General features: G+C 67.3%; 100 protein-coding genes and 2 pseudogenes (2 of these 102 cut by a window edge). 43 read left to right on the top strand and 59 right to left on the bottom strand.

The window, feature by feature from the left end:
* The 4 genes in view from nagA to ACGHX3_RS01220 are tightly spaced (at most 11 nt apart) and all read right to left on the bottom strand, a layout consistent with a single transcriptional unit that may run on beyond the window.
* Nucleotides 1–276, bottom strand: partial view of an N-acetylglucosamine-6-phosphate deacetylase gene (gene nagA / locus ACGHX3_RS01235; RefSeq protein ID WP_394696109.1) — the 5' portion only. The gene continues 870 nt to the left of window position 1, outside the view; only the first 276 of its 1146 coding nucleotides appear in the window; the start codon lies at nucleotides 274–276; its stop codon lies beyond the left edge, outside the window.
* Complete coding sequence (locus ACGHX3_RS01230; protein ID WP_394696108.1) at nucleotides 273–1307, bottom strand: SIS domain-containing protein; 1035 nt, start codon at nucleotides 1305–1307, stop codon at nucleotides 273–275. The genes nagA and ACGHX3_RS01230 overlap by 4 nt, the downstream gene beginning before the upstream one ends.
* Nucleotides 1304–2371, bottom strand: a complete 1068-nt coding sequence (locus tag ACGHX3_RS01225; protein ID WP_162335950.1) for a LacI family DNA-binding transcriptional regulator — start codon at nucleotides 2369–2371, stop codon at nucleotides 1304–1306. The genes ACGHX3_RS01230 and ACGHX3_RS01225 overlap by 4 nt, the downstream gene beginning before the upstream one ends.
* 11 nt (nucleotides 2372–2382) lie before the next feature.
* The gene (locus tag ACGHX3_RS01220) at nucleotides 2383–3702 is read right to left on the bottom strand and encodes a sugar MFS transporter (RefSeq protein WP_394696107.1); all 1320 of its coding nucleotides are present in this window, start codon (nucleotides 3700–3702) and stop codon (nucleotides 2383–2385) included.
* 376 nt (nucleotides 3703–4078) lie between these two features.
* On the opposite strand from ACGHX3_RS01220, the gene ACGHX3_RS01215 reads away from it, so the two are divergent.
* The 4 genes from ACGHX3_RS01215 (at nucleotide 4079) to ACGHX3_RS01200 (ending at nucleotide 13421) form a co-directional block, all read left to right on the top strand.
* Nucleotides 4079–5113: a glucokinase family protein gene (locus ACGHX3_RS01215; RefSeq protein ID WP_394696106.1), complete on the top strand. Its 1035-nt coding sequence runs from the start codon at nucleotides 4079–4081 to the stop codon at nucleotides 5111–5113.
* Nucleotides 5114–5252: 139 nt separating this feature from the next.
* Nucleotides 5253–7979, top strand: coding sequence for a TonB-dependent receptor (locus ACGHX3_RS01210; protein WP_394696105.1), 2727 nt, complete (start codon nucleotides 5253–5255; stop codon nucleotides 7977–7979).
* A 227-nt stretch (nucleotides 7980–8206) separates the two neighbouring features.
* Entirely contained in the window at nucleotides 8207–10987 is a 2781-nt protein-coding gene (locus tag ACGHX3_RS01205) for a TonB-dependent receptor (RefSeq protein ID WP_394696104.1), read from the top strand.
* A gap of 100 nt (nucleotides 10988–11087) precedes the next feature.
* A complete protein-coding gene (locus ACGHX3_RS01200) occupies nucleotides 11088–13421 on the top strand; it encodes a family 20 glycosylhydrolase (protein WP_394696103.1) in 2334 nt (777 codons plus the stop codon).
* 52 nt (nucleotides 13422–13473) lie between these two features.
* Here the strand turns inward: ACGHX3_RS01200 and ACGHX3_RS01195 are convergent, their stop codons facing one another.
* Together ACGHX3_RS01195 and ACGHX3_RS01190 are read right to left on the bottom strand one after the other, a co-directional pair.
* Nucleotides 13474–13893 (bottom strand): VanZ family protein, encoded by a 420-nt coding sequence (locus ACGHX3_RS01195; protein WP_394697212.1) that lies wholly within the window; start codon nucleotides 13891–13893, stop codon nucleotides 13474–13476.
* Nucleotides 13881–15065 (bottom strand): class I SAM-dependent methyltransferase, encoded by a 1185-nt coding sequence (locus ACGHX3_RS01190; protein ID WP_394696102.1) that lies wholly within the window; start codon nucleotides 15063–15065, stop codon nucleotides 13881–13883. The genes ACGHX3_RS01195 and ACGHX3_RS01190 overlap by 13 nt, the downstream gene beginning before the upstream one ends.
* Nucleotides 15066–15184: 119 nt before the next feature.
* On the opposite strand from ACGHX3_RS01190, the gene ACGHX3_RS01185 reads away from it, so the two are divergent.
* Nucleotides 15185–16015 (top strand): 20S proteasome subunit A/B, encoded by an 831-nt coding sequence (locus tag ACGHX3_RS01185; protein WP_162335958.1) that lies wholly within the window; start codon nucleotides 15185–15187, stop codon nucleotides 16013–16015.
* A 117-nt stretch (nucleotides 16016–16132) separates the two neighbouring features.
* Here ACGHX3_RS01185 and ACGHX3_RS01180 read toward each other — a convergent pair whose 3' ends face one another.
* Together ACGHX3_RS01180 and ACGHX3_RS01175 are read right to left on the bottom strand one after the other, a co-directional pair.
* Nucleotides 16133–17074, bottom strand: a complete 942-nt coding sequence (locus tag ACGHX3_RS01180) for an alpha-E domain-containing protein (protein WP_394696101.1) — start codon at nucleotides 17072–17074, stop codon at nucleotides 16133–16135.
* A complete protein-coding gene (locus tag ACGHX3_RS01175) occupies nucleotides 17074–18528 on the bottom strand; it encodes a circularly permuted type 2 ATP-grasp protein (RefSeq protein WP_394696100.1) in 1455 nt (484 codons plus the stop codon). Before ACGHX3_RS01175 ends, ACGHX3_RS01180 begins: the two co-directional genes overlap by 1 nt.
* A 183-nt stretch (nucleotides 18529–18711) precedes the next feature.
* On the opposite strand from ACGHX3_RS01175, the gene ACGHX3_RS01170 reads away from it, so the two are divergent.
* On the top strand, nucleotides 18712–19452 hold the full coding sequence (locus ACGHX3_RS01170; protein ID WP_394696099.1) for a pteridine reductase: 741 nt from the start codon (nucleotides 18712–18714) through the stop codon (nucleotides 19450–19452).
* A gap of 190 nt (nucleotides 19453–19642) precedes the next feature.
* On the opposite strand, the gene folK is transcribed toward ACGHX3_RS01170, so the two are convergent.
* The 4 genes from folK to tsaD form a co-directional block, all read right to left on the bottom strand.
* Complete coding sequence (gene folK, locus ACGHX3_RS01165; protein WP_394696098.1) at nucleotides 19643–20128, bottom strand: 2-amino-4-hydroxy-6-hydroxymethyldihydropteridine diphosphokinase; 486 nt, start codon at nucleotides 20126–20128, stop codon at nucleotides 19643–19645.
* Between the two features lie 2 nt (nucleotides 20129–20130).
* A complete protein-coding gene (gene folB, locus ACGHX3_RS01160; protein ID WP_394696097.1) occupies nucleotides 20131–20490 on the bottom strand; it encodes a dihydroneopterin aldolase in 360 nt (119 codons plus the stop codon).
* A gap of 52 nt (nucleotides 20491–20542) precedes the next feature.
* Nucleotides 20543–21808, bottom strand: a complete 1266-nt coding sequence (locus tag ACGHX3_RS01155; protein WP_394696096.1) for a mechanosensitive ion channel family protein — start codon at nucleotides 21806–21808, stop codon at nucleotides 20543–20545.
* Nucleotides 21809–21932: 124 nt separating this feature from the next.
* Entirely contained in the window at nucleotides 21933–22976 is a 1044-nt protein-coding gene (gene tsaD, locus ACGHX3_RS01150; RefSeq protein ID WP_394696095.1) for a tRNA (adenosine(37)-N6)-threonylcarbamoyltransferase complex transferase subunit TsaD, read from the bottom strand.
* Between the two features lie 134 nt (nucleotides 22977–23110).
* Here tsaD and rpsU point away from each other — a divergent pair, with 134 nt between their 5' ends.
* The 4 genes from rpsU to ACGHX3_RS01130 all read left to right on the top strand — a co-directional run bounded on the left by rpsU (nucleotide 23111) and on the right by ACGHX3_RS01130 (nucleotide 25590).
* Nucleotides 23111–23326 (top strand): 30S ribosomal protein S21, encoded by a 216-nt coding sequence (rpsU, locus tag ACGHX3_RS01145; RefSeq protein ID WP_002808376.1) that lies wholly within the window; start codon nucleotides 23111–23113, stop codon nucleotides 23324–23326.
* Nucleotides 23327–23434: 108 nt separating this feature from the next.
* Entirely contained in the window at nucleotides 23435–23881 is a 447-nt protein-coding gene (locus ACGHX3_RS01140) for a GatB/YqeY domain-containing protein (RefSeq protein WP_162335966.1), read from the top strand.
* Nucleotides 23882–24083: 202 nt separating this feature from the next.
* The gene (locus ACGHX3_RS01135; protein WP_394696094.1) at nucleotides 24084–24578 is read left to right on the top strand and encodes a GNAT family N-acetyltransferase; all 495 of its coding nucleotides are present in this window, start codon (nucleotides 24084–24086) and stop codon (nucleotides 24576–24578) included.
* A 58-nt stretch (nucleotides 24579–24636) separates the two neighbouring features.
* The gene (locus tag ACGHX3_RS01130) at nucleotides 24637–25590 is read left to right on the top strand and encodes a YihY/virulence factor BrkB family protein (RefSeq protein WP_394696093.1); all 954 of its coding nucleotides are present in this window, start codon (nucleotides 24637–24639) and stop codon (nucleotides 25588–25590) included.
* Here ACGHX3_RS01130 and dld read toward each other — a convergent pair.
* A pseudogene (dld, locus tag ACGHX3_RS01125) lies at nucleotides 25538–27241 on the bottom strand (D-lactate dehydrogenase); the annotation flags it as partial. The gene ACGHX3_RS01130 and the pseudogene dld overlap by 53 nt on opposite strands.
* 54 nt (nucleotides 27242–27295) lie before the next feature.
* On the opposite strand from dld, the gene dnaG reads away from it, so the two are divergent.
* Nucleotides 27296–29035, top strand: a complete 1740-nt coding sequence (gene dnaG / locus ACGHX3_RS01120) for a DNA primase (RefSeq protein ID WP_394696092.1) — start codon at nucleotides 27296–27298, stop codon at nucleotides 29033–29035.
* Nucleotides 29036–29045: 10 nt separating this feature from the next.
* Entirely contained in the window at nucleotides 29046–29528 is a 483-nt protein-coding gene (locus ACGHX3_RS01115; RefSeq protein WP_394696091.1) for a beta-lactamase hydrolase domain-containing protein, read from the top strand.
* A 102-nt stretch (nucleotides 29529–29630) separates the two neighbouring features.
* Here the strand turns inward: ACGHX3_RS01115 and cyoE are convergent, their stop codons facing one another.
* The 4 genes from cyoE to ACGHX3_RS01095 form a co-directional block, all read right to left on the bottom strand.
* Nucleotides 29631–30569, bottom strand: coding sequence for a heme o synthase (cyoE, locus tag ACGHX3_RS01110; protein WP_162335971.1), 939 nt, complete (start codon nucleotides 30567–30569; stop codon nucleotides 29631–29633).
* Nucleotides 30569–31714 (bottom strand): heme A synthase, encoded by a 1146-nt coding sequence (locus ACGHX3_RS01105; protein ID WP_394696090.1) that lies wholly within the window; start codon nucleotides 31712–31714, stop codon nucleotides 30569–30571. The genes cyoE and ACGHX3_RS01105 overlap by 1 nt, the downstream gene beginning before the upstream one ends.
* Nucleotides 31715–31736: 22 nt before the next feature.
* Complete coding sequence (locus ACGHX3_RS01100; RefSeq protein ID WP_313929429.1) at nucleotides 31737–32309, bottom strand: hypothetical protein; 573 nt, start codon at nucleotides 32307–32309, stop codon at nucleotides 31737–31739.
* 227 nt (nucleotides 32310–32536) lie between these two features.
* Nucleotides 32537–33268, bottom strand: coding sequence for an SURF1 family protein (locus ACGHX3_RS01095; RefSeq protein WP_394696089.1), 732 nt, complete (start codon nucleotides 33266–33268; stop codon nucleotides 32537–32539).
* Nucleotides 33269–33357: 89 nt separating this feature from the next.
* On the opposite strand from ACGHX3_RS01095, the gene ACGHX3_RS01090 reads away from it, so the two are divergent.
* On the top strand, nucleotides 33358–33579 hold the full coding sequence (locus ACGHX3_RS01090) for a twin transmembrane helix small protein (RefSeq protein WP_162335975.1): 222 nt from the start codon (nucleotides 33358–33360) through the stop codon (nucleotides 33577–33579).
* Nucleotides 33580–33706: 127 nt separating this feature from the next.
* On the opposite strand, the gene ACGHX3_RS01085 is transcribed toward ACGHX3_RS01090, so the two are convergent.
* Genes ACGHX3_RS01085 through ACGHX3_RS01060 form a run of 6 tightly spaced genes read right to left on the bottom strand, consistent with a single transcriptional unit; the run spans nucleotide 33707 to nucleotide 38433 of the window.
* Complete coding sequence (locus tag ACGHX3_RS01085) at nucleotides 33707–34585, bottom strand: cytochrome c oxidase subunit 3 (protein WP_162335976.1); 879 nt, start codon at nucleotides 34583–34585, stop codon at nucleotides 33707–33709.
* A gap of 28 nt (nucleotides 34586–34613) precedes the next feature.
* Nucleotides 34614–35192, bottom strand: coding sequence for a cytochrome c oxidase assembly protein (locus tag ACGHX3_RS01080; protein ID WP_394696088.1), 579 nt, complete (start codon nucleotides 35190–35192; stop codon nucleotides 34614–34616).
* Nucleotides 35189–35323 carry a hypothetical protein gene (locus tag ACGHX3_RS01075; protein ID WP_255430509.1) on the bottom strand — a complete coding sequence of 45 codons (135 nt, stop codon included), beginning with the start codon at nucleotides 35321–35323 and terminating at the stop codon, nucleotides 35189–35191. Before ACGHX3_RS01075 ends, ACGHX3_RS01080 begins: the two co-directional genes overlap by 4 nt.
* Before the next feature lie 19 nt (nucleotides 35324–35342).
* Entirely contained in the window at nucleotides 35343–36974 is a 1632-nt protein-coding gene (gene ctaD, locus ACGHX3_RS01070; RefSeq protein WP_162335978.1) for a cytochrome c oxidase subunit I, read from the bottom strand.
* Between the two features lie 31 nt (nucleotides 36975–37005).
* Nucleotides 37006–37902, bottom strand: a complete 897-nt coding sequence (coxB, locus tag ACGHX3_RS01065) for a cytochrome c oxidase subunit II (protein ID WP_394697211.1) — start codon at nucleotides 37900–37902, stop codon at nucleotides 37006–37008.
* A 54-nt stretch (nucleotides 37903–37956) separates the two neighbouring features.
* Nucleotides 37957–38433, bottom strand: a complete 477-nt coding sequence (locus tag ACGHX3_RS01060; RefSeq protein WP_162335980.1) for a DUF2244 domain-containing protein — start codon at nucleotides 38431–38433, stop codon at nucleotides 37957–37959.
* Nucleotides 38434–38696: 263 nt separating this feature from the next.
* Between ACGHX3_RS01060 and putA the strand changes: the two genes are divergently transcribed.
* From putA to ACGHX3_RS01040, 4 genes are read left to right on the top strand one after another with little or no spacing between them, the layout of a single operon-like run.
* Complete coding sequence (putA, locus tag ACGHX3_RS01055; protein WP_394696087.1) at nucleotides 38697–41912, top strand: bifunctional proline dehydrogenase/L-glutamate gamma-semialdehyde dehydrogenase PutA; 3216 nt, start codon at nucleotides 38697–38699, stop codon at nucleotides 41910–41912.
* A gap of 34 nt (nucleotides 41913–41946) precedes the next feature.
* Nucleotides 41947–42165, top strand: coding sequence for a hypothetical protein (locus ACGHX3_RS01050; RefSeq protein ID WP_394696086.1), 219 nt, complete (start codon nucleotides 41947–41949; stop codon nucleotides 42163–42165).
* Entirely contained in the window at nucleotides 42162–43322 is a 1161-nt protein-coding gene (locus tag ACGHX3_RS01045; RefSeq protein WP_162335983.1) for a GGDEF domain-containing protein, read from the top strand. The genes ACGHX3_RS01050 and ACGHX3_RS01045 overlap by 4 nt, the downstream gene beginning before the upstream one ends.
* 13 nt (nucleotides 43323–43335) lie before the next feature.
* Nucleotides 43336–44289, top strand: a complete 954-nt coding sequence (locus ACGHX3_RS01040; protein WP_313929424.1) for an SMP-30/gluconolactonase/LRE family protein — start codon at nucleotides 43336–43338, stop codon at nucleotides 44287–44289.
* Nucleotides 44290–44622: 333 nt separating this feature from the next.
* Here the strand turns inward: ACGHX3_RS01040 and ACGHX3_RS01035 are convergent, their stop codons facing one another.
* Nucleotides 44623–46002, bottom strand: a complete 1380-nt coding sequence (locus tag ACGHX3_RS01035) for an OmpP1/FadL family transporter (protein WP_162335985.1) — start codon at nucleotides 46000–46002, stop codon at nucleotides 44623–44625.
* Between the two features lie 224 nt (nucleotides 46003–46226).
* Between ACGHX3_RS01035 and ACGHX3_RS01030 the strand changes: the two genes are divergently transcribed.
* From ACGHX3_RS01030 to ACGHX3_RS01020, 3 genes are all read left to right on the top strand, one after another.
* Complete coding sequence (locus ACGHX3_RS01030) at nucleotides 46227–46919, top strand: rhomboid family intramembrane serine protease (protein WP_162335986.1); 693 nt, start codon at nucleotides 46227–46229, stop codon at nucleotides 46917–46919.
* 87 nt (nucleotides 46920–47006) lie between these two features.
* Entirely contained in the window at nucleotides 47007–47327 is a 321-nt protein-coding gene (locus ACGHX3_RS01025) for a DUF1820 family protein (protein ID WP_162335987.1), read from the top strand.
* 5 nt (nucleotides 47328–47332) lie between these two features.
* Entirely contained in the window at nucleotides 47333–47593 is a 261-nt protein-coding gene (locus tag ACGHX3_RS01020) for a hypothetical protein (protein ID WP_394696085.1), read from the top strand.
* On the opposite strand, the gene ACGHX3_RS01015 is transcribed toward ACGHX3_RS01020, so the two are convergent.
* The 3 genes from ACGHX3_RS01015 to gpmI all read right to left on the bottom strand — a co-directional run bounded on the left by ACGHX3_RS01015 (nucleotide 47594) and on the right by gpmI (nucleotide 51875).
* Complete coding sequence (locus ACGHX3_RS01015) at nucleotides 47594–48943, bottom strand: S41 family peptidase (RefSeq protein WP_394696084.1); 1350 nt, start codon at nucleotides 48941–48943, stop codon at nucleotides 47594–47596.
* Between the two features lie 119 nt (nucleotides 48944–49062).
* The gene (locus ACGHX3_RS01010; RefSeq protein ID WP_394696083.1) at nucleotides 49063–50319 is read right to left on the bottom strand and encodes a murein hydrolase activator EnvC family protein; all 1257 of its coding nucleotides are present in this window, start codon (nucleotides 50317–50319) and stop codon (nucleotides 49063–49065) included.
* Nucleotides 50319–51875 (bottom strand): 2,3-bisphosphoglycerate-independent phosphoglycerate mutase, encoded by a 1557-nt coding sequence (gpmI, locus tag ACGHX3_RS01005; RefSeq protein ID WP_394696082.1) that lies wholly within the window; start codon nucleotides 51873–51875, stop codon nucleotides 50319–50321. The genes ACGHX3_RS01010 and gpmI overlap by 1 nt, the downstream gene beginning before the upstream one ends.
* A 138-nt stretch (nucleotides 51876–52013) precedes the next feature.
* On the opposite strand from gpmI, the gene ACGHX3_RS01000 reads away from it, so the two are divergent.
* The 3 genes from ACGHX3_RS01000 (at nucleotide 52014) to ACGHX3_RS00990 (ending at nucleotide 55028) form a co-directional block, all read left to right on the top strand.
* A complete protein-coding gene (locus ACGHX3_RS01000) occupies nucleotides 52014–52676 on the top strand; it encodes a hypothetical protein (protein WP_394697210.1) in 663 nt (220 codons plus the stop codon).
* Between the two features lie 117 nt (nucleotides 52677–52793).
* Nucleotides 52794–54491 (top strand): M28 family metallopeptidase, encoded by a 1698-nt coding sequence (locus ACGHX3_RS00995; protein ID WP_394696081.1) that lies wholly within the window; start codon nucleotides 52794–52796, stop codon nucleotides 54489–54491.
* A 144-nt stretch (nucleotides 54492–54635) separates the two neighbouring features.
* Nucleotides 54636–55028: an MAPEG family protein gene (locus ACGHX3_RS00990; protein ID WP_394696080.1), complete on the top strand. Its 393-nt coding sequence runs from the start codon at nucleotides 54636–54638 to the stop codon at nucleotides 55026–55028.
* Here ACGHX3_RS00990 and ACGHX3_RS00985 read toward each other — a convergent pair.
* From ACGHX3_RS00985 to ACGHX3_RS00975, 3 genes are all read right to left on the bottom strand, one after another.
* Nucleotides 54997–55578 (bottom strand): helix-turn-helix transcriptional regulator, encoded by a 582-nt coding sequence (locus tag ACGHX3_RS00985; protein ID WP_394696079.1) that lies wholly within the window; start codon nucleotides 55576–55578, stop codon nucleotides 54997–54999. The two genes, ACGHX3_RS00990 and ACGHX3_RS00985, sit on opposite strands and share 32 nt — an antisense overlap.
* A complete protein-coding gene (locus tag ACGHX3_RS00980) occupies nucleotides 55562–56341 on the bottom strand; it encodes a cytochrome b/b6 domain-containing protein (protein ID WP_394696078.1) in 780 nt (259 codons plus the stop codon). The genes ACGHX3_RS00985 and ACGHX3_RS00980 overlap by 17 nt, the downstream gene beginning before the upstream one ends.
* Nucleotides 56342–56440: 99 nt before the next feature.
* A complete protein-coding gene (locus tag ACGHX3_RS00975) occupies nucleotides 56441–57169 on the bottom strand; it encodes a pseudouridine synthase (RefSeq protein ID WP_394696077.1) in 729 nt (242 codons plus the stop codon).
* A gap of 82 nt (nucleotides 57170–57251) precedes the next feature.
* Here ACGHX3_RS00975 and ACGHX3_RS00970 point away from each other — a divergent pair, with 82 nt between their 5' ends.
* Nucleotides 57252–60044, top strand: coding sequence for a M16 family metallopeptidase (locus ACGHX3_RS00970; protein ID WP_394696076.1), 2793 nt, complete (start codon nucleotides 57252–57254; stop codon nucleotides 60042–60044).
* Nucleotides 60041–60307, top strand: a complete 267-nt coding sequence (locus ACGHX3_RS00965; RefSeq protein WP_394696075.1) for a hypothetical protein — start codon at nucleotides 60041–60043, stop codon at nucleotides 60305–60307. Before ACGHX3_RS00970 ends, ACGHX3_RS00965 begins: the two co-directional genes overlap by 4 nt.
* Nucleotides 60308–60634: 327 nt before the next feature.
* On the opposite strand, the gene ACGHX3_RS00960 is transcribed toward ACGHX3_RS00965, so the two are convergent.
* Nucleotides 60635–61474, bottom strand: a complete 840-nt coding sequence (locus tag ACGHX3_RS00960) for an endonuclease/exonuclease/phosphatase family protein (protein ID WP_394696074.1) — start codon at nucleotides 61472–61474, stop codon at nucleotides 60635–60637.
* 80 nt (nucleotides 61475–61554) lie between these two features.
* Here ACGHX3_RS00960 and ACGHX3_RS00955 point away from each other — a divergent pair, with 80 nt between their 5' ends.
* Nucleotides 61555–62385 (top strand): hypothetical protein, encoded by an 831-nt coding sequence (locus ACGHX3_RS00955; RefSeq protein WP_394696073.1) that lies wholly within the window; start codon nucleotides 61555–61557, stop codon nucleotides 62383–62385.
* A complete protein-coding gene (locus ACGHX3_RS00950) occupies nucleotides 62382–62804 on the top strand; it encodes a hypothetical protein (RefSeq protein WP_394696072.1) in 423 nt (140 codons plus the stop codon). Before ACGHX3_RS00955 ends, ACGHX3_RS00950 begins: the two co-directional genes overlap by 4 nt.
* Nucleotides 62805–62808: 4 nt before the next feature.
* On the opposite strand, the gene ACGHX3_RS00945 is transcribed toward ACGHX3_RS00950, so the two are convergent.
* The 7 genes from ACGHX3_RS00945 to oleC form a co-directional block, all read right to left on the bottom strand.
* Entirely contained in the window at nucleotides 62809–63375 is a 567-nt protein-coding gene (locus tag ACGHX3_RS00945) for a type 1 glutamine amidotransferase domain-containing protein (RefSeq protein ID WP_394696071.1), read from the bottom strand.
* A 107-nt stretch (nucleotides 63376–63482) separates the two neighbouring features.
* Complete coding sequence (gene ubiB / locus ACGHX3_RS00940; RefSeq protein WP_394696070.1) at nucleotides 63483–65135, bottom strand: ubiquinone biosynthesis regulatory protein kinase UbiB; 1653 nt, start codon at nucleotides 65133–65135, stop codon at nucleotides 63483–63485.
* Nucleotides 65132–65773, bottom strand: coding sequence for an SCP2 domain-containing protein (locus ACGHX3_RS00935; RefSeq protein ID WP_394696069.1), 642 nt, complete (start codon nucleotides 65771–65773; stop codon nucleotides 65132–65134). Before ACGHX3_RS00935 ends, ubiB begins: the two co-directional genes overlap by 4 nt.
* A gap of 114 nt (nucleotides 65774–65887) precedes the next feature.
* A complete protein-coding gene (locus tag ACGHX3_RS00930; protein ID WP_146388387.1) occupies nucleotides 65888–66046 on the bottom strand; it encodes a DUF1328 domain-containing protein in 159 nt (52 codons plus the stop codon).
* Nucleotides 66047–66332: 286 nt separating this feature from the next.
* Nucleotides 66333–67334, bottom strand: coding sequence for a 2-alkyl-3-oxoalkanoate reductase (oleD, locus tag ACGHX3_RS00925; protein WP_394696068.1), 1002 nt, complete (start codon nucleotides 67332–67334; stop codon nucleotides 66333–66335).
* 12 nt (nucleotides 67335–67346) lie between these two features.
* Nucleotides 67347–68783: a hypothetical protein gene (locus ACGHX3_RS00920; protein WP_394696067.1), complete on the bottom strand. Its 1437-nt coding sequence runs from the start codon at nucleotides 68781–68783 to the stop codon at nucleotides 67347–67349.
* The gene (gene oleC, locus ACGHX3_RS00915; RefSeq protein WP_394696066.1) at nucleotides 68780–70429 is read right to left on the bottom strand and encodes an olefin beta-lactone synthetase; all 1650 of its coding nucleotides are present in this window, start codon (nucleotides 70427–70429) and stop codon (nucleotides 68780–68782) included. The genes ACGHX3_RS00920 and oleC overlap by 4 nt, the downstream gene beginning before the upstream one ends.
* Before the next feature lie 92 nt (nucleotides 70430–70521).
* Here oleC and ACGHX3_RS00910 point away from each other — a divergent pair, with 92 nt between their 5' ends.
* Nucleotides 70522–70902 (top strand): YkgJ family cysteine cluster protein, encoded by a 381-nt coding sequence (locus ACGHX3_RS00910; protein WP_394697209.1) that lies wholly within the window; start codon nucleotides 70522–70524, stop codon nucleotides 70900–70902.
* A 526-nt stretch (nucleotides 70903–71428) separates the two neighbouring features.
* Nucleotides 71429–71830: pseudogene (locus tag ACGHX3_RS00905) on the top strand (transposase); the annotation flags it as partial.
* Nucleotides 71831–71871: 41 nt separating this feature from the next.
* On the opposite strand, the gene ACGHX3_RS00900 reads toward ACGHX3_RS00905, so the two are convergent.
* The 5 genes from ACGHX3_RS00900 to ACGHX3_RS00880 all read right to left on the bottom strand — a co-directional run bounded on the left by ACGHX3_RS00900 (nucleotide 71872) and on the right by ACGHX3_RS00880 (nucleotide 78430).
* Nucleotides 71872–72777, bottom strand: coding sequence for an alpha/beta fold hydrolase (locus tag ACGHX3_RS00900; RefSeq protein WP_394696065.1), 906 nt, complete (start codon nucleotides 72775–72777; stop codon nucleotides 71872–71874).
* Nucleotides 72774–73829, bottom strand: coding sequence for an STAS-like domain-containing protein (locus ACGHX3_RS00895; RefSeq protein WP_394696064.1), 1056 nt, complete (start codon nucleotides 73827–73829; stop codon nucleotides 72774–72776). Before ACGHX3_RS00895 ends, ACGHX3_RS00900 begins: the two co-directional genes overlap by 4 nt.
* Before the next feature lie 175 nt (nucleotides 73830–74004).
* Nucleotides 74005–75021, bottom strand: coding sequence for a 3-oxoacyl-ACP synthase III (locus ACGHX3_RS00890; RefSeq protein WP_162336007.1), 1017 nt, complete (start codon nucleotides 75019–75021; stop codon nucleotides 74005–74007).
* A gap of 123 nt (nucleotides 75022–75144) precedes the next feature.
* Nucleotides 75145–75462 carry a DUF4156 domain-containing protein gene (locus ACGHX3_RS00885; RefSeq protein ID WP_394696063.1) on the bottom strand — a complete coding sequence of 106 codons (318 nt, stop codon included), beginning with the start codon at nucleotides 75460–75462 and terminating at the stop codon, nucleotides 75145–75147.
* Nucleotides 75463–75565: 103 nt separating this feature from the next.
* A complete protein-coding gene (locus ACGHX3_RS00880) occupies nucleotides 75566–78430 on the bottom strand; it encodes a M16 family metallopeptidase (RefSeq protein WP_394696062.1) in 2865 nt (954 codons plus the stop codon).
* A gap of 141 nt (nucleotides 78431–78571) precedes the next feature.
* Between ACGHX3_RS00880 and ACGHX3_RS00875 the strand changes: the two genes are divergently transcribed.
* From ACGHX3_RS00875 to trmL, 3 genes are all read left to right on the top strand, one after another.
* Nucleotides 78572–79276 (top strand): SDR family oxidoreductase, encoded by a 705-nt coding sequence (locus tag ACGHX3_RS00875; protein WP_394696061.1) that lies wholly within the window; start codon nucleotides 78572–78574, stop codon nucleotides 79274–79276.
* Nucleotides 79277–79674: 398 nt separating this feature from the next.
* Nucleotides 79675–80058, top strand: coding sequence for a hypothetical protein (locus ACGHX3_RS00870; protein ID WP_394696060.1), 384 nt, complete (start codon nucleotides 79675–79677; stop codon nucleotides 80056–80058).
* 110 nt (nucleotides 80059–80168) lie between these two features.
* Nucleotides 80169–80648 (top strand): tRNA (uridine(34)/cytosine(34)/5-carboxymethylaminomethyluridine(34)-2'-O)-methyltransferase TrmL, encoded by a 480-nt coding sequence (gene trmL, locus ACGHX3_RS00865; RefSeq protein WP_394696059.1) that lies wholly within the window; start codon nucleotides 80169–80171, stop codon nucleotides 80646–80648.
* Between the two features lie 191 nt (nucleotides 80649–80839).
* Here the strand turns inward: trmL and ACGHX3_RS00860 are convergent, their stop codons facing one another.
* From ACGHX3_RS00860 to ACGHX3_RS00830, 7 genes are all read right to left on the bottom strand, one after another.
* A complete protein-coding gene (locus ACGHX3_RS00860; protein ID WP_394696058.1) occupies nucleotides 80840–82105 on the bottom strand; it encodes an NAD(P)/FAD-dependent oxidoreductase in 1266 nt (421 codons plus the stop codon).
* Nucleotides 82102–82809, bottom strand: a complete 708-nt coding sequence (locus tag ACGHX3_RS00855; protein ID WP_394696057.1) for a M15 family metallopeptidase — start codon at nucleotides 82807–82809, stop codon at nucleotides 82102–82104. The genes ACGHX3_RS00860 and ACGHX3_RS00855 overlap by 4 nt, the downstream gene beginning before the upstream one ends.
* 1 nt (nucleotide 82810) lies before the next feature.
* Nucleotides 82811–84355 (bottom strand): serine hydrolase, encoded by a 1545-nt coding sequence (locus tag ACGHX3_RS00850; protein ID WP_394696056.1) that lies wholly within the window; start codon nucleotides 84353–84355, stop codon nucleotides 82811–82813.
* A gap of 102 nt (nucleotides 84356–84457) precedes the next feature.
* Nucleotides 84458–87397, bottom strand: coding sequence for a TonB-dependent receptor domain-containing protein (locus tag ACGHX3_RS00845; protein WP_394696055.1), 2940 nt, complete (start codon nucleotides 87395–87397; stop codon nucleotides 84458–84460).
* Nucleotides 87398–87722: 325 nt separating this feature from the next.
* Nucleotides 87723–88481, bottom strand: coding sequence for an N-acetylmuramoyl-L-alanine amidase (locus ACGHX3_RS00840; RefSeq protein ID WP_394696054.1), 759 nt, complete (start codon nucleotides 88479–88481; stop codon nucleotides 87723–87725).
* A gap of 139 nt (nucleotides 88482–88620) precedes the next feature.
* Nucleotides 88621–91608 carry a TonB-dependent receptor domain-containing protein gene (locus tag ACGHX3_RS00835; RefSeq protein WP_394696053.1) on the bottom strand — a complete coding sequence of 996 codons (2988 nt, stop codon included), beginning with the start codon at nucleotides 91606–91608 and terminating at the stop codon, nucleotides 88621–88623.
* Nucleotides 91609–91663: 55 nt separating this feature from the next.
* Complete coding sequence (locus ACGHX3_RS00830) at nucleotides 91664–93154, bottom strand: transglutaminase-like domain-containing protein (protein WP_394696052.1); 1491 nt, start codon at nucleotides 93152–93154, stop codon at nucleotides 91664–91666.
* Between the two features lie 187 nt (nucleotides 93155–93341).
* On the opposite strand from ACGHX3_RS00830, the gene ACGHX3_RS00825 reads away from it, so the two are divergent.
* From ACGHX3_RS00825 to ACGHX3_RS00805, 5 genes are read left to right on the top strand one after another with little or no spacing between them, the layout of a single operon-like run.
* The gene (locus ACGHX3_RS00825) at nucleotides 93342–94808 is read left to right on the top strand and encodes an SH3 domain-containing protein (RefSeq protein WP_394696051.1); all 1467 of its coding nucleotides are present in this window, start codon (nucleotides 93342–93344) and stop codon (nucleotides 94806–94808) included.
* The gene (locus tag ACGHX3_RS00820) at nucleotides 94805–95902 is read left to right on the top strand and encodes a dipeptide epimerase (RefSeq protein ID WP_394696050.1); all 1098 of its coding nucleotides are present in this window, start codon (nucleotides 94805–94807) and stop codon (nucleotides 95900–95902) included. The genes ACGHX3_RS00825 and ACGHX3_RS00820 overlap by 4 nt, the downstream gene beginning before the upstream one ends.
* A gap of 54 nt (nucleotides 95903–95956) precedes the next feature.
* Complete coding sequence (locus ACGHX3_RS00815) at nucleotides 95957–96814, top strand: MurR/RpiR family transcriptional regulator (RefSeq protein WP_213601927.1); 858 nt, start codon at nucleotides 95957–95959, stop codon at nucleotides 96812–96814.
* Nucleotides 96814–97605, top strand: coding sequence for a L,D-transpeptidase (locus tag ACGHX3_RS00810; RefSeq protein WP_394696049.1), 792 nt, complete (start codon nucleotides 96814–96816; stop codon nucleotides 97603–97605). Before ACGHX3_RS00815 ends, ACGHX3_RS00810 begins: the two co-directional genes overlap by 1 nt.
* A complete protein-coding gene (locus tag ACGHX3_RS00805; RefSeq protein WP_394696048.1) occupies nucleotides 97602–98858 on the top strand; it encodes a dicarboxylate/amino acid:cation symporter in 1257 nt (418 codons plus the stop codon). The genes ACGHX3_RS00810 and ACGHX3_RS00805 overlap by 4 nt, the downstream gene beginning before the upstream one ends.
* A gap of 169 nt (nucleotides 98859–99027) precedes the next feature.
* Here the strand turns inward: ACGHX3_RS00805 and ACGHX3_RS00800 are convergent, their stop codons facing one another.
* The gene (locus ACGHX3_RS00800) at nucleotides 99028–99399 is read right to left on the bottom strand and encodes a transposase (protein WP_213601932.1); all 372 of its coding nucleotides are present in this window, start codon (nucleotides 99397–99399) and stop codon (nucleotides 99028–99030) included.
* 332 nt (nucleotides 99400–99731) lie between these two features.
* Between ACGHX3_RS00800 and ACGHX3_RS00795 the strand changes: the two genes are divergently transcribed.
* On the top strand, nucleotides 99732–100316 hold the full coding sequence (locus ACGHX3_RS00795) for an Ax21 family protein (RefSeq protein WP_394696047.1): 585 nt from the start codon (nucleotides 99732–99734) through the stop codon (nucleotides 100314–100316).
* 151 nt (nucleotides 100317–100467) lie between these two features.
* Here the strand turns inward: ACGHX3_RS00795 and ACGHX3_RS00790 are convergent, their stop codons facing one another.
* The 5 genes from ACGHX3_RS00790 to ACGHX3_RS00770 all read right to left on the bottom strand — a co-directional run bounded on the left by ACGHX3_RS00790 (nucleotide 100468) and on the right by ACGHX3_RS00770 (nucleotide 103591).
* Nucleotides 100468–101505: an NAD(P)H-dependent glycerol-3-phosphate dehydrogenase gene (locus tag ACGHX3_RS00790; protein ID WP_394696046.1), complete on the bottom strand. Its 1038-nt coding sequence runs from the start codon at nucleotides 101503–101505 to the stop codon at nucleotides 100468–100470.
* Nucleotides 101506–101557: 52 nt separating this feature from the next.
* A complete protein-coding gene (gene secB / locus ACGHX3_RS00785; RefSeq protein WP_213601938.1) occupies nucleotides 101558–102076 on the bottom strand; it encodes a protein-export chaperone SecB in 519 nt (172 codons plus the stop codon).
* Between the two features lie 99 nt (nucleotides 102077–102175).
* Nucleotides 102176–102619 carry a rhodanese-like domain-containing protein gene (locus tag ACGHX3_RS00780; protein WP_162336028.1) on the bottom strand — a complete coding sequence of 148 codons (444 nt, stop codon included), beginning with the start codon at nucleotides 102617–102619 and terminating at the stop codon, nucleotides 102176–102178.
* A gap of 63 nt (nucleotides 102620–102682) precedes the next feature.
* Nucleotides 102683–103105: a hypothetical protein gene (locus ACGHX3_RS00775; protein WP_162336029.1), complete on the bottom strand. Its 423-nt coding sequence runs from the start codon at nucleotides 103103–103105 to the stop codon at nucleotides 102683–102685.
* 27 nt (nucleotides 103106–103132) lie between these two features.
* Nucleotides 103133–103591, bottom strand: a complete 459-nt coding sequence (locus tag ACGHX3_RS00770) for a YiiD C-terminal domain-containing protein (RefSeq protein ID WP_394696045.1) — start codon at nucleotides 103589–103591, stop codon at nucleotides 103133–103135.
* A gap of 16 nt (nucleotides 103592–103607) precedes the next feature.
* Here ACGHX3_RS00770 and ACGHX3_RS00765 point away from each other — a divergent pair, with 16 nt between their 5' ends.
* Genes ACGHX3_RS00765 through ACGHX3_RS00755 form a run of 3 tightly spaced genes read left to right on the top strand, consistent with a single transcriptional unit; the run spans nucleotide 103608 to nucleotide 106707 of the window.
* A complete protein-coding gene (locus ACGHX3_RS00765) occupies nucleotides 103608–104378 on the top strand; it encodes a uroporphyrinogen-III synthase (RefSeq protein WP_394696044.1) in 771 nt (256 codons plus the stop codon).
* A gap of 47 nt (nucleotides 104379–104425) precedes the next feature.
* Nucleotides 104426–105451 (top strand): uroporphyrinogen-III C-methyltransferase, encoded by a 1026-nt coding sequence (locus ACGHX3_RS00760; RefSeq protein ID WP_394697208.1) that lies wholly within the window; start codon nucleotides 104426–104428, stop codon nucleotides 105449–105451.
* On the top strand, nucleotides 105448–106707 hold the full coding sequence (locus ACGHX3_RS00755; RefSeq protein ID WP_394696043.1) for a heme biosynthesis HemY N-terminal domain-containing protein: 1260 nt from the start codon (nucleotides 105448–105450) through the stop codon (nucleotides 106705–106707). Before ACGHX3_RS00760 ends, ACGHX3_RS00755 begins: the two co-directional genes overlap by 4 nt.
* A gap of 2 nt (nucleotides 106708–106709) precedes the next feature.
* Here the strand turns inward: ACGHX3_RS00755 and ACGHX3_RS00750 are convergent, their stop codons facing one another.
* Nucleotides 106710–107705, bottom strand: coding sequence for a DUF4349 domain-containing protein (locus ACGHX3_RS00750; RefSeq protein WP_394696042.1), 996 nt, complete (start codon nucleotides 107703–107705; stop codon nucleotides 106710–106712).
* 170 nt (nucleotides 107706–107875) lie between these two features.
* Between ACGHX3_RS00750 and ggt the strand changes: the two genes are divergently transcribed.
* Entirely contained in the window at nucleotides 107876–109624 is a 1749-nt protein-coding gene (ggt, locus tag ACGHX3_RS00745; protein WP_394696041.1) for a gamma-glutamyltransferase, read from the top strand.
* Nucleotides 109625–109940: 316 nt separating this feature from the next.
* Here ggt and ACGHX3_RS00740 read toward each other — a convergent pair whose 3' ends face one another.
* Entirely contained in the window at nucleotides 109941–111221 is a 1281-nt protein-coding gene (locus ACGHX3_RS00740) for an acetyl-CoA C-acetyltransferase (RefSeq protein WP_394696040.1), read from the bottom strand.
* A 108-nt stretch (nucleotides 111222–111329) separates the two neighbouring features.
* Between ACGHX3_RS00740 and ACGHX3_RS00735 the strand changes: the two genes are divergently transcribed.
* Complete coding sequence (locus tag ACGHX3_RS00735) at nucleotides 111330–112214, top strand: hypothetical protein (RefSeq protein ID WP_394696039.1); 885 nt, start codon at nucleotides 111330–111332, stop codon at nucleotides 112212–112214.
* Nucleotides 112215–112278: 64 nt separating this feature from the next.
* Here ACGHX3_RS00735 and ACGHX3_RS00730 read toward each other — a convergent pair whose 3' ends face one another.
* On the bottom strand, nucleotides 112279–113772 hold the 3' end of the coding sequence (locus ACGHX3_RS00730; protein WP_394696038.1) for a hypothetical protein. It continues 1905 nt past the right edge of the window; the window shows 1494 of its 3399 coding nt (coding positions 1906–3399); the start codon falls outside the window, past its right edge; the stop codon is at nucleotides 112279–112281.

Raw genomic sequence — 113772 nt, 5'->3', positions numbered from 1 at the left:
GCGGCGATGCGCTTCGGCGATGGTGCGGATCGCGTCGACCGTGGTGGCGTTGTTGAACAGCACGCCACCGCCGCCGTTGACCTGCGCGTCGATGAAGCCGGGCACGAGCGCTGCGCCATGCAGGTCGCGGCGAATGGCATCGGCAGGCAACGCTTCGACAGCGACCAGGTCGACGATCAGCCCGTCCTGCATCAGCACGGCAAGCCCTTCGACGAACCCGTCGGGCGTCAGCACGCGGGCATTGCAGAGCGCGGTGGCGGGACGCAGTGCGTTCATACCGTTTCGGTGACCTTGTTGAGGTGCGGCGGCACGTCTGGATTGTGGCCGCGGCGCAGCGCCAGCGCATTGATCGCGCGGTAGAAACTCTGGATGGTCAGCAACGGAGCGCACGCGGGATGCGGTGCAGCGACCAGCGGCAGATCGCCCTGCCGCGAGGCCACCCACACCTGCGCACCGCGACCGCGGAACTCCTGTGCCAGCGCCAGCGTGCCGGCCTCGGTCTCGTCCGGCTGCGCGAAGCACAGCACCGGGAAGCCGGGGCCGACCAGCGCCATCGGCCCGTGCTTCACTTCGGCGGAACTGTAGGCCTCGGCATGCAGGCCGCAGGTTTCCTTGAACTTCAGCGCCGCTTCCTGCGCGGCGGCCAGGCCCAGGCCGCGGCCGAGCACGAACAGGTTGTGCGCACCGACCAGTCCTTCCGTGAGCGGCGACCAGTCGGCCTGCCAGGCACGCTGAAGCGCGTCGGGCAGGGCGAGCGTGGCGTCGTGCAGCGGGGCCTCGTCCTTCCAGTACGCCGCCAGTTGCAGGATCGCGGCCAGCGAACCGAGATAGCTCTTGGTCGCGGCCACGCTGCGCTCCGGTCCGGCATGCATCGGCAGCACGGTGTCGGCCAGCTGCGCGAGCGGCGAATCGGCCACGTTGACGATGGCGACGACGCGCGCACCGGCCTCCTTCGCCGCCGTCGCGTTGCGCAGCAGGTCGGGACTCTTGCCCGACTGCGAGATCACCACATAGAGCGCGCCATCCAGCCGCTGCCTGGCCTCGTAGACCGAACCGACCGACGGCGAGGCGGATGCCGTCACCACGCCCAACTGCGTCTCGAACAGGTACTTCGCATACGTGGCGGCATGGTCGGAACTGCCGCGCGCACACGTGACCACGAAGGGCGGCGGATTGCGGCGGAGATCGGCGGCCAGCGCCTTCACCGTGTCGGCGTTGCGTGCGTACTGGTCGGCGATGATGGCCGAGGCCTGCGCGGCCTCCTGGTGCATCAGCGTGTCGGCGGGAGCGGGAAGCGAGGTCGTCATGTCGAAGGCGGTTCAGGTCGTTCCGCGCGTGGGCGGACCGGAGCGGTGGAACCGCGCACGACCAGTTGCGGCACGAAGCCCTGGTTGTGCACGGGCGTGGGGTTGTCGTCGTAGGCGTCGGTGCGCAGCCCGGCGATCAGCAGGCGCGCGGCCTGCTTGGCGATGTCCTGCGTCGCCTGCTTGGCGGTGGTGAGCGGCGGCCACGACTGCTTGGAGAACGGGCTGTCCTCGAAGCCGGCGATGGACAGGTCGTAGGGCACGTTCATGCCGGCCGACTTGGCGGCGGCCAGCACGCCGGCGGCGATTTCATCGTTCGACCCGAAGATCGCCGTCGGCGGCTCGCGCAACGCCAGCAGGCGGCGCGCACCGCGGAAGCCGTCGTCGAAGGTGTAGTCGCCGGGCACCACGAGGTGCTTGTCGAGCGTGATGCCGTAGTCCTTCAGCGCCTTCTCGTAGCCGGCATAGCGTTCGGTGCTCGACCGGTGCGCCAGGCCGCCCCACAGGAAGCCGATGCGCTGGTGGCCGAGCTGGATCAGGTGCTCGGTGATCTCGTAGGCGGCGTCGCGGTCGTCGACGTAGACGCAGGGCAGGCCATCGGCGGGATCTTCAGTGGCCGCGATGATGCGCACCAGCTTCACGCCGCGTGCGGCGAGCGCGGTGACGAGGTCGGCGCGCTCGGACATCGGCGCGGTCAGCACGAGCCCCGCCAGGCGCGAACGCTGCACGAACTCGACCAGTTCCTCCGCCAGCAAAGGTGAGGTGGAATCGACCGGATGGATCTGCAGGCCGAAGCCGGTTTCCTTGCACGCCGCCAGCACGCCGTTCTGCACGCCGATGATGTGGTACGGATTGGGGTTGTCGTACACCAGCCCGATCACGAACGGCGTGCCGCTGCGCAGGTTGCGCGCGGACTGGTCCGGTTCGTAGTCCAGTTCGGCGATGGCGTGCAGCACGCGCGTGCGGGTGCCCTGCAGCACCGACGGCTCGTTGTTGATGACCCGGGACACGGTCTTCAGCGAGACCTTCGCGCGTTCGGCGACGTCCTTGATGGTGGGTCGGCGCATGGGCGTTTCCGTCATGGAGGCGAGTCCGCCATGATGCCGCGTTCCGGCACGGCCGTCGCCGCCCGACGCGCGATCCCCACCCGGTACCCTGCCAGGGCGTAGTACAGGATGTACAGGTAGGCCGGGATGGCCAGTGCGGCGAACACCGCCTGGAAGTCGTAGTGCTGCTTCAGCACCGCGAACGCCTGCGGCAGGATGGCGCCACCGGCGATGCCCATGATCAGCAGGGCCGAACCGGTTTCGGTGTGGCGCCCGAGCCCCTTGATCGCCAGCGGAAAGATCGCCGGCCACATCATCGCGTTGGCGAAGCCGAGCGCGGCGACGAAGCCGACCGACACGTAGCCATGGGTCAGCAGTGCGCCCAGTGCGAACAGCACGCCCAGCGTCGCGGAGATGGCGAGATAGCGCTCCTGCGAGACGAAGCGCGGGATCGCCACCAGGCCTGCCAGATAGCCCAGCAGCATCGCCGTCAGCGTGAACGAGGTGAAGAACTTGGTCTGATCCAGCGACAGGCCGAAACCCTTGCCGTAGGCGCCGATGGCGTCGCCCGCCAGCACTTCCACGCCGACGTACAGGAACAGGCACAGCACGCCCAGCCACAGGTGCGGGAAGCGCGACAGGCCGCGTTCGCCTTCGGCCGCATCGGCTACCGGCGCTGCGTTCGCCTCCGATGGCTTCACGTCCGGCAGCGGCGAGAACAGGATGCCGGTCGCGACCACCACCAGGATCCCCGCCATCACCAGGTAGGGCAGGTGGATCTTCGCCGCGAACGCATCCAGCAACACCGCCTTGCCGGCCGCATCCGCAGCCTCGACCTGCGCGGCCAGGTCGCCCACGCCGTGCAGCACCAGCGTGCCGAGCACGAGCGGTGCGAGGATGCCGGCGACCTTGTTGCAGATCCCCATCAGCGCGATGCGCTGCGCGGCGCTCTCGATGGGGCCGAGGATGCTGACGTAGGGGTTCACCGCGGTCTGCAGCAGCGCCAGGCCGCCGCCGATGACGAACAGGCCGGACAGCGCGCCCGGGTACCAGCGCTGCGTCGAGAACTCGCCGAACATCGCCGCACCCACCGCCATGACGAACAGGCTGGCCGCCAGGCCCTTCTTCATGCCCGTGCGCTTGAGCAGCGCCGCCGCCGGCAGCGCCAGGAAGAAGTACGACAGGTAGAACACCATCAGCACGAGGAAGGCGTTCACCTCGTCCAGATCGAAGGCGAGCTGCACGAACGTGATCAGCGGCCCGTTGATCCAGGTGAAGAAGCCGATGATGAAGAACAGCACGCCGACGATGGCGAGCGAGCGGAACGGGCTGGAGCCGGTGACGGTGGTCATGAGATCCCCTTGGACTGGCGATGCCTGGCGCCAAAGCGTCGGGCATCGGGAACAACGTTGTCAAAGCCAATCGGTGAAACCGGGTATTGCCGCCGCCATCGCCACGCTGGAACCACCCCATCGATGGCAACAGCCTCGTGCATTGCAGCATCAAGTCTCGCAGGACTTGCCCCGATTCCCCCTTCCAATTCAATAATTAACGCTATATGTGAGTGCAATGGCTCGCTGAATACGGAGATTGTTTCCGTTTCACGACGCCCACATGCCGGCGGAACGCCTATTTCATGACAGAGCCTTGACAACGTTGTCAAACACTTTCCACACTCCGGCCATATCGGGATGCCTGCGTCCCGGCCGCGAACATGTGGGGAGACGTGTGGTCGCCATAGCCAATCCAATGCCGACGGATGCCATCAGCGGGGCGCACGACGCCTTCATCGCGGCGGATGTCGGCGGCACCCACGTCCGGATCGGCCTGGTCCGCGGCAGCCGCGATCCGGGCGAACCGGTCAGCGTGCTGGAGTACCGCAAGTACGCCTGCGCCGACCACGCCGGCCTGGGCGACATCGTCGCCGACTTCCTTGCCTCCCTGGGCACGGCCCGGATGGCGCGCGCGGTGATCGCCAGCGCCGGTTATGCGCTGGAAGACGGCACCGTCATCACCAACAACCTGCCCTGGCGGCTGTCGCCGGCCGAACTGCGCACGCAGCTGGGGTTCGACGACGTCCGCCTGGTCAACGATTTCGAAGCCGTGGCGCACGCCGCCGCGCAGATGGATGCCAGCGAGGTACTGCAGCTGACCGGACCGGCCATCGCGCCGAAGCACGGTCCCACGCTGATCCTCGGCCCAGGCACCGGTCTCGGCGCCGCCGTCTGGATCCCCACCGGCAAGCGCGCCGTCGTACTGGCCACCGAAGCCGGCCAGGCCGCACTCACCGCCGGCAACGCGCTGGAAATGGCGCTGCTCGCCGAGATGCTGAAGACGCGCACGCACGTGCCGGTCGAACAGGCGCTGTCCGGCCCCGGCCTGATGAACCTCTACACCGCGCTGTGCGCTGTGCGCGGCGTGGCGCCGTCGCCCTACACCCACCCGGGCCAGATCACCGCCGCCGCGCAGTCGGGCGACGACGCGCTGGCGCGCGAAAGCCTCGATGTGTTCTGCGGCCTGCTGGGCAGCGTGGTCGGCGACATGGCGCTGCTGTACGGCGTGCAGGGCGGCGTGTACCTCGCCGGCGGCATCCTGCCGAAGATCCGCGATGTCCTGATCGGCAGCAGCTTCGTGCCGCGCTTCCTCAACAAGGGATCGATGCGCGAAGCGCTGGAGCGCATTCCCGTGAAGCTGGTGGAGCACGGGCAACTGGGGGTGATCGGCGCGGCACGGTGGTACCTGGAACACCAGCAGGGCGAGTGACAACACGCGCCGATACAGGCGCATGCGGTAGCGGCGACGTCAGGGCTGGCGCGCCGACGATGGAACAACGCGACACCAGGCACGGCGGAACAGCGCGAGCGATGGCTGCCGACACTCAAGCAGATCGGAGAGAGACACCATGAAGTACCGCAGATCCATCCTTTCGGCCACCATCGTCACGTGCCTCGGCATGGCCGTGCACGCGCAGGCACAGGAAGCCGCGACGGCCCCCGACGCGACCGACCTCGATACCGTGGTCGTCACCGGTATCCGCGGCAGTATCGAGAAGGCGCTCGACGCCAAGCGCGACGCCGCCACCCACGTCGAAGTCGTCACCGCCGAAGACGTCGGCAAGCTGCCGGCCAAGAACGTGGCCGACACACTGCGCCAGTTGCCGGGCGTCAACATCGCCTCCTCCAGCGCCAGCGAAGGCGGCTTCGACGAAGCCGATCGCGTCAGTCTGCGCGGCACCAATCCCAGCCTCACCCAGACGCTGGTCAACGGCCACACCATCGGCACCGGCGACTGGTTCGTGCTCAGCCAGGTAGGCAACGTCGGCCGCAGCGTGAGCTACTCGCTGTATCCGTCCGAGATCGTGGACCGCGTGGTGGTCCACAAGACGTCCGAGGCGAAGCTGGTCGAGGGTGGCACTGCCGGTTCGGTCAACATCATCACCCGGCGTCCGTTGCAGTTCGCCGAACCGCTCACGATCCAGGGTTCGATCGGCGCCGTGCACTCCGACCTGCCGGGCGACACCAAGCCGCAGCTCGATGCGTTGCTCAACTGGCGCAACGAAGAACGTACCGCGGGTTTCATGGTGCAGGTGTTCAACGAAGAGCGCAGCCTGCGCCGCGATGGCCAGGAGGTGGTGGGTGGCTACGGCGCGATCCCCAGGTTCGAGGCGGACGGGGTCACCCCGACGCCTGTGTCCATAAGCAACCCCGAACTGGTGGGCGCCCTGTATCCCAACCTGATCGGTGCCGCCTTCTTCGAACAGGTGCGCAAGCGCAAGGGCGGCGTGGCCAATATCGAGGCCAAGGTCACCGACAACCTGACCCTGAACGTCAACGCGTTCTACTCGAAGCTGGAGGCCGACAACTACAACCGCAACTACATGATGTGGGCCAGCCAGTTCGTCAGGCTGGCACCCAGCAGCTACACGCTCCGGAACGGTGTAGTGACCAATGCGGTCTACGCTCCCGAGACCGGCGGCAGCAACGTCACTCCCTACGGCGTGTACGACATGATCTCCCGCCCGGGCGCGGAGTCGACGTCGAAGTACATCGCACTCGATGCGGAGTGGAACGCCAGCGACGCGCTGAAGTTCGTCTTCCAGCTCGGCTCCACCAAGGGCAACGGCAGCAGTCCTACCCAGGACGTGCTGGAAACCGGCATCGCCGGCAATGCCGGCGCGAGCTGGAGCATGAACGGCGTCAGCAATCCCATCGACTGGTCGCTGGGCGGCACCAATACCGCGGCGAACCACCTGCCGCAGAGCGGCTGGATCTTCGGCGCCCAGGGCATCGACGTGCTGGACAAGGAAGACTGGGCCTCGGCCGACGGCCAGTTCTTCTTCGACGGCGACACGCTGTCGTCGCTGGATTTCGGCTACCGCTACGCCACGCACGAGCGCAGCAACGACTTCTCGCTCGCCCAGGGCCCGAACTGGGCAAGCAACTGGCAGGACATCACCGCCTATCCGGGTGCGGGTGGTGCGTATCCGGGTGACTTCGGCGTGGGCGGCAACGTGCCGTCAGGCATCTGGTACTACACGCCCGGCCAACTGGCAGAGATCAATGCCCGCTTCGCCAACCGCAACAACCCGGAGCGCTTCTATTTCTCCGACGTGTACGGCGTGAACGAGGACATCAATGCCGTCTATGCCCAGCTGAACTTCCGTGGTGACCGCTGGAGCGGCAACGCCGGCCTGCGCTACGTGCGTACGCAGACGGACGTGCACTACAACCAGGGACTTCTGCCCAACTCCGGCATTCCCGGCGCAGTTGTGGGCTCGGCCTTCGGCGACTACCTGCCGGTCGTGGTCAACAACGACTACAACGAGCTGCTGCCCAGCGTGAACTTCAAGTTCGAACTGACCGACAATCTGGTGGCGCGCGTGTCGGGCAGCAAGACCATGACCCGTCCGGACTTCTCGGCGCTGGCTGGCTCGCTGACGCTGAACGACCTGACACACGAAGGCAGCGGCGGCAACCCGAACCTCGACCCGCTGGTCTCCACCAACTTCGATGCCTCGCTGGAGTGGTACTTCGCTCCTCGCGCCCTGCTGTCCGCCAGCGTGTTCTCGATGGACATGGATGGCTATGTCGACTTCGACAACGTCGTCGTCCAGTACAAGGACCAGCAGGCCAGCCAGGCCGCGGGCACCGACGTGTACAGCGACTACCTGGTGTCGATCCCGGTCAACTCGAACGGCAAGGCCCGTGGTCTGGAGCTGACCTACGAGCAGCCGATCGGCGAGAATTTCGGCATCAACGCCAACTACACCTACGTGGATGGCGAGGCGGACGGCGGCAAGCCGCTCAACGGCACCTCCGAGAACACCTACAACTTCTCCGCGTGGTACGAGAACGCGCGCTTCAATGCCCGCGTCAATTACAGCTATCGCAGTTCGTTCTATGCCGGCGTCAGCCGTACCGACAACTTCTACCAGGACGACTTCGCGACGGTCTCCGCCTCGCTGGGCTTCAAGGCGACCGACTGGCTGACGATCAGCCTGGACGGCCTGAACCTCAACGATCCGAAACTGAAGTACTACACCGAGAACGATGCGGTTCCCGGTTACCTGCCGCACGCCTTCTATACCAATGGCCGTCAGTACTACCTGAACTTCCGCTTCAAGTTCTGATCCACGCACCACCACCACCGGCAGGCGCAGGCCTGCCGGTGGCGTTGCAACGCGACACGCACGGCGCACCGCCGTGATACCGGCGCCCCCGCGCCGGCATGGGAGAAAGACCAGGGGAGCGCCGGGACAGGCGCATCACGGGCAGGGCGTGGGGACGCCACCCGGTACATCGCAGGCGGCCGCAGGACCGGGCCGCATATTCTTCGAGCAATGATGGGAGAGACATCATGAAGCATCGCAAGACCGTTCTATCCGCGGCCATCGTCACGTGTCTGGGCTTTGCCGTTCACGCGCAGGCGCAGGAAGCGGCCGCACCTGCTGCACCGAGCACCTCGGACGCATCCGAACTCGACCGCGTGGTCGTCGTGGGTATCCGCGGAAGCCTCAAGCAGGCGATCGACACCAAGCGCGATGCCGACTCCATCATCGACGTGGTCACCGCCGAGGACGTGGGCAAGTTCCCGGCCACGAACGTCGCGGAAGCCATCACCATCATTCCCGGCGTGACCATCGACAAGGCCTTCGGCCAGGGCGAGAAGGTCAGCATCCTGGGTACCGATCCCGCCCTGAACCGCACGCTGCTCAACGGGCAGACGATGGCGTCGGCGGACTGGTTCATCAGCGACCAGCCGGGCCGCACCTTCAACTACTCGCTGCTCGCGCCGCAGCTCGTCAACAAGGTGGAAGTCTACAAATCGCCGGAAGCGCACATCGACGAAGGCTCCATCGGCGGCACCGTCATCATCAGCACGCGCAAGCCGCTCGACCTCGAGAAGACCACGATCTCCGGCCAGATCGGCTATCTGTACAACGACCGCATCGAGGACGGCGACCCGCAGGCATCCGTGCTGTTCGGATGGAAGAACCAGGCCGATACCTTCGGTCTGATCCTGACCGCGCAGTCCTCCGAAGAGGGCATCCGTCGCGACGGCATCGAGTCCTATGGCACCGTGCGCGGCATCGATTACCGCGATGGCCAGGGCGGCGGTGGTTCGGTGAACAATCGCCCGATGGACTGGTCGGTGGGCGCGCCCAAGCCGCAGATCTGCGTCGGCGCCTGCGAAACCACCCTGCAGAACAACCTGACGGCCGTGGGTCCCAACTCGCTCAGCGCGCACTACTTCGAGCAGACCCGCAAGCGCGATACGGTCTCTCTGGCATTGCAGTTCAAGCCGACCGACAAGCTGGATATCGAGTTCAACGCGCTTGACGTGTCCGCCGACTACGACAACATGAGCCACTCCATGTTCGCCTTCATGGGCAACGCGTGGAACGGCCTGATGAACCTCACCGACGTGACGGTGGATGGCGGCGTCATCACCCGCGGCACGTTCGACAACGCGCTGGTGGTCTACGACCTGATCAACCGCCAGGCGACGGTCGACACCGACTCTTACGACCTCAAGGCGACGTGGAACGACGAACGCTGGTGGGCCTCGGCGCACGTGGGCCGCTCGAAGGCCACCGGCGGCACCGGGCGGCAGGTCTACGGCGAGTTCCTCAACTGGTCCGACTACACCTACGACATCAGCGGCGATCCGACCCTGACGTTCAGCGGCGCCAACCCGTTCACCGATCCCTCCGCGTTCCAGATGGATGGTGGCTGGGGTGCGGACCCCAACCTGCCGACATGGAACCCGGGCTGGGGCGGCAACATCGTGTTCAAGCCGACCTGGGACGAAGAGAAGTACGCGCAGGCCGACTTCGGCATCCGCTTGGACTCGCCGGTTTACCAGATCCGTTTCGGCGTCAAGCGCCGCGAGCACGAGACCGGCCAGCGCATGGGCGGCGTGTCGCTGGCCACCGTGGCCGGTTATGGCAACGCGCTGGCCTCGCAGTTCGATCCGCGCCCCCTGCCGAGCAACTACCTGAGCGGCTTCCACAACACCGGCGACCTCGCCAACCGCTTCACCATCGATGGCTGGGCCTTGGCGGACTACATCCTCAGCGGCGACTGGCTGGCTCCGTGGCAGACCATGCCGGAGCCGGGCACGTTCAACGACCCTTCGTTCGTCTCCAACACCTGGACAGTGACCGAAGACGTCAACGCGGCCTATGCGCAGGCGGACTACAGCTGGAATGGCCTGCGCGGCAACGTCGGCGTCCGCTTCGTCCAGACCGAATCCAACAGCCAGGGCTGGCAGTGCACCACCGGCACGGTCTGCGCGGCGAACGGCTACGAGCAGGTCAACGTGCGCAAGAAGTACAACAACGTCCTGCCCAACCTCAATGTCGCCTACGACCTCTCGGACGACGTGGTGCTGCGCGCATCGGCAGCCAAGGTCATCTCGCGCCCGAACTACGGCGACATGTCCAACTACCTGTGGCTGGGCCCGCAGACGCTCACCGGCGGCGGCGGCAACCCGGACCTGGATCCGTACGAGTCGAACAACTACGACTTCTCGGCCGAGTGGTACTTCAACGAAAACTCGATCCTGGCCGGTACGGTGTTCTACAAGGATGTGTCCAACTACATCCTGTCCACGACCAGCCCGGAAGTGCATTTCAACCAGTCGACGAACACGGACACCACGTTCATCATCTCGCGTCCGCGCAACGCCGGCAGCGCCCGTGTGCAGGGCTTCTCGGCGGCGTTCCAGCAGAGCTTCGAGAACGGGTTCGGCCTGCTGGCGAACTACACCTACGCCGATGCGGAAGCCGACAACGGCGACCAGCTGCCGTTCAACTCAGAGAGCCAGGTCAACCTCAGCCCGTTCTTCGAAGGCGAACGCTTCAGTGCGCGCGTCACCTACTCCTGGCGTTCGAAGTACTACACGCAGGTCGACCGCGGCAACTACCTGGTCACCGACGACTACGACTCGCTGGACGCGAGCCTGTCGTTCAAGATCAACGACCGCCTGAGCCTGGGCATCGATGGCATGAACCTGCTCGACACCGAGTACTACACCTACGCGGAAGTGCCGGGCATCGCCAACACCGAGAAGCTGGTGCGTGGCAGCTACCGCACCGGCCGCCGCTACATGGCCTCGCTGCGCTTCCAGTTCTGATCTCTCCACCGATGTAGTTTTTTGCTTCCCTCACGGGCCTGGACTTGTCCGGGCCCGCTTTTTTTTGGGCATGCTGTGCCCATCGCTACCGAGGACACCGATGAAACGACCCATCGCCCATCGCGCCCTGGCCGGACTGGCCTTCGCCCTGCTCGCCCTGGCCGGCTGCAAGGACAGGAGCGGTGAGGCCGCCGCCGCGGCCTCCACGCCCATCACGCCGTCGTTGATTCCGGCGCCCGTCGACCTGCAGACGTCCGCGGGCACCTTCGCCATCGATGGCGACACGCGCCTGTTCGCCGAGGGCGACGCCGCGACGCGCGTTGCGCAACAGTTTTCCGCCTACCTGCAGTCGGCGGGCGCACCTGCGCTGAAGACGACTCGGGAAGACGGCAAGGGCCTGATCCGCTTCGTGCTTGAAGCGGCGGGCGCGGAAGGAACCAGTCCCGAGGCGTACACGCTGGACGTCACACCGGACGGCGTCACCGTGAAGGCGCACGACGAACGCGGCCTGTTCTACGGTGCGGTGACGCTGTGGCAACTGGTCACACAAGGCAACAAGGGCCGCGTGACGCTGCCCGCGCTGCATATCGAGGACGCCCCACGTTTCACGTGGCGCGGCTTCATGCTGGACCCGGCGCGCCATTTCCAGCAGGTCGAGGACGTCAAGAAGATCATCGATGCGATGGCGTTGCACAAGCTCAACACGCTGCACTGGCACCTCACCGACGACCAGGGCTGGCGCATCGAGATCAAGCAGTATCCGAAGCTCACCGGCATCGGCGGCTGCCGCATTCCCGCGGGCGACGGCGGCAAGGATCCCAAGACCGGCGAGCCGCACCCGTACTGCGGTTTCTATACGCAGGACCAGATCCGCGACGTGGTGAAGTACGCCGCCGAACGCCACATCACCGTGGTGCCCGAGATCAACGTGCCGGGCCACGCGACGGCAGCGATCTCCGCCTATCCCGAGCTCGGCTCGATCGACACACCGCTGGTGCCGTCGAACGAATGGGGTGTGTTCCCCAACCTGGTCAACGTCGAAGAGCCGACGATCACCTTCCTCGAGAACGTGCTGGGCGAAGTGGTGCAGCTTTTCCCCGGCACCTACGTGCACATCGGCGGCGACGAAGCGGTCAAGGACCAGTGGGAAGCCTCCGCGCGCGAGCAGGCGCGCATGCGCCAGGTCGGCGCGAAGACCGAGATGGACCTGCAGGGGTATCTGGTCGAACGGCTGGAGAAGTACCTGTCCACCCATGGCAAGCGTCTGATCGGCTGGGACGAGATCCTGGAAGCCAAGCTGCCGCCGGAAGCCACGGTGATGTCGTGGCGCGGCATCGAGGGCGGCCTGCAGGCCGCGCGCCAGGGCCATGACGTGGTGATGTCGCCCTCCAACAAGACCTACCTGGACTACCTGCAGACCGCCTCGCCGAACGAGCCGCCGGGCCGCCCTGCACTGATCACGCTGCAGGATGTGTACGGCTTCGAACCGGTACCGGAGGAACTGGAAGAAAGCCAGCGCCACCACATCCTCGGCATCCAGGCCAACCTGTGGACCGAGCACACCCGCACGTTCGCCCGCCTGCAGCACAACGCATTCCCGCGCCTGGCGGCGGTGGCGGAAACCGGCTGGACACCGGCCGCGAAGAAGGATCTCGCTAGTTTCATCGCCCGCTTGCCCACGCAACTGAAGCGCTACGACGCCATCGGCCTGGGCTATGCGAAGACGCCCTTCGAACCGCTGATCGCCACCGAGGACGACCGCAAGGCCGGCACCGCCAAGGTCACGCTGTCCAATCCGCTCGACTATCCGGTCCACTACACCACCGACGGCAGCGAGCCGACGCAGGCCTCGCCGACGTTCGCCACGCCGCTCGACGTGAAGCTGCCGGTCACCGTGCGTGCCGCCGCGTTCGCCGACGGTCGTGCGCTGGCACCGGCGTCGACGTTCGAACTGACGCCTGCCGCGATGCTGACGCGCACCGACGAGGCGATGGGCGTGTGCCCGGATGCCGGCCGCCTGTTGCTGCGCCTGGAAGACGATGGCCCGCTGGAAGGCGAGCGCGCGATCTTCAACGCGACGATCTTCTATCCGTGCTGGCAGTGGAACCAGGCCGACCTGGAGGGGATCGCGTCGATCAAGGTCCGTGCGGGCCGCATCCCGTACTACTTCCAGCTGGCCCACGACGAACCGGCCCGCACCTTCGAGGCGGCGAAATCCCCGCTGGGCGAACTGGAAATCCTGGGCGGCGGTTGCAAGGGCCACACGCTGGCGACCGTGCCGTTGCCGGCCGCGCCGAACGCCGATGGCTTCCTCGAACTGGACGCCCCGCTGCCGGCCGGCACCACCGGCAAGCAGGACCTGTGCGTGCGCTTCACCGGCGACACGCGTCCGCAGATGTGGGTGCTGGACCGCATCACGCTGCAACCGCGCTGACGCGACCGCGATACCGGGGAAAGAGCCGGGCATGTCCCGGCTTTTCTTTTTCTCAGGCCCGTGCGGGCAAGCGGGCGTCGATCGCCAGCAGCAGGCGGCTGAAGGGCGTCAGGCGCGTGGCGAATCCGGCCAGCACACCCAGCGCATTGGCCAGCGCATCCTGCGCATCGGCCATGCGCGTGGCGGTCAGCGATCCCTGCGCGAATTCCACCACGATGCCCAATGCGACCAGCATCAGCGCGGCAACGACGCAGCCTCGGCGGGTGGCGAACAGTTGCATCGCGGAGGTCGACAGCAAGGCGTAGGCGATGAAGTGCTCTACCTTGTCGCCGCCTTCCGGGACGGGAGGCAGGCCGCTCAGGTTGACCAGCGACAGCACGATCACCGCCATGATCGCCACGCACCACAGGCCCACCCACAGGCGCGGCCGACGGAACGGCTTCAACGCGAGCACGCCGCTCACAGGCGCCAGCTCAGGTCGTTGAACAGGAAGGCGGTGCCGAACTCGACATCGCTGGAGAATCCCATCACCTGGAAGCGCTCGCCCATCTCGCTGGGCAGGGTCAGCCGCTTGGCTTCGTTGCGCAGGCGCAGCAGCGTGGTCTCGTCCGCGCGCGCCTCGGCTTCGTTCAACCGTTCCTGCAGTCCGTTGCCGAGCAGGAAGTTCGCCTGCGTGGTGTAGCCGGCCAGATCGAAGCCGGCCTGCGTACCGGCTTCGGCCAGTGCGGTGAAGTCGACGGAGGCCGTGATGTCCTGCAATCCCGGCCACAGGTAGGGATCGTTGTGCACGCGGTGGCGGTAGTACGCGCGCAGCGTGCCGTCGTCGCGGTCGGGCTGGTAGTACTCGCGCCGGGTGTAGCCGTAGTCGGCGAACAGCATCGCACCGCGATCCAGTCCGCCCATCACCGCCTGGATCCAGTAGGGCAGCTGCGGCAGCAGTTCGGAGCGGTAGCCATCGGGGAACGGCTGTTCCAGATAGCGTTCGACGTGGCGCACCGCTGCGGCCAGCAACGCATCGGCGGGGCGATCGGCGCGCACGAAACGGCCATCGGCACTGACCGCCACCCCCTCCTCGAACACCTCGCCATCGCGCAGCGTGAAGCGCGGCGTCGGCAGGGCATCGATCACCTCGTTGGCGAACAGCACGCCATTCCACGCCTCGGACGGCGGACCATCCAGCCATTCCACCAGATCGAACACCGGCGGGATCAGACGTTGTCCCAGCCGCTCGCGCTGCCGTTCGCGCAGGTCGGCGCTGGGCTCGAGGATGGCATAGCGCGCGGGCAGCGCATCGAGTTCGAGCAGTCGCTTCAGCATGATCTCGGCGAACGCACCGCTGCCGCCGCCGATCTCGACGAACTCCGCCTCCGGACCGATCTGCTGCAATACCGGCGCGATCGCCTGCGCCACGCAACTGGCGAACAGCGGCCCCAGTTCCGGCGCGGTGGTGAAGTCGCCGGCTTCGCCGAACTTGGTGCTGCCCGCGCTGTAGTACCCCATCCCCGGCGCATACAGGCTGCGCTCCATGAAGCGCGAGAACGGCAGGCTGCCGCCTTCGGCCACGATCTCCGCGCGGATCAGGGCGGCGAGGTGCGCGCTGTGCGCCTGCGCGGCGTCATCGGGAAGGGGGAGGTCGGCCTGCATGTCGCACCAGAAGCGGGAAACCCCGCCATTGTACGGGCCGTTTCACACTGGCGTGCCGGCCCTAGCCAACCCCGGAGGGCACGCATAGAATCGTGATGCACAGCAGCAACGGACACGCCATGACCTATTGCGTCGGCATCGAAGTCAACGAAGGCCTGGTCTTCGCCGCGGATACCCGCACCAGCGCCTCCTTCGACGACGTGCGCGTCTACCGCAAGATGCACGTGTTCGAATGGCCGGGCGACCGCGTGTTCGTCATCATGTCCGCGGGCAACCTGGCCACCACGCAGCTGACCATCTCGCGACTGCAGCGCGATGCCGACGATCCCAACGCGGCACGGAGCCTGCGCACGTTCTCGCACCTGTACGAAGTGGCGGAGTACGTCGGCGACACGCTCGTCGCCAGCCAGGTGAAGATGAACGACGAGGCGCAGCAGAGTGGCGTCAATGTCCAGTCCACGCTGATCCTCGGCGGCCAGATCGCCGGCGAACGCCCCGGGTTGTACATGGTCTATCCGCTCGGCAACTGCATCGCCACCTCACCGGAAACGCCGTACCTGCAGATCGGCGAATCCAAGTACGGCAAGCCGATCCTCGACCGCATCATCCGGCCGGAGACGTCGCTGGAAGACGCGGCACGCTGCGCGCTGGTGTCGCTGGATTCCACCATCCGCTCCAACCTGTCGGTGGGCATGCCGGTGGACATGGCGCTGCTGCGCAACGGCGACCTGAAGATCAGCCAGAAGATGCGACTGGAAGCGGACACGCCCCTGTATTCGGAAATCCACGACACCTGGTCGCGCAAGCTGGAAGCCGCCGTGCACAGCCTGCCGAGGTTCCCGTGGGAACCTCAGCGCGAGACCGAACCGTCGTCCGGCCCGCTGCCGGTGATGCCGCCGCGTCGCGCGCCGTCGCGGCAGGATCCCGGCGACGCGCAAGGGCAGCAGTAAGCGCGGCTTTCTGTAGGAGCGACGTCAGTCGCGACGGCCGCGATCGTCCTCGACCCTGAAAGATCCGCGTCGCGTCATCGCGACTGACGTCGCTCCCACGAGGGCAAACACGCCACCTCAACCGTGGAAGTAGGCTTCCGCGATCGCGTCGTGCAGCGCACCCAGGTGCACCTGGATCTGGTCCATGAACTGCGCGGGATTGCGTGTCGCCAGCACGGCGGGATCGGCATTGCGGGTCAGGCCGATCACGCGGTTGAGGTGGCGATCCACACCGGGGCGTGGCGGCATGGTCGGCAGCACGCTCTGCATGCGCGACAGGCAGAAGTGCACGCTGCGCGGGAACTCGTTGTTCTGCAGCAGGAAGCGCAGCGCCAGTTCGGCGGTGACGCGCTGGCGCACGTGGCGGCGGAACATCTGGTACCCGGCCAGCGAGCGCAGCACGCTCATCCACTGCATGTTCTGGAACGCCTCGCGGTCGTCCTCGTTGCGTGGCCTCACCAGCCCCGACGCACCCGCGTCCATGATGCGCGTGGTCATGTCGGCCTGTTCCAGCGCCGTCCCCAGGCGCAGGAACTGGTAGCCGATGTCGCGGCTGACGTTGGCGCTCAGCAGGCCCGACACCTTCAGGCAGCCATCGACGATGCGTTGCAGGAACTCGAGCCGGTAACGCCGGCTGAGGCTGCGCTCCCCCTGCGCATCGATGTAGAGGTGCAGGTCGTTGATCGCTTCCCACACGTCCTGCGGCAGCGTGTCGCGGATGCTGCGCAGGATCTCGCGTGCCGAATCGACCGAGGTGCGCAGCGACGACGGATTGCGTTCGTCCAGCAACAGGAAGCGGATCACGTCCGCATCGCCCGCTGCTTCCGCCGTTTCCGGATGGCACTGCTCGAAGCACTCGCCGGCGCCTACGGTATCGATCATCGGACGCCACGCGAACCGCACCGAGCGCGGCATGTCGAGTTGCAGCTGGCTGCCCACGCCGACCAGGCGCGCGGTGTTCTCCGCGCGCCGCACGTAGCGGCTGAACCAGTAGAGGTTGTCGGCGACGCGCGACAGCATCAGGCAGCCTCCTCGTCGTCGGACAGGTCGACCACCCACGTGTCCTTGGCGCCGCCACCCTGCGACGAATTGACGACCAGCGAGCCCTTCACCATCGCCACGCGTGTCAGCCCGCCGGTGGTGACGTAGGTGTCCTGCCGCGACAGCACGAACGGGCGCAGGTCGATGTGGCGCGGCGACGGCCCCTGCTTGGTGACGATGGGCGCGGTTGACAGCGCCAGCGTCGGCTGCGCCATGTAGTTGCGCGGATTCGCCTCGATCAGCGCCTTGAACTTCTCGCGCTGCCGCTTCGTCGAGCGCGGACCGATCAGCATGCCGTAGCCGCCGGACTCGTTGGCCGGCTTCACCACCAGCTTCTCGATGTTCTCCAGCACGTACCTGCGCTCCTTCGCGTTGTGGCAGAGGTAGCTGGGCACGTTGGGCAGGATCGGATCCTCGTCGAGGTAGTACTTGATCATCTTCGGCACGTACGCGAACACGACCTTGTCGTCGGCGACGCCCGCGCCCGGCGCATTCGCCAGCGCCACCTTGCCGGCGCGCCAGCTGCGGATCAGGCCGGGCACGCCGAGCACGGACTCCGGATGGAACACCTCCGGGTCGATGAACAGGTCGTCGACGCGGCGGTAGACCACATCGACGCGCTTGGGGCCATAGACCGTGCGCATGTAGGTGCAGTCGTCGTCGGCGACGAACAGGTCGCTGCCTTCCACGAGTTCGATACCCATCGCCTGCGCCAGGTAGGCGTGCTCGAAGTAGGCGCTGTTGAACACGCCCGGCGTCAGCAGCGCGATCACCGGCGAGTCGCCGGGACGCGGCGACAGCGCGGCGAGGGTGTCGTAGAGCTGGCTGGGGTACTCGTCGACCGGCAGGATGGAACTGGTCTCGAACAGCTCCGGGAACACGCGCTTGGCCACCATGCGGTTTTCCAGCATGTAGCTGACGCCGCTGGGAATGCGCAGGTTGTCTTCCAGCGCGTACAGCGTGCCGTCGCCATCGCGCACCAGGTCGGAGCCGCAGATGTGCGCCCATACGTCCAGCGGCGGCGTGATGCCGACGCACTGCTCGCGGAAGTTCACCGAGTCCTTCAGCAGCATCGCCGGGAACACCTTGTCCTTGACGATCTGCTGCTTGCCGTAGATGTCGCCGATGAACAGGTTCAGCGCGCGCATGCGCTGCTTCAGGCCGGCTTCGGTGCGCTGCCATTCGCTGAGCGGGATGATGCGCGGGATCAGGTCGAACGGGAGCGTGCGGTCGACGTTGCGACCGTCGGAGTACACGGTGAAGGTGATGCCCTGCACGCGCGCCACCACGTCGGCGGCCAGCTGGCGTTCGGCGAGTTCGCGGCCCGACAGGCCGGCGAGGTACTCGACCAGGCGTCGCGCGGCCGGTCGCGGCCGTCCATCGGCCTGGATCAGTTCGTCAAAGGTCGTGGTGCGGTATTTCGCCCAGTCCATTCGCCCTTTCCGCTGTCCCTCGCCGGCACATCCGACGAAGGGTGATGCGTCGCAACATGCACGGTCGGCGTGCGCGCCGTCAAGCCTCCGTGCGCCGCGCGCATCGACTCACCTTTTTGACGTCGGCATGCGCCATTCCGGTGCAAAGCGGGGACAATGCCGGCTCCCGTCCCGGAGCCCGCCATGTCCACGCCGCGTCGTGTCGTCCTGATCACCGGCGCCGCCCGCCGCATCGGCGCGGCGATCGCGCGCCGGCTACATGCCGAGGGTTACGACGTGGCGCTGCACTACCGCGGTTCGGCCGGCGACATGCAGTCGCTCGTGGCCGGACTGGAAGCGGCGCGCGCAGGCAGCACGCTGATGCTGCAGGCCGACCTGGCGGTCTTCGACCGGCTGCCGGAACTGGTCGCGAAGACCGTCGGCCACTACGGTCGCCTGGATGCGCTGGTCAACAACGCATCGGCGTTCTATCCCACGCCCGCCGGCAGCGCTACGCCGGCGCAGTGGGAGGAGCTGTTCGGCGTCAACGCACGTGCCCCGTTCTTCCTCGCGCAGGCGGCAGCACCGCATCTGCGTGCCGTGCGTGGCGCCATCGTCAACATCGCCGACATCTACGCCGACAAGCCGCGCGCGGACCTGGCCTTGTACGCGGCATCGAAGGCGGCCTTGCTGGCGGTCTCGCGCGGACTGGCGGTCTCGCTGGCGCCGGCGGTACGGGTGAACGCGGTGTCGCCCGGCGCCATCCTGTGGCCGGACGGCGGCATCGATACGGACATGCAGGCGAATCTGCTGGCGCAGACCCCGCTGGGGCGCGTCGGCGATCCGTCCGACATCGCCGGTACCGTGGCCTGGCTGCTGGGCGATGCGGCGGCCTATGTCACCGGCCAGGTGATCCACGTGGATGGTGGCCGGGCGATCGCCTGAGATCGAGCGTGCTGCGCACGTAAAGCACCGTCATCCCGGCGCAGGCCGGGATGACGGGTTATGGATATCCATGGATCAGCTGTTGTGCTGGTTGTGCTGGTTGTGCTGGTTGTGCTGGTTGTGCTGGTTGTGCTGGTTGTGCTGGTTGTGCTGGTTGTGCTGGTTGTGCTGGTTGCGCAGCGTGCCGCACCTACTCGAAAGACACCGGCCGCGGCGGCGTGTCGTGGTCGGGATGTTCGCGCCACAGCGCGGCCAGCGTGCGACCACTACGTGGGTCGACCATGTCGGGAGCGATCTCGGCCAGCGGCAACAGCACGAAGGCATGCTTCAGCTCGTCGCGCGGCAGGCGCAGGTTGCCGGGGCCCTGCATCACCCGGTCGTCGTACAGCACGATGTCGATGTCCAGCGTCCGGTCGGAGAAGCGCGGGCCGCTGCGGTCGCGGCCATGCGCGTCCTCCAGCGCATGCAGCCAGGCGTTCAGCGCGAGCGGATCCAGGTCGCTGTCGATCACCGCGGCGGAATTCAGGAAGTCGGTGCCGTCGAAACCGACCGAGCGCGTGCGATAGACCGGCGACAGCAGCACGTCGCCGAAGCGCTCGCGCAACGCCGCGACGGCGGCGCGCAGGTGCCGCTCGGGCTCCACGTTGCTGCCCAGGCTGAGATAGGCCTTTCCCATGGTCAGGCCGGGCGTACGCCGCGTTCGATCAGCACGCCGACGTTGCGCGCACCGGTGACCGCGCCGGGCTTGCTCAGCTTCAGCCGCACCCACGCGACACCGAAGTCCTCGCGGATGATCTCCGCGCAGCGTTCGGCCAGCGTCTCGACCAGCCCGAAGTTCGCCTCCTCGACGAAGGAAATCAGCCGCTTCGATACCGCCTTGTAGTCCAGCGTGTGCGCGATGTCGTCGCTCGCCGCCGGCACGCGGTTGTCGAAGCCCATTTCCACGTCCAGCGCCACGGTCTGGCGGATCCCGCGCTCCCAGTCGTAGATGCCGATGACGGTCTCGATGCGCAGGTCTTCGATGAAAACGATGTCCATGGATAGCTCGGGATGCGGGAGCGGGAATGGTACGCGCAATCGATGTCCGCGCTCAGCCCGCAGCCGCCATGCCGGCCGTCGCCGAGACGCCCTGCAACCCGCGCACGTCGGCACCTCCCGGCTGCTGGAACACCTGCAGCCCGAACTCCGGCAGGATCGCCAGCAGGTGGTCGAAGATGTCCGACTGGATGCCTTCGTACGGACCCCACGCTACCGTGCGCGTGAAGCAGTAGATCTCCAGCGGCAGACCGGTCGGGCCCGGCGGCAGCTGGCGCACCAGCAGCGTCATGCCGTCGTGGATGTCGCCGTGCGCGCGCAGGTAGGCCTCCACGTAGGCACGGAACGTGCCGAGGTTGGTGATGCGGCGCTGGTTGACCGGCTCGCGGCCCTGTTCGGCCAGGCGCGCATTCCATGCGTCCAGTTCGCCGTCCTTGCGTTGCAGGTAATCGCCCAGCAGCCGGAACCGGCGCAGTCGCGCCTGCTCCTCCTCGCCCAGGAAACTCACGCTGTTCTGGTCCAGGTGCAGCGCGCGCTTGATACGGCGCCCGCCGGACTCGCTCATGCCGCGCCAGTTCTTGAACGAGTCGCTGATCAGCTTCTTGGTGGGAATGGTGGTGATGGTCTTGTCCCAGTTCTGCACCTTCACCGTGTGCAGGGCGATGTCGATGACGTCGCCGTCGGCGTTCTGGCTGGGCATCTCGATCCAGTCGCCCACGCGCACCATGTCGTTGGAACTGATGGTCACGCTGGCCACCAGCGACAGCAGGGTGTCCTGGAACACCAGGATCAGCACCGCCATCATCGCGCCCAGGCCCGACAGCAGGATCACCGGCGAGCGGTCGATCAGGGCGGCGACCATCAGCACCGCGGCGATGACGAACACGATGATCTTCAGCAGCTGCAGGTAGCCCTTGATCGGCTTGTCGGCCGCGTCGGGCCGCCGCTGGTAGACCTCGTTGGCCAGGTCGAGCGCGGCGGCGATGGCCAGTGCCACCGTCAGGATGATGAAGGCGAAGCAGACGTTGCGGACCATCGCCACCAGCATCGCCGGCAGGTCGGGGACCAGGGCGACGCCGGCGGCGAGCACCACGGCAGGGACCACGTTGGCCAGCCGCGGGATCACCCGCAACCGTACCTGGTGGTCGCCCTGGCCCAGCGGAAGCGTGGTCAACAGGCGGCGCAGGCCACGCAGCAACACGCGCTTGGTGATCCAGTTGGCCAGCCAGGCCACCAGCACGAGCGCACTGGCGACAACGAGGGTGTAGGCCCAGGGATAGGGCGCAAGGAAGGCGCGCAGGGCCTCCAGCTGTTCGGTCATTCCGTTACCCCTTGAGGTGGTTCTTGCGCGCCCTGCAGCCTGCATTGCGCAGGAGGACGCGCCGGTTGGCGGAGCGGACACCCTACCCGCACCGCCTTGAACCTGAACGGAACTCGCCGGTTTGTTACGGTGAACCGACCACGGCGACCTGCGGCAGCGTGGCCATGTCCCAGCGCGGCGTGACCTTCACTTCCGCGGTCTCATGTTGCCCCGCTTCCAGCCGCAACGCGCCGGCGAAGGCGATCATCGCGCCGTTGTCGGTGCACAGCGACGGCCGCGGAAAGCAGGCACGGCCACCGCGCTTCGCCGCCATTTCCTGCAGCTTCGCGCGCAGGCGCTTGTTGGCGCCCACGCCGCCGGCGATGACGATGACGTCGCTGCCGGCTTCGTCCAGCGCGCGTTCGCACTTGATCGCCAGCGTATCGACCACGGCATCCTCGAAGCCACGCGCGATGTCGGCGCGGGTCTGCTCCGACTGGTCGCTGTCGCGCCAGGCCAGCAGCACCTGGGTCTTCAGGCCACTGAAACTGAAATCCAGGCCAGACCGGTCAGTCATGGGCCGGGCGAACCTGAAGCGGCCGGGGGTGCCCTTTTCCGCCAGGGCCGCCAGCTGCGGGCCACCGGGGTACGGCAGGCCCATCATCTTGGCGGTCTTGTCGAAGGCCTCGCCGGCGGCATCGTCCAGCGTCTCGCCGAGCAGGCGGTAACGGCCGATGGCGTCCACGGCCACCAGCTGGGTGTGTCCGCCGGAGACCAGCAGGGCCACGAAGGGCGCGTCCGGCGGGTCGTCTTCCATCAGCGGCGCCAGCAGGTGGCCCTCCATGTGATGGACGGCCACCGCGGGGACGTCCAGCGCCCAGGCCAGCGACCGGGCTACCCCGGCGCCCACCAGCAGCGCCCCGACCAGGCCAGGGCCGGCGGTGTAGGCCACGCCCTCCAGGTCCGCGGTGGTCAGGCCGGACTCGACCAGGGTCTGGCGGATCAGCGGCAGCAGCTTGCGGACGTGATCGCGGCTGGCCAGTTCCGGCACCACCCCGCCGTATTCGGCATGCAGGGCGATCTGGCTGTAGACCGCGTGGGCGCGCAGGCCGGCGGCACCGGCCAGGGCGGTGTCGTAGACGGCCACACCGGTTTCGTCGCAGCTGGTTTCGATACCGAGAACTTTCATGGGGGGATCTGGTGGCTCGGAAAGGGGAGGGCAAGCCGGCTGGACGCCCGGGGTGGGTTGCAGCGACGGCTTTGGTCGCTATAATACGCGGCTCACCGGGCGTGCCCGGACCGTTTACACCACCGAGATTACGTATGCCCAGCGTCAAAGTCCGCGAAAACGAGCCGTTTGAGTTTGCGCTGCGTCGCTTCAAGCGCACCTGCGAAAAGGCCGGCGTCCTGGCCGAAACCCGCAAGCGCGAGTTCTACGAGAAGCCGACCCAGGAGCGCAAGCGCAAGGCCGCTGCTGCGGTGAAGCGTCAGCTGCGTCGCAGCTCGCGCGACGTCACCAAGCGCCAGCGCCTGTACTGAGCCGCGTCGCTTCGCACGAAGCCGGCACGCGCGAGCGTCGCCGGCTTTTTGTGTTTTTGGCGTCCCGCGCCCGCGGGCCGTCTCTTCCCTGTTCCCCCGGAGCACACCATGTCCCTGAAACAGCAGCTCACCGATGACATGAAGGCCGCCATGAAGGCCGGCGAGAAGGACCGCCTGGCGGTCATCCGCCTGATCAACGCCGCCATCAAGCAGCGCGAAGTCGATGAGCGCATCGAGCTGGACGACGCCGCGGTGCTGGCCGTGCTGGAGAAGATGGTCAAGCAGCGCAAGGACTCGGTGAGCCAGTTCGAAGCCGCCAACCGCGAGGACCTGGCCGCCATCGAGCGCGCCGAACTGGCGGTGATCGACACCTACCTGCCGGCCAAGCTCGGCGAAGCCGAGATCCTGGCCGCCATCGAGGCCGCCATCGCCGAGACCGGTGCCACCGGCCCCGCCGACATGGGCAAGCTGATGGGCGTGCTGAAGCCGCGCCTCGCCGGCCAGGCCGACATGGGCCAGGTCTCCGCGCTGATCAAGAAGAAGCTCGCGGGCTGAATGGCGCTGGTGTGCGGAGCGCACGCTACGCAGCAGATCGCGGCGTCCTCGTAGAGCCGAGCTTGCTCGGCTCCCCCCGCCACGCACGGCCGGGAGCAGCGGAGCAAGCTCCGCTCTACTGATCAAGAAGAAGCTCGCAGGCTGAGCCTGTCGCGGGCGCCGGACCTTCGGCGCCGCGCCCCGTCCGTGGCATCCTCGCGCCATGGACACCCCCGCCATCACCCTGCGCCCGGCCACCCGCGCCTACATCCCGCAGATCCTCGATTTCATCCGCGGCCTGGCCGAGTACGAAAAGCTCGCCCACGAGGCCGTCGCCACGCCAGCCCTGCTCGAGACGCACCTGTTCGGTGAGCGTCCCGCCGCCGAAGTCGTCATCGCCGAAGCCGATGGCGTACCCGCCGGCTTCGCGCTGTTCTTCCATTCCTTCTCGACCTTCCTCGGCCAGCCGGGGCTGTACCTCGAAGACCTGTTCGTGCTGCCGGGCCATCGCGGGCTCGGCATCGGCAGGCGGCTGATGGTGCATCTGGCGCAGCTGGCCGTGGCGCGCGGCTGCGGCCGCTTCGAGTGGTCGGTGCTGGACTGGAACGAACCCGCCATCCGTCTCTACCGCAGCCTCGGCGCCGTGGGCCTGGACGAATGGACCGTGCAACGCGTCACCGGCGATGCGCTGCAGGCGCTCGCGCGCAGCGATGCGTGAAGCGCACGACCACGTCGCCATAACGAACTGCTGACGTCGCCCTTGGCACGCTCGACGCATGGAACGTCGAGCCTCCTTCCGCACCCTGCGCGCACGGGCACGCGATGCCGGCGAGCGCGCCAGCCGCAGCCTGCCGGCGGCGCTGATACGGCGCTTCGTCGAAACCGACCTGATGACGCAGGCGGCGTCGCTGTCCTTCTATGCGCTGCTGTCGCTGGCGCCGCTGCTGATCCTGTTGCTGTGGCTGACGGCATCGCTGTATCCGCCCGCGCAACAATCGCTGCTCGACCAGATCCAGCAGCTCGCCGGGCCCAGCGCCGGCACGGTGGCGGAGACGGTGATCCGCAACGCCAGCGACCGACCGGATGTCGGCTCCCTGGCCGGATGGTGGAGCACCGCCCTGCTCTTCGTCGGCGCCACCATCGTCTTTGCCCAGCTGCAGGGTGCGCTCAACCTGATCTTCCGCACCGATGCGCAACGGCTCAGCGGCGTGATGGCCTGGCTGAAGAAGCGCGTGTTCTCGCTCGGCGTGGTGCTGGCCATCGGCTTCCTGCTGGTCGTCTCGATGGTCGCCACCACCGCGCTGCAGGTGGTGTTCGCGCGACTGCCGTCGCTGCTGCCCGCGCTCGGCTACATCACCACGCTGCTGCTCTACGCGCTGGCATTCGCCTTCTTCTACCACTACCTGCCCGACCGGCGCGTGGCGTGGAAGCAGGCCTTCCTGGGCGGCGCCATCACCGCGTTGCTGTTCGCCGCCGGCCGTTACCTGATCGGCCTGTATCTGGCGGAAGCCGCGCCCGGCAGTGCTTACGGTTCGATGGGCGCACTGGTGCTGTTGCTGGTGTGGATCTACTACGCCAGCGTGGTGTTCTTCGTCGGCGCGCTGATCACCGCGGTGATCGATGAGCGTTTGCACGTTCGGCGGCAGCTGTCGCCTGCGCAGGATGCTCCGGCTGCCGGTCCGCTTCCGCCCAGTGACGGCATTTCGACGTCTGCCCGATCCCCGGATTGAAGGTGTTGGTGGGATCGAGCGCGCGATAGAACGCGGCCAGCGCCGGCTTGGCGCGATAGAGATGGCCGACGTTGTGCTCGGCGGGATATTCGGCACCGCGGGCGTCGAGCAGGTCCCACAGGCGATGCTCCACCGCCAGCGGATCGACACCCTTTTTCACGATGTAATCCTGGTGGAACACGTGGCAGAAGAAGTGCCCGTAGTAGAGCCGCGCCACCATCGTCGCGGCGACGTTCTCCGGCAATGCCTCCACCCAGTCGCGATCATCGCGGCGCAGGGCGACGTCCAGCGCGACGATGTCCTGCACCTGCGCCGCATGCACGGCGCGGTAACGCACGGCCGCGCCGGCCACGGCGAAACGCAGCAGGAAGGCCTTGCGACCTTCGTCCGCATTGCAGGCGAAAAAATCACCCTCGCGCTCACCGAAGAAGCGCTGCAGGAACGCGCGCGTCGCCTCCGCATCGCGCGTCGACACCTTCAGCAGCAGATGATGCTCGTAACGGTCGCGGTAGGCGCGCAGCCGGGGCGGCAGATGATCCGGCAGCATCGCCGTCAGCGACTGCAGCACGCGGTCCGCCAGCCCCGGCATGCCGAACCGTTCGCACCAGCCGTCCACGCGGCTCTTCAGTGCGAACGCCGCCGGCACCTTGTCGGTGCCAAAGCGGTCGATCAGCAGGAAGGTGTCCTTGCCGTAGCGGTCGCCGATGTCGAACGCGTCGCGATGCAGGTACTCGCCCGCGATCGGCAGCCGCTCGAAGGCGGTCAGCAGATGCCGGCGCACCTCGGTGAGATCGTCCGGATCGTTGCTGCCGAGGTAGAAGACCGACGCCGCATCCTGTTCGAACGTATCCAGCCGCACGGCGAACACCGCCAGCCGCCCACCACAGCCCGAGGCCTCGTGCAGGCGCGAGGGATCGGCGTTGTAGCGCGCGGGCGTAGGTGCGTCGACCTGGCGTACGTGCTCTGCGTAGTACGGATCCGACGCCGCCTGCGCCGGATCGTGGACGACCGCATCCGCGCCGTAATCGCCGGCCTGCAACCGCGACAGGATCTCGTCCGGCGTGTCGCCCAGCGCGATGCCGAGATGGTTGACCAGCCGCAGCACGCCGTCGGCGCCCAGCTGCGCGTACAGCGCCAGCTCGGTGTAGGCCGGCCCGCGACGCACCAGCGCGCCGCCGGAGTTGTTGCAGACGCCGCCCAGCACGGACGCGCCGATGCACGAGGAGCCGATGACCGAATGCGGCTCGCGGCCCAGCGGCGCGAGCTGCTTCTCCAGCACATCCAGCGTCGCGCCCGGCAGGCAGACGACCTGGCGCCCGCCGTCCAGCAGCTGCACGCCGGTGAGGCGCCGCGTGCTGACCAGCACGATGCCACGGTCGTAGCCGTCGCCATCCGGGGTGGAACCGCCGGTCAGCCCGGTATTCGCCGCCTGCATCAGCACGATCCGACCCGCGGCCACCGTGGCCTGCAGCACCCGCCACAGTTCCAGCAGCGTGCCGGGACACGCCACCGCCAGCACCGGGCCGTCGCCGAACCGGTAGCCCTTGCGGTAGCGCCGTGTCGCGCGCTCGCCCGTCAGTACGTGCGCGCGGCCCACGGCCTCGCGCAGCTGCGCCAGCAGGACGTCGTCGGAAGGGACATGAACGGACATGGCCGCATGGTAGCGCGGCGGCTCCGCGGCCCGGCATGGCATCCTATGCGCCCCATGGCCCGCATCCCCGACGCCTTCATCGACGAACTGCTCGCCCGGACGGATATCGTCGAGGTGGTGGGCGGGCGCGTGCCGCTGAAGCGGCAGGGCAAGGAATACTCGGCCTGCTGTCCGTTCCACGACGAACGCTCGCCGTCGTTCACGGTGTCGCCGACCAAGCAGTTCTACCACTGCTTCGGCTGCGGCGCGCACGGCACGGCGCTGTCGTTCCTGATGAACTACGACCGCCTCGAGTTCCTTGATGCGGTGGAGGAACTGGCGCGCCGCACCGGCATGGAAGTGCCGCGCGAGACGCAGCAGCGCAACGAAAACAACGACACGAAAGACCTGTTCAATGCCCTGGAAGCCGCGGCGCGTTTCTTCCAGCGCAACCTGGACGGCAGCGACAAGGCCAAGGTCTACCTGGATGGCCGCGGCGTGGATGCGGCGATCCGCACGCAGTTCATGATCGGCTATGCGCCCGACGGCTATTCGGCGCTGAAGGATGCGCTGGGCACGGACGAGCGGCGGATGAAGTTGCTGGACCGCGCCGGCCTGTTCTCGAAGAACGACCGTGGCCATGTCTACGACAAGTTCCGCGACCGGGTGATGTTTCCGATCCACGACCGGCGTGGACGCGTGATCGCGTTCGGCGGCCGCGTGCTGCAGAAGGACGACGGCCCGAAGTACCTCAATTCGCCCGAGACCGCGCTGTTCCACAAGGGTCGCGAGCTGTACGGCCTGTGGCAGGTGAAGCAGGCCAATCAGAAGATCGCGCGACTGGTCGTCGTCGAGGGCTACATGGACGTGGTCTCGCTGTTCCAGTTCGGCGTGAAGGAAGCGGTCGCCACGCTGGGCACGGCGACCACGCCGGAACACGCCGAGCTGCTGTTCCGCAATGCGCCGGATGTGTACTTCTGCTTCGACGGCGATGCCGCCGGCCAGCGCGCCGCCTGGCGCGCGCTGGAATCGGTACTGCCACGCATGAAGGACGGGCGGCAGGCGTTCTTCCTGTTCCTGCCCGACGGCGAGGATCCCGACACCATCGTGCGTCAGGAAGGCGCAGCCGGGTTCGACGCGCGCCTGCAGCAGGCGATGCCGCTGTCCCAGTTCTTCTTCGACGAACTGGCGAAGGACATCAAGCTGTCCACGCTCGACGGCAAGGCGCGCCTGGCCGAGCGCGCGCGCCCGCTGCTCGCGCAGATTCCCGACGGCGCATTCGGCGACCTGATGCGCCAGCGCCTGACCGAGATCACCGGCGTCGGTGCCGGCAACACGAACACGACGTCCGCCACGCCACCGGTATCTGCACGACGCGCGGCGCCCTCGCAGTCGGGCCACAACAAACCGAGCCTGGTCCGCAGCATCATCGTGCGTCTGCTGCACAAGCCGTCGCTGGCGCTGGCGATCGAGTCGACGCACGGCTTCTCCGCGCTGCGGCTGGCCGGCATGGAACTGCTGCTGGAACTGATCGACCTGGTGCATGCGCGGCCCGACATCACCACCGGCGTGCTGCTGGAACACTTCGCCGAGCGCGACGAGGCCGCGGCGCTGCAGAAGCTGGCGATGCAGGACCTGCCCGGCGACGAGGACAGCTGGCGCCAGGAAATGCTCGACGCCGCCGTGCAGTTGGAAAAGCAGATGCTGCAGCAGCGGCTGGACGAACTGCAGGCCAAGCAGCGCAGCATGGGCCTGGACGAAACCGACAAGTACGAACTGCGCACCCTGCTGCAGGCCCGCATCGGCCGCCACTGAGGAGTCCGTGATGACCCGTTTCGCCTTTCTGCTATCGACCTTGCTGGTGGGCTGCGCATCGTTCGCTGCGCATGCCACCGACTTCGCCCAACCCCAGCCCGGCCTGCACACCGGTGGCCAGCCGTCGCAGGACGATCTTGCGCGCCTGAAGTCCGAAGGCGTGCGCACCGTGATCGACCTGCGCGGGCCGCAGGAAGACCGCGGCTATGACGAGGCCGCCGAAGCGCAGCGCCTGGGCCTGCACTACATCGCCCTGCCGATCACCGGCAAGGACGACGTCACCCCGGCGAATGCGAAGGCACTGGGCGATCTTCTGAGAGCGCAGGACGGCGACGTGCTGCTGCATTGCGCCTCCGGCAACCGCGTTGGCGCGCTGCTGGCGATGGACGCGGCGGCGCGGGGCGTCCCGCGTGAGGAAGCGCTGGAGCTGGGCCGCAAAGCGGGCTTGAAATCGCTGGAACCGGTGGTAGCGGAGCAGTTGGGCAAGCCCTGACGTGTCACCGCCACGATGCCGGTTGTGGGAGCGACGTCAGTCGCGATAACGCATTCATGGGGCTCATTTCGCGACTGACGTCGCTCCCACGACCAGCAATCACTAACCCGCCGGCACGAACTCGATGCCGGCCGACGCCGCCGCGGGCCGCAGCAGCGGCATCACCCAGTGATCGACCAGCAGGAAGGCGAACAGCGCCATCAGGTAGACGATCGAGTAGTTGAATACGCGCATCGGGAAAAACTCGTCCGGCGGATCCAGCAGCCGCCACGCGTACCAGAGGAACACCGCGCCGAGCACCAGCGCTCCCCCCAGGTAGAAGAAGCCGCTCATGCCGAACACGACCGGCAGCACCGTCACTTCGACCAGCAGCACCGTGTAGAACAGGATCTGCCAGCGCGTGTAGGTCACCCCGTGCGTCACCGGCAGCATCGGCACCAGCGCGCGTGCGTAGTCCTCGCGACGGAAGATCGCCAGCGCCCAGAAATGCGGCGGCGTCCACACGAAGATGATGAGCACCAGCAGCAACGCATGCGGCCAGTCCCACTCGCCCTGCATGCCGGTCATCGTGGCCCAGCCCAGCAGCGGCGGCGCCGCGCCGGCGATGCCGCCGATGACGATGTTCTGCGGCGTGGCGCGCTTCAGGAACACGGTGTAGATCACCGCGTAGCCGATCAGCGAGGCGAAGGTCAGGATCGCGGTGATCGTGTTGACCCAGACCACCAGCACCGTCATCGACAGCGCCGCCAGCACCAGCGCGAACGCCAGCGCCTGCCAGGGCTTCACCTGCCCCTGCACCAGCGGACGCCACGAGGTACGCGCCATCTTGGCGTCGATGCGCGCATCGAGCAGCTGGTTGATCGCGGCGGCGCTGGACGCCGCCAGCCAGATGCCGAGGAAGCCGAGCGCACCACGCAGCAGCTCGGCGCCGTCCGGCAGGCCGTCGATGGCGAGGAACATGCCGACGATCGCGGTGAACACGATCAACGCCACCACGCGCGGCTTGGTCAGGTCCCAGTACTGTCGGAACGTCGACGCCATCAGTCGGGCCTGCGCAGGCGCGCGGTGAGCGAGACCATCGTGAACAGCAGCAGCACCGCGCCGGCGTTATGCGCGACGGCGACCGGCAGCGGCAGGTTGAGCTTCACGTTGAGGATGCCCAGCGTGACCTGCGCAGCGATCAGCACGACCAGCGTCAGCGACCAGCTGCGCATGCCGGGCGTGCGGAACAGGCGCAGCGCCAGCGCCAGCACATACAGCGCGACGATCACCGCCATGATGCGATGGCTCAGCTGGATCGCGATGCGCGCGGCACCGTCGAGCACGCCGCCTTCGTAGTCCACGCCGATGCCACGCCACAGCACGAACGCCTCGCTGAAATCCGCCGGCGGCGCCCACTGGCCCACGCACTTCGGGAAATCCATGCCGCAGGCCAGCGCCGCGTAGTTCGCACTGACCCAGCCGCCCAGCGCGATCTGGATGCCGAGCAGCATCAGCCCGCCGATCAGCCAGCGCCGCAGCACGGTCGCATCGGCCAGCGTGATCGGCCGGTCGGTGGCGCGCCACGCCATCCACACCAGCAGCGAGAACGTGGTCAGGCCGCCCAGCAGATGGCCCATCACCACGATCGGCTTCAGCAGCCAGGTCACCGTCCACATGCCGAGCAGGGCCTGGAAGATGATCACCGCCAGCGTCAGCGCGCCCGCGCGCGCCAGGTCGATGTTCGACCAGCGCAACGCGGCGAACAGCAGGACCGCTTCGCCCAGGATCGCGAGCACGGACGCCTGCACGTGCTCGCCGTGCATGTACAGCGGAATCGCCGCGCCAACGAGACCTGCGGCGACCAGGATCTGCGCGACGCCCCAGCGGCGGCGGCGCGCAGCGAGCAAGGCCAGCACCAGCACCAGCACGCCCAGCGAGGCGGCGAGGTGGCGGTGCACCTGCTCGCGCCAGGCCTTGTGGGTTTCGAACGGACGGATCTCGCTGGCGACGTGCGAGGCCGCTTCATCGACCGCCTTCGGCCATGCGGCGCGGCCGTAGCAGGTCGGCCAGTCGGGGCAGCTGAGGCCGGCATCGGACAGGCGCACGAAGGCGCCGAACACGACGACGCACAGCGTCAGCGCGACCGCCAGCCAGGCGATGCGATGGAAATGACGGTAGATAACGGGACGTGCGACGGCATTCATCATCGGTGATTCTGGCGGTGGCTCAGATGAGCTTGATGAGCTTGGCAACATCGGTGCGCAGGTGGCCCGGATCGAAGCCCGGGGCATAGCGCAGGATGATGAAGCCGTGGGGATCGATCACGTAGACCGGCGTACCGGCCGCGTCGTCCACCTGCGGCAGGCGCGTGCGCAGCGGATCGTCGGCGCGCACCTGGCGCAGCGCGGAGTGGCGTGGCGCATCCGCGGGATAGTCGCCGAGCCACAGGATGTCGACCTCGTCGGCGTTGTGGCCGAACAGCTGCCACACGGTATCCAGGTCGGTCGCCAGCTTCGTGCACGCCTGCGTGCAGCCCGGTGCCGGTGCGGCGACGATGCGCCAGCGACGCTCCGCCGGTTTCCAGTCGTAGGTGTCGCCATCGGACAGCGACAGCGTCAGGTCGCGCGCGTCCGCCGGGGGCTGCAGCATCTGGCCGTGGTTCTTGTGGGCCGCCGGCTGCCAGCCGGAGAAGCGCAGCAGGCCGGCGCCGAACACGGTGCCGAAGAACAGGGCGAACAGGCCGACGAGCATCCACCGCCCGCGACGCCGCTGCGCGGGATCGAATGGTTTTGGGTCCATGGGCGCATTTTCTCACGCCCGGGCGATCATTGCCCCTGTCCGAGAACCGGATGCCGCGGACGAACGGCCACCGCGCCTCCATTCCGTTCGTGGTGAGCTTGTCGAACCACGCGCTTTGCGCTGGATCGACATGTCACGATCACCTTGCCCTGCCCTCGAAAAGCGTGGTTCGACAAGCTCACCACGAATGGGGTTACGGGGATTCAGCGCGCCTGTCCCGTGCTCGCTCAGCGACCCTGTCGCGCCCCCCTCCGGCTGCGCCAGGTCAGCACCAGCGCGGTAACGAACACCGCGCCCGCCAGCCCGAACCACTGCACGGCATAGCCGATGTGCCGCTCCGGCGGCAGCGTGTTGGGCAGGATGTCGAGGTCGCGGGCGTAGCCCAACGGCAGGTCGGGATCCAGCTTCAGCACGCGCGGTGCCAATGAGGACAGGCCCAGCGCCTGGGCGATCTCCTGCCGCTGCAGCGCGATCACCAGCAGGCTGCCATCCGCCTGCGGGCTGGGCGGCGCCTGGGCGATGCCCTCCGAGGGCGGCGGTACCAGCAGGCCCGCCACGCGATGCTGCCCCGCCAGCGGCGCCACGGCCGGCATTGTGCGATCGCCCGGCACCGGCAGCCAGCCCAGCTCCACGAGCAGCGGTGCTCCCGCAGTGGGCTGGAAGACACGATAGGCGCGTACGCCAGGCTGGCGATCACGCGTCTGGTTGTCGAGCAGGATCGCCGGCGCAGGCAGGAACTCGCCCTCGCCCGCTACCCAGTCGTACGCCTGCGATCGCGCCCTGTCCGCGGCCAGCCCCAGGGGCTGCACCTGGCGCTCGGTCAGCACGCGCGTGGTTTCCGACAGCATCGCCTCTTTCTGTTCGGCCCGGCCCCACTGCCAGGCGCCAAGGCTGCCGAACAGCGACATGGCCAGCACGGCCAGGGTCCATCCCATCGGCAGCGGCATGCGCCGGCTCATCGGCTGCGTCCGAATGTCGCACCCACCATCGGCTCACGCCGATGGCGCGATAATGCGCGCCTCACTGCCGAGGTCCCGACGAGGACGCCATGAACGATTCGCTGAAAACCCTGCTGATCATCGCCTTCCTCATCCTCATCGTCTGGAACCTGGGCGCGGGCCTGTACTACATGCTGGTGGACAAGGGCGAGAGCAAGCGCACGGTGAACGCACTGACCCGACGCATCGCGCTGTCCGTCGGCCTGATCCTGCTGGTCGTGCTGGCCATCAAGATGGGCTGGATCCAGCCGCACGGCATCAATCCCGGCTGAGAGCCGTGATTCGTAACTGGTGATGCGTGATTCGTAAAAGCAAAGAGCGACGGGATCTCCGTCGCTCTCGCTATGTGTGGTGCTTTCGCTGTCAGCGAATCACCCATCACCAATCACGAATCACGAATCACAACACGTAGACGAACAGGAACAGGCCCAGCCACACCACGTCGACGAAGTGCCAGTACCAGGCGACGGCTTCGAAACCGAAGTGGTCGTCCTTGGTGAAGTGACCCTTGGCGCAGCGGAACCAGATGATCGCCAGCATGATCGTGCCCAGCGTCACGTGCAGGCCGTGGAAGCCGGTCAGCATGAAGAACGTGGAACCGTAGATGCCCGAGCCCAGCGTCAGGTTCAGCTCCTTGTAGGCGTGGATGTATTCCTCGGCCTGGAAGAACAGGAACACGCAGCCCAGCAGCACCGTGGCGCCCAGCCAGATCAGCAGCTGGCTGCGGTGACCGGCCTTCAGCGCGTGGTGCGCGATGGTGATGGTGACGCCGGAGGTCAGCAGGATCAGTGTGTTGAGCAGCGGCAGGCCCCACGCCGGGATGGTCTGGAAGTGGCCACCGACCTGGCCCGGACCGGCGCTCGGCCATGCGGCCGAGAACCCTTCCCACAGCAGGCTGTTGGTCATCACGCCGTCGCCTTCACCGCCCAGCCACGGCAGCGACAGCGTGCGCGCATAGAACAGCGCACCGAAGAACGCGGCGAAGAACATCACTTCCGAGAAGATGAACCACACCATGCCCATGCGGAACGACACGTCCACCTGGCGGTTGTAGCTGCCGCTCACCGACTCGCGGATCACGTCGCCGAACCACATGAACAGCGTGGCGCACAGGCCCACGACGCCGGCATAGAACGTCCACATGCCCCACGACAGGTCGTTGAGCCAGCTGGCCACGCCGAACATCGTGATGAACATGGCGATGGAGCCCACGAACGGCCACTTGGAGCTATGCGGCACGAAGTAGATGTTGGCGTCTGGCGATGAGGCGTTTGCCATGGCGATGCTTCCGGTTGCTAAGGCGAAGTCAGGGTGCCGCGAGCGGCTTGGGCGACGCCGTGCCCGTGCCGATCTGCGCGGTCAGGGCGTCGTTCTTGAAGAAGGTATACGACAGGGTGATGGTCTTCACTTCCGCCGGCAGGTCCTGGTCCACGATGAAGCGGACCGGCATGTCGCGGCTTTCGCCGGGCTGCAGGGTCTGGGCGGTGAAGCAGAAGCACTCGGTCTTGGTGAAATAGCCGGACGCGCGCGCCGGCGCGACCGACGGCACCGCGCTGCCCACCACGGCCTTGTCGCTGTCGTTGCGCGCGAAATACTTGGCTTCGTACAGCTCGCCGGGCACGACCTGCATGGTCAGCTGCTCCGGGTTGAACGCCCACGGCAGCTTGGAGTTCACGCCACCGTCGAACTGCACGGTGACGGTGCGTTTGGCCTTGGCCGCCACTGCCGCCGCGACCTGTCCCGGACCCTGCTCCAGGCGGATGCCGAACACCTTCTCGCAGGCGATGCGGTACAGCGGCACCAGCGAGAACGTCAGCACGAACACCGCCATCGCCACGCCGACCAGCTTGAACAGGCCCGCCGAGTTGGACTTGCCGGCCGTCATGCGCTCAACACCGCGCGACCGATGAAGGCCGCGAAGATCGCGAAGGCGATGCCGCCGATCACCCACGCGGTCCGCAGCACCGCCTTGCGGCGGCGCGCGAGCTCTTCGGGAGTGAAGGCGGGGACGTTCATGCGGCCGGGCTCAGGCGTGTCAGTGCGTCACGTCGCCGTGCGCCAGGTCGCCGTCCTTGATGACCGGCGGCGTGGTGAAGGTGTGGTGCGGCGCCGGCGACGGCACGGTCCACTCCAGGCCCTTGGCGTTTTCCCAGGCGCGGGCTTCGGCCTTGGCGCCATTGCGCAGCGAGGCCCACAGGATCGCGGCCATCATGAACGGCGTGACGAACATGCCGAACGCGCCGATCGAGCTGATGAGGTTCCAGTCCGCGAACACCGGGTTGTAGTCCGGGATGCGGCGCGGCATGCCGGCCAGGCCCAGGAAGTGCTGCGGGAAGAACAGCAGGTTGACGAAGACGATCGTCCACCAGAAATGGAACTTGCCCCAGAACTCGTTGTACATGCGGCCGGTCCACTTCGGCCACCAGTAGTAGGTCGCCGCGATGATGGAGAACAGCGCGCCGGTCACCAGCACGTAGTGGAAGTGCGCCACCACGAAGTAGGTGTCGTGGTACTGGAAGTCCGCCGGCACGATGGCCAGCATCAGGCCGGAGAAACCGCCGATGGTGAACAGGATGACGAAGCCCACGGCCCACAGCATCGGCGTCTCGAAGGACAGCGAGCCGCGCCACATCGTGCTGACCCAGTTGAACACCTTCACGCCGGTCGGGATCGCGATCAGCATGGTGGCGAACATGAAGTAGATTTCGCCGCCCAGCGGCATGCCCACCGTGAACATGTGGTGCGCCCACACGATGAACGACAGGAACGCGATCGAGGCGGTCGCGTACACCATGGCCTGGTAGCCGAACAGCGGCTTGCGGCTGAAGGTCGGGATGATTTCCGACACCACGCCGAACGCCGGCAGGATCATGATGTAGACCTCGGGGTGACCGAAGAACCAGAAGATGTGCTGGTACATCACCGGGTCGCCGCCGCCGGCCGCATTGAAGAAGCTGGTGCCGAAGAACTTGTCGGTCAGCAGCATGGTCACCGCGCCCGCCAGCACCGGCATGACCGCGATCAGCAGGAACGCGGTGATCAGCCAGGTCCAGCAGAAGATCGGCATCTTCAGCAGGTCGATGCCCGGCGCGCGCATGTTCAGCACGGTCGCGATGATGTTGATGGCGCCCATGATCGAGCTGACGCCCATCATGTGGATCGCGAAGATGGTGAACGCGACGTTGTAGCCGCCCTGCAGCGACAGCGGCGGGTACAGCGTCCAGCCGCCGGCAGGCGCGCCGCCCGGCAGGAACAGCGACATCAGCAGCAGGGTGAAGGCGAACGGCATGATCCAGAAGGACCAGTTGTTCATGCGCGGCAGCGCCATGTCCGGCGCGCCGACCTGCAGCGGGATCATCCAGTTGGCCAGGCCGACGAAGGCCGGCATCACGCCGCCGAAGATCATGACCAGCGCGTGCACGGTGGTCATCTGGTTGAAGAATTCGGGGCTGACGAACTGCAGGCCCGGCACCATCAGTTCGGCACGGATGATCACCGACATGCCCGCGCCGATGATGAACATGATGAAGCTGAAGATCAGGTAGAGGGTACCGATGTCCTTGTGGTTCGTGGAGAAGAACCACCGGTCGATGAAGCCCTGCTGGTGACCGTGATGATCGTCGTGCCCGTCGTGATGGGAATCGTGGGCGACGTTGGAGTTGGCCATGTGCTTACTCTCTTGCAGCTAAATCGGACGATCAGCCCTGCGCCGACGGCGCGGGGGTCTCGGCAGCGGAGGCGGCGGCGTTGGCCGGGGCGGCTTCCGCAGGCGCGGTCTCCGGAGACGGTGCGGCCGGCGCCGGTTCGGCGGCCGGGGCAGGCTTCTTCGAGGCCAGCCACTGCTCGAACTCGGCCTTCGGCACCGCCTTCACGACGATCGGCATGAAACCGTGGTCCTTGCCGCACAGTTCGGCGCATTGGCCGCGGTAGACGCCCGGTTCCTTGATGTCGGTCCAGGCCTCGTTGACGATGCCCGGGATGGCGTCCTGCTTCCAGCCCAGCGCCGGCACCCACCATGCGTGGATGACGTCGTCGGCGGTGATCACGAAGCGGATCTTGGTATCGGTCGGCAGCACCAGCTGGTTGTCGACGTCCAGCAGGTAGTGCGGGTTCTTCACCAGGTCGGGCTTCTCGCCGCTCTGGCGGATGCGGTCGGACTCGCGGTCCAGACGGCTGGTGAAGGACACGTCCTCACCCAGGTACTCGTACTTCCACATCCACTGGTAGCCGGTGACCTTGACCGTCATCTCGGCGTCGCGGGTGTCGTACATGGCGATCAGCTTGGCGGTCGCCGGCCAGGCCATGACCACCAGGATCAGCACCGGGATGACGGTCCAGATGATCTCGGCGGTGGTGTTGTGGCTGAACTGCGCGGCCACCGCACCCTTGGACTTGCGGAACTTGAACATCGCGTAGCCCATCGCGCCGAACACGATGATGCCGATCACGATGCACACGATCAGCGCGATCATGTGCGCGTCGTAGGCATGCTGCGAGGACGCGGTGACGCCCTTGCCCATGTTCAGCTGCCACCGGTGCGGGTCAGCCGACTGCGCCCAGGCCAGCGCCGGCATCGCCAGCAGCGTGCACGCCATCGCCAACCGCTTCCACACTCCATTCACTTGCGTCATTGCCTAGACCCCAATGCGTCATCGGTTGCGGCCGCTCGCGGCCGCCAGTAGATCCTGCAAGGTCTCCGCCAGCTGCCGCCGCTCGGCCGGTCCCAGGAAGTCGCCCACCTGCACCTGCCTGCCACTGGAAGCCAGCGAAATCCTTTCGCCTCCCCGCGCGATGCCCAGGCGTACCCAGTACGGGTGCGCACGGAACACCAACCCTCCGCCGGAGGTGGTCACCTCCACCGCGTCGGGCCCGATGCGGATCTCCTCGCCCCGGTCGCCATGGCGCCACGACGCATGCAACGCCGTGGCCACGATGGCCGAATGGAGCAACGCAAAGGCCGGCGCGAAGGCATTGCCTCCCCACCAGCCCAGCACGGCGACGACCCACATCGCACCCGACAATGCCGCGAACAACATCACGAACTGGCGGCGCGTCAGCGCCCGCGGCGGCCGCAGGCGGACCTGCGCGCCGTGTCCGTCCCACGATGACGGCACCACTTCGATCATGTCGCCCGCCACACGATCCGGGCTGCGGAAAACCGCTGAATGGTAGCTCCCGAGCACAGGGGGCGGCAAGGTGCATTGATCGAGGACAAGGCGCCGTGGCCCGCGTTCGAGGGTGCGGCGCGCGCCAACGGCGGCGTTCCGCGACGTGCGTCACCGCCTCGCCCAGCGACACGCCCGAGGCCCGCAAACCCCGCACGACAGGCATATCCGGGCTGCCCGCGCGGCCCTAAACTAATGGACTGCCTTTGGACTGCCCTGCCGTCATGTCGACCCCTTCGCCCGTCCCGTCGCCCGCCGCCCCGATGGCCGGCGCCATCGTCTCCCCCGAGCTTCCCGCGCCGCCGGCCGCCCTGCGGGCCGCCATCACGGCGGCCTGGCTGCGCGACGAGACCGAGCATGTCCACGAGCTGCTGGAACAGGCCCGCCTGCCGGCCGACGAGCAGATCCAGGCGCAGAAGCTGGCCGTGGACCTGGTGAAGCGGGTCCGCGCCCGCGCGCAGGACCAGGGCGCCATCGAGGCCTTCATGCGCCAGTACGACCTGGGCAGCGAGGAAGGCGTCCTGCTGATGTGCGTGGCCGAAGCCCTGCTGCGCATCCCGGACCAGGAGACCGCGGACAAGCTGATCCGCGACAAGCTGGGCGATGCCGACTGGGAAAAGCACCTGGGCCAGAGCGACTCGGTGCTGGTCAATGCCTCCACCTGGGGCCTGATGCTGACCGGCAGGCTGGTCAACCTGAACGACCTGACCCGCGCCGATGTGCCCGGCGCCTTCAAGCGCCTGGTCGGCCGCGTCGGCGAGCCGGTCATCCGCCTCGCCGTGCGCCAGGCCATGCGCATCATGGGCCACCAGTTCGTCATGGGCCGCACCATCGACGAGGCGCTGGCCCGCAGCCGCAAGGGCGACAACGCCGACTACCGCTACTCGTTCGACATGCTGGGCGAGGGCGCGCTGACCACCCGGGACGCCGCCCGCTACCTGGAGGCCTACCGCCAGGCGATCCATGCGATCGGCCGTACCGGTCCCTTCGCGGACGTGTTCGCGGCGCCGAGCATCTCGATCAAGCTCTCCGCGCTGCACCCGCGCTACGAGCACGCCAAGCGCGCCCGCGTGATGAAGGACCTGGCCCCGGCCATCCTGGAACTGGCGCAACTGGCCAAGTCCTATGGCATCGGCTTCACCATCGATGCCGAGGAAGCCGACCGCCTGGAGCTCTCGCTGGACCTGATCGAAGCGACCTTCTCCGATGCCTCACTCGATGGCTGGGAAGGCTACGGCCTGGCCGTGCAGGCCTACCAGAAGCGCACGCCGTACGTGATCGACTTTCTCGCCGATCTCGCCCGCCGCGTCGGCCGCCGCATGCCGGTGCGCCTGGTGAAGGGCGCGTACTGGGACGCCGAGATCAAGCGCGCGCAGATCGACGGCCATCCCGGCTACCCGGTGTTCACCCGCAAGCCGAACACCGACGTGTCGTATCTGGCCAATGCACGCCGCATGTTCGACCACGGCGATGCGCTGTACCCGATGTTCGCCACCCACAATGCGCAGACCATCGCCGCGATCCGCTTCATCGCCGACGGCCGCCCGTACGAGCACCAGAAGCTGCACGGCATGGGCGACGACCTGTACGCCGAGGTCGTGCCGAAGCACCGCCTCGACACACCGTGCCGCGTGTACGCGCCGGTCGGCTCGCACGAGGACCTGCTGCCGTACCTCGTGCGCCGCCTGCTCGAGAACGGCGCCAACAGCAGCTTCGTCAACCGCATCACCGACGAGAACGTCGCCATCGAGGACCTGGTGCGCGACCCGGTGCAGACCGTGTCGGAATTCGAGTCCATCCCGCATCCGCGCATCCCGCTGCCGGTCGACCTTTTCCGGAGCCAGTCGGCTCCCATCGCCTCTTCTGACAGGAACAACTCCATGGGCGCCAACCTCGCCAACGACAACGACCTGCGTGCCCTGGCCGAGCGCATCAACGCGTCGGTGAAGCCGTGGCGCGCCGCGCCGCTGGTGCCGGGCGCCGTCGTGTCCGGCAACGCGCTGCCGGTGACCAATCCCGCCGACCGCCGCCAGACCGTCGGCGAATGGCAGCCGGCCGACAGCGCCGCCGTCGAGAAGGCGCTGGCCAATGCCGTCGCCGCGCAACCGGCCTGGGATCGCACGCCGGCCGCCAGCCGCGCCGCGATCCTCGAGCACGCGGCGAACCTGCTGGAACAGCGCCTGCCCGACTACATCGCGCTGTGCGTGAAGGAAGCCGGCAAGACCATCCCCGACGGCGTCGCCGAAGTGCGCGAAGCGGTCGATTTCCTGCGCTACTACGCCGCGCAGGCGCGCGCGCAGTTCGGCGCGCCGGAACACCTGCCCGGTCCGACCGGCGAATCCAACCAGCTGCAGCTGCAGGGCCGCGGCGTGTTCGTCTGCATCAGTCCTTGGAACTTCCCGCTGGCGATCTTCCTGGGCCAGGTCAGCGCCGCGCTCGCCGCCGGCAACAGCGTGATCGCCAAGCCGGCCGAGCAGACCAACCTGATCGGCCATGCCGCGGTGAAGCTGCTGCACGAAGCCGGCATCCCCGAGGCCGTGCTGCAGTTCCTGCCCGGCGATGGTGCCACCGTCGGCGCGGCCCTGACGAAGGACCCACGCGTCGCCGGCGTCGCCTTCACCGGCTCCACCGAGACCGCGCGCGCGATCAACCGCGCGCTCGCCGGCCGCGAGGCCGGTCCGATCGCCACGCTGATCGCCGAGACCGGCGGGCAGAACGCGTTCATCGCCGACTCCTCGGCACTGCCGGAGCAGCTGGTGAAGGACGCGATGGGCTCCGCCTTCACCTCCGCCGGCCAGCGCTGCTCGGCCGCGCGCGTGCTGTTCGTGCAGGACGACATCGCCGACAAGGTCATGACGATGCTCGCCGGCGCGATGGACGAACTGAAGATCGGCGACCCGGGCCTGCTGTCGACCGACGTCGGCCCGGTGATCGACGCCGATGCGCTGAAGATCCTCGACGACCACGCCGTGCGCATGGCGAAGGAAGCGCGCCTGATCAAGCAGGCGAACGCCGGCGACGACACCGCGCACGGCACGTTCTTCGCGCCGCGCGCGTGGGAACTGAAGTCGCTGGACCAGTTGCAGAAGGAGATCTTCGGGCCGGCCCTGCACGTGGTGCGCTGGAAGGCCGACCAGTTGGATGCGGTGATCGACCAGATCAACGCCACCGGCTACGGCCTGACCCTGGGCGTGCATTCCCGCATCGACGAAACCATCGACCGCATCGCCGCGCGCGTGAAGGTCGGCAACGTCTACGTCAACCGCAACCAGATCGGCGCCGTCGTCGGCGTGCAGCCGTTCGGTGGCCAGGGCCTCTCGGGCACCGGCCCCAAGGCCGGCGGTCCGCACTATCTGCCGCGCTTCGCCACGGAGAAGACGGTCACCGTCAACACCACGGCGGCCGGCGGCAATGCGTCGCTGCTCACGCTGGGCGAATGACGCCGTAGCCGCTTCATCTCACAAAGGACGCTGCATGAAGCCCCGCTCCGGCGGGGCTTTTTCTTTTTGCGTGACCCACGGCACTGACACCGCGCGCCGCGCGCGGCGATGCTGCGGATCCATGGTCGCCGCCGCCGAGTACATGGCGCGCGTGCGCCAGCATCGGTGCGATGCCACTGCCGGATTGCGCCGTATCCTGCGTTCTGGCATCGACAGGAAGCTCCACGGCCAGCAAGGCCCCGACGACGCATGACGACCGACTTCTACAACCTGCTGCTCAGCGATTGCGCACTCGCCGCCGTGCTGCTGGCGCTGTTCTTCTACGTGGGCAAGGTGTCGCGCGGCGTACGCGGCATCGCCACGTGGGGCGTGGCGCACTTCCTGTACTCGCTGGGCGCGGCGATGCTGGACGGCACCGCGCAGACCCTGGAGCGCGCCGGCAACGAGTCGCTCGCGGACGGCATCGCCGGTGCCGGCGGGTTGCTCGCCTGCGCCGGCCTGGTCGGGCTGGCGTGGTCGATCATCCAGTTCGTGCAGCAGCGCACGCTGGCATGGTGGGAACGGGGACTGCTGCCGCTGTGCCTGGCGTTCTCGCTGGCCGGCGTCGTGCTCGGCGGCGGTGTCGAGGCACAGGGCGCGGCGATGAGCGCCACCGAGGTGATCGTGCTGCTGGTGATGCTGCGCCACCTGGTCGTGCTGCGCGTGGCCCCCGACCACGTGCCGGCACGCCTGATGATGGCGGGCTGCGTCGTGCTGCTGTGGCTGTACGGCGGCGACCTGCTGGCGGCGCTTACCGGCCGCTACGGTCCCAATCCGATGTGGGTGAACCTGGACCTGTCGATCTGGTTCATGCTCAATTTCTGCATGCTGATGCTGGCCAGCTTCCGTGCCGCGGAGCCGTTGCGGCGCAGCGCCCTGTTCGATCCGCTCACCGGCGCGCTGAACCGGCGCGGGCTGGACAACGAGTTGCAATCCCTCGGTGGATGGGCCGCCTCCGAACACGGGCTGGCGGTGATCGCGCTCGACCTGGACCACTTCAAGGCGGTCAACGACGACCACGGCCACGAAGCCGGCGACCTGGTGCTGCAGCGGTTCTCCGACGTGGTGCACGGCTGCATCCGCAGCGGCGACCTGTTCGCGCGCCTGGGCGGCGAAGAATTCATGCTGGTGATGCGCGACACGCCGCCGGACACGGCGCACGCACTGGCAGAACGCATCCGCCAGCAGGTGATGGCGCTGGAATTCGCACCGAGCGGCCATGATTTCCGCGTTACCGTCAGCCTCGGCATCTCCTTCACCGCCGACCGCGATGCGCCGTACGACACGCTGATGCGGCTCGCCGACGAGGCGCTGTACGCCGCCAAGCACAAGGGCCGCAACCGGATCGAGGTACGCTGGCATCCCGCCTGACCACGAGATCGCCATGCCACTGCACTCCCGCCTCGCCATCGCCCTGCTGCTGTGCGGCGCCGCGCCGCTCGTCCACGCCTCGGCGCACCGCTCGGTCTGTCCCGCCGATCCGGGTCGCGCGCCCTCGGGCGACATGACCGCCACTCGCGTGGCCGCGGCGGTGGTCGACGACGACCAGGACCGCCTCTATGAAGGCGCGGTGTGGAAGGATGGGGCGCTGTACCTGTCGGACTTCGTGCACGCCGGGACATTCCCGTCGCGCATCCGGCGATTCACGCCGCCGGACGGCTGGGCGACGGCGGTCGAGGACAGTGGCAGCAACGGCCTCGCACTGGATACCGAAGGCCATCTCATCGCGGCCACCCACGACCGCAAGCAGGTGGCGCGCGTGGATCTGGCCGACGGCACGCGGACGGCCCTCGTCTCCACGTTCGAGGGCGCGCCGTTCAACTCGCCGAACGACCTGGTGATGGCTGCCGACGGCACCCTCTACTTCACCGATCCGGACTACCAGCGCAAGGCCGCACCGGGCGGGCAACCGCGCACGCGCGTCTATCGCCATCGCGACGGCAAGACGACGGTCGTGGACGACCGCCTGCGCAATCCCAACGGCATCGCGCTATCGCCTGACGGCAACACGCTGTACGTGGCCGGCGGCACCGGCGACGGCGACGTGTTGCGCACCTATGCCATCGAGGACGGCGTGCCAGGCGAAGGCCGCGACCTTGCGCGCATCAGCGGCGGCGACGGCCTGGCCATCGACTGCCTGGGCAACGTCTACGTCACCGAGCATGGCGAACAACGCGTGCGCGTGTTCTCGCCGACTGGCGAGGTGCTGGCGACGATCCACGTGGATGCCAACATCACCAACGCAGCGTTCGGCGGCGAAGACCGCCGCACGCTGTTCCTCACTGGCGCGGCCCGCCTGTGGTCGATCGACCTGGACGTGGCGGGATTGCCGTACTGACGGCGCCGCGCGCGCTTCGCGCGCATGGCGCACGCTACGCGTGTTCGATCCTTCTCCCGCCGGGAGAAGGTGGCGCGCAGCGCCGGATGAGGGTACGTGTGCCGCCGAACCATCACCGCATTGCCTGCCCTCACTCCACCCCCTCTCCTGCGAGGAGAAAGCGTCAAGGCCCCCTGCCGAGATGGAGCTGGCGTACCGTGCGCAAGACGCGCGATGACGGGTTCATGCATCGTGCGCATACCACGCCACGTCGGATTCCGTTGTCGCGCAGGCCACGGACAAAGAAAAACCCCGCCGAGGCGGGGTTTTTCGTGGCTCCGAGACGCGATGCGATCAGAACTTGTACTGCATCGACACGCCGAACAGGTTGGCGCCACCGTCGTACTGGCCGACCAGGCGCGAACCGCTGGACGACAGCAGGTCGATCTCCGGCTTGTCCGCCAGTTCCAGGCGCACGTAGCTGGCGTTGAGCTCCAGGTTGTCGCTGACGTTCCAGCTCAGGCCCAGCGAGTACCAGTTGCGGTCTTCGTCGGGCATGCGCGGGGTGCGGTGCGCACGGGCGACCGGGGACTCGTCGCGCGCGATACCGGCACGCAGCGTGAAGCGGTCGTTGAGCGCGAACTCGCCGCCCAGCGAATAGAACCAGCTGTCGTGCCAGTCGTAGTTCTCCACCGCGTCGGCCTGCAGCGGGTTGTCGAACTCGATGCGGATTTCCTTCAGCGAATCCCAACCGGTGTGCACGCCTTCGGCCATGATCGCGAAGCGTTCGGTGGCCTGGTAGGTGGCGCTGAAGGTGTGGGTGGCCGGGGTGGTCAGCTTGGCGCCACCGCCGTCGGTCGGCTTGTAGATCGCATTGCCCAGCACGCCGCGCACGTTGGCCGGCACCTCGAAGGTCGCCGTGCCGCGCAGCTCGTGGTCGATCTCGGAACGGTACGAATAACCCAGCGACAGCTTGTCGGTCGGGCGCAGGCTGATGCCGGCCAGCCAGCCGAAGCTGTTGTCGGTGCCGGAGATGCCGGCGACGCCGTCGTTCTTCTGCGGGCCGAACGGGGCGGCGACCGGGTTCGGGGTGACGCACAGCGCAACCGCCACGCGGCAGACGCCGGCGCCGAAGTCCACGGCGTTGGTCAGGGTGACGTCGGCGTGTTCGTAGATCACGCCCAGGCCCACCGACGCGCGGTCGCTCAGTTCCAGCGAAGCGGCCAGCGTCAGGTCGACGATCTTCACGTCGGATTCCAGCGCGTGGTAACGGCCGACCCAGTCGGACTCGTAATCGGTCTTCAGGCCGAACGGCGCGCTGATCATGGCGCCCAGGGTGACGTACTCGAACTGGTCGCTCAGCGGCAGGATGAACGACATGGCCGGCACGGCGGCGATGTCGCCGGCGTCTCCGCCGTCACCACCGCGCAGCGGCTGCTGCAGGGCGGTGCCGGCCGCGGCGGTGCCGCCACCGGTGAATTCGAACGACAGGTCGATCGCGGTGACGTCGGCCTGGAAGGTCTTGTCGGTGAAGGTCGACATCATGGCGGGGTTGTTGACCACCACCGAGGCGTCGCCCTTGGCGGAGGCCGAACCGGCCATCGCGCGGCCCTGGGCCTTGACGCTGTTTTCCTTCAGCTGGAAGGCGGCGGCGTGGACATCGCCGTAGGCGAGCACGCCGGCGATGCCGAGCGCCAGCGCGGTGACGCGGGTCAGGTTCTTGGTGAATTCCATCTTTGATCTCTCCGGAGACGTGGGTAATGAATCGTCTGCGTCGCCTCTGGCCGGGGTGTGTAATCCACCTTTCGGCCTGCCGGAAGCCCCTCCCGACATACGACGCCGTATGCAGTATACCCGCTAACTAAACGCTAACAATCCGCTGTAAGTCATTGCCCCTATTCAGTTTCGTTACGGCGCACCATGGGCAGCCCGTCGATGACCCGGTACAGTGCGGCCGCATGTTCGTCTCGCTTCCTTCCCGCCGGAAACCGCACGTCCGCTGGGCCACGCCCGCCCTGCTGGTCCTGCTGTCCGCCGCCTTCTGCTGGGCGCTGACACTGGGGGACGCTGCCCAGGGCCACCTGCTGACGCGCTGGGGGGCACTGACCGGCGGCATGGTGGCGCCCGAGGTCTGGCTGGCCTCGCTGCAGAGCGGCACGGTGCTGCGGTTGTTCACTGCGCTGTTCCTGCACGCGGACTGGGCCCACCTGCTGGGCAACCTGGTGTTCCTGCTCATCTTCGGCCTGCCCTCCGAACGGGCGATGGGGCCGTGGCGGTTCCTGCTCCTGTTCCTGGTGGGCGGCGCCGTCGCCAATGTCGCCGCCGTGCTCAGCATCGGTACGCCGGACCGCGTCATCGTCGGTGCCAGCGGCGCCATCTCGGCAGTCATCGGCGCCTATCTCGCCCTGTTCCCTACCGCCAAGCTCGGCGTGGTGCTGCCGCTGGGACTGTTCCTGGAATTCGTCAAGGCACCCGCGTCGCTGCTGATCGGCATCTGGGCGCTGCTGCAGGTGGTGTTCGCCTACACCGGACCGACGCTGGGCGCGGTGGCGTGGTGGGCACACATCGCCGGCTTCCTGTTCGGCGTGGTGTTCGCACTGTTCGTGCGCGCCGCGATCGCGCGGCGCATGCGCAAGCGGCAGGGATACTGAAGGCAGGAGTGAACGTGGAGGAGTGAGGAGTGAGGAAAAGCGGTGTGCTCCCCCTCACTCCTCTCCACTCACTTCTATAATCCGCGCATGAAGAACACGCTCTACAAGATCACCTTCCACAACCACACCAAGGTCTACGAGCTGTACGCACGCAGCGTCGCTGCCAGTGGCCTGTGGGGCTTCACCGAAGTCGCCGAGCTGGTGTTCGACGTGCACGAAGGTCTGGTCGTGGATCCCACCGAAGAGCGCCTGCGCGACGAATTCGGCGGCACCAAGGTGCTGCACCTGCCGATGCAGAGCATCATCCGCATCGAGGAAGTGGAGCGCAAAGGCCAGTCGGCGATCCGCGACGCGTCCACCGGCGAAAAGGTCGTCACGCCGTTCCCGATGCCGGCGAAGCCACGGTAGGCGATATGAAGGAAAACCGGCCTTCCAGGTTCGTCACGCTGGCCGGCTCGCTTCTTGACCTGGGGGCGACGGGATATGGCGTCCTCTTGCTGTTGCTCCAACCTTCGAACCCTGTTGCCGACTGTGGCGCGAAATGCGCCACCGAACGAGCCGTTCTCGACCTGCTCGGGCAACCGCTCTTCAATCTTGGCTACGGCCTTGCATGGATCGCCATCGGCCTGTTCGTCGTCATGGCGACGCGGCTGGCAACGCGGCCCAAACGCTGATCAGCGCAGCTGCTTGTCCGACGACGCCCGTGCGGTCGAAGCCACTTTCTTCAACTCCACCAGGGCGGCATTGATCGGCGCATCGCCGTCCAGCACGTCGCCGGGCGCGTAACCCGCAGCACCTTCCTCGTCGCCGCGCAGATGGCCCGGCAACGTCGCTTCGGTGATGTAGAGCGGGCCATCCTGTTCGACCACCGAGCCCGGCTTGGCGTCGGCGACCTCGGGCTTCACCACCACGTCCGGGACGATGCCGCTGGCCTGGATCGACTTGCCGCTGGGCGTGTAATAGCGCGCCGTCGTCAGTTTGACCGAGTCGCCGTTGTCCAGCGGCAGCACGGTCTGCACCGAGCCCTTGCCGAAGGTACGGCTGCCGACCACGCGTGCACGGCCGTTGTCGCGCAGTGCGCCGGCCAGCACCTCCGACGCGCTGGCGGAACCGGCGTCGACCAGCACCACCACCGGCGCGCCGCCGAGGCGATCGCCCGGTGTGGCATCGAACTTGGAATCGCTGATCGACATGCGCCCGCGCGTGCTGACGATGTTGCCCTTGTCCAGCAGGTCGTCCGCCACCTGCACCGCGGCGAGCAGCAGTCCACCGGGATTGCTGCGCAGGTCCAGCACCAGGCCGCGCAGCTTGCCGCCCTGCTGCAGCTTGTCGATCTGCCGCTGGAACTCGGCGGCGGTGTCGGTCTGGAACGCCTTGATCCGCACGTAGCCGTAGCCCGGCTCGAGCATGCGGCTGGCCACGCTGTTCACGCGGATCGTTTCGCGGGTCAGGGGCACGTCGAACGGCTTCGGCGTGCCGTCGCGCACGATGGTCAGCACGATCTTGCTGCCCGGCACACCGCGCAGCGGCTCCATGCCGTCCTCGGCGCTGATCGGCTTGCCGTCGATCGCGGTGATCAGGTCGCCGGACTTGATGCCGGCCTTCGCGGCAGGCGTGTCGTCGATCGGCGATACGACCAGCAACGTGCGGTCGGGTTGCTGCATCAGTTCCACGCCGATGCCTTCGTAGGCGCCGTTGGCCTGTTCGTCGAAGGCTTCGGAATCGGCCTTGTCGAAATAGGTGCTGTGCGGGTCCAGGTCGAGCAGCAGCCCGCGGATTGCGGACTGCATCAGCTTCTTGTCCTCGACCGGCTCCACGTACGCCTCCTTGACCGCATTGAACACGGCCACGTAGCGGCGGATCTCCTCGAGCGGCACCTTCGGCGCGTTCTCGGCGGCGTCCGGATCGTCGCTGGGCGCGACCACCGGCGGCGTGTCCGGCGATGGCGCCTGCTGCTGCGCCCACGCCGGCAGCGCGGCGAGCAGGGCGACGGTCAGGAGGGCCAGGGGAAGACGCTGCAGCATGCGCGGAACTCCGGATAGGGCGGACGATGGACACCGCGAACGCCCGCGGAGTTCATCCGGATTATGCGTGAAGCCGCGCAGACGGGATGTTCAAGCCGGGTTACGGCCGGCGGCGCCGTTCATCGCCGCTGCAGCCACGAGGACGGATCGACCGGCTGGCCGTTGCGGCGCAGTTCGAAGTACAGCGCGGCCTGGCCCTGTCCGCCCGACGTACCGACGCGCGCGACCGCATCGCCGCGCTTGACCCGGTCGCCACTGTCCTTCAGCAGGCTGTCGTTATGCGCGTACAGGCTCATGTAGCCGTTGCCATGGTCGAGGATCAGGATCAGGCCGTAGCCGGTCATCCACTCGGAGAACACCACCGTGCCATCGGCCACCGCCGTGACCGGCGTGCCGGACGGCGCGCCGATCAGCACACCCGTACTGGCACGGCCATCCGGCAGGCGGCCGCCATAGCGCGCCAGCAGGTTGCCCGAGACCGGCCAGCCCAGTCCGCCGACCTTCAGTGCAGGCGCGGACGCGACCTCGGGGCGCGGCGCGGCGGTGCGGGGGCTGCGCGTCGCGGTGCCATTGCCTTCGCGCTTCTGTGCGGCCGCCGCTGCAGCGGCTTCGCGACGCGCGGCGGCACGGCGTTCGGCTTCGGCGCGCGCCGCGGCCGCACGCAGGTTCTTCAGCAGCGTTTCCAGCGAACGCGCATCCTGGCCGAGCGCCTTTTCCTTCGCCGCCCGGTCCTGGTAACGCTGGTCCAGGTCGGCCATCAGGCTGGCACGGGCCTTGCGGTCCTTCTCCAGCTGCGCGACCTGGCCGCGCTGCTTCACGCGTGCCGCATCCAGCTCGGCCTGGCGGGCGACGATGTCGCGCTCCACCTGGTCCAGCGCCGCCAGTTCGGTATTGAGGGACTCGATGCGTTGCGCCTGGTCGCGCTGCACGTAGCGGTGGTAGGCGAGCAGGCGATTGGCGTCCGCCACGCGGTCCTGCGACAGCAACACCTTCAGCGGTGCATCGTCGCCACGCTGGTAGGCGGCGCGCACCAGCGCGGTCAGCTGCCTGCGCTGCGCCGCCTGCTGGCCCTGCATGGCGTCGCGCTTGCGCTGCAGCTCGTCCAGCGCCACGGCTTCGCGGCGCAACGCGGCTTCGGTGTCGGACAGCGAACGCGTGGTGCGTCCGACCTGCTCATCGGCATCGCGCAGCTGGCGCGACGCGGCACCGCGCTCGCTTTCCAGCTTGCGCCGCTCCTGCGCGATCGACTTCAGTTCGCTGCGCACGCGCTGCAGCTTCTGCTCGGCCTCGCGCGAGTTCTGCGCCGGCGCGGTCGCGACGAGCGACAGTCCGGCCAGCAGGACGACGGCAGCGAACGCGCGTGCGCGATACGGCATCAGGCGTCGATCAGGCTGCGGCCGCTCATGGCGGCCGGCTGCGGCAGGCCGAGCAGCTGCAGCAGCGTCGGCGCGACATCGCGCAACGCGCCACCGCTGCGCAGCGTGACCACGGGCGCGCCTTCCGGCTGCACCAGCACCAGCGGCACCGGGCCGACCGTGTGCGCGGTATGCGGCTGGCCGGTGGCGGGGTCGCGCATCATCTCCAGGTTGCCGTGGTCGGCGGTGATGATCATCGCGCCGCCCGCCTTGCGCACGGCGGCATCGATCGCACCCACCGCCTTGTCCACCGCCTGCGCAGCGAGGATCGCCGCCTGCAGGTCGCCGCTGTGGCCGACCATGTCGGGGTTGGCGATGTTGCAGACGATCGCGTCGAAGCGGCCCGAGCCGATCGCGTCGACCAGCTTCTCGGTCAGCTCGGGGCAGCTCATTTCCGGCTGCAGGTCGTAGGTGGCGACCTTGGGACTGGGAATCAGGATGCGCTCCTCGCCCTCGAACACGTCCTCGCGGCCACCGCTGAAGAAGAACGTCACGTGCGCGTACTTCTCCGTTTCCGCGATGCGCAGCTGGGTCAGGCCGTGTTCGGCCAGCAGCTCGCCGAAGGTCTCGCGCAGGTCGTCGGGACCGAACGCCACCGGTGCGGGCAGCTTTGCGTCGTACTCGGTCAGGCAGACGAAGCGCGCCAGCGCCGGCACGCGCCGCTCGAAGCCGTCGAATGCCGGCGACACGAACGCCGCCGTCAGCTGGCGCGCGCGGTCGGCGCGGAAGTTCATGAACACCACCGCATCGCCATCGGCCATCGGCTGCGCGCCCTCGATGACGGTCGGCAGGACGAATTCGTCGTTCTCGCCGCGCGCGTACGCATCTTCCAGCGCGGCCACGCCGGTCGCGGCGCGATACTCGGCCTTCGCTTCGACGATGGCGTCCCACGCCAGCTGCACGCGGTCCCAGCGCTTGTCGCGGTCCATGGCGTAGTAACGGCCGCTCACCGAGGCAATGTGCGCGTTACCGAGCGTCGCGCACAGGTCCTGCAAGGTGCGCAGGCTGGGCTCTGCGGACTTCGGCGGCGTATCGCGGCCATCGAGGAAGGCATGCACCGCCACGCGGGGCACGCCCTGGCGCTTGGCCAGTTCCAGCATCGCGAAGAGGTGCAGCTCATGGCTGTGCACGCCACCCGGCGACAGCAGGCCGAATACATGCAGCGTCTTGCCGTCGGCCTTGGCCGCCGCGCAGGCCGCGACGAGCTCGGCGTTGGTGTAGAAGCTGCCGTCCTCGATGGCCGCGTCGATGCGGGTCAGATCCTGGTAGACGATGCGGCCCGCGCCCAGATTCATGTGCCCCACTTCCGAATTGCCCATCTGCCCGTCCGGCAGGCCCACGTGGCGGCCCTCGGTATGGATCAGCGTGTGCGGCGCGGAGGCCAGCAGGCGGCGCCAGTTCGGCAGCTCGGCCTGCGCCAGCGCATTGTCCGTGGGGTCTTCACGATGCCCCCAGCCATCCAGGATCAGCAGCACGACGGGCTTGGGACGCTTCACGGACGCAGGGGATGCGGACACGGCAGGATTCCAGTGACTTCAGGCAGGTGACGATTGTAGCGAAGCATGGTGCCATCCATCCCGGTGCAACGGCGTTTAAACCCTCGGGTAAGCCAGCGCATCAGACCGATACGAGACCACCCGAGAGGCAACCCCATGATCCGTCCCCGCACCGCCCTGCTGCTGACCCTGGCCCTGGCCACCACCCCTGCGCTGGCCCAGCAGGAAATCTCCAAGGTCAACGGCAGCATCACCGCCGACGCCGGCCAGACCTATGGCGACCTGGATACCGTCAACGGCAGCATCCGCATCGGCGATGGCGTCACCGCCGAAGACGCCAGCACGGTCAACGGCAGCATCACCGTCGGCGACAAGGCCGTGGTGGAATCGCTGGAAACCGTCAACGGCGCCATCCGCACCGGCAAGGACGTCAACGTCCGCAAGGATGTCGAGACCGTCAACGGCAGCATCTTCATCGACCGCGGCGGCGTGGTGGGTGGCGATGTGGAGACCGTCAACGGCGCCATCGGCCTGGTCGCCACGCAGGTCGGCGGCGGCATTGAGACCGTGCTCGGCGACGTCACCGTCGGCGTCGGCTCGAAGGTGCGCGGCGGCCTGCGCGTGCAGAAGTCCAACGCCGGCTTCTTCAACACCAACAGCAAGAAGGTGCCGCGCATCGTGATCGGCCCCAATGCCGAAGTGAACGGCCCACTGGTGTTCGAGCGCCCGGTCACCCTCTACGTGCACACCAGCGCGAAGATCGGCCCGGTCACCGGCGCCACCGCCAAGCCGTTCAGCACCGACACCGCGCCGGCCGAGTAAGTCGCTCCGCCCCCTCCCCCGCCCTGCGGGGGAGGGATGGGGCGGGGGCGCCGTCCTTGCAAAGCCCGACCCGCCCATTCCCGCTAGAATCGGGATTCCGTTCGTTGAGGAATCCCGATGTCCCGCAAGTTGATGCTGGTGCTTGCCACCGCGGCCGCCCTGGCCGCGTGCAAGCAAGAATCCGCGGCCCCGGCGCCCGAGGCAGCCACGCCGCCCGCCGCCGCCCACACCTTCACCGCCGACATCACCGAGGGCGACTTCGCCGAGATGGTGAACACCTTGGCATCCGACGAGTTCGAAGGCCGCGCGCCCGGTTCGGTCGGCGAAGAGAAAACCGCCAACTATCTCGAAGCGCAGATGAAGCGCATCGGCCTGCAGCCGGGTAACAACGGCAGCTACTTCCAGGACGTGCCGATGGTGGAGACCACCGCCGACGAGGCCGCGACCACGCTGTCGCTGACCACCTCGACCGGCAAGCGCGACCTGAAGTTCGGCACCGACTACGTGATCGGTACCCGTACCGGCCAGACCGACGTCAAGCTGGATGCCAGCGACCTGGTCTTCGTCGGCTACGGCGTGGATGCGCCGGAGCAGCAGTGGAACGACTACGCCGGCCAGGACTGGACCGGCAAGACCGTGGTGATGTTCGTCAACGATCCGGGCTTCCACAGCAAGGACGAGACGCTGTTCGGCGGCAACCGCATGACCTACTACGGGCGCTGGACGTACAAGTTCGAAGAGGCCGCACGCAAGGGGGCTGCCGCCGCGCTGATCGTCCATGACACCGATGGCGCCAGCTATGGCTGGGACGTGGTGAAGAATTCGTGGGCCGGCCCGCAGTACGACCTGCCGGCCAAGGACGATCCGGAGAAGCGCATCCCGCTGCAGGGCTGGCTGAGTGCCGAAGCCGCCAAGCAGCTGTTCGCCGATGCCGGCCTCGATCTTGAGGCCGCCTACGCCAACGCCGGCAAGCGCGGCTTCAAGCCGGTGCCGCTGAAGGCGAAGGCATCCGTGGCGCTGAAGAGCAGCATCACCGAGAAGACCTCGCGCAACGTGATCGGCGTACTGCCGGGTGCCAGCAAGCCCGACGAGGCCGTGCTGTACATGGCCCACTGGGACCACCTGGGCAAGCACGAAGGCGAAGAAGGCGACAACATCTACAACGGCGCCGTCGACAACGCGACCGGCGTGGCCGGCATCCTCGAGATCGCCGAAGCCTTCGCCCACCAGGATCCGAAGCCGGCGCGCTCGGTGGTGTTCGTGGCGGTGACGCTGGAGGAATCCGGCCTGCTCGGTTCCAAGTACTACGTCGCGCACCCGACCTTCCCGCTCAACAAGATCGCCGGCGTGATCAACCTCGACGCGATGAGCGTCGGCGGCAAGTCGCGCGACTTCGTCGTCACCGGCAAGGGCAACTCCGAACTGGAAGACATGCTGAAGGTCTACGCCGACCAGCAGGGCCGCGTGCTCGCCGAGGAAGGCAACCCGGCCGGCGGCTACTACTTCCGCAGCGACCACTTCAACTTCGCCAAGGCCGGCGTGCCGGCGCTGTACGCCAAGGGCGGCAACGACCTGCTGGAAGGCGGCGTGGAAGCCGGCAAGGCGGCCAGCGAGGAGTACGCCAAGCGTTACCACCAGGCCAGCGACGAAGTGCACGACGGCTGGAAGCTGGATGGCGTGGTGCAGGACCTGCAGGCGCTGTACGGCGTCGGCAAGGACCTGGCCGTCGAGAACACGTGGCCGAACTGGTACGAAGGCAACCCCTTCAAGGCCGCGCGCGACACGATGATGAAGGCAGAGCCGGCGAAGAAGTAATTCGCACATTCCGATGCAGGACGAAAACGGCGCCGGAAGGCGCCGTTTTCTGTTTCTTCTCCCCGCTTGCGGGGAGAAGGTGCCCGCCCATGGACGCCTTGCCGCCGTACGCACTACCCTGCGCCATCCTCGGAGGGAAAATTCATGTCGATCGCTTACTGGTGCATCCTGATCACCGCCCTGCTGCCCTACCTGTGGGTCTTCATCGCCAAGCGTTCCGGCGAGCGCTACAACAACCGGAACCCGCGTGCGTGGGTGTCCAAGCAGGAGGGCAACTACAAGGTGCAGCGCGCCAACGCCGCGCACCTCAACGGCTTCGAAGCGTTCCCCGCGTTCGTCGCCGGCGTGCTGATGGCGCAGCTGGCAGGCGTGCCGACGGACACTGTCACGCAACTGGCCATCGGCTTCGTCATCGCGCGCGTGCTTCATGGCGTGTTCTACGTCGCCGACAAGCACACGCTGAGGAGTCTCTCGTGGCTGGTCGGCATGCTGTGCGCCGTGGCGCTCATGGTGCTGGCGGCGATGCGGGCAGGTTGACCCCTGCATCCACCGCGGCGCGCGGTACCAGCAGGTCTTCCAGGAAGAACGCCGCCAGTTCCGAGCGTCCCGCCAACCCCGCTTTCGCATAGATCGACGCCGACTGCGCGCGCACCGTTTTTTCATGGGTGCCGCGCAGATCCGCGATCTCGCGCAACCCCAGACCCTTCAGCAGCAGGAAAGCGACCTCCTTCTCGGCAGGCGACAGGCGCCAGCCGTCCAGCTGCGCATCGATCGAACGCGACAGCCCTTCCACATGGCGTCGCGCCTGCTGTCTCCAGGCCTCCGCCTGCACACGCATCTGGCTGAGAGCCTCCGCCTGCGTGACCAGCCGCCGGCGCGGGCGCCACGTGCTGCGCAACAGATGCAGGGCACCCGACAGGGCGAGCCCGGCGGCCAGGATCTCCAGCGCAACATGCCAACCGGATGCCCCCTGGCGCAGGTCGCCTACGACATCCGCCACCACCAGCAACGCGATCAGCAGCAGGACGCCAGCGATGACGCCACGTTCGCGGTCACGCAGGAGACGGCGATCAACGGTGGAGGACATCCTCGGCCCGCTCCCCGCGCGCATGCGCTTCATGTCCGGTCTGCCCATCATCGGCCCCGTTCCGTTCTCCGGATGCCTCGTTCGCTTCTCGAAGCATCAGCGTCTGGCCGAAAAGCGTGACACGGCCACGGCCGGCATCGTAGCGACTCGCGACCCCTGCGCCCACCATCACCAGCACCGCAACGAATGCGAGCGCCACGCCCGCATGCGGGCGCACATCGTCCTGCGCGGTGGCGACGCCCCGCTTGCGACCGGTGACCATGCTCAACGGCAGTGCGTCGCGGTGTCGCAGCACGTGGACCAGCACGCCGGCCACGTGCAGCAGCGCAACGGCGAGGAAGGCGTTGGCCACCACCTCATGCACCTCCTCAACCGCATGCGGCGCCACGCCGGCCACCATCGCCAGACCCGTGGTGGCCAAGGCCATGCCCAAGGCCATCATCGAAAGTGCGGCCCAGCTGGAGGCGGGATTGTGTCCCGCCCACGTCCGTGCCTGACCGGACATCACGCTGTGCAGATAGTCTTTCAGCGCAGCGGGCCTCAGGTTGAAGTCGGAAAACCTTGCATGCCGCGTCCCCGTCAGGCCCCACAGCAAACGCAAGAGCACCGACATCCCCAGAAGACCGCCTGCCAGCATGTGCAGTACGAACCGCGGCGAATCGTCGTCGAGCGCACTGCCAATGGCATACGCGACAGCGAACAGGCCAGCGAAGGTCCAATGAAAGACCCGGGTGGGCAGGTCATAGATGCGGACAGAGGACATGACGGCGGACTCCATGCGAGGGGATACCACCCTCTCGCCGACGCACCGCGGCGTCATCGGACAAATGCCGCATGCCTTGCGCATCAAAACGTTACAGCATCACCGCAGATCCGCTTCCCACCTGAACAGCGCATACGCCTTCACGAACTCCGCATCCAGCGGCGCCACCGCCTCGATCCGTTCGCCGGTGGCCGGATGCGGGAACGACAGCCGCACCGCGTGCAGCAGCATGCGGTGCACGCCGTGCATGCGGAAATGGCGGTTGTGGCGACCATCGCCGTGGCTGGTGTCCCCGATCAGGTGATGGAAGGCGTGCTTGAGATGTCGCCGGATCTGACGGAAGCGGCCTGTCTCCGGCTGGCAGCGCAGCAGCGCATAGCGTGAGGTCTCGAAGTCGCCAGATGGCAACGGCAGCTCTCCGGTCGCCAGGCGCACGAAGCGCGTCAGCGCCGGCTTCTTTTCCGGCTTGCCGGGGCCGCCATCGATGGGATGGTCGACGATGAAATCCGGCTCCGGCCAGCCGCGGCATACCGCCAGGTAATCCTTCTCCACCTCGCGCGACATCAACACCTTGCCCAGCGTGGACGCGCTGTCGCGGTCGAACGCGACCAGCAGGCAGCCGCTGGTGGCGCGGTCCAGCCGATGGATCAGGAAGATCGGCTTGCCGAACTGCATACGCAGGCGGTCGGCGACGAAGTCGGTCTCGCCGCGCGCCAGCTTGCTGTCGTGCGCCATCACGCCCGCGGGCTTGTTGACCACCGCGATCTGCGCATCGGCGTACAGCACGGGCAATGCGCCGTCGTCCATGTTCGTCTCACCGTAATCCATGAATCGACCTTTCCTGCAAATCTGCGAAACTCGCGGTTCGCCGCATGCGATGGACGCCCGCGGCCCTGATGGAGAATGGTGGATGAAGTCACCCCGTTTCATTGTCGCACTCGGACTGGCCGTCACGCTGGCCCTGGGCACCCCCCTGTCGCTGCAGGCGCAGGCCGCGCTGCCGAAGGGCATTGCCGCCGGCCCCAGCATCGAGGGCATCAGCGAGTACACCCTGGCCAACGGCCTGCGCGTGCTGCTGTTCCCCGATGCCACCAAGCCCACCGTCACGGTGAACCTGGTCTACCAGGTGGGCTCGGTGCACGAGAACTACGGCGAAACCGGCATGGCGCACCTGCTGGAGCACCTGCTGTTCAAGGGCACGCCCACGCAGTCCGACATCAGCGGCGAGATGAAGAAGCGCGGCATCGACTTCAACGCCACCACCGGGCTGGACCGCACCAACTACTTCGCTTCGTTCCCGGCCAACACCGACACCCTGGACTGGGTGCTGAAGATGGAAGCCGACCGCATGGTCCATTCCAACGTCGCGAAGAAGGACCTCGACAGCGAAATGACCGTAGTGCGCAACGAACTGGAAGCCGGTGAGAACAACCCCGGCGGCGTGCTGTTCCAGCGCATCCGTTCCACCGCGTTCCTGTGGCACAACTACGGCAACACCACGATCGGCGCGCGCAGCGACGTGGAAGGCGTGCCGATCGACAAGCTGCAGACGTTCTACCGCCAGTGGTACCAGCCGGACAACGCCACCCTGATCGTCGCCGGCCGTGTCGAACCCGCCGACGTGCTGGCGCGCATCGCGCGCCACTTCGGCCCGCTGAAGAAGCCGACGCGCGCGTTGCCGCGCTTCTACACGGCCGAGCCGGCGCAGGACGGCGAGCGCGAGGTCACCGTGCGCCGCGTCGGCAACCTGCGCCTGGTCGCCGCCGCCTACCATGTGCCCGCTGTCGCGCATGCCGACAACGCGCCGCTGGCCGTGCTGGCGAACGTGCTGGGCCACACGCCGGGCGGCCGCCTGCACAAGGCGCTGGTCGAAGGCAAGCTGGCGGCCGGCAGCGGTGCCAACAGTGAATCCATGCGCGACCCCGGCCTGCTGACCGCCGTCGCCGTCATTCCCGCCGATGGCGATGCGAAGAAGACCGAAGCCGAACTGCTGAAGCAGGTCGAACAGATCGCCGCACAGCCGATCACGCAGCAGGAAGTGGACGAAGCCAAGCAGCGCATCGGCAACGCCTACGACCTGTACTTCACCGACGTCAATGCGGTCGGCATGGGCCTGTCGGAATTCCAGTCCGCCGGCGACTGGCGACTGCTGTTCACCAGCCGCGATGCCATCGAGAAGGTCACCGCCGCCGACGTCAACCGCGTCGCCACCGCCTACCTGAAGTCCAGCAACCGCACCCTGGGTCGCTTCATCCCCAGCGACACGCCCGAGCGTGTGGAGATTCCCGCCGCGCCCGCCGTCGCCACGCTGGTGGACGGCTACACCGGCCGCGCCGCGGTCAGCGCGGGCGAGCAGTTCGATCCCTCGCCGCAGAACATCGAAGCGCGCACGCAGACCTTCACCCTGGGCAAGGCGCTGCGCGTGTCGCTGCTGCCGAAGAAGACGCGCGGCGGCACGGTGATCGTCGACGCCAACTTCCGCTTCGCCGATGAGGCCGCATTGAAAGGACGCGAGGGCGCCGCCGGCATGGCCGGTGCGATGCTGATGCGCGGCAGCACGACGATGACGCGCACGCAGATCGACCAGCGCCTGGAGCAGCTGAAGACGCAGGGCAGCATCAGTGGCAGCCTGCAGGGGGCGGCGATCGGCCTGCAGACGCGGCGCGAGCACCTGGCCGATGCGCTGGCGCTGGCGGCCGATGTGTTGCGCCACCCGGCGTTCCCGCAGGACGAGTTCGAACAACTGCGCGTGCAGGCGCTGACCGGCATGGAAGCCTCGCGCCAGGAGCCGGGCGCGATCGCCGGCCGGGCGCTGGCGCAGTACTTCGACCCGTGGCCGGCCGGCCATCCGCTGCGCAACCGCACGCTGGACGAGTCCATCGCGCTGATGAAGGCGTTGAAGCTGGACGACGTGCGCGCCTTCCACCGCGATCTCTACGGCACGTCCGAAGGCGAGATCGCCATCGTCGGCGACTTCGATCCCGTCGCCGTGCGCGCGCAGCTGGAGCAGCTGTTCGCCGGCTGGCAGGCCGGCACGCCGTACGCCTCCATCGACACGCGCTACACGGACGTCGCGGCTAAGCAGCAGCGCTTCGAAACGCCGGACAAGCCCAACGCCGTGCTGCTGGCGCGGCAGAACCTGTCGCTGCGCGTGACCGATACGGACTACCCCGCGATGATCGTCGCCAACCGCATCTTCGGCGGCGGCGCGCTGAAGTCGCGCCTGGGCGACCGCATCCGCCAGCAGGAAGGCCTCAGCTACGGCGTCTCCAGCGGCATCCGCGCCGACGACAGTCGCAGCGGCCACGACGATGCCGGCAGTTTCACCGTGCAGGCCATCGCCGCGCCGGAGAACATGGCCAAGGTCGAAGCGCTGGTGCGCGAGGAGCTGGACAAGCTGCTGAAGGACGGCATCACCGCCGAGGAGCTGAAGGACGCCGTGGCCGGCACGCTGACCGAACGCCAGCAGGCCCGCGCCGAGGACGGCACCATCGCCGGCATGCTGACCGACCAGCTGTACTTCGGCCGCAACATGCAATTCACCGCCGACCTGGACGCGAAGTACGCGGCACTGACGCGCGAGCAGGTCAACGCGGCGATCCGCAAGCACCTGAAGGCGGACGCGCTGAGCGTGTTCGTGGCCGGTGACTTCGCGAAGAAGGCGGGTGCGCCTGCAGTGGCGGCACCCGGAGCGACGCCATGAATGATGCGAAGCAGGAAGCAGCCCGCGCCCGCTGGCAGAAGATCCGCGAACAGGCACCGCTGCGTTTCATCGTGGTCCGCGGCATGCTTGGCTGGGGCCTCATCACGGCGGTGCTGTGGTGCGGATTGATGATGGTGTTCACCGAGCGCGAGTTCCTGCCGCTGCTGACCGCGGCGCTGATCGGTTTTCCCGTCGGCGGCCTGATCTGGGGTGGGGCGATGTGGTTCATGGCGGAAAAGTACCGCGAGCGATCGGAGCGCTGACGAAACGAACGCCCGATGGTTCACTGCATCGACGACGGCCCCGCGAGGGGCCGTTGTTGTTCGTGCCGCATGCGCGGATGTTCCCCTCGCGCTGCCGGAAACCCTTACCACCGTGGGAGCGACGTCAGTCGCGATGAAGCATTACCGATAACCCATCGCGACTGACGTCGCTCCCACAAGGACCTCCTGCCGCACCTGATCATCACGATGCGTCGAGCGTTATCCCCTTGCCCCGTGCAACAGGGAGAAGGGACGGCATGACAGCCCCATCGCTTTCATATCGAGTACTGCGCGCTGGGCTCCGGGCCCGGTCCCGGACCGCCGGTCTCACGGCAAACGCAGCGTCACCACCAGCGGGAAATGGTCGGAGGGATAGCGGCCGTTCCACCGCGTCGTCACCGACGCGACCGCTTCCAGTTGCACATCACGCACGAAGATCCAGTCGATGCGCTTGTCGGCGTTGCCGGTGAACCCGTGGAACGTGGCCTCGCTACCGTCCACGCGCGGCGCGGTGGTCCATGCATCCTGCAGCGTGCGCGCCAGCACTGCATGCACCTCGCTGTCGGGCGTGGTGTTGAAGTCGCCCGTCAGTACCACCGGAATGCCGGGCGGCAATGTGGCCAGATACGCGGCGATGGCGTTTGCACCCTTCACGCGCGCGGCCTCGTCCTGTTCGCGATACGGCAGGTGGGTGTTGAGCAGGTAGAAGCGCTTGCCGTCGCTGCGACGCTCAAACAGTGCCCACGTCACCATGCGTGGATACAGATGGTGCCAGGTGATGCTGCCGGGCACGTCGGGCGTGTCGGACAGCCAGAAGTCGCCCGATTCGATCACCGCCAGGCGATCGCTCCGGTAGAACACGCCCATGTGCTCACCGCCGCCATCGGCATCGCGCCCGCGACCGAACCAGTCGTACTGCGGCAGCTCGCGCGCGAGGTAATCCGCCTGCGACTTCACCAGCTCCTGCAGGCCGATCACGTCGGGCGCCTGCTCGCGCAGCATCTCCACCGCCAGCGGCTTGCGCGTCTCCCAGTAGTCGGGACCATCGCTTTCCACCGGCAGGCGGATGTTGAAGCTCATGAGGCGCAACGGCGTGTCGGCCGCTATGGCCGGCATGCCGGCAGCGGCCAGGATCGTTCCGATCAGGAGGGAGCGCAGCAGGGACATGGCGGTCTTCCGGTTCGACTCGCGCCAGTATAGGAACTGCGGTAACGTCGCGCTCCATCGGGGAGAGCAGGAGTTCGAGCATGCAGGGAATGAAGTGCATCGCCATCCGCGCCATGTGGCTGCTGTCTGCCTTCGCATGCGCCCCATTGGCCGTGGCGCAGGACGACACACCGCCTCGGATGGACGACGCGCAGATCGCGCAGGCCATCCTCGATGCGGAGGCGACAGGTCGCGCGATCTACCTGCATGACCAGGCGGCCGCGGTCGCCTCCGACGCCGTGATGGAGAACAAGGCATTCCGGCAGGACGGCAAGCAGGGGCGTCTGGGCGGCTGGATCACGGAGCAGCGGGATGCGGGCATCGTGGTGACCTTCCTGAGCAGCGACGCGGAGCCGCGTGCGCGCTATCGCGTGACGGTAGGCGAGGGGCGCGTCATCGGCGACGTCGAGGCGTTGGCCGAATCCGCTGCGCTGACACCTCATGAGCTCGGTGCCGCGCGTGCGCGCAACACGGCCGCCAAGGCGGAGTTCGCTCCCTGTTCGCGCAGCTACAACACCGTGGTGTTGCCCGACCTGCGGGAAGGCGGCGGCTGGATCGCCTACCTGCTGCCGGGAACGACGAAGCAGGGCATCGTGCCGGTCGGCGGCAGCTACCGGCTCGATCTGGATACCACCGGAGAAAGGATCCTGAAGCAGCGAGGCTTCACGCGCAGCTGCATCGTGCTGGAAAGTCCGCGCGACAGCGTCGGCATGATGATCACCCACCTGCTGGACCCCATGCCGACGGAAGTGCATGTGTTCTGGAGCCTGTGGGCCGGCAAGCCGATGTATGTCGGAACCTCTGCCGGCCTGTGGAAGATCGAGGATGGCCGGGTGACGATGACGTCGCGCCGCGAGGAGAAGCGTCAGTGACGGTATCGTCCCTGCTGCCGGTCGTCATTGCCAGCGTGCTTCTGTCTGCCACGACCGCCGCAGCATCACCGGTGCCGCTGATGATCGTGCCCGACCGCGCCACGTCGTGCGCCCTTGAACGCCTGAAACCTTTCGTCAGCCCCTACGGCATCCGGCAGGCATGGCCCGTGATGGATCGAATGCCGAAGGAACTGGACAGGCTGGGACTGGGAACGCCCATGTCGGACATGGGTGACCTGGCCGATGGATATCACCAATTCATCCATACCGACCTGGAAACGCGAACCGTCTACATACTCGAACAGGGCGGGTTCGCCGGCACGACAAAGGTGTACGGGCCGCTGCCGCTCCCGCATTGCGGGGATCCCGACAAGCAGCCCATGCGTGTCCTGGACACGGAGCGGCGCGGCCAGGACTGAGGAATCACGCCGAGCGGCGCTGCCCGCCGTGCTTCCCTTCCGCGATCTCCTCCACCAGCTTGGCGCAGAACGCCGGCAGGTCCTTCGGCGTGCGACTGGTGACCAGGCCCTTGTCGACGATGACCTCGTCGTCCTTCCAATTTGCGCCCGCGTTCTCGAGATCCTTGCGGATGTTCGGCACCGAAGTGACCGTGCGGCCTTTCAGCACATCCGCGTTGGCGAGCACCCACGGACCATGGCAGATCGCGCCGACCGGTTTGCCTGCCTCGAAGAAGCCGCGCGTAAAGGCGAGCGCCTTGTCGTCGACACGCAGCGCGTCCGGATTGAACAGGCCACCCGGGATGACCAGCGCGTCGTAGTCCTGCGCGCTGACGTCGGACAGCACCTGATCGACCGCGACCTGCTCGCCCTTGTCGAAGTGTTTGAAGCCCTGGATGCGACCGCCGTCCAGCGAGACCACATCGACTTGGGCGTTGTGCTCCTTCAGCGCACGCATCGGCTCGGTCAGTTCGGACTGTTCGAACCCGTCGGTGGCGAGGATGGCGACACGTTTTCCGGCCAGATGGCTCATGGGGGAACTCCGTACGAATGAGCGCCCACCGTAGCGTGCGCCGTGCGCACGACATGCGAAGGAATCGTTTCGCCAGCGTCAATGCGCTGGCGGGACTCACTCCTGCTTTACCTGCGCGGCCAAGCCGCCAGCAGCGCCCACAACCCGCCGATGCCCGCGATCCATGCTGCGGCGGGAACATCGAACAGGCTCGGCCCGCCGGCTTCCAGCGCGTACAGCACGGCCGCGACGATCAGCAGGCCGACGCCGAGGATCGCGGCGACGACGCGCCGCTGCATGCCTTTCATCGTCAGCGCGAGATCGGCCAGGTCCTTCGAACGCAGTGCGAGTTCGTGCCGGCCCTCGACCTGCTGGCTGAGCCAGGCGTGTACCAGGCGCGGCATGTCCGGCGCATGGGTCATGATCTCCGGCAGGCGCTTGCGGAACTCCTGCGCGGCGCGCTGCGGGCTGTAGCGTTCCAGCAGGATGCGCTCCAGCACCGGTCGCGCGACGGCCCAGATATCGATCTGCGGGTCCAGCTGGCGACCCACGCCTTCGATGTTCAGCAGCGTCTTCTGCAGCAGGATCAGCTGCGGCTGCAGGGTCAGCTCGTAGCGCTGCGCGGTACGGAACAGCTTGGCCAGCACTTCGGCCAGCGAGATCTCGCTGAGCGGGCGGGTGAAGTACGGCTCGCAAACCGCGCGCGCGGCGGCTTCCAGCTCGTCGATGCGGATGTGCGACGGCATCCAGCCGGCCTGCACATGCAGTTCGGCGATGCGGCGGTAATCGCGGTTGAAGATCGCCATGAAGTTCTCGGCGAGCCAGTACTGGTCGTCGCGCGAGAGCTGGCCCATGATGCCGAAGTCCAGCGCGATGAAGCGTGGATCGGTCTTGCGTTCCGGATCGACCCAGATGTTGCCGGCGTGCGCGTCCGCGTGGAAGAAATTGTCGCGGAACACCTGCTGGTAGAACACGCGCACGCCCTTGGCGGCCAGCGCCTTGCGGTCGATGCCGGCGGCGTCGAGCGCGGCGATGTCGTCGGACGGGATGCCGCGCACGCGCTCCATCGTCATCGCGCGCTCGGCGGTGTGCGACCAGATCACCTCGGGCACGTACAGGTCCGGCGATTCCGACCAGTTGCGCCGCAGCAGGCTGGCGTTGCCGGCCTCGCGCTGCAGGTCGAGCTCGGCGGCCAGGGTGTTCTCGATCTCGGCCACGATCTCGCGCGGGCGGATCTTGTCGGCGCTGGGATGCGCGCGCTCGACGATGGCCGCGACGCTCTCCAGCAGCGCGATGTCGCCGGCGATCTGCTTGCGGATGTCGGGGCGCAGCACCTTGACCACCACCTCGCGCCCGCCGGGCAACGTGGCTGCGTGCACCTGCGCGATCGACGCGGACGCCAGCGGCGTGGTGTCGAACTGCTCGAACGCCTCGTGGATCGGCCGGCCGAGTTCCTCCTCCACCAGCGCGCGCGCGCGGTCGCCGTCGAACGGGGCGACGCGGTCCTGCAGCAGGGTCAGTTCTTCGGCGATGTCGGGCGGGATGAGGTCGCGCCGGGTGGACAGGATCTGCCCGAACTTGACGAAGATCGGGCCGAGCTCCTGCAACGCCAGTCGCAGGCGTGCGCCGCGCGGCTGTGCGGCGATCTCGGCCGAGGCGCGTGGAACGAATGGTCGGCCGAGCCGCAGCCAGCGCTCGACCGGCGTGCCGTCGAGCAGGTCGTCGAGGCGATAGCGCAACAACACGCGACCGATGCGGCTGGCCCGCAACACCGACTTCATGCGCGATGCTCCATGCGCGCGGCGAGGCGGCCGACGCGCACGGCCATACGCTCGACGTCGTCGCGGATCGCGTCGACATAGTCGTGGAAGGCGTTGAGCTCTTCCCGACCGACGACGTCGCGCGACTCTTCGGTAACGTAGTCGGCCGCGCTCTCCGCCAGATTGCCGGCGGCAGTGCGGGCCTGCTGCAGGCCACCGCGTACGGCGTTCGCGACCTGCACGCCGATCACGTCGCCGAAGACGCGGGTGAACGGCAGCGACCAGTCGGGGTCGAAACGGGTAGCCAGCGTCTGCAGGCGGCGCGCGAGGTCGGCATCGCCGGAGACCTTGACCTTGCCGACGGGCGTGGCGTGGTCGCGGCGGAAGAACGGCAGCTGCCCGAGCAACCCCCCGAGCGTGCTGCGCACGGCGAGGTCGGCTTCGAGCACTTCGGACGCAGGTCCCACCTGCAGGCGGCCGCCACCCACCATGATGTCCATCGCCAACGGCGGCGCATCGACCTTCAGCTGGATGCGGCGGCCTTCGAGCGGCACCAGGGCCGCGGCGGTATCGGGATCAAGCGCGAGCGCCTGGTTGAGTGCGGCTTCCAGTGCGCGGCCGGCGAGCGGCTTGAGGGCTTCGAACGGAGACAGGTCCATGTCGCCATTCTAGCGGCAAAGCTTCTGCGCCCCGCCCGCCCGTCTGCCTGCGTCATGCAGGCTCGGGGCGGGCTCGACGGCGTCCTGCCGTCCCGGCGGAGAGAGACGGTGACGTCAGACGCGCTTGCCGCGCAGCAGCGAGATGATCGCCAGGATGACGAAGACGACGAACAGCACCCACGCGATGTTGGTGGCGGCACCGGCGATGCCGCTGAAACCCAGCACGGCGGCGATGAGCGCGATGACGAAGAAAATGACGGCGTAGCGCAGCATGGAAACTCCTTTTGGCATCTGGCCAGTGGTACAGCCGGAAGTGGCGTGGGCCATGCTGGAACGCGGGGAGTCATCGCCGCGTGAGCGCCGCGCAGCGCGATACGGATGCGCTTAAGCGTCGTGATCCGTGCGTGAAGGCGGTTCGCGGGTTGTACGAGGGGCTTTCAGCCCGCGCCCCGGTCGATCTCGTTTACCCGCGGCGTTGAGCGCGCCGCAGCGCGACCGGGAGAGTGAATTGCCCGATGCCGGCGACAGTCGCGATGAGAGACGGCGCTTGAAGCCCCTCCTACACCGGGTGATCGCGCAACCACGCACGCAGCCGTTCGAAACCCTCGCCCATCGACACACGCGGCGCATAGCCGAAATCGCGCAGCGCCGGCGCCATGTCGTACCAGTGGGCGGTGCTGAGCTGCTCGGCCAGGAAGCGCGTCATCGGGGGCTCGCCCTTCAGCGGCAGCACGGTCCACAGCGTCTCGCACACCGCGCCGATGCGGTAGGCGGCGTTGAACGACAGCTGCTTGTCGACGCGTGGCGCGCCCGCCGTCTCCAGCAGCGCGTTGAGCAGCTTGCGCATCGGCCACGGCTCGCCGTTGGAGATGAAGTAGGCCTTGCCCGCGCACGCGGCGCCCGGTACGAGATGATCGAAGGCATCGAAGTGCGCCTGCGCGGCGTTGTCGATGTAGGTGGTGTCGACATGGTTCTCGCCACTGCCGACGACGCGCAGGCGGCCGGCGCGCGCGCGCGCTACCAGCCGCGGCAGGATCTGATGATCGCCCGGGCCCCAGATCAGCCGCGGTCGCAGCGCCACCGTCGCCAGCGTGGCGTCGTTGGCAGTCAGCACCGCCTTTTCCGCGATCAACTTGGTGGTGGCGTACGGCGCCTTGAAGCCTTCGCCATACGGTACGTCGGCCGCGCTGCCACCTTCGACCGGATGCGTCGCGCGATGCGTCACGCTGGGCGTGGAGGTGTAGACGAGACGACCGATGCCATGCGCGCGGCACGCGTCCAGCACGTTCTGTGTACCGACCACATTGGCATCGTGGTAGCTCTTGTAGCTGCCCCACGCGCCGGCCTTGGCCGCGTTGTGGAAGACCGCGTCCACGCCGGCCGCGGCATGCATCACCGCATGCCCGTCTGCCAGGTCGCCCTGCACCTGGCCCACGCCGAGCTCACGCAGCACGGGATAGTTCCCGCGGTTGAAGCTGATCACATCGTGCCCGCGTTCGAGCAGCCCGCGGCACAGCGCCTGACCCAGGAAACCACCGCCGCCGGTGACAAGAATCTTCATGTTGCGGGTTCCTCAGGAAAGCAATGACGGAGTGGGCATGCGCAGCGTCAGCAGGCCGCGCGCGAAGAAGCGATGCTGGCACTCGATCCGCGCCATCTCCTCGCCGGGGAGGGCGTGCACGGCACGGCCGAGCAGGTCGCGGATCAGCGCGCATTCGGCGGCGTCCAGCACCGTGGTGGCGTAATCGTTGAAGCACACGCCGGTGCCGAGGTCGAGACTGCGCACCAGCGGGCTGGTCGCCACCGCGAGCGCGTCGAAAGCGGGCACCGCCCGGGTCGCTTCATCGAGAGACGCCAGCGCCTGCGCAAGATCGTCGCCGAAGTTCGCCATCGACCAGGTAGCCGCGATCATGTCGCGACCGCGAGCGCAGGCGCGGCGCGTTTCTTCGGGCGCGGCCAGGTCCTGCGCGATCCGCTCCGCCACCGCACGATAGGCACGCAGGTCAGGCCCCTGTCCGGGCACCGGCGCCATGCCGGCGGTTTCCAGCACCCGGATGCCGTGCTCCGGCGGCAGCAGATGACGGTTGTTGCCGGCGCCATTCGTGTAGACCGGGCAGCCTTGGTACGCAGACTCCAGCGGGTAGAAGCCGAAGGGTTCGGGGAAGCGGTTGTAGGCCAGGGCGAAGCGGCAGGCGCGCATGACCTGCACGACCGCACGCTGCGTGAGATGCGGCAGCGGCACGAAGAAATCCGCGCACCGGAAACCGGTGCCGGCGAGCATGCCGTCGAGGGCGGCGCATCGCTCCTGGCTGAGCGATGCCTCGGAGATCAGCAGCATCACGCGCGCCGTCCCGGTCTCTCTCGCTCGGACATTCAACCAGTAGAGGATGGCGATGGTGGCGACCAGGTCCTGCTTGTCGTGCTGCAGGGCATGGCCCAGCACCGCCTTGTCCGCCAGTGTCAGCACGCCGGGCGGCAGGTCGTTCCCCTGCGCGAACCCGGGATGGCCGTCGGGCGCTTCCACACACGGCACCGGCAGGCGCACGTCGCGCGTGGCGCTGAAACCGCCGGGATTCAGCAGGCGGCGCCGCGTCCAGTCGGGCGTGGCGAACAGGGCGCGCAGCACCTCCGCCTGATAGGGCGAATTACCCAGATGCAGGTCGACGGCGTGATTGGTCAGCCAATTGCCCGTGCCGTACACCAGGCCGTGGTACAGCACCACGTTGCGCGCGGCGTGCGTCCGGTCCGGCGGCAGCACCAGCGTGCCGGCGCCGTCGTACAGCGCGATGTCGGCGCGCGGTCGCCCGGCGTGGCGTGCGTATTCCGCCGCCAGGGCGAACGGCAGCATGGCTTCTTCGGTCCCCCCGCCGGCCAGCGGTGGCTGGAAGCCGTCCACTTGCATTCCGCGTGCTTCCAGCAGCGGCCGGACGGCATCGTTGACGTAGCCCACCGATCCCAGGAACGGCGGCCCGCCGGTGCGCGACAGGAACAGGCTGACCGTGTCCGTCATCGGTGCGACCCTTCGGCAAGCTGCGCGGTGGCCCACACGGCCAGCTTCTCGCGGCCGATCTTGGCGTTGTGGCGGATATCGACCGGGAAGCCCGGATGCGGCAGGTAGGCGGTGATGCGCGCGGTGTGCGGGTGACGCGCGGCGATGGCACGCAGTTCGGCTTCGATGCGCGCCGGATCGGCGCTGACGCCGGGCTGCAATTCGTAGCAGAGCACAGGCCGCTGGCTTCCCGCTTCGCCGATGCCGACCAGCGCGGTGCGACGCACCTGCGGATGGGTGTTGAAGACCGGCTCCACCTGTTCGGTGTAGAGCGGGCCGTCGGCGGTCTCGACCCGCTGCGTCTTGCGGCCGCAGAACCACAGCCGGCCTTCGCCGTCGAACCAGCCGACATCGCCCATGCGGTGCACGATGCGCTCGCTGCCGTCGGCCTGCGCTTCGCGGATCTTGGCGATGCGGGTGGCGGCGTCGCGGCGGAAATAGGTATCGGTGGCGGTGGGACCGGCGACGGTGATCTCGCCGACCTCGCCGTCGGGCAGCACCTCGACGCCGTCCCAGTCGGCAATGGCGTCATCGCTGATGCGGATGATGCGGACCTCGTTCGGCGGCACCGCGCGTCCGACGCAGGTACCGGCGCCGGCCTCGGTCGCGGCGCGCGTGGCTTCCAGTTCGCGCCCTTCGATGACGGCGACCGGCAGGCATTCGGTGGCGCCGTATGGCGTCCAGAACTGGCCGGTGTCGGGCAGCAGCGTGCGGATCTTCGCGACGACCTCCGGCGGCACCGGCGCACCGGCGGAGGTGACGCGATGCACCGTGGGCAGCGGCTGGCCGTGGTCGGCCAGCACCTTCATCAAGGCAGGCGAGCCGAACAACTGGGTCACGCCGAAGCGCGCGATGGCCGCGTGCAGCTTCAGCGGATCGGCACTGGCCGGTCGCGTGGGATCCATGTCGGGGATCACCGACGTCAGCCCGAGTGCGGGATCGAACAGCGCGAACGGCGGGAACGTCGGCAGGTCGACGCCGCCGGGCTGCATGCCGAAGGCGTTGCGCAGCAGTTCGATCTGCGCGACGAAGTGGCGATGGCGATACACCACGCCCTTCGGCACGCCGGTGGAGCCACTGGTGAACAGGATGCCGGCGATGTCGTCGGGCGACGTGTCCGCCAGTTGCGGCCCCGCACCGGCACCGCGCGCCTCGATCTTCGCCAGCGTGGTGCCGCCCCAGGCCCAGCGCGTGCCGACGGTGACGATCCTGGTCGCGGACTTCGCCCAGCCCAGCACGCAGCGCGCGAGCTGCGCCAACGGAATGCCGATGAAGGCGTCGGGTTCGGCTTCGTCCAGGCACTGCTTCAGCGCGCGGCGGTCAATGCCGGGATCGACCAGCACCGGCACGGCACCGGCCTTGAACAGCGCGAACATCAGCAGGAAGAACTCCGGCGTGGGCCGCACCATCACCACGGTGCGCGTGCCACGCCCGATGCCGTACGCGCCCAGGCCGGCGGCGATGGCGTCGCTGCGCGCGTCCAGCTGCGCGTAGGTGAGCTCGCGGGTGTAACGGAGGGCGCGGTCGGGACAGCGCATGGCCACGCGGTCGGGCTGCTCGCGGGCCAGTCGCGGAAGACTGGCGGCGATGTTGCACGGATCGGTCATGCGGCCATTGTCGCCGCTGGACGGTACTTGCGTCAGCCGCCAGCGTTGGCAGAATGCGCGTCCCGCCCGCGCCCAGGCGCCAGCCCACGCCGATGCACCCCTGCCTGACCTGCGGCGCCTGCTGCGCCCACTTCCGCGTCAGCTTCCACTGGAGCGAGGCGGACCCCGACCAGGGCGGCTTGGTGCCGATCGAACTGACCGCACCGATGCGCGTGCACGAACGCGTGATGCGCGGTACCTCGCAGAAGAGCCCGTGGTGCGTGGCGCTGGATGCCGACATCGGCCGCTACAGCCGCTGCACCATCCACGACCGGCGCCCGTCAGTGTGCGCACTGGTGCCGGCCTCGCTGGAATTCGGCGAACGCAGCGCGCAGTGCGACAAGGCGCGGCTGGCGCATGGCCTGCCGCTGCTGGTGGACGCGGACTGGGTGGGCGTGGTGGAGGCAGAGAAGAACCCGTTGCCGGAGTTCTGACCCTTCTCCCCTTGCGGGAGAAGGTGGCGCGGAGCGCCGGATGAGGGGAGGCGAGCGCAGCGAATGCTTGGCAGCCCGCAGTCAGAGCAACGGCAAGAGCGCCCCTCATCCGCCTTCGGCACCTTTATCTCTTGCCGATCTGCCAGATTAGGTGCCGAGAGCCGGCGTGGTTGAGCGTCACACCTTGGGTGCTACGACCGCGGGAGAGCAAGCTCGCCACGCCGGAATCTCCCTGCACACGCCCGAACAGTTGCTCGAGTAGGCGCTCGTAACGATAAGGCTGGGCCGCAAGGGAGGACTCTCGACCCTGGCAGCTTACCGGAGATGGGCAATGGGATACGGCATAGGTCTTGATGTGTGCAAGGCATGGATCGACGCGCATGTGCACGGCATGGAGCGTCGGGCTCGATTTCCCAACACCGACACCGGGCTTGAGGCCCTGCGTCACTGGTTGGCCGAGGTGCCGGTACGCCAATGTGTGCTGGAAGCCACGGGAGGCTACGAGCAGCAGGCGCTGGACGCTCGCATCGCTCAGCAGGTAGCCGAGCAGCCCGGCCTGGCCGTGCTGGGCCAGATCAAGGGCGTTGGGCCTGTGCTGCGCTCAGCCTTGGCCACGCAATTGCCCGAGCTGGGCCACCTCAGTGGCAAGGCCATCGCCAAGCTGGTGGGCGTGGCACCGCTGGCCTGCGACAGTGGCAACCTGCGCGGCGCACGCCGCATCTGGGGTGGCCGGGCAGGCCTTAGGGCCACGCTGTACATGGGCACGCTGACCGCCGTGCGCTACGAACCGACGCTGCGGTCCTTCTACCAATCGCTGCGCGATCGCGGCAAACCGGCCAAGGTCGCCTTGGTGGCCTCCATGCGAAAACTGCTGGTCATCCTTAACGCCCGCATGCGGGACCATCTGAACGCGTCCTGCTGCGCCTGAATCAAGACAGTTGCTCTCCCCGCTGTCGCAGGGAGAAGGGATCAGGTCAGCGGATGGCGATCCAGGAAATCGCGGATCAACGGCACCAGGATCTCGTGCTTGTCTTCCAGCACGTAGTGACCCGCGTCCTCGTACGCATGCACTTCCGCCTTCGGCAGCGCAGCGCGGAAGCCGTCGAGGAAATGCTTGTCGAACACGAAGTCCTTCAAGCCCCAACCCAGGAACACCGGGCGATCCGCGAACGACGGCAACGCCTTGCCGGCCGCGTCGAGCAGCGGCCACGCCTTGTCCTGCGGACCGAGCGGGATGTCCTGCATGAAGCGGATGGTGGAGATGCGGTTCGCCCAGGTGTCGTACGGCGATACGTAGGCGCGGCGCACGTCGGCCGGCATGCGCCGCTCCACGCCGATCCACGAGGCGCCGGCGGAGAACGCGTTGAAGCCGCGGATGATCCACTCGCCCACTTTCCAGTCGCGCCCCAGGCCGATCTGCCACGGCATCGCCTTCGAGGCGGGCATCGGGAACGCGGCGGTGTTCGTCACGACCAGCCGCTTCACCTGCGCCGCGTGCGACAACGCCCAGCCGAAGCCGATCATGCCGCCCCAGTCGTGCACGGCCAGCGTCACCGGACCGGTGATGCCGAGGTGCTTGAGCAGCGCGGCGACGTCATCCACGCGCGACTGCAGGGTGTACTCGTAGCGGCTGTCGTCCGGCTTGTCGGACAGGCCCATGCCGATGTGGTCGGGCACGATGCATCGGTACTTGTCCGACAGGCCGGCCACCAGCGTGCGCCAGTAATAGCTCCACGACGGATTGCCGTGCAGCATCACCACCACCTCGCCATCGCGCGGGCCTTCGTCGAGGTAGTTCATTGACAGGCCCGGACGGACCTCGAAACATTTCGGATGGGGGGGATAGCCGGGAAGGTTCACGCAGGTTCCTTTCATTTCAATAGCGGCAGCTGGCCGCCCTGTTCGTCGCGCAGCACCTCTGCGCGACGGATCATCTGTTGCACTTCGGGCGCCGCGTGGACATGCAGCAGCTCCACGTCGGGGTGCGCGTTCGCGAATACGCGGAAGATTTCGTCGGCGAAGGCCTGGCCGATACCCGCGACCTCGGCGAAATCCAGCACCACGTGGCGGAAATTCTCCACGCGCTGCAGGAGCCGCTTGGCCTGCGAACGCGACACCAGGTTCTCGTCACCCACCCTGGCCAACCGCACCGGCACCACGGTACGGGCGAACGCGTAGTCGTCCGGACCGCTGGAATACTCGTCGAACACCGCTTCCACGGTGCGCGTGGCGTCCGTCGCGATCCGCATGACGACCCGGGTCCCCGCCACCTCGTGCGCATCGTCCAGCAGGTCGAGGACGTACTTGGCGTCATGGTCGAACACCAGGCTTCCGGATTCGATCCGGTACACGTCGAACATCCTCGAGGTGAAGAAGATGCCCTCGCCGCTGTGCCGCTGGGGATCGGTGGTCAACTTGCCTTTCGACAGCTCCAGCAGGGCCAACCGCTCATCCGGCAGATCGAGCGCGCGGGTGATCTTGCGGAAGATGCCGATGCCGTCGTCCACCACGGAGAACCGCAGGCCCCCGCTGCTGCAGTCCATCCAGACCGACACCTCTCGCGCTTCCGAATGATCCACGGCGTTGTTCACCATTTCGGTGATGCCGTGATGCGCGATGTCCAGCACGTTGCGGGGCAGGTGGGCCAACAGGGGCAGCAGGTCCGCGTACCAGACCCGGTCTTCGGCCAAGCCCGCGCGCGAATAGCCGCGTGCGAACCGCCGGTTTTTCCCTAACGCATAGGTCGGGCGGGTGCTGCCCTGCTTGATCAGGTAGCCACCGACCACCAAGCCCCGCACCTGCATGCTTATCCGCGATGGGCTCAGCCCCAACTGGGCCGCCACCATCGCGACGAGATCCCGTGGGTGCTCGCTCACCGCCCTCAGCAGGGCGGCATCGATTTCAGGAGAGCGGTCCGGCCTGGCCATATTCGGATTCTAGAATTAAACCGCCGTATTCGCGAATTAACGCGTCTGGATTCGTGAATTGACCGCGAGAGCCACTTAACGTGGCATCGCACTCGGTCACCCGTGGCGAAGATACGGTCGCCTGACACGACAAGGGCCGGCGAACCGGCCCCTGGAAGGCAAATGCCGGGTGGGGTTACCACTCCACCTCGGCCATCGTGCAGTTCAGGCCCGAACCGATGCCGAGCAGGGCGATGCGGTCGCCCTTCTTCAGCTTGCCCAGTTCCTTGAGCTTGCTCAGCACGATCGGCACGCTGGCCGGGCCGATGTTGCCGTGCTCGGTGAAGATGGTCATGACCTTCTTCGGGTCGATGCCGAAGGACTTCACGAACGCCTGCGTGTGCGGGCGGCTGACCTGGTGGATGACGAACTGGTCCAGCTCGTCCACCGCCCAGCCCAGCGCGACCTTGGCGGCGGCGAAGGTCTTGGTGGCCAGCTTCATGCCCTCGATCAGCAGCATGCGGGTGTCGGTGACCATGCGGTCCAGGTTGCCGCGGCAGAGCTTGTTCCACTCGGTGGCCGAACGGGTCACGCCGCCCTTGTAGCGCGGGGCTTCCGGGGCCAGCGCGCGGCGCGTCAGCACCATCGCCACGGCGCCGCAGCCCAGGGTCAGCGCGGCCAGTTCGTCGCGGAACTGCTGCTCGGTGACGTCGGGCGCGTTGAGCCGCTCGATGGTCTTCTCATAGACCAGGTTGGCGGTTTCGCCATCGACGACCAGCGCGTAGTCGATTTCGTCGCGCTCCAGCATGCGGGCAGCGATGTCCATGCCGTTGATGAAGGCGAGGCAGGCGTTGGCGACGTCGAAGGTCTGGCAGTGGTCGCCCACGCCGAGGTTGCCGCAGACGATGCTGGCCGTGGACGGCTCCAGGTAGTCGCGGCTGACCGAGGTGTTGACCACCAGGCCGACCTTGTCGGCGCCGATGCCGGCGTCTTCCAGTGCCTTCCTGGCGGCCAGCGTGGCGGCGTCGGAGGCCTGCACGTCGGCGTCCCACAGGCGGCGGGCATGCACGCCGGCCACGTCGTTCAGCACGTCGGTCTTGATGCCCAGGCGGTCGAGCGTGGGCTGCAGACGGGCGTTGATTTCGGCGGACGTCAGCGTGTGCGGCGCATCGATATGCGCCAGTCCCGCGATGGAGACATTCTTGAAGAGCATCGAGGTTAGCGCCAAGGCTCAGGCGAGGGGGCCGACAAGGGTAACGGCTTCCCGCCTTCACCGCATCTTTACGGGCGTCGCTGGACCCACGCACCCGATCTCAAGTGTGACTCACTTCACACTTTATCGGCCACAGCGGTAGGCCGCGAACCGCTGCTCGCCGTTGGCGGGATCGCCCAGCGGCTGCAGGGTGTCGGCCTGCAGGCCCGGCGCTTCGTTGCGGGCCAGGGTTTCCAGCTCGTCCCGGACCCGCAGGTTGTTGCGTTCGTAGAACGCCACGCTGTCCTTGACCGACACGGAGACCTCGCCGCGCTTCTCGCACCCGGACGGCACGGCGCCCGCGCCGACCACGCGAACGTTCTTGGCATTGGGGGCGAGATGCACCCAGGTGCAGGCGGACAGCAGGACGGTGGAGGCGGCAGCCAGTACGACGAGACGCATCGAAGTCACCTAGTAATGTGAGTCGTGGCCATTCTGGCCGATGCCGGATGAATCGATCCGGGCCATGCGCCGCCCCGGAGAAGGGGCGGCGACACGGACATACTTACTTCTTCGGCTTGCCGTCGGCATCCAGCTCGACCGCTTCGCCCAGCTGCAGCGCGCGGACGGACTCGCCCACCTTGGACAGATCGCCCACCACCACCCAGGTAAGCGCGGACGGCGACAGCGTGGCGGCGGCCTTGGCCACGTCGGCGGCGCCGATGGCTTCGTTGCGCGCCTTGTACTGCACGATGTAATCGTCCGGCCGGCCATAGCGCTGGTTGGAGGCGATCTGGCCGAGCACGGCGGACGCGGTTTCGTAGGCGCCCGGCAGTTCCAGCGTGTTGGCGGCGCGGACCTTGATGATCTCCTCCGGCGTGGCCGGGGCCTGGCCGGTGGCGAACTGGCTGATTTCCTTCTGCAGTTCCTTCATCGAGTCGGCGGTGCGGTCGCTCTGCACCGCGGCGCTGGCCCACCACGGGCGCTGGCCAAGGCTGTTGCGCGCGCCACTGTAGGAGCCGTAGGCCCAGTGCTTGTCCTCGCGCAGATTGGAGTTCAGGCGCCAGGTGAACTGGCCGCCGAGCACGCCGTTGGCGAAGTCGAAGTCGATGGTGCCGGCGTCGCCGGTCGGCGGAACGAGTTGCGCGGCGTAGACGTTCGACTGGATGGCGCCGGGCTGGTCGATCAGGAACACGCGCGGCTTGGCGGCGTTGGCGACCTTGGGCACGGCGGCCAGCTTGGGCGCGTTCGGCGCGGCCTTCCAGTCGCCCAGGCGGGCTTCCAACAGCGGCACGATCTCGGCCAGCGTGGTGTCGCCGACGATGATGATGCGTGCCTGGTCCGGCTGCAGCCAGTCGCGGTGAAAGGCGACCAGGTCATCGCGGGTCAGCGAGGCGATCGACGCTTCCGTGCCCGAGCCGGTGAACGGAATGGCATACGGATGGCCCTCGCCGTACAGCAGCGGCGGCAAGGTGCGCAACGCGGCGGTCTGCGGACGCGCCTTTTCCTGCTTGATGCCCGCGATCCAGGTCGCGCGCACGCGCTCGATTTCCGCCGGGGCAAAGGTCGGTCGGCGCAGCACGTCGGCCAGCAGGTCCAGCGAGGGCGCCAGCTTGTCGGTCAGCGCCGACAGGCCGACCGAGGCCGAATCCAGCCCGGCGCCGGTCGTCAGTTCCGCCCCCAGCGCTTCCTTGCGGGCAGCGAAGTCGAGCGCGCCGTACTCACCGGCGCCCTCGTCCATCATCTGCAACGCGAAGCTGGCGGTGCCGAGCTTCTTGCCGACGTCCGCAGCATAGCCACCGGGGAACTCGACGTTGAACTGCACCACCGGCGTTTCATGGCGCTCGGCCAGCGTCACCTGCATGCCGTTGGACAGCGTGGCGCGATGCACAGCCGGGAACTTCAGGTCGGGGAAGGTGGTGGTCTTCGGCACGCCGGCCTTGCGGTCGACGGTGCTGGCGACGGTCTTGAACTTCGGGTCTACCTTCGGCGTGGCGGCCGGCGTGGTGGCGGGCGCCGCGAACACGGTCTCCGGCAACGCCGACGCCGGCGTTTCGCTGGGCTGGACCAGGATGGTGTGCGAGCCGCCACTCAGCCACTTCTTCGCCGCCGCCTGCACGTCGGCCGGCGTGGCGCTGGCGTAGATGTCCAGATCTTCCTTGTAGCAGTCGGGCGTGGTCTGGTAGACGGCGCACGAGGCCAGCACGTCGGACTTGCCGCCGAAACCGCCGATGCGCTCGATGCCGCGGACGAAGCCGGCGACGCCGGCGGTGCGGGCGCGCTCCAGTTCCTCCGCCGTCGGGCCCTGCGTGATCAGGCGCTTCATTTCTTCATCCAGCGCGGCCTCGACCTTGGCCGGGTCGACGCCTTCCTTGACGGTGGACATCAGGAAGAAGGTACCGCTGATCTCGCTGCTCCACTGGTAGGCGGTCGCCTGGTCGGCAATCTTGTCGCCGTGCACCAAGCGGGTGTCGAAGCGCGAGGCCGCGCTGCCGCCGAGCACCTGCGCGAACAGGTCGAGCAGGACGGCGTCCTTCGTTCCCATCTCGGCGACCGGCCAGGCGCGGTAGACCCGCACCTGCGGCACGCGGTCGGGGATGGTCTCGCGGGTGTCCTTGGCATGCGTCGGGATGTTGGTCTTCATGTCCGCCAGCGTGGCGCTGGCCGGAATGTCGCCGAAGTAGCGGGTGACCTTCTCCTTGGCGGTGGCGACGTCGATGTCGCCGGCCAGCACCAGCACCGCATTGTTCGGGCCATACCAGCTGCGGAACCAGGTCTTCACGTCATCGAGCGTGGCGGCATCGAGATCCGCCATTGAGCCGATGGTCTGCCAGCTGTACGGATGCCCGGCCGGATACAGGGCCTCGAACATGCGCGCGCTGATGCGGCGGCCGTAGGGCTGGTTCTCGCCCTGGCGCTTCTCGTTCTGCACCACGCCGCGCTGCTCGTCGAGCGCCTTCTGGTCGATCGCGCCGAGCAGGTGGCCCATGCGGTCGGATTCCATCCACAGCGCCATGTCGAGCGCGGTGGTCGGCACGTTCTGGAAGTAATTGGTGCGGTCCTGGTTGGTGGTGCCGTTCTGGTCGGTGGCGCCCACCAGTTCGAACGGAGTGAAGAACTCGCCGTCGTGGTTCTCGCTGCCCTGGAACATCAGGTGTTCGAACAGGTGCGCGAAACCGGTACGGCCCGGGGTCTCGTTCTTGCTGCCCACGTGGTACCAGATGTTGACCGCCACGATCGGCGCCTTGCGGTCGGTATGCACGATGACGCGCAGGCCATTGGGCAGGGTGAACTCCTCGTAGGGGATCACGATGTCCGCACCGGCGGCCGGCTTCGCGTACGTCGGGGCCGGTGCGTACGCCAGGCCCCCGAGGGCGGCGGACAGGGCAACGGCGAGCAGGGCGGCGCGGGGCCGACGGGAAAGGGACATGGACACTCCTTCGATACTGAATGGGCCTGCAGAACCCCCGATGCTAGCCCTCGCTGGCAGTCATTACACTAGGCCACAAGCCATGACCTACGGCACGGGTACCACCGCGCCAATGCTCTCGAACCCCTTGGTGGAGGCGACATGGACCGCAAGCACTGCCTGGTGACCGGGGCCAATCGCGGCCTGGGACTGGAACTGGTTTCGCAACTGCTGGCCCGCCAGCGGCACGTGGTGGCGACCTGCCGCCACCCCGGCAAGGCGACGGCGTTGAACCGGCTGGCCGGCGAGCATCCGGGGCGCCTGCATGTGCTGCCGCTGGACGTGGCCGATGCCCGCAGCCGCGAGGCGCTGCTGCGCGACCTGCCCCTGGTCACCGACGGGCAACCCCTGCACCTGCTCATCAACAACGCCGGCGTGCTCCGTGGCGGCGAACGCTTCGGCCAGGTGGCTGCCGAGGATCTGGACACCAGCTTCCATACCCACGCCGCCGGACCATTCCTGCTGACGCAGGCCCTGGCGCCGCAACTGGCCGAGGGCGCGATGGTGGCGAACATCTCGTCCGAGATCGGTTCGATCGCGTTGCGGCAGGAGTTCCGCACGCCCAGCTACGCGATCGGCAAGGCCGCACAGAACATGGTCACGTCGTTGCTCTCGCAGGCGTTGGCACCGCGCGGCATCAAGGTCGTCGCCCTGCATCCAGGCTGGGTGCGCACCGACATGGGCGGCGACAACGCGGCGCTCTCCGTGGCGGAATCGGTCGCAGGCCTGCTGCAGGTGATCGACCACCTCACGTCCGAAGACAGCGGGCGTTTCCTCGACTGGCAGGGCGATCCGCTGTCCTGGTGAACCTGAACGCTGGCTGCGGCCACCCGCAGGCAACGCAACGCTTCCGAGTTGAACAGCATCCAAACCCTTGCGCACCGGAATGACCGGGGGCAGGGCGAAGCGGCGTGTTCGCAGTCACAACGGACACCGCCGCCCGTCTTGGTTCACGCAGGACGGACACCGGACGGACAGTCGCTCCGGACAGCGGACAGGCAGGAAGCACCAAGAACTATTGATGGATCAATGATTTACGTTTGGCACGGTTTCTGCGTTACCTACAACAAGAACGCGCAGCACCCCGCTAACCTGACTGAAGCCTGAATCAAATCACCAGAACTAAAAGTTTTGCTTGCTCGCTCTGTCTAGGTGTACTACATTACTACCACACCACCCAACAACATCACTACAGAGGCATGACAATGAACGCCAAGACTCTCCTCCCCCTGACCGCCGCCGCCGTGTTCGCCCTGTGCGCCGGTGCCATGGTCGTCTCCGCGACCCACGCCGACAACAACAACCTCAACGCTGCTGCCCCGGCTGCCCGCATCGTCGACCTGCCGACCGTCACGGTGACGCCGGACGCCGCCGACCTGGCCCACTACCACACCTACAAGGACGCCAAGATCGTCGACCTGGCCACGATCACCGTGACGCCGACCGCCGAAGACCTGGCCCAGTTCGTCGCCCAGCAGGCGGTCCGCATCGTCGACATGCCGGTGGTCACCGTGCGCCCGTCGGCCGAGGACATGCAGCAGATCGCGGTGCAGGCAGGCGTGCTGGCCGGCCAGCTGGCTTCGCGCTGATAAGCAGGCGATACACGCTTCACCTGCGACATCGCGCAAGCCGGCTGTGGCCGGAGCAACACCGCAACACCCGCCCGTGAGGCCATGCAGCGCCGCGTAGAATGCGCGCCATGACCGACACCCTGGACATCGACGTCCTGCTGTACCAGCCGGAAATTCCCCCGAATACCGGCAATGCCATCCGCCTCTGCGCGAACACCGGCGCGCGGCTGCACCTGATCGAACCGCTCGGGTTCGCATTGGAAGACAAGCAGCTCAAGCGCGCCGGCCTGGATTACCACGAGTACGCCACGCTGCAGGTCCACGCCTCGCTCGATGCGGCCCTGCAGCGCATCCGTCCCGCACGCCTGTTCGCGCTGAGCACGCGCGGCATCGTGCGCCACGACGAGCCCGTCTACCAGCCTGGCGATGCCTTCCTGTTCGGTCCCGAAACGCGCGGCCTGCCGCAGGATGTGCTGGACGGTTTGCCGGAAGCGCAGCGCCTGCGCCTGCCGATGCGCCCGAACAACCGCAGCCTCAACCTGTCCAATACGGTCGCCGTGGTGGTGTTCGAAGCGTGGCGGCAGGCGGGATTCGTCGGCGGCGCGTGACCCGCCCCTTCGTTGTGGGAGCGACGTAAGTCGCGAGCGCGGGCCGGAAAATGTCCAGACACCTGACGTGCGTCGATCATCTCGGAGACGGCGTCCCTATTCCGTGGTGCGTCCGTCTCGATTGGGCCGGCACTGACTAGCGGCGCCTGCGATCGCGACTTACGTCGCTCCCACAACCATCGAAACGAAGTTCAACCGAAACGCGCGAGTCCGTAAGGCGCCAGCGGAATGTCCGTCGTGTCGCCCGCCATCATCTGGTCGACCAGCCTGCCGGTGACCGGGCCCTGCGTCAGGCCAAGATGGCCGTGGCCGGTGGCGACGAAAATATCTTCGCCCGGCACCCGGTCAATGATCGGCAGCGAGTCCGGTGTGCATGGACGATTGCCTGCCCACTCCGAGACCGGCTCGCCGCTGATGCCGGGAAACAGTCTGCGCGCTTCCGGATCGAGGCGATGGATCAGCGCGTAATGCGGATCGCGGCCGAGCGCGGTCAGCTCCTTGATGCTGGTCATGCGGATGCCGGCCTGCATCGGCGACACCACCATGTAGCGCTCTGCCCACAGCGTGGGGCGCTGCACGACCGCCTGCGCCTGCGGGTACATCAAGTGGTAGCCGCGCGCGGGGATCACCGGGATCTTCAGGCCGAACGGCTGCAGCAATGCGTTGCTCCATGCGCCCGCGGCCACGACCACGCGTCCCGCATGCACGGGACCCTGATCGGTATCGATGCGATAGCCGTCGCCCTGGCGCACGATGGCGGACGCACTGGAGATCAAGGATGCCGCGCCGCGCGTGCGCAGGTCGTCGAACAGACGACGGCAGAACTCCCCCGGATCACGCATCGCCAGCGAGTCGCGCTGGAACACCGCGCGCTGGAATCCCGCGCCGATGCCGGGTTCGAGATCGCGCAACTGGGCGGCATCGAGCACGCCGAACGCGACGCCGCGCTCACGCATCAGCCCGCGCTCCCATTCGCCCTTCGCGAACGTCGCGTCCTCGCTGTAGACATGCAGGTAGCCGGTGTGCCCGATCAGCTCGCTCGCACCTATGCGCTCGCCCAGATCCAGCCACGCACTGCGCGAGGCGGTGTTGATCGCACTCAGTGCATCGATGATCGGCAACACATGCTGCAAGCGGCCCTGGTTGAGGAACTGCAGTAGCCAGCGCGCATAGGACGGGCTGACGGCCCAGTCCAGCTTCAGCGGCGCCAACGGGTTGGCGAGCATGCGCAGCGCCTTGGTGACGATGCCCGGCGTGGACTGCGGCATCACGTTGCCGACCGAGATCGAGCCGGCATTGCCGAACGAGGTCTCGCCCGCCGGTCCCTTGGCGTCGATCAGCAGGCAGGACAGCCCGCGATCCATCAGGTGGTGCGCCGTCGACAGACCGACGATGCCGCTGCCGATCACCGCGACATCGGCTGTGCGCGGCGAGGAAGAAGAAGGGGAAGGACTCATCGGATCGGAACGTCGTAGGCGGTGCGTGGGGTGGGTTCGGGACGGAAGGTGAAGTGCCACCACTCCATCGCATAGTTCTGGAATCCATGGCGGGCCATGGCCTGCACCAGCTGCTCGCGGTGGCGGCGCTGTTCGTCGGTGATCGACGGATGCGCAGTGTTGGCGCGCGGATCGAAGAAATCGAACGGCGTGCCCATGTCGAGTTCCGTGCAGGCATCGCCATCGCAGCGGACCAGGGTCAGGTCGAGCGTCGCGCCGCGGCTGTGCCCGGAGGTTTCGGCGATGTAGCCATCCAGCAGGCTCGCCTTCTCCAGGTTGGGGTAGTACGCGGACTTTGTGCGCTGGTCGGCCGGATCGCGTGCCCAGCGGACGAAGTGCTGCACCGCGCGCACCGGGCGGTAGCAGTCGAACACCTTCAGCGACAGCCCTTCGCGCTGCACGTCCTGTTGCACCCGTGCGAGCGCCTGCGCGACCGGCGCCAGCAACATGCATTTCGGTGCCTCATAACCGGTGACGGGCGCGCCGACGAAGTTGTTCGCACCGGCGTAGCGGATGTCCTGTTTCAGTCCGGGCGCGACGCTGGCCGCGTCGACCAGATCCACGTCGGCTGCCTCCTGCGCAGGAGAGACCTGTACGGCCGGCGAAGAAGCGCAGGCGCTGAGCCATGGCAGCGCGCACACAAGCAGCAGCCAGGCACCGCGCATGTCAGCGGCACGCCTCCGTGCGGTGGAAATCGAGATCGGCATAGTCGTAGCTGAAGTCCGCGTCCGGATCGACATGCGACAGTGTAAGTCCGGCACCGCCGTTCGCCTTCGCCGCTGCAAAGTGCAACCAGGGCTCCGCGTCCACACTGTCGTCGTCCCAGTCCACCAGCCAGCGTTCGTCCACGCGCATCACCGTGCCCGCCAGCATCGGCGAGCGCGCCGCGACGAAGCGCACGCGATCGCCTTGTGGACACAGCGACACGTCGCCGAACCAGGGATCGCGGTAGTGCCCGGTCCAGGCAGCTAGCGCTCGGGGGCTGGCGATCGTGCGATGGCGCGTGTCCGCCTTCGGCTTGGCGGCCCGCTCGCCGGCACGCTCCCGATCCAGCAGCTCGGCGTAGTACGCCACCGTTGGGGTCGATTGCGGTGCGGTGAACTGCTTGGTCAGCACCTGCCCCAATACCGTGCGTGCCGCCTCGCCTTCGCCGTTGATCAGGATGACGATGCCGGTACGCTGGTCGGGCAACAGGATGACCGACGAATACATCCCGGCCAGCGTGCCGGTATGGGCCACCTTCCACGCGCCATCGACATCCGACAGGCGCCAGCCGTAGCCGTAGGCCGAGAAGTGACTGTTGTCCCAGGCGCGCATGCGCGCGCTCACCGGCATCGGCATGTGCGCCGTCCACACGGCCTTGCGCTGCGCGGGCGACAGCCACGCGGGCGTTGCGTCCGGCGACAGCCACATGCGCATCCACGTCAGCATGTCGTCGAGGCTGCAGCGGATGCCGCCGGCCGCCATGGAGGTGACGTTGGGAACCACCTCATCATCCTCACGGATCGCACGATTCCCCTGTGGCGTGCGTATGTGCGGCTGCGCCACATTGCCCACGGCCGCGCGATTCCATTCTCCAACCTGGCAGCGCGACAGGCCGAGCGGCCCGAACAGTTCGCGCTTGACCAGTTCCTCGTAGGACGCGCCACCGGCCGCGGCCGCGACTTCGCCTGCCACGACATACAGCAGGTTGTCGTAGGCGTACGCAGCGCGGAAGCTGTGCGTCGGCTTGAGGTGTTGCAGCCCGGCGATGATGTCGCTGCGGGTGAACCGGTTCGGTTCCGGCCACAGCATCAGATCGCCCGCACCCAGCCCCAGGCCACTGTTGTGGATCAGCAGGTCGCGCACCTGCATCTGCTGGGTGACCCACGCGTCGTGCATGCGGAACTGCGGCAGGTATTTGGTGACCGGGTCGTCCCACTTCAGCTTGCCGGCATCGACCAGGCGTGCGAGCACGCCGGCCGTCATCGCCTTGCTGTTAGACGCGATCTTGAACAGCGTGCCGTTGTCGATCTTCTCGCCGCTGCCGGCCTGCAGCTCGCCCAGCGTGCGGGTATACGCGATCTCGCCGTCGCGGATGATGCCGACCGCGATGCCGGGTAGCTGATAGCGGTCGAATGTCTGCTGGACAGCGGAGTCGATCTCGATGCTCGCAGGCTCGGCCTGCGCGGTATGTGCCAGAAGAATGGCGAGAACCAACAGCAATCTCATCGACTGGCCCAATGCACCGCGCTTTCAACATTGACGAAAAGAAGGGCGTCGCCGCAGTTGCTTCACGGCAACGCCCCGTTTGCTATCTCACACACCCGTATGTCAGAAGAACTTGTATTCCAATACCAGGTTGAATGCACGTCCTCGCGGATCAGCGACACGTGGCTCCCAGCCAGAGCCGCCGCCATAATCAAGATAAGCCACGGTGAAGGGCGGATCGGTATTGAGCAGGTTCCGGATGCCGAAGGTCGCCTTCAGCCCTTCCATACCCGTCCAACTCACACTGTAGTTGTACGTGATGTACTCATCGACGTCGGGATCGTAGTTGGGCAGGTCGGCAGGGTCCAATGCTCCGCGACTGATGGCTCGCGGCACCCAGTCCTTATAGCCATCCCTGTACACCTGAGTCAGCGTGTGTGCCCAGTCTCCCTTCGCCCAGCCAACACTCAACGTGTGCTTCCATTCAATCGGCAAGATGCCCCACTGGGTGTAGCTCCCGACCTGATCTGCGCTCCATGGCGAGGTCTCGAGCGTCTTGGTCTTGTATTGATCGAGATAGTTGCCATTGAAGTGGATGTTCCAGTTGCCGCCCGCCAGCTCACCGCGCAGGTTGGCATCCACTTCAATGCCGCGCGTCAGCGTTCCACCCGTATTGACGTAGCGCTGGTCGATCTGCACGACGTTTCCGCTGGCGTCGCGAATCCAGTTTTCCCTGAAGATGTCGTAGTTGTCTTTGAGCTCGCGCAAGGTTGTGGAGCGCACCGTGGCCAGTCGTTCGATCTCCCACCAGTCGACGCTGACATTGAAATTGCTGGTAGGCGCAAACACGACGCCGATACTCCGCTGCTCGGACTCCTCAGGCTTCAGGTTCGGGTTGCCGCCAGTGAGAATCGTGGGATAGATGTTCTCGCAGCCCGCTTCGCTGGCATCCGGATCGCCTCCAGGGCATGTTGCGGGGTCGGCGATGTCCACGCCTGCGCCGATGCTGGGCGACTCTGTCGTTCCTCGGAACAGCTTCGCGAAATCGGGCACCTTGAAGCCCGTGCTGTATGACCCGCGGAATGCGAGCCAATCCACTGGCTGCCATTTGAATGAGTACTTGGGATTGAACGTCCCGCCGAAACCGTCATAGTCATCGTAACGACCCGATATCGTGGCATTCAACGAATCCAGCACCGGCACGAGGAACTCGGCATATACCGCTTTTACGTTGCGAGCCTTGCCGGTCATGTAGTTGTTCGCATCACCCGCTGCTTGGTAGATCCATGCGCTACCGCCCGTGGTCGGATACATGGTGGAATCCCACAGGGCGGGGCCGGTGAACTCGTACTCCTCGCGACGCCATTCCGCCCCGAAAGCCGCCTGCACATCGTCTTTGGCCCAAAGGCCGAAGCCGAGACTACCGGTGAAGGTCGCGTCGAATGTGGTCGTGGTGGTTTCGCCGCTATAAAGCTGCGTGCCATCGGCTGAAATGGACTCAAGCGCTGCCAGCGCTTCGGGGGTCTGGCTCTGGCCCGGCAACAGGAACGGATTGATCAACCCCGTTCGCAGCATCTCCTTCAATGGCGCCGTGAAGACGAAGCCATTGGTCAGCACCGACTCGGCCTTGCTGCTCGACCTTGAAAGACCCGTCGTGTAGTTCCAGTTACCGATGCTGCCATCCAGACCCAACATCAACCGCATGGCTTTGGTGGTCGTGGTGTATTGGCGCGGCCCGCACTCGTAGCACCTCCAGCGGTACGCAATGGGATTCCCATAGATCAGATTGGCTTGAGGCCCAAAGTGGCCCAAGAGCGCGCCATAGACCATGTCGTAGGTCGCGCGGGTGAGATCGTTGAGGGGATACGGATCCAGCGTACCTGCTGCAGTTGCGGGATTGGTGGTAGACGGAATGGCGGTCGTAAACTGCAGCGCTTCGAACCGGCGCTTGGACTCCACCTCCGACCCCATGGCTTCGATGTAGAACTGATGCCGGTCAGATATGTTGAACGTGAAGCGGCCAATCAGTTGATTGGTCTCGGATGCCTGCTGGAGCGTGCGTGCGCGGCCATAATCCCAGGCGCAGGCGTAACGAAACGTCGGGTAATCCCAGATCTCGTTGGCGTAAGGCCCCATCAGGTCGCCGGCATTCTCGCAACCGATTCCTCCAGGAAGGTCCGCGATATTCACCCAGTTCTGTGGGCCGCCTCCAAGCGGGTCCGTCAAATTTCCGTTGATCAGCGTACCTGCACCGCTACCGATGGTGGCGAAGGGGCCACCGCGGGAGTCGGGAGACAGGCCCCGGTCCGGCCGGAAGCTATTGGTGAAATCCCGATCCTTACCCGTGAGAATCTCATTCTTCTTGTGGTTCCAGGCCAACCACACATTCCAGCGGTCACTATCGAGGTCACCGACGCCGCCCAGCAACCCCACGCGATAGATGTTGCCGCCACCTTCATCCGTCACGTCGGCACCCAGGGTGGCCGATAGTCCCTGATAGTCCGATCTCGTAATGAAGTTGATGACGCCCCCGATAGCATCGGTGCCATACATGGCCGAGGCACCGTCACGCAGCACTTCAACCCGGTCGATGGCTTGGAAGGGAATCGAGTTCAGGTCCACCACCTGGCCACCCAGACCATGTGCGGCTACACGCCGGCCATTTAGCAGTACCAGCGTGGCGTCAGCGCCCTGTCCACGCAGATTGGCGCCTGACAGGCCATTGTTGCCACGGCCATCTGCTTGGCCCGGCGGCGAGATCGAATTGTTGGCCGCGAGGCTATCCGAGCCACTGGTCGCGATGTTGAGCTGCTGCAACAGCTGTTCCGCCGAAGAGATGCCCTGCGCTTCGATCTCCGCCCTCTGGATGATGGTGATCGGAAGCGCTGCCTCTACATCGGTGCGCTTGATACGCGAGCCCGTGACATTCACCGTATCTAGCGTGTGGGCAGCGCTGCTTGTGGAAGCCTCATCCTGCGCGAACACGACGCCGGGAACGGCCAAGCCCAACAGGATGGCGGTAGCGAGGTGGGTGGGCCTGAGCGAAGGGCGTCGAGCGGGCATGCGGATCTCCTCTGGATGTCTTTGTGCGCGGTGTGCGCGACCGATGTGATGGGCTGCGATACGCTCGACGCGCGGTTCCGGGGCCGACGCCGTTGCCCGTGCGGGCTGCGTCGCTGTCGTTCCTCGATCCCCGGCCCGGATGGCTCCCCATTCGCGCCTTGCCGCGCATCCCATCCCGGGTGCGCACCACAGATTGCATTTGAAACCGACTACGCCGGCACCCCTGCCGGCAAAACCCCTGTGATGGCGGTGTAGCACGCAGCTTGACCGCAGTCAATAAATTATTCTTGCGTCGCAAAAAAACCGACTTGAATATTCCTGCCCATTACGGCGATGCCACGGGCGGCGCAGTCAGCGCATGCAGGATGCGCAGGTCTTCGGCATCCAGTTCCGTGCCTTCCATGCCGCGAAAGCGATGGTGGAAGGCCCGCACCGTATCGGGGCGATTGTCGGTGGCGTAACCGATCGCCTGCAGCGCCAGCCACGGATCGAAGCCAGGCGGCGGATCACCAACACCCTCCGCCGGCCTTACACCGAAGCCCGCGTCCGCCAGACGCTTCCACGGGAACAGCGGGCCCGGGTCGATCTTGCGCGTCGGCGCCAGGTCCGAGTGGCCGATGACCTGCGTCGGAGGGATGCGCAGACGTTGGGTCAGGTCGCGCAGCAGCACGATCAGGCTGTCGATCTGCACGTCGGGAAACGGACTCTTGCCGTCGTTGTCGATCTCGATACCGATCGAGGCGTTGTTGACGTCGGTGATCGCGCCCCAGCGCCCCGCGCCGGCGTGCCAGGCGCGCTGCGTATCGCTGACCAGCTGGTAGATCTTGCCGTCCTTGCCCAGCAGGTAGTGCGAGCTGACACGTCCACCACTGTTGCGGCTACGCAGCGTGTCCAATGACTGCTCCACCGAATCCTGTTCGGTGTAGTGCAACACGATGACCACCGGCCGCCGCTCGTCGAAGTTCTTCGAGGGCACCCAGGTTGCGAGCGGATTGCGCGGAGCGGAGTGCGCGCACGCGCCGAGCAACACGACCATGGCGGCGAGGATCGCGGACCGGCATGCGGATGGGACGTGCTTCGTCATGATGGATACCTCGATGAGCCGCCAAGCATAGGAATAACACGGACGACGCGCTCGGCCACGAACGGCCGGAAGAAAGAAAGGCCTGCCGCGGACGGCAGGCCACCGGAGAAATGCCGCTTCGATCGCATGCGCTGCGCGATCAGAAGTTCCAGGTCACGACGAGCTGGGTGTAGCGCGGGGATTGCCAGACAGTGCCTTGCCCAAAGTGCGGCATCGGCGTTCCCGGAGTACTTTCGTAGCGGGAATGAACATTTACGACCGTTTGCCTATTCAGCAGGTTGTATACCGACAGTCGCGCCTTCAGATCGATCCCCTCGACGGGCAGCGTCCAAGTAACGTTGGCGCCCAGGTCATAGACCCATGGCATGCGCCCGAAAGCGCCACGTTCGGAATACACCAGTTGGCGCGTTGCCCAGGTGGAGCAGTTGGCGACGCACAACCAACCCGAGCCGCCACCACTGAACTCGCCCGGCCCGCCCGCTGCGCGATTGTCATTCGGCCATACCACACCATAGGCGGTGATCGGCCCGCCAGAGCGCGCGGAAAACGTGCTGCCGAATGACCATTGCTCATTGAGCTTATAGCTTCCTCGCAGCTTGATCTGATGGCGGGAATCGTTGAACAGCACGCCATAGCGTTCGTTGACGGCCGGATGATCGTAGTACTGCACCAGATTGGTGTCGGCGTAGCCGGTGTCCGAATTCACCGGCCCTTCGATATTGCCCTCGGACTTGGACCAGAGGTAGCTGGCATTGAAGGCCCACTTGTCATCCCAGGCACGGTCCAACTGGAACTCGACGGCCTTGTAGGTACGCTTGGGCTTCTTGTAACCCATGATCGCTCCGCTGCCGGAGGCGATATAGCCGTCCCTGGACGAATCGAATGTCACCCAGTCATTCGTCGTCGGGCACCACAATGTCGTGGTTTCGCCCGGGTTGATGATCGGCCAGTCGCCGGAGTACCACGGGCATCCCTCGACATGATTGATGCGCGCGTCCTCCACCGCACGCGTCATGCGCCGGTACGTCGCGTTCACGCCATAGGACCACGCGGGGCTGAGCGCCTGCTGGAAACCGAGGATGAACTCGTCTTGGAAAACCATCTTCAGGTCTTTCGCGACTGCGGTTCGGAAGTCCTCGGGTGCGGGCACGTTGTTCGATGTATTCACAGGACCGATCTGCTGGCCCAGTATGGGAAGCAGATAGGTTCCCGCCAGCGGATGTTCCATCTGCTGCCAACCATCGAGTACGTAGTAGGTGTGCTCATCGGTACTGCCCGCAAAGTAGTCGGCGAGTTTGTTGGTCAGCGGGAGGTAGTAGCGCCCGGCGTTGCCGAACAGCTTGGTCGAGCCGTCGCCTCTCATGTCCCAGCTGAAACCTATCCGCGGCGCAATCATGTCCGAGAAGTCCGCCTTGGCGAACGTGACGCCGGAGGCGTACTTGTTATGGAACTTGTCCGCACGTAAACCCAGGCTCAACAGCAGGCTTGGCGTGACGCTCCAGTTGTCTTCGACATAGATGGCTTGCGCTTCGGTAGTGACCGGCGTGCCGGTGATGTAGCGTCGCGCGTCGACGATCGCAGTGGTCCCTATCGGCACCACGGTTCCGTTTAGCGAACTTCCGCCATTCTGCGCCTGCACTTGATAGCTGATGCCGTCATTCGGATAACGGACTGCGCTGTTGGAATCCATGATCTCTTGGTCCAGGCCGAAGCGCAGCAAGTGGTCGCCGAGCGACCATTCGAAGTCGAGACGCGCGGCTTCGCGCCTGTCGTCGCGCTGGCCGATGCTGGTATCTGTGGGATGGCAGCCCTCCGGCGTCGTCTCTTGTCCGAAGCGCGTCGTATAGCTGCCCGACCGCGTGACGATACTGCAGTCAGAATCCTGATTGCTGCTGTTGGCCGCACTGCGCTTGTTGACGCCGTACATCGCCTTCGCCGTGAAGTTGTCGGTGAAGTGGCCGGTGTAGGTCAGCGACCAGTTGTCACCCCCCGAACCCGACACGCTGTCGCCCTTCAAGCGGTCTTTCGAGCCGGTGGCCCAGGTGTACTTATAGATGTCGGTCGTAGACTCGCTCTTGTCGGAGAACGCCAGGAGCTCCAGCAGATGATCATCGTTGATGCGCCAATCCAGCTTCGCTCCCCAAAAATCGTTGTCACTCTTCGTGAGAAACGCATCGTTGGTGTCGAAATCCTGCGGATTGCTGTCGCGCTTCTCGTACATGGCGAAGAAGAACAGCTTGTCCTGCACGATTGCGCCGGATGCCCACACATTCGCCTTGTAGAAAGAACTCTTGTCGCGGCTGGTGCGATTGCGCTCGTCCAAAGTTCCATCGCGATGGAAATGGTCTTCCTTCGAAGATTCCCAGGCGGAAGGCTCCAAAGTGACTTCAGCGCCAGCATGGAATTCATTGCTGCCGGATCGCGTCACAGCGTTGATGACACCGCCTGTGCTGCGGCCGAACTCAGCGGAGTAGCCGCCGGTCTTGACCTGGAACTCCTGGTAGAACCCGAAAGGAACTGATGAGAATCCCTGCCGACGATAGGGATCCGTGACATTGAGGCCATTGATGTAGACGGCGTTCTCGGCGACGGAGGAGCCGCCAAACGAGAGGCCGCCAAACGTGGCGCCAGAATTCACCACGCCGGGCGCCAGCAGGGCTACGGCACTGAGACTTTGGTCGACAGGCAGTTTTGCCAGCTCCTCACGATTGATGTTCGTCGCCGACTCCGTCGAGCGCACGTCCACGCGGTTGACGACGCGCGAGCCCACCACCTGCACCGCATTGAGGTTCACAACGCCGCCGTCGGCGCCCAGGTTGACCGTGGTCGTGCCGCCCAGCGACACATTGACCCCGACGGCGTCGCCGACGTTGGCGCCATCGCGCTTGACCTGCAACTGGTAGTCGCCGATGGGCAACTGTGTCAGGCGATAGCTGCCGTTGCCTTCCACGGTCACCGTGCGCGTCGCGCCCGTCGCCGTATTGGTGATCGTGATCTGGTCGCCCGCGCTGGCGCGACCCGCGACCGCGCCGGTCGCGCTCTGCGCCATCGCCAGCGGCGCCATCGTGGCGATGCATGCGCCCAGGGCGATACCCAGCGCCGCTTTCTTCAGAACCTTGCCTTTCATCCCCGCTCTCTCCTGCTAAAGATGTTGGTTGAATCGTGTTGTGGTCGTATCGCGCTCACCCGCGCCCATCCCGCGGCAGCATGGTCCATTCGAACGTGTAGTCCCATTGGTCGAAGTAGAGGTTGCCGCCCTTCCATTCCACTTCGCCGCGCTGCAGGTCCACGGTTTCGGACCGCACGTGCTGCTTGGCGGGGATGAACTCGCGCGAGTAGTCGTCGTTGAACGCCACGCGATAGGCATCCAGTCCGCCAAGATAGAACCAGCGCAGCGCCGGGTCGTCCGAGTCCAACTGGCCGGTGGTCACATCCATCGGCACCCAGCCGTACGGCGCCAGGTACAGCGCGCCCCAGTCGTGCATGGTGTCGTGGCCTTCGACGTCTTCCGAATAGGCCCAGCCCGACTGCCAGCGCGCGGGGATGCCGTTCATCCGCAGCAGCGTGATCAGCAGCAGCGTCTGCTGTCCGCAATCGGCATGGCCGGCGCGGAACGCGTGGTCGCTGATGTTGCTGATCGTGGAGTACTCGCGCGCACCGGCCCACGGAATGCGGTCCACCGCGGCGAACAGCTTCTGGGCGACGCGGTAGGGATTCTTTTCTCCGCCCACCACCTGCTCGCTGAAACGGCGGAGGTCGTCGTTGAAGACGACATGCGGCGCGCGCTCGGCGAGGAACGGAGCGAGTTCGGGCGTGGCGATCGCCAGCACCACGCGCTCGGGATCGATTGCCACGCGGCGTGCGTGCACGGTGACTTCGTACGTTACCGAGAAGGTCGTCGGCACTCCGGCGACCGCCGGTTGCTCGAGATACGCGGTGCGCTGCAACGCGCGTTCCGGCGCTACCTGCGGACGCGCTGGCTGGCTGGTCACCAGCGCGATGGCCTCCTGCTGGCCCGCGATGGCGCGCGGATACGGCAGCCAGGCGCGCACGGTTTCCCCCGCCGGCACGGCGTCGGGCTTCACGCTGAGGGTATGGGTGATGCGCACGCGGCGCGGCAGCACGCTGGTTGCGCCGGTGGCTTTGGCGACCTGCACCACGTCGCGATGATGGCGGTGCAGCGCCTCGTAGGGGCCCTGTGCGAAGGGCCGCACCGGCGGCGCACGGCGCGCGGCGGCCTCCGGACTCAGCCGGAACAGGTTCGACACCGACCGGTTGAAGTAGCGCGGCTCACCATCGATATCCAGTCGCTCGATCAGCCCGGCACTGTCCCAGCGCTGGAACTCGTCCTCGCCCAGATCCGGCACGTGCGTGCGGATGCGTTCGCGCACGGCGGTGGCGTCGAGGGTGAAGTCGAGGCGCATGCGTCGCATGCGCTCGCGCTGGAACAGCAGTGCGTCGCGGCCCGCCGTGTCCGCGTCGCGGCTTGCGAGTGCCTGTGCAATGGCGATTTCCGCGTCGCGGAACCGTCCCTGGTCGATATCCGCGACGATGACGGCCAGCGGATCGCCCGCCGTGGCCAGGCCCGGCAGCGGGAGTACCATCGGCCACCCGCACAGCGACAGCCACGCAGCCACCCGGCGCCGGGTGCGCCTGCCGCGTTCTGTGGTCATGTGCTGGCTCCCGCTCGCATCCACGTCGTACATCCCCACGCCGACTGGTCACGGCTGTGTAACATGAACGGAAGGGTCAATAATTTATTCTTGATTTTTATAGCGGAAGAAATAAATATTCTTGTGGAAACGGTCCCCGGCATGGCGTCATGGTGGCCGGAGGGATGGGTCTGACGGAGGGGAGTGGATGAATGCATCGATGCCGTACCGGCCCTTGGGCCGGCCAGCCAGGGCTGGGTTCGCTGGACCGGACGGGCCCCTGAAAGCCCTCGCCCTGCTCGGCCTGTTGGCCGCGTGCCTGCCCGCCCTGGCGCGCGACCCGCTGCCCGTTCCCGCCCATGCCGTCATCGGCGTGCAGGACCGGCACCTCCAGGCGGACGACTGGATCCGCCGCCTCGCCCAGCCGGACCGGCTGCTGCTGGACGGCGCCGGTGTGGCAGCACAGAACGACCGCATGCGGAAGGACGACCGGCATGTCCATGTACTGCACGACCTGCCCGCCGCCCTCACCCGCGCGCAGGTCCGCGGCTGGCTGGATCCGCTGTCCGCTCCGCCGACCCGCACCCTCTACGACGATCAGGGCGGGGAAGTCACGAAGCCGCAGCTGGCGGCCATCGCCGCCAATGCCGCCGTCGACGCGGTCGCCGCGAACACCGCCGCACGCTACGGCCTGGTCGTGCACCGCGCCGACCTGCGCACCTTCCCGACCCGCCAGCGCGTCTTCAGCAGCCGGGGGGACACCGACATCGACCGCTTCCAGGAGAGCGCGCTGTTCCCGGGCACGCCGGTGGTGATCGCGCACACCAGCGCCGACGGCGACTGGTACTTCGTGGTGAGCCCGCGGTACGCCGCGTGGATCGAGAAGCGGTTCGTCGGCGAAGGCCCCCGCGAGACGGTGTTCGGCTACGGCACGGGCGCGTCCGCCCTGGTGGTGACCGGCGCCACCGCGCGCACGGTCTACAACCCGGAGGAGCCCGGCCTGTCCGCGCTGCAGCTGGACATGGGTGTCCGTGTCCCGGTGCTGGCCGACTGGCCCGCGAACAAGCCGGTGAACGGGCAGCATCCGTATACCTCGCACGTCATCCAGTTGCCGGTACGTCGTGACGACGGAACGCTCGCGCTGCTGCCGGCACTGCTGCCGCGGACCGCCGACGTCGCACCGGACTACCTGCCTTACACCTCCGCCAACCTGCTCCGCCAGAGCTTCAAGTTCCTCGGCGAGCGCTACGGCTGGGGCCACAGCTACGACAGCCGCGATTGCAGCGGCTTCGTGTCGGAGGTCTACCAGAGCATGGGCATCGTGCTGCCGCGCAATACCAGCGCGCAGGCCGTCAGCCCGGCGCTGGAGCGCATCGGCTTCGACGCCGGCGACAGCCACGAAAAACGCCTGGCCGTGTTGCGTACGCTGCAGGTCGGCGACCTGGTCTACATCCCAGGCCACGTCATGATGGTGATCGGCCACGACAACGGCACCACCTACACCATCCACGACACCACCGGCATCACCTACCGCGGGGCCGACGGCAACGTCGTCCGCACCACCCTCAACTCGGTCGCCGTCACGCCGCTGGAACCCTTGCTGTTCAACAGCGACCAGCCCACCGTCGACCGCATCACCGCCATCCAGCGCGTCCGTCCCCAAGGGGCTCCATGAAGATCACCGACATCACCTTCGGCATGCTGCGCGTGCCGCTGAAGACACCGTTCAAGACCGCGCTGCGCACCGTCGACACGGTGGAAGACATCGTGGTGATCGTGAAGACCGATACCGGCCACGTCGGTTACGGCGAAGCGCCGGCCACGGCGGTGATCACCGGCGACACGCACGGCTCGATCATCGAGGCCATCGGCAAGTTCATCCGGCCGCGGCTGATCGGCCAGGACGTCGCCAACCTCAACCACATCACCGATCTCATCCAGACGACACTCGAGCGCAACACCAGCGCCAAAGCGGCGGTCGAGATCGCGGTGTACGACCTGTGGGCGCAGCTATACGACGCACCGCTGTACAAGATGCTCGGCGGCGGCGACCCCGTCATCACCACCGACATCACCATCAGCGTGGACTACATCGACAAGATGGTCGCGGATTCGATCAGCGCGGTGGAGCGCGGCTTCGAATCGTTGAAGATCAAGGTCGGCAAGGACATCGGCCTGGACATCGAGCGCGTCAAGGCGATCTATTCCGCCGTCGAAGGCCGTGCACTGCTGCGTCTGGACGCCAACCAGGGCTGGACCGCCAAGCAGGCGGTGTTCGCCATGCAGCACCTTGAAGACGCCGGCGTGGTGCTGGAATTGCTCGAGCAGCCGGTCAAGGCGCGCGACCTGGACGGCCTGAAGTACGTCACCGACCGCGTGCATACGCCGGTGATGGCGGACGAGAGTGTGTTCGGCCCCACCGAAGTCATCGACCTGATCAAGATGCGCGCGGCCGACATCATCAACATCAAGCTGATGAAGACCGGCGGTATTTCCAACGCCATCCGCATCGCCGATATCGCCTCGCTGTACGGCGTCGAGTGCATGATTGGCTGCATGATCGAGACCAGCATCAGCGTGGCGGCCGCCGTGCACGTGGCCGCGGCGAAGGCCAACGTCATCACCAAGGTGGACCTGGATGGCCCGTCGCTGGGCCAGTTCAACCCGGTCGAAGGCGGGGTGATCTTCAACGAGTCGGAAATCACCATTACCGAGGCGCCCGGCCTGGGTATCCGCGAGATCCGCGGCCTGGAGATGCTGCCGGGCTGAGCCCGGTGGCGATGGCCCGTTGTCAGCACCGTCCTCCGCCATCACACTCGCGCCATGACAACGTCCCTGGTGAAGATCCGCTCCGAACGCGACCAGATGTCGGCCATCGAGCGCCGCATCGCCGACTTCATCCTCGACAACGCGCACCTGTTGCGCGACTACTCCTCGCAGCAGCTGGCCAGCGCGCTGGGCATCAGCCAGTCGAGCGTGGTGAAGTTCGCGCAGAAGTTCGGCTTCAAGGGCTACCCGGACCTCAAGTACACCATCGGCGAAGCCATCGCCCGCAACGGCAACGGCCAGGCGTTGCCGCCGGACGCCGCGCAGGACGATGCCGTGGATGCCTATGGGCAGCTGCAGGACAGCCTTCGCCGCAGCAAGATGGCGGCCGAGGAGGAAACCCGCAGCCTCAACCCGCGCACGAACATCGAGCCGATCGTGGAACTGATCGACCACGCCGGCAAGGTGTTCGTCTGTGGGCTGGGCGACGATGGCCTGTTCGCGCGCGAGTTCGCCATGCGGCTGTCGCTGCTGGGCCTGCTGACGGTGCACCACGCCGACCCCATCCTGATGATGGCCAACCTGTCGGCGGCGCGCCCGGGCGATGTGCTGCTGATGTTCTCCGAGTTCGGCAAGCTGCCCGAGTTGTCGCAGGTCAGCCGCCAGTTCCAGGCCTGCGAGGGCAAGGTCATTTCGATCACGCGCCACACTGCCAACCCGCTGCGCGCGCATGCGGACGCGGCGCTGGTGATCTCGGCGCACGATCCGGCGCCGCATGTGGAGCAACTGCTGTACCGCTCGTCGTTGCAGTCGCTGCTGGATTTCGTCTTCGTGCTGCTGTGCCAGTCCAATCCGGACCGCAACCGCCAGCTCGCCATCAATCTCGAACGCATCCATCACCTGCTGGAGTCGTGATGTCCCTACCGTCGTTGCCGTACCTCTCCCGGTCACTCGCCTTGGCCGCTGTCCTGCTCACCGGCACCGCCCATGCGATGGCAGCCGACGCGTCGGCACCTGCCTCATCGTCCTGGCGCGATGCGCGCCAACTGGTGCTGGTGGTAACCGATGGCTGGGATGCGACGACCGGCACGCTGCAACGCTTCGAGGTTCGCGACGGACGCTGGCAGGCGGTCGCCGCAGCGGCCCCGATCGCCGTCGGACGGAACGGCGCGGCGTGGGGCCTGGGCCTGCATCCCGCGCAGGCGCAGGGACCGCAGAAGCAGGAAGGGGACGGCCGCGCGCCGGCGGGGGTGTTCACGCTGGGCGAGGCGTTCGGCTATGCAGCCAAGGCCGACACCGCCATGCCCTATCGCGCCATGCAGGCCACCAGCTACTGCATCGATGTTCCGGATTCGCCGCTGTACAACCGCATCATCGATACGCGCACGGAAGGCGAGGCTGCTGCGAAAGGTTCGACCGAGCCTATGCGACTGGACCTGCACAACCAGGGTGACATCCGTTACCGCGAAGGTCTGGTGATCGGCCACAACCCGAAGGCCACACCACGCGCCGGCAGCTGCATCTTCGCGCACCTGTGGCGCACGCCGGGCGAACCTACCGCCGGGTGCACGGCGATGGCATCCGAGACGATGGACAGCGTCCTGGCCTGGCTGCGTCCCGATGCGCGCCCGGTCTTCGTGCTGCTGCCCCGCGCCGAGTACGCCCGCCTCGTCCATGACTGGCAGTTGCCGGAGGCGGCGCGATGAGGTGGCCGGGCGCCACCGCGCGCGTTCTCCTCGGGCTTGGGGCCGGCGCGATCGTCGGCTTGTCGCTGGCGCACTGGTCGCCGACCAGCGCCGCCACGGCGGTGGCCATCGCGCAACCGCTCGGCAAGCTGTGGCTCAGCGGCTTGCAGATGACGGTGGTCCCGCTGGTGCTGTCGCTGGTGATCCTCGGTGTCGCCACCGCCAGCGATGCCGCCGCGTCCGGCCGTGTCGCGCGGCGGGCGATGGTGGTGTTCATCTCCCTGCTGTCGCTGTTCGCCGCCTACGCCGCCATCGTCGCACCGCTGGTGCTCGCGATGGTGCCGCCCAGCGAAGCCCTGACCGCCACGCTGCACGGCACGCTGCCGCCCGCCGGAGCGACCGGCGCGCCGGCGCTCGCCGACTGGATCGGTTCCATCGTGCCCAGCAACGCCATCATGGCCGCAGCACAAGGCGCGATGCTGCCGGTGGTCGTGTTCGCGCTTTTCTTCGGGTTCGCCCTCACCCGCGTGCAGGAGGACCGCCGCGCGCAGGTCATCGGCTTCTGCCACGGCATTGCGGACACCATGATCGTGATCGTGCGCTGGATGTTGCTGGCCGCGCCGATCGGCGTGTTCGCGCTGGTGCTCGCCGTCTGCGCGCAGGCCGGCATCGGCGTGATCGGCGCGTTGGCAGGCTACATCGCGCTCCAATGCGGCATGTATCTGGGCGCGACCCTGATCTGTTACGCGCTGGTGGCCGTATTCGCGCGCCAATCGCCGCTCGCCTTCGCCAAGGCGATCCTGCCTGCCCAGGTCGTGGCCGCCAGCACACAGTCTTCACTGGCGTCGCTACCGGCGATGGTGGAGAGCGCCCGCTTCCGTCTGGGCCATCCGCGTGCCGTCGCCGCCCTGGTGCTGCCGATGGCCGTCACGCTGTTCCGCATCACCAGCCCGATCCAGTACATCGTCGCGGCATGCTTCGTCGCCTGGGCCTACGGCATCGAGGTCAACGCCGTGACGCTCGCCGCTGGCGCTGCGCTCGCCGTGGTGATCAGTCTCGGCTCCATCGGCCTGCCGGGGCAGGTGAGCTTCATGGCGACGGTCATGCCGGTGACGCAATCGATGGGCCTGCCGATCGAACCACTGGGTCTTCTGCTTGCGGTGGACACCATCCCCGACGTATTCGCCACCACCGGCAACGTCACCGGCGACCTGACCGCCACCAGCATCGTCGCGCGCCAGTCGCCCGACGCCAGGGATGGCGATGATGGCTGAGCGCGCAGCGACTCGACGACTGCTCCCAGGCAGCGTGCTGCACCCGTTCAACGGCCTTGAACGCACCGACCCAGCCAGCGCCATCAGATCCAGAGAGGGGAGCGTTGTACCCCATCACTGCATCAGACGGTGGGCGTGACACGACTACCCGTCTGGATGCAGCGGTCCTTCAGAAGGGAGTGAATCGCGGCCCTGCGCGACGCGCGATGGATGCCGGATGGCGTGAGAGCTGGTAGTCACTGACAAGCCGTCGCAGTGGATCGGCCACGTCGGCATGCGCGTGCAATGACGCGATCACCTCGTCCCACAGCCCGCTTTGCGCCCAGCGCGTGAACCTGACATAGACGCTGTGCCAAGGTCCCCATGCCTTCGGAAGGCGTCCCCAGGGCTGTCGCGTCATGGCGATCCACAGCACCGCCTCAAGGAATGCGCGTGTCCTGACGCCATTGCACGCGCGCGCGCGGACGAGGGGTGGCAACGTCGCCACGACAGCGCTCCAGCGCGCCTCGTCCAACTGCAGTGTGGCGACCGAATCGTCCATCCCGACATCCCCGGCGATCGTCCCCCGGCTCCCATCCCACTCTTCCCTCATCGCTTGCCTCCTGGCGCTCCGAAAAAAGAACTGCGCGTTTCACTGCGCTGCGAAATCCTTCCGCTCGTCTTCTCTTTTCGCGCTGAACCCTTGGAAGCGGACATGCCGCAACACGCCCACAGGCGTCATCGCACGCAAGTCGCAAAGTTCCCGCACCAGCCGTCAAATTTATGTACTGGTCAGTTTGATATTCAGGAGGTGTTGTGAGCTGACGCGGATACTGCGTCCACCGTCACTCGTCGAAGCGACGGACACACAACAAAAAGAGAGAAACACGCCCCATGAAGAAGTCCTTGCTTGCCCTCACCCTGCTGGCTGCCGCTCCCTTCGCTGCTTCCGCTGCGGAAGGCGTTTCCTACAACTATGTCGAAGGTGGCTACACCGCGACGAACATCGATGGCCCCGATGCCGATGGCTGGGCGCTGAAGGGATCGGTCGCGCTTCACCCGAACTTCCATGTCTTCGCCGACTACAGCACGCAGGAAATCGACAACGTCAACGTCGATTTCGACCAGTGGCGCGTCGGCCTGGGTTACAACCATGAGCTGTCGCAGCGCGTCGACCTGTTGACCCGTGTGGCCTACGAGAAGGCGCGCACCGACGGTTTCAACATCGGCAGCACCCGCATCCCCAGCATCAGCGCCGACGGCTACAGCGTCGAAGTGGGCGTCAACAGCGCGCTGACCAACCGTCTCAACGGCTACGCGCTGGCCGGCTACGAGGATGGTGGCAGCGACTACGACGGTGATTTCTACGGCCGCCTCGGCGCGCAGGTGAAGTTCACCCCGAACTGGAGCGCCTCGGCCGACGTGAAGTTTGCCGACGGCGACACCCAGTGGTTCGTCGGCCCGCGTTTCAGCTGGTAATCCACAACCGCGTTCCCGCGACGCGTCCCCCTCTCTCCCCGCGTCGCACCCCAAAGCCCGGCCTCCACGGCCGGGCTTTTCTTTGTGCAGGATCAGGTCCCCGAAAAAAGCCCGGCGTCGCCGGGCTTGTCTCATCGCACGCCGAAGCGGCTTACTTGAACAGCGTCTCCGGATACTCCGGCTTCTGTTCGCGCGCGAGCAACTGCTGAAGTCCATCGCGCGGAGTCAGGTCGCCGTGCAGCACGGCACGCACCGCGCTGGAGATCGGCAGGTCGATGCCGTGGCGATCCGCCTGGCGCATGACTTCGTCGGCGGTCTGCACCGACTCCACCACTTGGCCGATCTCGCGCACGGCGTCCTGCAGCGACTGGCCGCGACCGAGCGCGAGGCCCAGGCGACGGTTGCGCGACAGGTCGCCCGTGCAGGTCAGGACCAGGTCGCCGAGGCCGGCCAGGCCCATCAGCGTTTCCGGCTTGGCGCCGATGGCGGCGGACAGGCGCAGCATCTCGTTGAGGCCGCGCGTGATCAGGCCGGCGCGGGCGTTGAGGCCGAGCTGCATGCCATCGGATACGCCGGTCGCCACGGCGAGCACATTCTTCATCGCACCGCCGAGTTCGGCACCTACCATGTCGTCGCCAGTGTAGGCGCGGAAGGCCGGGCCGTGCATCACGTCGGCCACCGCCTGCGCGAAGTCCGCATCGGCGCCGTGCACGGTGACCGCGGTGGGGAGGCCCAGCGCGACTTCCTTGGCGAACGAGGGACCGGTGACAACGGCGATCGGCAAGTCGGGACCGAGGACCTCTTCGGCGACTTCATGCAGGAAGCGGCCAGACCCCGTCTCGAATCCCTTGGTCGCCCACGCCACGCCCGCCTTGGCCGGACGCAGCGGCGCCAGCTTGCGGAGGGTCTCGGTGAACGCGTGCGACGGTACGACCACCAGCACCTGGTCCGCATCGACGAGCGACGTGGCCAGGTCGGTGGTGGCACGCAAGGTGTCCGGCAACGGGATGCCGGGCAGGTAGCGGGTGTTCTCGTGCTGGCCGTCGATGGCGGCCGCGACCACCGGGTCGCGACCCCACAGCGTCACTTGGTGCCCGTGCCGCGCCATCAGCGCAGCCAGGGCGGTACCCCACGATCCTGCGCCGAGCACCGCGATCTTCAGCACGTCGGCGGATTTCAGGTCAGACATCCGTCACCCCTGTGTGCGGCATCGCCGCGCTGACGGGACCGTGCACGGGCGATCAGGCGTTGCCGGCCGGTTCCGAGTTGGCCAGGCTGGCGTCGCCGCCCTGCGCGGCGCGCTGGCGCAGCGATTCGGCGTACAGCGCCTCGAAGTTGATCGGCTGCAGGAAGAACGGCGGGAAGCCGCCGGCCTGCACCAGATCGCTGACGAGCTGGCGCACGTACGGGAACAGGATGTTCGGGCACTGGGTGCCGAGCAGCACGTCGACGGCCTGCGGCTCGAGGCCGATCAGGCCGAAGATGCCGGCCTGCTGCACTTCCGCCACATAGGCGGTCTTGTCGCCGGCCTTGCAGGTCAGGGTCACGCCGAGCACGACTTCGAAGGCGTTCTCGCCCAGGCGCTGGACGCGCTGGTTGAGGTTGAGCTGCAGCTCCGGCTGCACGTTCTCGGCGAACACGGCCGGTGCGCCGGGGGCTTCGAAGGAAACGTCCTTGACGTAGATCTTCTCGACAGTGAAAGCGGGGCCAGCGGCTTCGGCGGTGGGCGCGACCGCGCCGTTGGTGATCTCGTCGGACATTTCTTTGACTCCGGAATCTGGATTGCAGCGGTGAATGGAAACTATCTCATGGCGACACGCGCGGCCCGCTTCAAGGGCGGGTCCGCGGCCACCGGGGAATCAGCGGCCCTTGACCAGCGGCAGATCGGCCTGCTGCCAGGCGGCGATGCCACCCTCGAGCGAGTAGACCTTCTCGAAACCGGCCTTCTTCAGCCGCTTGGCGGCGCCACCGGACGCCTGTCCGGTGCGGCAGACCAGCACCACGGGCTGGGACTTGGCCCCGGCCAGCAGCTTGTTCTCGGGGTCGAAGTTGCTCGGCAGCACGTTGCGGCTGCCTGCGATGTGACCCTTCTCGAAGTCGTTGCTCGCCGACAGGTCCACCACCAGGGCGTTTTCGCTGTTGACCAGTTGGGTCAGCTCGGCCGGACGCAGGGTCTTGTAACCGCGGAACAGGCGCGAAATCTCGGTATAGACGATGGCGACCGTCAGGCCTACGAGGGCCAGCGACAGCATCTGGTTGAACGGAGAACGGGTGGCGAAAGCCAGGATTTCTTCGAAATTCACGGGGTTGGCGATCTTCGAGCGGGCGGCGATTGTCGCACATGAGGCCGCCCGGGCGCCTGACGGCTATTCCCCGTTCCAGAGGTCCGGCAGGCCCACGACCAGCCACCAGCGCTTGGCCTCGGGGTCCCAGCGCCAGCGCTCGCGGTAGCGCATCGTGCGCTCGGCCATGGTGTGCTTGTTGATGACGCGCAGCTCGATGGCCCGCTCGACCGTCCCGTCCGGACCGCCGCTGGACGACAGGTCGCGGTAGCCGGAGATCTGCACCTGCTGGTAGCGCTCGAACTCCAGTTCGGTCATCGGATGCTCCGCCTTGTACGCGGGATCGACGAGCTGCCAGGCGGTTTCGAAATCGCCCCAGCGGATCGCCGCGGCATAGGCATCCTGCATGGGCTGCAGCTTGCCGCGCTGCATGCGGCTCTGCGCAGCGGCCGTGGCGAGCATGAGCAGCAGGCCCGTCGCCAACAGCAATTTCCCGATCATCCGCATGGCATCCCCCCGGTCATGGCCCGCATGCTACCGCTTCGCGATGGCGACGAAGCGCCCGCTCAGCGTGGTGGCCATGCCGCCTTCAGGCAGTCGCACGCAGGCATCCACCTGGATCCGCGCCCGGCCCCGTTGCACGAGCGTATCGATGAAGGTGTCCGGCGACTGGCCGTCGGCGAAGCTCGCGTCGGCGATCAGGTCGCCGTACAGGGGCGCGAGATAGCGGATCTGGCTGTCGGCGACGTAGACCTCCGCCTTGAGGCCCGCCAACCGCAGCTTCAGCGTCACCAGGCCCCAGCCGGCCACGGTCATCAGCGAGGTCAGGCTGCCACCGAAGGCATTGCCCTTGTCGTTGACGTTGGCCGACAGCGGCGCGGTCAGCCGCAGGGCATCGCCATGGAGACCCTCCACGTCCACGCGCATCGCCGCCACCGGCGGCATGCCGCGGCAGTAGTCACGCAGTTCCTGCAGGGCTTCTTCCGGGCTCATCACTCATAATCCGCGCATGGGACATCCAACGCCGCCGGCATGGTACGTCATCTCGCTGCGGCCCCAGGGTGGCCACGATGCGCTGCGACGTGCCGCCCGCCGCCAGGGCGCGGGACTGCTGGCGCTGTCGCCGTGGCGCATCGCCCGATGCGACGACGACGCCACGCGCGAATCCCTGCGCGCCGCGCTCGCCTGCCCCGTCGTCGTGTTCACCAGTCCGGCCGCCGTCGCCGCCGCACACGCACTGCACCCGCTCCGCTCCGGCCCCGGACAGGCATGGCTGGCGGTGGGCAGCGGCACCGCGGCGGCCCTGCGCCGCGCCGGCATCGGCCGCGTTGCGTTCCCGGACCGGATGGACAGCGAGGGCCTGCTGGCGCTGCCCGGGCTGACGGAGCTCCGCGGCACCCCGCTCGGCTTCGTCACCGCACCGGACGGGCGCAACCTGCTGGTCCCCACGCTGGAGGCGCGCGGCGCCGAGGTGCGACGTGCCGACGTGTACCGGCGGGAGTCCGTACCGTTGGGCGCACGTGCACTGGCGGCATTCGACCGCCTGAGTGCGCCCGCCTGCCTGCTGCTCAGCAGCGGTGCCGCCCTGCAGCAGGTGCTGGCGCAGCTGCCCGATAGCCTCACCGGACGCTTCACGGCGCTACCTGCCGTGGCCGCCAGCGAACGACTGGCGGACGCCGCGCGGGACGCCGGCTTCGCTCGCGTCGTCCTCGCCGACGGGCCGCGCCCCGGGCAGCTGGTGAAGGCGGCGTGCACCTTCCGTCATGGCAGCATCCGGTAGCATCTGCGGCACCCGTCACGTTTTCCCTGCCGCCAAGGACGCCTGTGATCGACGACCTGCCCTCCGATACGCCCCGCTCCGGCGCCCGTACACGGCTGATCGTGGCGGTGCTGGTGCTGCTCGCCCTCGCCCTGGGTGCCTGGCGTGGCTGGGCATGGTGGCAGGCCCAGCGTGCGCAGGAACAGACCGCACAGTCGGCGGCGGAACAGCGCCTCGACGCGCTGGAATCGCGCACCGACGCGCTGCGTCGCGACCAGCGCGCGCAGGCGCAGCGGCTGCTCGATGCCGCCGCCACCAACCGCGTGCTGCGCGACGAAGTCCTCGGCCTCGGCCAGCGTGGCGCGTTGCTCGAGGAAAGCGTCGCCAAGCTCACCGATCCCACCCGCCATGGCGCGCAGGCGCTGCGGCTGGACGAAGTGGAACTGCTGCTCTCGCAGGCCGCGCAACGCCTGGACATCGCGCATGACCTCGCGGGCGCACGCCGCGCGTACGCGTTGGCCGCCGGCGCACTCGACGGCATTGACGACCATCGCCTGCTCAACCTGAAACAGGCATTGGCGCAGGAGCGCAGCGCGCTGGATGCGCTCGGCGACGGCCCGCGGGCGGACGGGCTGAAGCGGCTGGACGCCATCGCGGCCGCACTGCCCCGCCTGCCGCGTGACCGGACGACGACCGCAGCCACGCCCTCGCGACCCGCCTGGCAACGCTGGTTGTCGCCGCTGGTCGATGTCCGTCCGACCCGCGATACCACCCTGATCGCACCGGAAGAACGCGCCGCGGCCGATGCGGCGCTGCAGGTCGAGGTCAGCCTGGCGCGTGCCGCGCTGGAACGCAGCGACGATGCCGCCTGGCACGCCGCCTTGCAGCGCATCGACGCATGGCTGCCCAGGGTGTGGCCCGATTCACCGGAGCGACGCGGAGTTCACGCGCAATTGCGCACCTTGCAGACGACGTCGGCGCCGCCGCAGCCCACCGAACTGGGCAGCACGCTCCAGCAACTTCGCATGTTGCGCAACGCGGGCCTGCGCCTGCAGCCGACGCCACCCGTGGCAACACCGGAGGTCTCGCCATGAAGCCGTTCCGCACCGTCGTGGTGTTGCTGTTGCTGCTGCTCGCCGGCGTGCTGGCCGCACAATGGATGGCGGGTACCGACCGCGACCTGGGCGAGGTCTTCATCCGTTTCGGCGGCTACGACGTGCACACCAACGTACCGCGTGCACTGCTTTCGCTGTTGCTGATCGGTGCCGTGGCCTGGTTGTTGTGGCGCCTGCTGACGCTGCCGTTCCGCGCGTGGGGCCGGCATCGCCGCAAGCAGGCGCGCGCGCGCCTCATCGACGGCCTGGAAGCCCTGCACGCGGGCCACTGGCAGAAGGCGGAGAAACTGCTGGAGCGCGCCGCCGCCGACGACGAAGTCGGCACCATCGCGTGCACCGCTGCCGTGCGCGCGGCACGGGCGCGCGGCGACGAGTCCGCCATCCAGCACCACCTCGCCGCGTTGCGCGCGCGTTCCGCACAGGCGCATGCGATCACCGCCGCGCAGATCGCGCTCGATGCCGGCCGCCCGCAGGAGGCGCTGGTCTTGCTGGATGCCACCGAGGTACAGCCACTGCCGCCACGTGGCCTGTCGCTGCGTGCCGAGGCCCTCGCCGGCGCTGCACGGGCAGGCGAGGCGTACGGTCTGCTGGGTGCGCTCAAGCAGCAACAGGCATTGGCGCCTCCCGTCTTCGATGCGCTGGAACTCCGCCTGGCCGCGCAGTCGTTGCATGAAGCCGCCGACCCCAACGTGCTGGCGGAGCGCTGGGAAACGTTGACCAAACCCCTGCGCCTGCAGCCGCCGGTCGTGGCCGCCTATGCCGAGCGCGCCGCCGCGCTGCGCTGGGAAGACGCGGCCACGCGCAGCATCGAACAGGCGCTGGAAGCGCGTTGGGACGAGGGCCTGGTGGCGCTGTACGGCCGCCTGCCCGTGGGCAAGCTGGACTCGCGCCGCGCCAGCGCGCAGCACTGGCTGCACTCGCATCCGGCGAGTCCAGCGTTGCTGGTGACGCTGGGACGGCTCGCGCGCCAGCAGGGCCAGTGGACGGCGGCGCAGGAGTTTCTGCATCGCGCCATCGCACAGGGTGCAGGCGCCGAAGCCTGGGAAGAACTGGCGACCGGCTTCAATGAAGCCGGCGACACTTCATCGGCGCAGCAGTGCCATGCCAATGCAGTGAAGGTCGCACGCGGCGACGTGCCGGCGAAGCTGCCGGTGCGCGACATGCGGCAGGAAATCCATGACGCCGCCGTCGTCGAGGAACGCGACGCGCACGGCCTGCCGCGCCTCAAGGATTGACGTCAGCCGGCGGTCGGCTTTTTGCGCCAGCGCCGCCATCCGATCGCGCCAGCCAGCAGGACCAGCCACGCCGGCCACAGCGCGGCCAGACCGACGATCGTCTGCAGGCAGACGCGCCAGCCCACCGCCAGCGCATCGCCCAGCTGGCTGAGGAAGCCAGGACCGTTGGCGCGGAACACGGCATCCACATCGACGCGCTCGCGGCTTCGTACCTGCACGTCCTGGCGCAGCGACAGCGTGATGGTGCTGAAGGCCACGCGATCCTCGAATTCCTTCTGCGCGATCAGCGCCTCGTCACGGCTGCTGCGGGCTTCGCCGCGCGCCTGGATGGCATCGGCCTTGTCGCCCAGCTTGCCCCCCGCCTGCACGGCGTCGCCGAGTTCCTGCTGCTGGTCCTGCGCGCGTTGCCGCGCCAGCTGCTGCCGCAGCAGGTCGAACTGCGCGTCGCGCGCGCTGAAGTTGCGGCGGTCCAGGAATTCCATCTGCGAGGCGATGGCGCGCAGGAAGCCCTGCGTGCGCTCGCTCGGCACGCGCACCGTCAGTTCGCCCTGCAGCCGGTATTCGGCCAGTTCCCGCCGCATGCCGTTGCCGATCGGCCGGCTCTCCACGCGCTGCACCTGCGCCTGGATGTCGTTGTCGACGACGAACCCCCCCTGCTTCGCCACCTCGTCCTCGATCGCCAAGGCAGTGCGGTACACATCCTTGACCTGGAACTCGGCGGCGGCGGTGCGGATGAAGCGGCGCTGCGGGTCGGTCTGGGCCAGCACGTCGGAGGCCAACTGCGACGCCGCAACGCCGGGCGCCTGCGGCGCAGGCGCTTCGAGATTCTTCTGCGGGGCGGCCGCCGCAGCAGCATCGGCCGCCATTTCCTCCATCGCCGGCGCAGAGGCTGCCGCCATATCGGCATCGGCGGGCGCCACTTCGTGCTTGCTGCACGAGAGCGCCAGCAGTGAGAGCATCAAGACGGGGGCAACGCGATACATCCTTGGCATGCGCATGGAGACTCCGAACGGGACGTGATGGCCGACAGGCCGGCCAGACGTCCAACGCCTGCGGCGGCCCATCGGGGTTGGCCGGCATCATTCCATGGCCGCGGCAGGCCGCGATAGGCAGTGGCAGCCGGCCGCCTGCGTGTGACAATCCCGTCGCCTGCCTTCGGTGACCGACGATGACCCGACTCCTGCGCGCCTCGCTGCTCCTCGTCCTGCTGGCCGGCACCGCCGTACACGCCAAGACGCCGGTGGCGAGGGGAACCGGAGGCGCCGCTGCGACGATCAGCGAGCAGGCGACGCAATCCGCGATGACGATCCTGGACCAGGGCGGCAATGCCGTGGATGCCACGGTGGCGGCCGCGGCCACGCTCGGCGTGACCGACCCTTTCAGCTGCGGTATCGGCGGCGGCGGCTTCATGGTGGTCTATCTGGCGAAGGAGCAGCGCGTGATCACGATCGATCATCGCGAGATGGCGCCGGCCGCCACCACGCCGACCCTCTTCATCGAAGACGGCAAGGAGATGGAATTCGACACGGCCGTCGCCAGCGGGCTTTCCGTCGGCGTGCCCGGCACGGTGCGCGGCTGGGACGAAGCGCTGCGGCGCTACGGCACGATGTCGCTGGGACAGGTGCTGGCGCCGGCGATCAAGGTCGCGGACGAAGGTTTTACGGTCGATGCCAACTTCTCGCACCTGGTGGAACGGAACGAACGCAAGTTCACCCGCTTCCCGGCGACAGCGTCGCTGTATCTGCGGAACGGCAAGGCGATCCCCGCCGGCACCCGGCTGCGCAATCCCGATCTCGCACGCACGTATCGCCTGCTGGCACGCGACGGAGCGGATGCGTTCTACGAAGGGCCGCTCGCGCGCGCCATCATCGACACGGTCAACCAGCCACCGACCGCGGCCGGTGTGTCGGTGCGCGGCAGCCGCATGACGCTGGCGGACCTGGCCAACTACGAGGCGCGCCTGCGCCTGCCGGTGCATTCGACTTACCGTGGTTATGACCTGTATGGCATGCCGTTGCCTAGCAGCGGTGGCGTTGCCGTGTTCGAAGCCTTGAACCTCCTGGAGGGCTACGACCTGGCGTCGCTGCCGCGCGCGCAGGTCGAACATCTCTATCTTGAAGCCAGCCGGCTCGCGTTCGCCGACCGCGACGCCTACCTGGCAGACCCCGAGTTCGTCGATGCGCCGGTCGCGGGCCTCCTGAGCAAGGACTACGCCGCACAGCGCCGTTCGCTGATCGACACGTCGCGCGCCGCATCAGGCCCCGTGACCGCGGGCGATCCCTATCCGTTCCAGCAGGATCCCAGCCAGCCACTGCGGCCGTCGCCGCGCGCGCTGCAGGCGGAAAGCGCGCACACCACGCACCTCACCGTGTCCGACAAGCATGGCAACGTGGTCGCCTACACCTTCACCATCGAGGACTGGGGTGGCAGCGGCATGGTGGTGCCGGGTTACGGCTTCCTGCTCAACAACGAGCTGACCGACTTCGATTTCACTCCGCCGCACCCGAATATTCCCGAACCCGGCAAGCGCCCGCGCAGCAGCATGGCGCCGACGATCGCACTGAAGGATGGCAAGCCTGCATTCTCGATCGGCAGTCCGGGTGGCTCCACCATCATCACCACCGTACTGCAGACCATCGTCAACTACATCGATCTCGGCATGCCGATGGACCAGGCCATCGATGCGCCGCGGCTGTCGCAGCGCAATGGCGAAGTGACCGATATCGAACCCGGATTCGCCGACAGCGCACAGGCGAAAGCCCTGGCGCATCTCGGGCAGCGTTGGTCGGATCAAGCGGAAGAGATCGGTGCCGCGAACGCGCTGGTGTTCAATGCGGATGGCACGGTGACCGCGGTGAGCGAGGGCCACCGGCATGGTGTGGGGAGTGCGCAGGTGCAGGACCAAAGCGAGCGTTGACGCGAGGCTATCTCCACGAAAACGACCAGCGGCACGCCAGTGCGTTGGCCGCGCGAACACTCAGCTCTGGAAAAGTAGCGCGCAGTCTTGCCTCGTAGTGTGCTTGCTCGGCGGCTAGATCGCTGCTTATCCACGCCGCTGGGGGGTGATCAAGTGAAGAGAGATACTTTTCGATGGTAGTTGCCAGTGCCTCTCCACGAGGGCCGTAGGTTGCAATCAGGCGTGTCTCGCCAGAGCCGATGGGGTTGTATCCGCCGCTCGGCCCGGCTCCCAAGTACGTGCAAATGACGTCATTGAGATCAGCTTCCATTACCGTCTACCGCTCGATGATCGCCACCACGCCCATGCCGCCGGCGGTGCAGATGGACACCAGCGCGCGACCGCCGCCGCGCTGCTTCAGTTCCTTAGCCACGGTGGCGACGATGCGCGCACCGGTGGCGGCGAACGGATGGCCGGTCGCCAGCGAGGAGCCGTTGGGATTCATCTTTGCCGGATCGATCCTGCCGAGCGGCGCATCCAGGCCCAGGCGATTGCGGCAGTAGTCTTCGCTCTCCCACGCGCGCAGCGTGCACAGCACCTGCGCGGCGAAGGCTTCGTGGATCTCGTAGATGTCGAAATCCTGCAGCGTCAGGCCATGGCGCTTGAGCATTTCCGGCACAGCCACGGTCGGCGCCATCAGCAGGCCTTCGCCATGCACGAAATCGACGGCGGAGACCTGCGCATCCTTCAGGTAGGCCAGCGGCTCGTGGCCGTGCGCCTTCGCCCATTCGTCGCTGGCCAGCAGCACCGCGGCGGCGCCGTCGGTCAGCGGGGTGGAATTGGCGGCAGTCAGCGTGCCGCGGCCGGAGGTCTTGTCGAAGGCCGGCTTCAGCGTCGCCAGCTTCTCCAGCGAGGTGTCCGGGCGCAGGATGTTGTCGCGTTCCAGCCCACGGAACGGGGCGATCAGGTCGTCGAAGAAACCGCGCTCGTAGGCGGCGGCCAGCTTCTTGTGCGACGCCACCGCCAGCTCGTCCTGCGAGTCGCGCGAGATGCTCCACTCCTTCGCCATGTCCTCGCAGTGCTCGCCCATGCTCTTGCCAGTGCGCGGCTCGGCCACACCGGGGAACTCGGGCTTCAGTTCGCCGAACCTGAAGCCACTGACCAGCGCCTTCAGCTTGTCCTGTGTGGTCTTGGCGCGGTTGGCGGCCAGCAGGCGCGCGCGCAGCTTCTTGCCGTAGACGATCGGCACTTCGGACGTCGTGTCGGAACCACCGCCGATGCCGGACTCGATCTGGCCCAGCGCGATCTTGTTGCCGATGTGGATGATGGTGTCGAGGCTGGTGCCGCAGGCGCGCTGCAGCGTGATGCCCGGCGTCAGCGGCGACAGGCCGGACGACAGCGCGGCTTCGCGACCCAGGTTCCAGTCGGACGAGTGCTTGATCACCGCGCCCATCGCCACTTCGCCCAGCTGCTGGCCGTGCAGGCCGAAGCGCTCGACCAGCGCGCCCAGCGTGCGCACCGACATGCCCAGGTTCCCCACATCCGCGTAGGCCGTGTTCTGGCGGCAGAACGGAATGCGGACGCCGCCGAGGATGGCGACGGGACGGGGAGCGGGCATGGGGACCTCGGTGCGGATGGCGATGGTGGGGTGGGTGAAGATGCGCCTGCGTACGGCAGGCATAATGGGGGAGTGTAATGCGCCCCTCCACCGCCTCCAACCGCTGACATGACTCGATCCCCAACCGGCCCCGTCGTCATGGGCGTGATGGCCCTGGAACTGGCCGCCGGCCACGCGCCCCAGCGCGCGGCGCTGTCCGCGACCGAAGCGAGCGCTCTGGCGGAGAAGCTGGGGCGCGACCTCGCCACGCATGCGCCGCAGGTCCGTGACCTGGATCTCGTCCTGGCCGCGGCGCATTTCGACCCGGCAGAAGCGCTCCGGCCCGGCTGGTCGCTGCATCAGCGGCTGCGCGAGCTGCACCAGCGCGCGCCGGGACGTGGCGAAGGCGCACGCCTGATCGCGTTCGGCGCCGACGACACCGGTGACATCCCGATGCCGTTGCAAGCGGACGACGGCCTGCGGGGCGGCCTGCTGCGGGTGGTGCCGTTCCTGCTCAGCGGCGATGACCACACGGTTGAAGCGGTCGGCGAACGGCTGGAGAGCGTGCTGCTGGAAACCGGCATGGCCCAGGCCGATACCGCATTGCTGGCGCAGACCGCGTTCGGCGCGCAGATCGAACACGCGCGCTACATGACCCTGCACGATCTCGCGGCGATGACGGCGATGCAGTACGACCACGGCGGCCTCGGCCCGTTGTGGCCGGTCATCGAGACGGCGCTGATGGCGCCGGCCGAGGAATACTGGCTGGATGCACCGCCGGAGCCGCTGCTGCGCTACGCCGGCGGCGAGGTGCACATCGCCCTGTTCGAACCGGCCGCCTGGCGCGCGCGCTACGCCTCGCAGGACGCGACCGACGAGCGCCTGGAGCGCGCCTACCAGCATTTCCAGGCCCGCCAGCAGCAGATCGCCGCCGTGCTGGAAGCGCATGGTGTTCCGGTGACGTTCGCGCATTGCCCTTCGGCGGCCGATCCCCGCACCGAACTGGCGCGGTAAGCCGGCCGCCCTGCCCGGGCGCGGCAGGTGGAACCCCCACCGTGCCGCGCCCATGCGACCGCCTTTACAGATCGATGCCGAAGCCGCCGCCCACCGTGGACTCGCCGCTGCTGAAGCTCGCGCCCAGCGAGAACGAAGCACGGGCACCGACCCGCTTGCCGTAACCGATCGACACCGCGCCCTCGCCTCCCTGCGCCCCCACGCCGACCGCCAGGCGCCCCTTCTCCGAAGTGCCGTTGGCTGCGTTGACCGCCATGTGCGTCATCGCCGCGCCCATGGCGCCGATCCGGTCGATGCGACGGTCGGTCTTGGCCAGGCGCACGTCCATTTCGGTCCGCAGCGCACTGAAGTCGTCGTTCCAGCCGCCCAGCGCGATCTCGGTGATGCGACGGTCGGTGTAGGCATTGGCTTCGGTGAGCGTATCGGTGGCCGTCTCCCGCATCTGGCGCACGTTGACCGCATCGGTGGCTTCGGTGCCGTCGGCCACGTTGGTCACCTGGCGTTCGTTGCCCGCGCTGCCGACCGACACCGTGTAGTCGCGGTCGGCCACGGCGCCGTGGCCGATCGCAGTGCTGCCCGTCCCCAGCGCCCGCGACTGGTAACCGAAGGCGGAACTCTGGTCGCCGCTGGCGGTATTGCCGAACCCGACCGCGCTGCTCTGCTCGCCGCTGGCGGTGTTGTTGGAGCCCATCGCACTCGCATTCCCGCCCGATGCCGTGTTGTAGCGCCCCATCACGATGCTGCCGCCACCGCTGGCCGTGTTGTCGTCGCCGAACGCCATGCTCGACACGCCGGTCGCCTCGTTGTTGATGCCGAAGGCGTGCGCGAACGTGCCGCTCGCCACGTTGACCGCCCCGTACGCGCCGCTCCAGTCGCCGCTGGCCGTGTTGAGGATGCCGACGGCGGTGCTCTGGTTGCCACTCGCGGTGTTGCCGACGCCCAGCGCCATCGCGTCGGTGCCGGTGGCGCCATCGTTGTTGTAGTTGAGCGCGCTGCTGTCGTCGGAGTTGATGCTGACGAAGTGGCCGTCGCCGCCGCCGGGACCCGCAGGACCGGTCGGTCCCGTCGGACCGGCAGGACCTTGCGGACCCGCCAGCGAGGCCAGCCATTGCGACTCCGTCCCGACGAAGCCGTTGTTCACTGCCACCTGGTAGGCACTGGCACCCGCCGGCCCTTGCGCGCCGCCACCACCGCTGCCCAGCGCGGTCAGCCGACTGTCCACGGCGCTGAACGCCGCGCCGACAGTGCTGTAGCTCGTGCCCTGGATGACGAAGCTGGGTGCCGTGAACACGCCACCATTGAAGCCGGCGCCACCCCCGAACCAGTCCGCCAGCGAGCGCAGCTGGCTCACGTTCACCGCATCGTAGTCCTCGGTACCGTTGGCCAAGTGGATGATCTGGCGTTGCGCGGTGCTCGACCCCACGGCGACCGCGTAGTCACGGTCCGCGACCGCCTGATAGCCGATGGCTGTGCTACCGATATTGAGCGCCTGCGCGCGGTAGCCAAAGGCACTGCTGGAAACGCCGCTGGCCACGCTGCTGTAGCCGAATGCACTGCT

The organism is Pseudoxanthomonas japonensis (assembly GCF_043632995.1).
GTDB classification, from domain to species: Bacteria; Pseudomonadota; Gammaproteobacteria; order Xanthomonadales; family Xanthomonadaceae; genus Pseudoxanthomonas_A; species Pseudoxanthomonas_A japonensis.
Note: the sequence above shows the minus strand (reverse complement) of the source record. Positions and strands in the feature narration are given on the sequence as shown.

Bases quoted from the DNA above. Each gene is read 5' to 3' on its own strand.
- ACGHX3_RS01050 (WP_394696086.1), top strand. From the start codon at position 41,947: ATGAAGCCCCGCTCCGGCGGGGCTTTTTCTTTTTGCGTGACCCACGGC.
- putA (WP_394696087.1), top strand. From the start codon at position 38,697: ATGTCGACCCCTTCGCCCGTCCCGTCGCCCGCCGCCCCGATGGCCGGC.
- ACGHX3_RS00935 (WP_394696069.1), bottom strand. From the start codon at position 65,773: ATGGACCTGTCTCCGTTCGAAGCCCTCAAGCCGCTCGCCGGCCGCGCA.
- ACGHX3_RS00850 (WP_394696056.1), bottom strand. From the start codon at position 84,355: ATGAGATTGCTGTTGGTTCTCGCCATTCTTCTGGCACATACCGCGCAG.
- ACGHX3_RS01170 (WP_394696099.1), top strand. From the start codon at position 18,712: ATGTCCACGCCGCGTCGTGTCGTCCTGATCACCGGCGCCGCCCGCCGC.
- ACGHX3_RS00930 (WP_146388387.1), bottom strand. From the start codon at position 66,046: ATGCTGCGCTACGCCGTCATTTTCTTCGTCATCGCGCTCATCGCCGCC.
- ctaD (WP_162335978.1), bottom strand. From the start codon at position 36,974: ATGGCCAACTCCAACGTCGCCCACGATTCCCATCACGACGGGCACGAC.
- ACGHX3_RS01180 (WP_394696101.1), bottom strand. From the start codon at position 17,074: ATGCTGTCGCGCGTCGCCGACAACCTCTACTGGTTCAGCCGCTACGTG.
- ACGHX3_RS01085 (WP_162335976.1), bottom strand. From the start codon at position 34,585: ATGGCAAACGCCTCATCGCCAGACGCCAACATCTACTTCGTGCCGCAT.
- ACGHX3_RS00910 (WP_394697209.1), top strand. From the start codon at position 70,522: ATGCACCCCTGCCTGACCTGCGGCGCCTGCTGCGCCCACTTCCGCGTC.
- trmL (WP_394696059.1), top strand. From the start codon at position 80,169: ATGACCGACACCCTGGACATCGACGTCCTGCTGTACCAGCCGGAAATT.
- dnaG (WP_394696092.1), top strand. From the start codon at position 27,296: ATGGCCCGCATCCCCGACGCCTTCATCGACGAACTGCTCGCCCGGACG.
- ACGHX3_RS01200 (WP_394696103.1), top strand. From the start codon at position 11,088: ATGAAACGACCCATCGCCCATCGCGCCCTGGCCGGACTGGCCTTCGCC.
- ACGHX3_RS01090 (WP_162335975.1), top strand. From the start codon at position 33,358: ATGAACGATTCGCTGAAAACCCTGCTGATCATCGCCTTCCTCATCCTC.
- ACGHX3_RS00830 (WP_394696052.1), bottom strand. From the start codon at position 93,154: ATGACCACAGAACGCGGCAGGCGCACCCGGCGCCGGGTGGCTGCGTGG.
- ACGHX3_RS01020 (WP_394696085.1), top strand. From the start codon at position 47,333: ATGAAGGAAAACCGGCCTTCCAGGTTCGTCACGCTGGCCGGCTCGCTT.
- ACGHX3_RS01015 (WP_394696084.1), bottom strand. From the start codon at position 48,943: ATGCTGCAGCGTCTTCCCCTGGCCCTCCTGACCGTCGCCCTGCTCGCC.
- ggt (WP_394696041.1), top strand. From the start codon at position 107,876: ATGACCCGACTCCTGCGCGCCTCGCTGCTCCTCGTCCTGCTGGCCGGC.
- ACGHX3_RS01040 (WP_313929424.1), top strand. From the start codon at position 43,336: ATGCCACTGCACTCCCGCCTCGCCATCGCCCTGCTGCTGTGCGGCGCC.
- ACGHX3_RS01190 (WP_394696102.1), bottom strand. From the start codon at position 15,065: ATGCAGGCCGACCTCCCCCTTCCCGATGACGCCGCGCAGGCGCACAGC.
- ACGHX3_RS00975 (WP_394696077.1), bottom strand. From the start codon at position 57,169: ATGGATTACGGTGAGACGAACATGGACGACGGCGCATTGCCCGTGCTG.
- oleD (WP_394696068.1), bottom strand. From the start codon at position 67,334: ATGAAGATTCTTGTCACCGGCGGCGGTGGTTTCCTGGGTCAGGCGCTG.
- ACGHX3_RS01135 (WP_394696094.1), top strand. From the start codon at position 24,084: ATGGACACCCCCGCCATCACCCTGCGCCCGGCCACCCGCGCCTACATC.
- ACGHX3_RS00810 (WP_394696049.1), top strand. From the start codon at position 96,814: ATGTCCCTACCGTCGTTGCCGTACCTCTCCCGGTCACTCGCCTTGGCC.
- ACGHX3_RS00995 (WP_394696081.1), top strand. From the start codon at position 52,794: ATGTCCCGCAAGTTGATGCTGGTGCTTGCCACCGCGGCCGCCCTGGCC.
- ACGHX3_RS00805 (WP_394696048.1), top strand. From the start codon at position 97,602: ATGAGGTGGCCGGGCGCCACCGCGCGCGTTCTCCTCGGGCTTGGGGCC.
- ACGHX3_RS00920 (WP_394696067.1), bottom strand. From the start codon at position 68,783: ATGACGGACACGGTCAGCCTGTTCCTGTCGCGCACCGGCGGGCCGCCG.
- ACGHX3_RS00965 (WP_394696075.1), top strand. From the start codon at position 60,041: ATGAATGATGCGAAGCAGGAAGCAGCCCGCGCCCGCTGGCAGAAGATC.
- ACGHX3_RS01100 (WP_313929429.1), bottom strand. From the start codon at position 32,309: ATGGACCCAAAACCATTCGATCCCGCGCAGCGGCGTCGCGGGCGGTGG.
- ACGHX3_RS00990 (WP_394696080.1), top strand. From the start codon at position 54,636: ATGTCGATCGCTTACTGGTGCATCCTGATCACCGCCCTGCTGCCCTAC.
- ACGHX3_RS00980 (WP_394696078.1), bottom strand. From the start codon at position 56,341: ATGTCCTCTGTCCGCATCTATGACCTGCCCACCCGGGTCTTTCATTGG.
- ACGHX3_RS00860 (WP_394696058.1), bottom strand. From the start codon at position 82,105: ATGAGTCCTTCCCCTTCTTCTTCCTCGCCGCGCACAGCCGATGTCGCG.
- ACGHX3_RS01045 (WP_162335983.1), top strand. From the start codon at position 42,162: ATGACGACCGACTTCTACAACCTGCTGCTCAGCGATTGCGCACTCGCC.
- ACGHX3_RS00820 (WP_394696050.1), top strand. From the start codon at position 94,805: ATGAAGATCACCGACATCACCTTCGGCATGCTGCGCGTGCCGCTGAAG.
- ACGHX3_RS00895 (WP_394696064.1), bottom strand. From the start codon at position 73,829: ATGGCCAGGCCGGACCGCTCTCCTGAAATCGATGCCGCCCTGCTGAGG.
- folB (WP_394696097.1), bottom strand. From the start codon at position 20,490: ATGGACATCGTTTTCATCGAAGACCTGCGCATCGAGACCGTCATCGGC.
- ACGHX3_RS01115 (WP_394696091.1), top strand. From the start codon at position 29,046: ATGACCCGTTTCGCCTTTCTGCTATCGACCTTGCTGGTGGGCTGCGCA.
- ACGHX3_RS01030 (WP_162335986.1), top strand. From the start codon at position 46,227: ATGTTCGTCTCGCTTCCTTCCCGCCGGAAACCGCACGTCCGCTGGGCC.
- coxB (WP_394697211.1), bottom strand. From the start codon at position 37,902: ATGGCGTGCACGCTGCTGGCGATGCCGGCGCTGGCCTGGGCGCAGTCG.
- ACGHX3_RS01140 (WP_162335966.1), top strand. From the start codon at position 23,435: ATGTCCCTGAAACAGCAGCTCACCGATGACATGAAGGCCGCCATGAAG.
- ACGHX3_RS01225 (WP_162335950.1), bottom strand. From the start codon at position 2,371: ATGCGCCGACCCACCATCAAGGACGTCGCCGAACGCGCGAAGGTCTCG.
- ACGHX3_RS00955 (WP_394696073.1), top strand. From the start codon at position 61,555: ATGCAGGGAATGAAGTGCATCGCCATCCGCGCCATGTGGCTGCTGTCT.
- ACGHX3_RS01230 (WP_394696108.1), bottom strand. From the start codon at position 1,307: ATGACGACCTCGCTTCCCGCTCCCGCCGACACGCTGATGCACCAGGAG.
- ACGHX3_RS00755 (WP_394696043.1), top strand. From the start codon at position 105,448: ATGAAGCCGTTCCGCACCGTCGTGGTGTTGCTGTTGCTGCTGCTCGCC.
- ACGHX3_RS00970 (WP_394696076.1), top strand. From the start codon at position 57,252: ATGAAGTCACCCCGTTTCATTGTCGCACTCGGACTGGCCGTCACGCTG.
- ACGHX3_RS01095 (WP_394696089.1), bottom strand. From the start codon at position 33,268: ATGAGCCGGCGCATGCCGCTGCCGATGGGATGGACCCTGGCCGTGCTG.
- ACGHX3_RS01060 (WP_162335980.1), bottom strand. From the start codon at position 38,433: ATGATCGAAGTGGTGCCGTCATCGTGGGACGGACACGGCGCGCAGGTC.
- ACGHX3_RS00900 (WP_394696065.1), bottom strand. From the start codon at position 72,777: ATGAAAGGAACCTGCGTGAACCTTCCCGGCTATCCCCCCCATCCGAAA.
- secB (WP_213601938.1), bottom strand. From the start codon at position 102,076: ATGTCCGACGAGATCACCAACGGCGCGGTCGCGCCCACCGCCGAAGCC.
- ACGHX3_RS00885 (WP_394696063.1), bottom strand. From the start codon at position 75,462: ATGCGTCTCGTCGTACTGGCTGCCGCCTCCACCGTCCTGCTGTCCGCC.
- ACGHX3_RS01010 (WP_394696083.1), bottom strand. From the start codon at position 50,319: ATGCCGTATCGCGCACGCGCGTTCGCTGCCGTCGTCCTGCTGGCCGGA.
- ACGHX3_RS01205 (WP_394696104.1), top strand. From the start codon at position 8,207: ATGAAGCATCGCAAGACCGTTCTATCCGCGGCCATCGTCACGTGTCTG.
- ACGHX3_RS00880 (WP_394696062.1), bottom strand. From the start codon at position 78,430: ATGTCCCTTTCCCGTCGGCCCCGCGCCGCCCTGCTCGCCGTTGCCCTG.
- ACGHX3_RS00775 (WP_162336029.1), bottom strand. From the start codon at position 103,105: ATGCGGATGATCGGGAAATTGCTGTTGGCGACGGGCCTGCTGCTCATG.
- ACGHX3_RS00740 (WP_394696040.1), bottom strand. From the start codon at position 111,221: ATGCCCGCTCCCCGTCCCGTCGCCATCCTCGGCGGCGTCCGCATTCCG.
- ACGHX3_RS00815 (WP_213601927.1), top strand. From the start codon at position 95,957: ATGACAACGTCCCTGGTGAAGATCCGCTCCGAACGCGACCAGATGTCG.
- ACGHX3_RS01105 (WP_394696090.1), bottom strand. From the start codon at position 31,714: ATGAATGCCGTCGCACGTCCCGTTATCTACCGTCATTTCCATCGCATC.
- ACGHX3_RS00855 (WP_394696057.1), bottom strand. From the start codon at position 82,809: ATGCGCGGTGCCTGGCTGCTGCTTGTGTGCGCGCTGCCATGGCTCAGC.
- folK (WP_394696098.1), bottom strand. From the start codon at position 20,128: ATGGGAAAGGCCTATCTCAGCCTGGGCAGCAACGTGGAGCCCGAGCGG.
- ACGHX3_RS00765 (WP_394696044.1), top strand. From the start codon at position 103,608: ATGGGACATCCAACGCCGCCGGCATGGTACGTCATCTCGCTGCGGCCC.
- ACGHX3_RS00945 (WP_394696071.1), bottom strand. From the start codon at position 63,375: ATGAGCCATCTGGCCGGAAAACGTGTCGCCATCCTCGCCACCGACGGG.
- ACGHX3_RS01130 (WP_394696093.1), top strand. From the start codon at position 24,637: ATGGAACGTCGAGCCTCCTTCCGCACCCTGCGCGCACGGGCACGCGAT.
- ACGHX3_RS00985 (WP_394696079.1), bottom strand. From the start codon at position 55,578: ATGTCCTCCACCGTTGATCGCCGTCTCCTGCGTGACCGCGAACGTGGC.
- ACGHX3_RS00835 (WP_394696053.1), bottom strand. From the start codon at position 91,608: ATGAAAGGCAAGGTTCTGAAGAAAGCGGCGCTGGGTATCGCCCTGGGC.
- ACGHX3_RS00870 (WP_394696060.1), top strand. From the start codon at position 79,675: ATGAACGCCAAGACTCTCCTCCCCCTGACCGCCGCCGCCGTGTTCGCC.
- ACGHX3_RS01075 (WP_255430509.1), bottom strand. From the start codon at position 35,323: ATGAACGTCCCCGCCTTCACTCCCGAAGAGCTCGCGCGCCGCCGCAAG.
- ACGHX3_RS00735 (WP_394696039.1), top strand. From the start codon at position 111,330: ATGACTCGATCCCCAACCGGCCCCGTCGTCATGGGCGTGATGGCCCTG.
- ACGHX3_RS00845 (WP_394696055.1), bottom strand. From the start codon at position 87,397: ATGCCCGCTCGACGCCCTTCGCTCAGGCCCACCCACCTCGCTACCGCC.
- rpsU (WP_002808376.1), top strand. From the start codon at position 23,111: ATGCCCAGCGTCAAAGTCCGCGAAAACGAGCCGTTTGAGTTTGCGCTG.
- ACGHX3_RS00790 (WP_394696046.1), bottom strand. From the start codon at position 101,505: ATGTCTGACCTGAAATCCGCCGACGTGCTGAAGATCGCGGTGCTCGGC.
- ACGHX3_RS00770 (WP_394696045.1), bottom strand. From the start codon at position 103,591: ATGAGCCCGGAAGAAGCCCTGCAGGAACTGCGTGACTACTGCCGCGGC.
- ubiB (WP_394696070.1), bottom strand. From the start codon at position 65,135: ATGAAGTCGGTGTTGCGGGCCAGCCGCATCGGTCGCGTGTTGTTGCGC.
- ACGHX3_RS01080 (WP_394696088.1), bottom strand. From the start codon at position 35,192: ATGACGGCCGGCAAGTCCAACTCGGCGGGCCTGTTCAAGCTGGTCGGC.
- ACGHX3_RS01035 (WP_162335985.1), bottom strand. From the start codon at position 46,002: ATGGAATTCACCAAGAACCTGACCCGCGTCACCGCGCTGGCGCTCGGC.
- ACGHX3_RS00875 (WP_394696061.1), top strand. From the start codon at position 78,572: ATGGACCGCAAGCACTGCCTGGTGACCGGGGCCAATCGCGGCCTGGGA.
- ACGHX3_RS01210 (WP_394696105.1), top strand. From the start codon at position 5,253: ATGAAGTACCGCAGATCCATCCTTTCGGCCACCATCGTCACGTGCCTC.
- ACGHX3_RS00960 (WP_394696074.1), bottom strand. From the start codon at position 61,474: ATGTCCCTGCTGCGCTCCCTCCTGATCGGAACGATCCTGGCCGCTGCC.
- ACGHX3_RS00825 (WP_394696051.1), top strand. From the start codon at position 93,342: ATGAATGCATCGATGCCGTACCGGCCCTTGGGCCGGCCAGCCAGGGCT.
- ACGHX3_RS01155 (WP_394696096.1), bottom strand. From the start codon at position 21,808: ATGACCGAACAGCTGGAGGCCCTGCGCGCCTTCCTTGCGCCCTATCCC.
- cyoE (WP_162335971.1), bottom strand. From the start codon at position 30,569: ATGGCGTCGACGTTCCGACAGTACTGGGACCTGACCAAGCCGCGCGTG.
- ACGHX3_RS01025 (WP_162335987.1), top strand. From the start codon at position 47,007: ATGAAGAACACGCTCTACAAGATCACCTTCCACAACCACACCAAGGTC.
- tsaD (WP_394696095.1), bottom strand. From the start codon at position 22,976: ATGAAAGTTCTCGGTATCGAAACCAGCTGCGACGAAACCGGTGTGGCC.
- oleC (WP_394696066.1), bottom strand. From the start codon at position 70,429: ATGACCGATCCGTGCAACATCGCCGCCAGTCTTCCGCGACTGGCCCGC.
- ACGHX3_RS01220 (WP_394696107.1), bottom strand. From the start codon at position 3,702: ATGACCACCGTCACCGGCTCCAGCCCGTTCCGCTCGCTCGCCATCGTC.
- ACGHX3_RS00795 (WP_394696047.1), top strand. From the start codon at position 99,732: ATGAAGAAGTCCTTGCTTGCCCTCACCCTGCTGGCTGCCGCTCCCTTC.
- ACGHX3_RS01175 (WP_394696100.1), bottom strand. From the start codon at position 18,528: ATGGACTGGGCGAAATACCGCACCACGACCTTTGACGAACTGATCCAG.
- ACGHX3_RS00750 (WP_394696042.1), bottom strand. From the start codon at position 107,705: ATGCGCATGCCAAGGATGTATCGCGTTGCCCCCGTCTTGATGCTCTCA.
- ACGHX3_RS00890 (WP_162336007.1), bottom strand. From the start codon at position 75,021: ATGCTCTTCAAGAATGTCTCCATCGCGGGACTGGCGCATATCGATGCG.
- ACGHX3_RS01185 (WP_162335958.1), top strand. From the start codon at position 15,185: ATGACCTATTGCGTCGGCATCGAAGTCAACGAAGGCCTGGTCTTCGCC.
- ACGHX3_RS00840 (WP_394696054.1), bottom strand. From the start codon at position 88,481: ATGACGAAGCACGTCCCATCCGCATGCCGGTCCGCGATCCTCGCCGCC.
- ACGHX3_RS00800 (WP_213601932.1), bottom strand. From the start codon at position 99,399: ATGGACGATTCGGTCGCCACACTGCAGTTGGACGAGGCGCGCTGGAGC.